Source organism: Pseudomonas sp. EA_105y_Pfl2_R69 (assembly GCF_963970915.1).
In the GTDB taxonomy this organism is placed as follows: domain Bacteria; phylum Pseudomonadota; class Gammaproteobacteria; order Pseudomonadales; family Pseudomonadaceae; genus Aquipseudomonas.
The window spans coordinates 55,882-169,260 of the sequence record NZ_CAXAOO010000006.1 but is presented as its reverse complement, the minus strand read 5'-3'; the positions used below and the strand labels follow the sequence as shown (position 1 = coordinate 169,260).

Annotated in this window: 100 protein-coding genes and 2 pseudogenes (1 of these 102 only partly in view); 52 read left to right on the top strand and 50 right to left on the bottom strand. The window is 64.0% G+C overall.

Going from position 1 to position 113,379, the window contains the following annotated elements:
- From AACY13_RS17395 to AACY13_RS17375, 5 genes are all read left to right on the top strand, one after another.
- On the top strand, positions 1-715 hold the 3' end of the coding sequence (locus AACY13_RS17395) for an NADPH-dependent 2,4-dienoyl-CoA reductase (RefSeq protein ID WP_339462835.1). It extends 1,322 nt beyond the left edge of the window; the window shows 715 of its 2,037 coding nt (coding positions 1,323-2,037); its start codon lies off the left edge, out of view; it ends in the stop codon at positions 713-715.
- A 64-nt stretch (positions 716-779) separates the two neighbouring features.
- Positions 780-1,211: a nuclear transport factor 2 family protein gene (locus AACY13_RS17390; RefSeq protein ID WP_339462834.1), complete on the top strand. Its 432-nt coding sequence runs from the start codon at positions 780-782 to the stop codon at positions 1,209-1,211.
- 263 nt (positions 1,212-1,474) lie between these two features.
- Entirely contained in the window at positions 1,475-2,845 is a 1,371-nt protein-coding gene (locus AACY13_RS17385; RefSeq protein WP_339462833.1) for a chromosome partitioning protein ParA, read from the top strand.
- Positions 2,845-3,792 (top strand): 1-aminocyclopropane-1-carboxylate deaminase/D-cysteine desulfhydrase, encoded by a 948-nt coding sequence (locus tag AACY13_RS17380; RefSeq protein ID WP_339462832.1) that lies wholly within the window; start codon positions 2,845-2,847, stop codon positions 3,790-3,792. Before AACY13_RS17385 ends, AACY13_RS17380 begins: the two co-directional genes overlap by 1 nt.
- 29 nt (positions 3,793-3,821) lie before the next feature.
- Entirely contained in the window at positions 3,822-4,931 is a 1,110-nt protein-coding gene (locus AACY13_RS17375; protein WP_339462831.1) for a cyclic nucleotide-binding domain-containing protein, read from the top strand.
- Between the two features lie 14 nt (positions 4,932-4,945).
- On the opposite strand, the gene AACY13_RS17370 is transcribed toward AACY13_RS17375, so the two are convergent.
- Positions 4,946-5,890, bottom strand: coding sequence for a DUF1853 family protein (locus AACY13_RS17370; RefSeq protein WP_339462830.1), 945 nt, complete (start codon positions 5,888-5,890; stop codon positions 4,946-4,948).
- 140 nt (positions 5,891-6,030) lie between these two features.
- Between AACY13_RS17370 and AACY13_RS17365 the strand changes: the two genes are divergently transcribed.
- The 10 genes from AACY13_RS17365 (at position 6,031) to AACY13_RS17320 (ending at position 20,311) form a co-directional block, all read left to right on the top strand.
- The gene (locus AACY13_RS17365) at positions 6,031-6,921 is read left to right on the top strand and encodes an NAD(+) kinase (protein WP_339462829.1); all 891 of its coding nucleotides are present in this window, start codon (positions 6,031-6,033) and stop codon (positions 6,919-6,921) included.
- Entirely contained in the window at positions 6,922-7,881 is a 960-nt protein-coding gene (locus AACY13_RS17360) for a metallophosphoesterase (RefSeq protein WP_339462828.1), read from the top strand.
- On the top strand, positions 7,878-8,744 hold the full coding sequence (locus tag AACY13_RS17355; RefSeq protein WP_339462827.1) for a rhomboid family intramembrane serine protease: 867 nt from the start codon (positions 7,878-7,880) through the stop codon (positions 8,742-8,744). The genes AACY13_RS17360 and AACY13_RS17355 overlap by 4 nt, the downstream gene beginning before the upstream one ends.
- 26 nt (positions 8,745-8,770) lie before the next feature.
- Positions 8,771-9,034, top strand: a complete 264-nt coding sequence (locus tag AACY13_RS17350) for a YeaC family protein (RefSeq protein ID WP_339462826.1) — start codon at positions 8,771-8,773, stop codon at positions 9,032-9,034.
- The gene (locus tag AACY13_RS17345) at positions 9,034-9,879 is read left to right on the top strand and encodes a DUF2797 domain-containing protein (RefSeq protein ID WP_339462825.1); all 846 of its coding nucleotides are present in this window, start codon (positions 9,034-9,036) and stop codon (positions 9,877-9,879) included. The genes AACY13_RS17350 and AACY13_RS17345 overlap by 1 nt, the downstream gene beginning before the upstream one ends.
- A 59-nt stretch (positions 9,880-9,938) precedes the next feature.
- Positions 9,939-12,599 (top strand): aminopeptidase N, encoded by a 2,661-nt coding sequence (gene pepN, locus AACY13_RS17340; protein WP_339462824.1) that lies wholly within the window; start codon positions 9,939-9,941, stop codon positions 12,597-12,599.
- A 647-nt stretch (positions 12,600-13,246) separates the two neighbouring features.
- Positions 13,247-15,214, top strand: coding sequence for a DUF1302 domain-containing protein (locus AACY13_RS17335; RefSeq protein WP_339462823.1), 1,968 nt, complete (start codon positions 13,247-13,249; stop codon positions 15,212-15,214).
- Between the two features lie 63 nt (positions 15,215-15,277).
- The gene (locus AACY13_RS17330; RefSeq protein ID WP_339462822.1) at positions 15,278-16,648 is read left to right on the top strand and encodes a DUF1329 domain-containing protein; all 1,371 of its coding nucleotides are present in this window, start codon (positions 15,278-15,280) and stop codon (positions 16,646-16,648) included.
- Between the two features lie 198 nt (positions 16,649-16,846).
- Entirely contained in the window at positions 16,847-17,941 is a 1,095-nt protein-coding gene (locus AACY13_RS17325; protein ID WP_339462821.1) for a WD40/YVTN/BNR-like repeat-containing protein, read from the top strand.
- Positions 17,942-17,956: 15 nt separating this feature from the next.
- Positions 17,957-20,311 carry an efflux RND transporter permease subunit gene (locus AACY13_RS17320; protein WP_339462820.1) on the top strand — a complete coding sequence of 785 codons (2,355 nt, stop codon included), beginning with the start codon at positions 17,957-17,959 and terminating at the stop codon, positions 20,309-20,311.
- A gap of 458 nt (positions 20,312-20,769) precedes the next feature.
- Here the strand turns inward: AACY13_RS17320 and AACY13_RS17315 are convergent, their stop codons facing one another.
- The 6 genes from AACY13_RS17315 to AACY13_RS17290 are packed head-to-tail and all read right to left on the bottom strand — an operon-like array spanning position 20,770 to position 27,567.
- On the bottom strand, positions 20,770-22,410 hold the full coding sequence (locus AACY13_RS17315) for a BatD family protein (protein WP_339462819.1): 1,641 nt from the start codon (positions 22,408-22,410) through the stop codon (positions 20,770-20,772).
- Complete coding sequence (locus AACY13_RS17310) at positions 22,407-24,149, bottom strand: VWA domain-containing protein (protein ID WP_339462818.1); 1,743 nt, start codon at positions 24,147-24,149, stop codon at positions 22,407-22,409. Before AACY13_RS17310 ends, AACY13_RS17315 begins: the two co-directional genes overlap by 4 nt.
- Positions 24,146-25,177, bottom strand: a complete 1,032-nt coding sequence (locus AACY13_RS17305) for a vWA domain-containing protein (RefSeq protein WP_339462817.1) — start codon at positions 25,175-25,177, stop codon at positions 24,146-24,148. Before AACY13_RS17305 ends, AACY13_RS17310 begins: the two co-directional genes overlap by 4 nt.
- Entirely contained in the window at positions 25,170-25,664 is a 495-nt protein-coding gene (locus tag AACY13_RS17300; RefSeq protein WP_339462816.1) for a DUF4381 domain-containing protein, read from the bottom strand. The genes AACY13_RS17305 and AACY13_RS17300 overlap by 8 nt, the downstream gene beginning before the upstream one ends.
- Positions 25,661-26,602: a DUF58 domain-containing protein gene (locus AACY13_RS17295; RefSeq protein ID WP_339462815.1), complete on the bottom strand. Its 942-nt coding sequence runs from the start codon at positions 26,600-26,602 to the stop codon at positions 25,661-25,663. The genes AACY13_RS17300 and AACY13_RS17295 overlap by 4 nt, the downstream gene beginning before the upstream one ends.
- Positions 26,603-26,607: 5 nt before the next feature.
- Entirely contained in the window at positions 26,608-27,567 is a 960-nt protein-coding gene (locus AACY13_RS17290) for an AAA family ATPase (protein ID WP_325509297.1), read from the bottom strand.
- Between the two features lie 174 nt (positions 27,568-27,741).
- On the opposite strand from AACY13_RS17290, the gene AACY13_RS17285 reads away from it, so the two are divergent.
- Positions 27,742-32,583 (top strand): NAD-glutamate dehydrogenase, encoded by a 4,842-nt coding sequence (locus AACY13_RS17285; RefSeq protein WP_339462814.1) that lies wholly within the window; start codon positions 27,742-27,744, stop codon positions 32,581-32,583.
- A gap of 272 nt (positions 32,584-32,855) precedes the next feature.
- Here the strand turns inward: AACY13_RS17285 and rnt are convergent, their stop codons facing one another.
- Together rnt and pyrC are read right to left on the bottom strand one after the other, a co-directional pair.
- Positions 32,856-33,527: a ribonuclease T gene (rnt, locus tag AACY13_RS17280; protein ID WP_339462813.1), complete on the bottom strand. Its 672-nt coding sequence runs from the start codon at positions 33,525-33,527 to the stop codon at positions 32,856-32,858.
- Positions 33,524-34,570, bottom strand: coding sequence for a dihydroorotase (gene pyrC, locus AACY13_RS17275; protein ID WP_339462812.1), 1,047 nt, complete (start codon positions 34,568-34,570; stop codon positions 33,524-33,526). Before pyrC ends, rnt begins: the two co-directional genes overlap by 4 nt.
- A gap of 205 nt (positions 34,571-34,775) precedes the next feature.
- Here pyrC and AACY13_RS17270 point away from each other — a divergent pair, with 205 nt between their 5' ends.
- The 4 genes from AACY13_RS17270 (at position 34,776) to AACY13_RS17255 (ending at position 38,705) form a co-directional block, all read left to right on the top strand.
- Entirely contained in the window at positions 34,776-35,687 is a 912-nt protein-coding gene (locus AACY13_RS17270) for a flagellar protein MotY (protein WP_339462811.1), read from the top strand.
- Positions 35,688-35,818: 131 nt separating this feature from the next.
- A complete protein-coding gene (locus tag AACY13_RS17265; RefSeq protein ID WP_339462810.1) occupies positions 35,819-37,036 on the top strand; it encodes an argininosuccinate synthase in 1,218 nt (405 codons plus the stop codon).
- A gap of 134 nt (positions 37,037-37,170) precedes the next feature.
- Positions 37,171-37,563, top strand: a complete 393-nt coding sequence (gene gloA, locus AACY13_RS17260; protein ID WP_339462809.1) for a lactoylglutathione lyase — start codon at positions 37,171-37,173, stop codon at positions 37,561-37,563.
- A gap of 125 nt (positions 37,564-37,688) precedes the next feature.
- Positions 37,689-38,705 carry a GGDEF domain-containing protein gene (locus AACY13_RS17255; RefSeq protein ID WP_339462808.1) on the top strand — a complete coding sequence of 339 codons (1,017 nt, stop codon included), beginning with the start codon at positions 37,689-37,691 and terminating at the stop codon, positions 38,703-38,705.
- Positions 38,706-38,768: 63 nt separating this feature from the next.
- Here AACY13_RS17255 and AACY13_RS17250 read toward each other — a convergent pair whose 3' ends face one another.
- From AACY13_RS17250 to metG, 9 genes are all read right to left on the bottom strand, one after another.
- Positions 38,769-38,948, bottom strand: coding sequence for a PA3496 family putative envelope integrity protein (locus AACY13_RS17250; RefSeq protein WP_339462807.1), 180 nt, complete (start codon positions 38,946-38,948; stop codon positions 38,769-38,771).
- Positions 38,949-39,055: 107 nt separating this feature from the next.
- Positions 39,056-39,694: an endonuclease III gene (gene nth, locus AACY13_RS17245; protein ID WP_339462806.1), complete on the bottom strand. Its 639-nt coding sequence runs from the start codon at positions 39,692-39,694 to the stop codon at positions 39,056-39,058.
- Positions 39,691-40,404, bottom strand: a complete 714-nt coding sequence (locus AACY13_RS17240) for an electron transport complex subunit E (RefSeq protein ID WP_339462805.1) — start codon at positions 40,402-40,404, stop codon at positions 39,691-39,693. Before AACY13_RS17240 ends, nth begins: the two co-directional genes overlap by 4 nt.
- Positions 40,397-41,014: an electron transport complex subunit RsxG gene (rsxG, locus tag AACY13_RS17235; RefSeq protein WP_339462982.1), complete on the bottom strand. Its 618-nt coding sequence runs from the start codon at positions 41,012-41,014 to the stop codon at positions 40,397-40,399. The genes AACY13_RS17240 and rsxG overlap by 8 nt, the downstream gene beginning before the upstream one ends.
- A gap of 29 nt (positions 41,015-41,043) precedes the next feature.
- On the bottom strand, positions 41,044-42,075 hold the full coding sequence (locus tag AACY13_RS17230) for an RnfABCDGE type electron transport complex subunit D (RefSeq protein ID WP_339462804.1): 1,032 nt from the start codon (positions 42,073-42,075) through the stop codon (positions 41,044-41,046).
- Positions 42,076-42,118: 43 nt separating this feature from the next.
- Positions 42,119-44,803: an electron transport complex subunit RsxC gene (gene rsxC, locus AACY13_RS17225; protein WP_339462803.1), complete on the bottom strand. Its 2,685-nt coding sequence runs from the start codon at positions 44,801-44,803 to the stop codon at positions 42,119-42,121.
- Positions 44,800-45,375, bottom strand: a complete 576-nt coding sequence (rsxB, locus tag AACY13_RS17220) for an electron transport complex subunit RsxB (protein ID WP_339462802.1) — start codon at positions 45,373-45,375, stop codon at positions 44,800-44,802. Before rsxB ends, rsxC begins: the two co-directional genes overlap by 4 nt.
- Positions 45,372-45,956: an electron transport complex subunit RsxA gene (rsxA, locus tag AACY13_RS17215; protein WP_339462801.1), complete on the bottom strand. Its 585-nt coding sequence runs from the start codon at positions 45,954-45,956 to the stop codon at positions 45,372-45,374. Before rsxA ends, rsxB begins: the two co-directional genes overlap by 4 nt.
- A gap of 232 nt (positions 45,957-46,188) precedes the next feature.
- The gene (gene metG / locus AACY13_RS17210) at positions 46,189-48,231 is read right to left on the bottom strand and encodes a methionine--tRNA ligase (RefSeq protein ID WP_339462800.1); all 2,043 of its coding nucleotides are present in this window, start codon (positions 48,229-48,231) and stop codon (positions 46,189-46,191) included.
- 204 nt (positions 48,232-48,435) lie between these two features.
- Here metG and apbC point away from each other — a divergent pair, with 204 nt between their 5' ends.
- Positions 48,436-49,527 carry an iron-sulfur cluster carrier protein ApbC gene (apbC, locus tag AACY13_RS17205; protein WP_339462799.1) on the top strand — a complete coding sequence of 364 codons (1,092 nt, stop codon included), beginning with the start codon at positions 48,436-48,438 and terminating at the stop codon, positions 49,525-49,527.
- Positions 49,528-49,709: 182 nt separating this feature from the next.
- On the opposite strand, the gene AACY13_RS17200 is transcribed toward apbC, so the two are convergent.
- The gene (locus AACY13_RS17200; RefSeq protein WP_090498617.1) at positions 49,710-49,919 is read right to left on the bottom strand and encodes a cold-shock protein; all 210 of its coding nucleotides are present in this window, start codon (positions 49,917-49,919) and stop codon (positions 49,710-49,712) included.
- Positions 49,920-50,243: 324 nt separating this feature from the next.
- Here AACY13_RS17200 and dcd point away from each other — a divergent pair, with 324 nt between their 5' ends.
- Complete coding sequence (gene dcd, locus AACY13_RS17195; RefSeq protein WP_090384763.1) at positions 50,244-50,810, top strand: dCTP deaminase; 567 nt, start codon at positions 50,244-50,246, stop codon at positions 50,808-50,810.
- Between the two features lie 308 nt (positions 50,811-51,118).
- Here the strand turns inward: dcd and AACY13_RS17190 are convergent, their stop codons facing one another.
- The 4 genes from AACY13_RS17190 to AACY13_RS17175 all read right to left on the bottom strand — a co-directional run bounded on the left by AACY13_RS17190 (position 51,119) and on the right by AACY13_RS17175 (position 54,966).
- On the bottom strand, positions 51,119-53,656 hold the full coding sequence (locus tag AACY13_RS17190; protein WP_445262588.1) for a penicillin acylase family protein: 2,538 nt from the start codon (positions 53,654-53,656) through the stop codon (positions 51,119-51,121).
- Between the two features lie 131 nt (positions 53,657-53,787).
- Positions 53,788-54,252 carry a DUF2489 domain-containing protein gene (locus AACY13_RS17185; RefSeq protein WP_339462798.1) on the bottom strand — a complete coding sequence of 155 codons (465 nt, stop codon included), beginning with the start codon at positions 54,250-54,252 and terminating at the stop codon, positions 53,788-53,790.
- A 7-nt stretch (positions 54,253-54,259) separates the two neighbouring features.
- A complete protein-coding gene (locus tag AACY13_RS17180; protein WP_339462797.1) occupies positions 54,260-54,463 on the bottom strand; it encodes an SEC-C metal-binding domain-containing protein in 204 nt (67 codons plus the stop codon).
- Positions 54,464-54,468: 5 nt separating this feature from the next.
- On the bottom strand, positions 54,469-54,966 hold the full coding sequence (locus AACY13_RS17175; protein ID WP_339462796.1) for an LEA type 2 family protein: 498 nt from the start codon (positions 54,964-54,966) through the stop codon (positions 54,469-54,471).
- 112 nt (positions 54,967-55,078) lie between these two features.
- Between AACY13_RS17175 and AACY13_RS17170 the strand changes: the two genes are divergently transcribed.
- Positions 55,079-55,633, top strand: a complete 555-nt coding sequence (locus AACY13_RS17170) for a hypothetical protein (RefSeq protein ID WP_339462795.1) — start codon at positions 55,079-55,081, stop codon at positions 55,631-55,633.
- Positions 55,634-55,643: 10 nt separating this feature from the next.
- Here AACY13_RS17170 and AACY13_RS17165 read toward each other — a convergent pair whose 3' ends face one another.
- A complete protein-coding gene (locus AACY13_RS17165; protein WP_339462794.1) occupies positions 55,644-56,114 on the bottom strand; it encodes a YchJ family protein in 471 nt (156 codons plus the stop codon).
- A gap of 4 nt (positions 56,115-56,118) precedes the next feature.
- The gene (locus tag AACY13_RS17160) at positions 56,119-56,616 is read right to left on the bottom strand and encodes a DUF6231 family protein (protein ID WP_339462793.1); all 498 of its coding nucleotides are present in this window, start codon (positions 56,614-56,616) and stop codon (positions 56,119-56,121) included.
- A gap of 514 nt (positions 56,617-57,130) precedes the next feature.
- Here AACY13_RS17160 and AACY13_RS17155 point away from each other — a divergent pair.
- The 4 genes and pseudogenes from AACY13_RS17155 to AACY13_RS17140 all read left to right on the top strand — a co-directional run.
- A pseudogene (locus AACY13_RS17155) lies at positions 57,131-57,484 on the top strand (OmpA family protein); the annotation flags it as partial.
- Between the two features lie 369 nt (positions 57,485-57,853).
- A pseudogene (locus tag AACY13_RS17150) lies at positions 57,854-58,348 on the top strand (OmpA family protein); the annotation flags it as partial.
- Positions 58,349-58,723: 375 nt separating this feature from the next.
- Positions 58,724-59,035, top strand: a complete 312-nt coding sequence (locus AACY13_RS17145) for a DUF1145 domain-containing protein (protein WP_339462792.1) — start codon at positions 58,724-58,726, stop codon at positions 59,033-59,035.
- Positions 59,028-59,789 (top strand): collagen-like protein, encoded by a 762-nt coding sequence (locus tag AACY13_RS17140; protein WP_339462791.1) that lies wholly within the window; start codon positions 59,028-59,030, stop codon positions 59,787-59,789. Before AACY13_RS17145 ends, AACY13_RS17140 begins: the two co-directional genes overlap by 8 nt.
- A gap of 88 nt (positions 59,790-59,877) precedes the next feature.
- Here AACY13_RS17140 and AACY13_RS17135 read toward each other — a convergent pair whose 3' ends face one another.
- Complete coding sequence (locus tag AACY13_RS17135) at positions 59,878-60,342, bottom strand: CopD family protein (protein ID WP_339462790.1); 465 nt, start codon at positions 60,340-60,342, stop codon at positions 59,878-59,880.
- Between the two features lie 287 nt (positions 60,343-60,629).
- Between AACY13_RS17135 and dinG the strand changes: the two genes are divergently transcribed.
- A complete protein-coding gene (gene dinG, locus AACY13_RS17130) occupies positions 60,630-62,774 on the top strand; it encodes an ATP-dependent DNA helicase DinG (RefSeq protein WP_339462789.1) in 2,145 nt (714 codons plus the stop codon).
- Between the two features lie 210 nt (positions 62,775-62,984).
- Positions 62,985-63,485, top strand: coding sequence for a hypothetical protein (locus AACY13_RS17125; protein ID WP_339462788.1), 501 nt, complete (start codon positions 62,985-62,987; stop codon positions 63,483-63,485).
- A 5-nt stretch (positions 63,486-63,490) separates the two neighbouring features.
- On the opposite strand, the gene mnhG is transcribed toward AACY13_RS17125, so the two are convergent.
- From mnhG to mbhE, 6 genes are read right to left on the bottom strand one after another with little or no spacing between them, the layout of a single operon-like run.
- Positions 63,491-63,832, bottom strand: a complete 342-nt coding sequence (gene mnhG, locus AACY13_RS17120) for a monovalent cation/H(+) antiporter subunit G (protein WP_339462787.1) — start codon at positions 63,830-63,832, stop codon at positions 63,491-63,493.
- Positions 63,829-64,137: a monovalent cation/H+ antiporter complex subunit F gene (locus AACY13_RS17115; RefSeq protein WP_339462786.1), complete on the bottom strand. Its 309-nt coding sequence runs from the start codon at positions 64,135-64,137 to the stop codon at positions 63,829-63,831. The genes mnhG and AACY13_RS17115 overlap by 4 nt, the downstream gene beginning before the upstream one ends.
- Positions 64,134-64,622: a Na+/H+ antiporter subunit E gene (locus AACY13_RS17110; protein ID WP_339462785.1), complete on the bottom strand. Its 489-nt coding sequence runs from the start codon at positions 64,620-64,622 to the stop codon at positions 64,134-64,136. The genes AACY13_RS17115 and AACY13_RS17110 overlap by 4 nt, the downstream gene beginning before the upstream one ends.
- Positions 64,623-66,116 (bottom strand): proton-conducting transporter transmembrane domain-containing protein, encoded by a 1,494-nt coding sequence (locus AACY13_RS17105; RefSeq protein WP_339462784.1) that lies wholly within the window; start codon positions 66,114-66,116, stop codon positions 64,623-64,625. It abuts the gene before it with no gap.
- Positions 66,113-66,529, bottom strand: a complete 417-nt coding sequence (locus AACY13_RS17100) for a sodium:proton antiporter (protein WP_339462783.1) — start codon at positions 66,527-66,529, stop codon at positions 66,113-66,115. The genes AACY13_RS17105 and AACY13_RS17100 overlap by 4 nt, the downstream gene beginning before the upstream one ends.
- On the bottom strand, positions 66,529-69,246 hold the full coding sequence (gene mbhE, locus AACY13_RS17095; RefSeq protein ID WP_339462782.1) for a hydrogen gas-evolving membrane-bound hydrogenase subunit E: 2,718 nt from the start codon (positions 69,244-69,246) through the stop codon (positions 66,529-66,531). The genes AACY13_RS17100 and mbhE overlap by 1 nt, the downstream gene beginning before the upstream one ends.
- 243 nt (positions 69,247-69,489) lie before the next feature.
- Here mbhE and AACY13_RS17090 point away from each other — a divergent pair, with 243 nt between their 5' ends.
- From AACY13_RS17090 to pdxH, 3 genes are all read left to right on the top strand, one after another.
- Positions 69,490-70,635, top strand: a complete 1,146-nt coding sequence (locus AACY13_RS17090) for a serine hydrolase domain-containing protein (RefSeq protein ID WP_339462980.1) — start codon at positions 69,490-69,492, stop codon at positions 70,633-70,635.
- An 89-nt stretch (positions 70,636-70,724) separates the two neighbouring features.
- Positions 70,725-71,360 carry an OmpA family protein gene (locus tag AACY13_RS17085; protein WP_339462781.1) on the top strand — a complete coding sequence of 212 codons (636 nt, stop codon included), beginning with the start codon at positions 70,725-70,727 and terminating at the stop codon, positions 71,358-71,360.
- Positions 71,361-71,434: 74 nt separating this feature from the next.
- Positions 71,435-72,082, top strand: coding sequence for a pyridoxamine 5'-phosphate oxidase (gene pdxH / locus AACY13_RS17080; RefSeq protein WP_339462780.1), 648 nt, complete (start codon positions 71,435-71,437; stop codon positions 72,080-72,082).
- Between the two features lie 17 nt (positions 72,083-72,099).
- On the opposite strand, the gene AACY13_RS17075 is transcribed toward pdxH, so the two are convergent.
- Positions 72,100-72,339: a hypothetical protein gene (locus AACY13_RS17075; protein WP_339462779.1), complete on the bottom strand. Its 240-nt coding sequence runs from the start codon at positions 72,337-72,339 to the stop codon at positions 72,100-72,102.
- A gap of 204 nt (positions 72,340-72,543) precedes the next feature.
- Between AACY13_RS17075 and AACY13_RS17070 the strand changes: the two genes are divergently transcribed.
- The 11 genes from AACY13_RS17070 (at position 72,544) to AACY13_RS17020 (ending at position 82,321) form a co-directional block, all read left to right on the top strand.
- Complete coding sequence (locus AACY13_RS17070) at positions 72,544-73,005, top strand: outer membrane lipoprotein (RefSeq protein ID WP_339462778.1); 462 nt, start codon at positions 72,544-72,546, stop codon at positions 73,003-73,005.
- Positions 73,006-73,356: 351 nt separating this feature from the next.
- Entirely contained in the window at positions 73,357-76,149 is a 2,793-nt protein-coding gene (locus tag AACY13_RS17065) for a monovalent cation/H+ antiporter subunit A (RefSeq protein WP_339462777.1), read from the top strand.
- Positions 76,149-76,478: a Na+/H+ antiporter subunit C gene (locus AACY13_RS17060; protein WP_339462776.1), complete on the top strand. Its 330-nt coding sequence runs from the start codon at positions 76,149-76,151 to the stop codon at positions 76,476-76,478. Before AACY13_RS17065 ends, AACY13_RS17060 begins: the two co-directional genes overlap by 1 nt.
- The gene (locus AACY13_RS17055; RefSeq protein ID WP_339462775.1) at positions 76,475-77,980 is read left to right on the top strand and encodes a monovalent cation/H+ antiporter subunit D; all 1,506 of its coding nucleotides are present in this window, start codon (positions 76,475-76,477) and stop codon (positions 77,978-77,980) included. The genes AACY13_RS17060 and AACY13_RS17055 overlap by 4 nt, the downstream gene beginning before the upstream one ends.
- A complete protein-coding gene (locus AACY13_RS17050) occupies positions 77,977-78,489 on the top strand; it encodes a Na+/H+ antiporter subunit E (RefSeq protein WP_339462774.1) in 513 nt (170 codons plus the stop codon). Before AACY13_RS17055 ends, AACY13_RS17050 begins: the two co-directional genes overlap by 4 nt.
- Complete coding sequence (locus AACY13_RS17045) at positions 78,474-78,743, top strand: K+/H+ antiporter subunit F (protein WP_325509255.1); 270 nt, start codon at positions 78,474-78,476, stop codon at positions 78,741-78,743. The genes AACY13_RS17050 and AACY13_RS17045 overlap by 16 nt, the downstream gene beginning before the upstream one ends.
- A gap of 7 nt (positions 78,744-78,750) precedes the next feature.
- Complete coding sequence (locus AACY13_RS17040) at positions 78,751-79,083, top strand: Na+/H+ antiporter subunit G (RefSeq protein WP_325509254.1); 333 nt, start codon at positions 78,751-78,753, stop codon at positions 79,081-79,083.
- Positions 79,084-79,231: 148 nt separating this feature from the next.
- A complete protein-coding gene (locus tag AACY13_RS17035) occupies positions 79,232-80,137 on the top strand; it encodes a DMT family transporter (protein WP_339462773.1) in 906 nt (301 codons plus the stop codon).
- Between the two features lie 9 nt (positions 80,138-80,146).
- Complete coding sequence (locus AACY13_RS17030) at positions 80,147-81,241, top strand: PLP-dependent cysteine synthase family protein (RefSeq protein WP_339462772.1); 1,095 nt, start codon at positions 80,147-80,149, stop codon at positions 81,239-81,241.
- A 132-nt stretch (positions 81,242-81,373) separates the two neighbouring features.
- Positions 81,374-81,883 carry a GNAT family N-acetyltransferase gene (locus AACY13_RS17025; RefSeq protein ID WP_339462771.1) on the top strand — a complete coding sequence of 170 codons (510 nt, stop codon included), beginning with the start codon at positions 81,374-81,376 and terminating at the stop codon, positions 81,881-81,883.
- A 42-nt stretch (positions 81,884-81,925) separates the two neighbouring features.
- Entirely contained in the window at positions 81,926-82,321 is a 396-nt protein-coding gene (locus AACY13_RS17020; RefSeq protein ID WP_339462770.1) for a DUF488 domain-containing protein, read from the top strand.
- A 9-nt stretch (positions 82,322-82,330) separates the two neighbouring features.
- Here the strand turns inward: AACY13_RS17020 and AACY13_RS17015 are convergent, their stop codons facing one another.
- The 3 genes from AACY13_RS17015 to AACY13_RS17005 all read right to left on the bottom strand — a co-directional run bounded on the left by AACY13_RS17015 (position 82,331) and on the right by AACY13_RS17005 (position 85,835).
- Positions 82,331-83,947 (bottom strand): NAD(P)/FAD-dependent oxidoreductase, encoded by a 1,617-nt coding sequence (locus tag AACY13_RS17015; protein WP_339462769.1) that lies wholly within the window; start codon positions 83,945-83,947, stop codon positions 82,331-82,333.
- 124 nt (positions 83,948-84,071) lie between these two features.
- Positions 84,072-85,070, bottom strand: coding sequence for a type I glyceraldehyde-3-phosphate dehydrogenase (gap, locus tag AACY13_RS17010; protein WP_339462768.1), 999 nt, complete (start codon positions 85,068-85,070; stop codon positions 84,072-84,074).
- A 93-nt stretch (positions 85,071-85,163) separates the two neighbouring features.
- Complete coding sequence (locus tag AACY13_RS17005) at positions 85,164-85,835, bottom strand: COG3650 family protein (protein WP_339462767.1); 672 nt, start codon at positions 85,833-85,835, stop codon at positions 85,164-85,166.
- A gap of 178 nt (positions 85,836-86,013) precedes the next feature.
- On the opposite strand from AACY13_RS17005, the gene AACY13_RS17000 reads away from it, so the two are divergent.
- Together AACY13_RS17000 and AACY13_RS16995 are read left to right on the top strand one after the other, a co-directional pair.
- The gene (locus AACY13_RS17000; protein WP_339462766.1) at positions 86,014-86,670 is read left to right on the top strand and encodes a PfkB family carbohydrate kinase; all 657 of its coding nucleotides are present in this window, start codon (positions 86,014-86,016) and stop codon (positions 86,668-86,670) included.
- A gap of 147 nt (positions 86,671-86,817) precedes the next feature.
- Complete coding sequence (locus AACY13_RS16995) at positions 86,818-87,882, top strand: cyclic nucleotide-binding domain-containing protein (RefSeq protein ID WP_339462765.1); 1,065 nt, start codon at positions 86,818-86,820, stop codon at positions 87,880-87,882.
- Between the two features lie 172 nt (positions 87,883-88,054).
- Here the strand turns inward: AACY13_RS16995 and AACY13_RS16990 are convergent, their stop codons facing one another.
- The 6 genes from AACY13_RS16990 to AACY13_RS16965 all read right to left on the bottom strand — a co-directional run bounded on the left by AACY13_RS16990 (position 88,055) and on the right by AACY13_RS16965 (position 95,061).
- On the bottom strand, positions 88,055-88,912 hold the full coding sequence (locus AACY13_RS16990; RefSeq protein WP_339462764.1) for a glycine betaine ABC transporter substrate-binding protein: 858 nt from the start codon (positions 88,910-88,912) through the stop codon (positions 88,055-88,057).
- Positions 88,913-89,055: 143 nt separating this feature from the next.
- Positions 89,056-90,000, bottom strand: a complete 945-nt coding sequence (locus AACY13_RS16985; protein WP_339462763.1) for a choline ABC transporter substrate-binding protein — start codon at positions 89,998-90,000, stop codon at positions 89,056-89,058.
- 36 nt (positions 90,001-90,036) lie between these two features.
- Positions 90,037-90,918 (bottom strand): ABC transporter permease, encoded by an 882-nt coding sequence (locus AACY13_RS16980; protein ID WP_339462762.1) that lies wholly within the window; start codon positions 90,916-90,918, stop codon positions 90,037-90,039.
- A 1-nt stretch (position 90,919) separates the two neighbouring features.
- Positions 90,920-92,116: a quaternary amine ABC transporter ATP-binding protein gene (locus tag AACY13_RS16975; protein WP_339462761.1), complete on the bottom strand. Its 1,197-nt coding sequence runs from the start codon at positions 92,114-92,116 to the stop codon at positions 90,920-90,922.
- Between the two features lie 686 nt (positions 92,117-92,802).
- Positions 92,803-93,714, bottom strand: coding sequence for a choline ABC transporter substrate-binding protein (locus AACY13_RS16970; protein ID WP_339462979.1), 912 nt, complete (start codon positions 93,712-93,714; stop codon positions 92,803-92,805).
- A gap of 483 nt (positions 93,715-94,197) precedes the next feature.
- Entirely contained in the window at positions 94,198-95,061 is an 864-nt protein-coding gene (locus tag AACY13_RS16965; protein WP_339462760.1) for a DMT family transporter, read from the bottom strand.
- A 506-nt stretch (positions 95,062-95,567) separates the two neighbouring features.
- Here AACY13_RS16965 and AACY13_RS16960 point away from each other — a divergent pair.
- The gene (locus tag AACY13_RS16960; protein WP_339462759.1) at positions 95,568-96,947 is read left to right on the top strand and encodes an L-serine ammonia-lyase; all 1,380 of its coding nucleotides are present in this window, start codon (positions 95,568-95,570) and stop codon (positions 96,945-96,947) included.
- A gap of 440 nt (positions 96,948-97,387) precedes the next feature.
- Positions 97,388-98,491, top strand: coding sequence for a GlxA family transcriptional regulator (locus AACY13_RS16955; protein WP_339462758.1), 1,104 nt, complete (start codon positions 97,388-97,390; stop codon positions 98,489-98,491).
- Between the two features lie 216 nt (positions 98,492-98,707).
- On the opposite strand, the gene AACY13_RS16950 is transcribed toward AACY13_RS16955, so the two are convergent.
- The 8 genes from AACY13_RS16950 to AACY13_RS16915 all read right to left on the bottom strand — a co-directional run bounded on the left by AACY13_RS16950 (position 98,708) and on the right by AACY13_RS16915 (position 108,481).
- Entirely contained in the window at positions 98,708-98,953 is a 246-nt protein-coding gene (locus AACY13_RS16950) for a hypothetical protein (RefSeq protein WP_339462757.1), read from the bottom strand.
- Between the two features lie 43 nt (positions 98,954-98,996).
- A complete protein-coding gene (etfB, locus tag AACY13_RS16945; RefSeq protein WP_339462756.1) occupies positions 98,997-99,770 on the bottom strand; it encodes an electron transfer flavoprotein subunit beta in 774 nt (257 codons plus the stop codon).
- A 98-nt stretch (positions 99,771-99,868) separates the two neighbouring features.
- The gene (gene etfA / locus AACY13_RS16940) at positions 99,869-101,092 is read right to left on the bottom strand and encodes an electron transfer flavoprotein subunit alpha (RefSeq protein WP_339462755.1); all 1,224 of its coding nucleotides are present in this window, start codon (positions 101,090-101,092) and stop codon (positions 99,869-99,871) included.
- A gap of 118 nt (positions 101,093-101,210) precedes the next feature.
- Positions 101,211-103,172, bottom strand: coding sequence for a dimethylglycine demethylation protein DgcB (gene dgcB, locus AACY13_RS16935; RefSeq protein ID WP_339462754.1), 1,962 nt, complete (start codon positions 103,170-103,172; stop codon positions 101,211-101,213).
- Between the two features lie 164 nt (positions 103,173-103,336).
- Positions 103,337-105,397: a dimethylglycine demethylation protein DgcA gene (gene dgcA, locus AACY13_RS16930; RefSeq protein WP_339462753.1), complete on the bottom strand. Its 2,061-nt coding sequence runs from the start codon at positions 105,395-105,397 to the stop codon at positions 103,337-103,339.
- A 100-nt stretch (positions 105,398-105,497) separates the two neighbouring features.
- Entirely contained in the window at positions 105,498-106,028 is a 531-nt protein-coding gene (locus AACY13_RS16925; protein ID WP_339462752.1) for a DUF5943 domain-containing protein, read from the bottom strand.
- A 133-nt stretch (positions 106,029-106,161) separates the two neighbouring features.
- A complete protein-coding gene (locus tag AACY13_RS16920) occupies positions 106,162-107,139 on the bottom strand; it encodes a dipeptidase (RefSeq protein ID WP_339462751.1) in 978 nt (325 codons plus the stop codon).
- A gap of 388 nt (positions 107,140-107,527) precedes the next feature.
- A complete protein-coding gene (locus tag AACY13_RS16915; RefSeq protein WP_339462750.1) occupies positions 107,528-108,481 on the bottom strand; it encodes a GlxA family transcriptional regulator in 954 nt (317 codons plus the stop codon).
- A 233-nt stretch (positions 108,482-108,714) separates the two neighbouring features.
- Here AACY13_RS16915 and choX point away from each other — a divergent pair, with 233 nt between their 5' ends.
- The 5 genes from choX (at position 108,715) to AACY13_RS16890 (ending at position 113,190) form a co-directional block, all read left to right on the top strand.
- The gene (gene choX, locus AACY13_RS16910; RefSeq protein WP_339462749.1) at positions 108,715-109,653 is read left to right on the top strand and encodes a choline ABC transporter substrate-binding protein; all 939 of its coding nucleotides are present in this window, start codon (positions 108,715-108,717) and stop codon (positions 109,651-109,653) included.
- A gap of 74 nt (positions 109,654-109,727) precedes the next feature.
- A complete protein-coding gene (locus tag AACY13_RS16905) occupies positions 109,728-110,615 on the top strand; it encodes a 3-keto-5-aminohexanoate cleavage protein (RefSeq protein WP_339462748.1) in 888 nt (295 codons plus the stop codon).
- 99 nt (positions 110,616-110,714) lie between these two features.
- The gene (locus AACY13_RS16900) at positions 110,715-111,680 is read left to right on the top strand and encodes an L-carnitine dehydrogenase (RefSeq protein ID WP_339462747.1); all 966 of its coding nucleotides are present in this window, start codon (positions 110,715-110,717) and stop codon (positions 111,678-111,680) included.
- 59 nt (positions 111,681-111,739) lie between these two features.
- Positions 111,740-112,213: a thioesterase family protein gene (locus AACY13_RS16895; protein ID WP_339462746.1), complete on the top strand. Its 474-nt coding sequence runs from the start codon at positions 111,740-111,742 to the stop codon at positions 112,211-112,213.
- Positions 112,214-112,263: 50 nt separating this feature from the next.
- Positions 112,264-113,190 (top strand): alpha/beta hydrolase, encoded by a 927-nt coding sequence (locus AACY13_RS16890; protein WP_339462745.1) that lies wholly within the window; start codon positions 112,264-112,266, stop codon positions 113,188-113,190.
- The last annotated feature ends 189 nt before the right edge of the window (positions 113,191-113,379 follow it).

Genomic DNA, 113,379 nt, shown 5'->3' with positions numbered 1-113,379 from the left:
CAGCGGCGTCGACCTGCGTTTGAACACCCGGGTGTCGGCCGCCGAGCTGGCTCAGGGTGGCTATGACGAGATCATCCTGGCCACCGGTATCGCCCCGCGTACCCCGGCCATTCCAGGGATCGAGCATGCCAAGGTGATCAGCTACCTGGATGCCATCCTCAAGCGCAAGCCGGTCGGCCAGCAGGTCGCGGTGATCGGGGCTGGCGGTATCGGCTTCGACGTGTCCGAGTTCATCACCCATCAGGGCGAGTCGACCAGCCTCAATCGCGAGGAATTCTGGAAGGAGTGGGGCATCGACGGTGCCCTGGAGGCCCGCGGCGGCGTCGCCGGGATCAAGGCCGAGCCCCATGCGCCGGCGCGTCAGGTGTTCCTGCTGCAGCGCAAGAAGTCCAAGGTTGGCGACGGCCTGGGCAAGACCACTGGCTGGATTCACCGCACCGGCTTGAAGAACAAGCAGGTACAGATGCTCAACTCGGTGGAGTACCTCAAGGTCGATGACGAGGGCCTGCATATCCGTATCGCCGATGGCGAGCCGCAGGTGCTGCCGGTGGACACCGTGATCGTCTGCGCCGGCCAGGACCCGCTGCGCGAACTGCAGGAGGAGCTGCTCGCCGCGGGGCAGAACGTGCACCTGATTGGCGGTGCCGATGTGGCCGCGGAGCTGGATGCCAAGCGCGCCATCAACCAGGGCTCGCGCCTCGCCGCGGAGCTCTGACCGAACAACGGCCCGCCTAGTGCGGGCCGTTTGCTATGTGACCCAAAACAATAAGGAATAGACCATGTCCGAGAACCCTCAGCTGCAACCGGCTGCTGCCGCCGCGCTCGCGCAGTGGCATGGCCTGATGCAGAACAACGACCTGAGCCCCTTGCCCGAGCTGCTGCACCCGCAGGCGGTGTTCCGTTCGCCGGTGGCACACAAGCCCTATGTTGGTGCGCCCGTGGTGTCGCTGATTCTCAATACCGTGAGCAAGGTGTTCGTCGACTTTGCCTATCACCGCGAGCTGGCCAGCGCCGATGGCCTCAGTGTGGTGCTGGAGTTCAGCGCCAAGGTTGGCGAGCGCGAACTCAAGGGTATCGACATGATCCGTTTCGACGAGGCCGGCAAGATCGTCGAGTTCGAGGTCATGATTCGCCCGCTCAGCGGCTTGCAGGCCCTCGGCGAGGAGATGGGCCGACGCCTGGCTCCCTATCTGGCCGCCACGAAAGCCTGAGCCGTTGCACCAAGCCCATCACAGTTTTGTCCCGCCGCAGGCGTTTATCGGCCTGCTGGCCGGGCGACTGCCAACCCAGTCACATTGCTGGCTGCGGTTTTTCCCCTAGACTTGCCTGAATATAGGTATAGCGCCTGAAACTGAGGCCGCGTATAACCTGCCAAAATCTTGCTGGTGCATGCCGGGCATGGCAGTTTTCGCTGTCGTGCAGGCTGTGCTGCCAGCTGAACGGATTGTTCCGTTTCGGCCCTAGAGGGAAACCGATGAGCATGCAGAACAAGCCGCAGATGGTTGAAGCCGTGATGTTCTTCAGTGAGCGCGGCGGTGTCTGCAAGCAAATGTTCTTTACCGAGTTCGAAGCCTTGCTCGACGGCGTGGTCAATATGCCGGAGTTTGCCGACCAGCAGATGCGCATTGCCTATGTCTCGATCAACCCGCGCCTGATGATCAAGGCGGCGGTGTTTTTCTACCTGGATTTCGACGAAAAGGGCGCGCCCGATTCCGGTTGGAATATCCCCCTGCAGCACTTGGCCGAGCGTGCCGGACGCGGTCCCGACCTGGGTGCCGGGCCGATTCGCCTGGGCTGCCGTAGCCAGTGCCCGGTGTCCTGGCACCAGATGCATCTGTGGGACCCCAACCTGGCCCCCGGGCAGAATGATCTGGTGCTGCTGCGCGATGCGGTGCGGCGCAATAACCTGGGCATCCTGGTCGAGGAGGAAAACGCCCAGGCGGTGGTGACCGAGCGTCTGCAAATGGCCTCCGAAGACAAATGGCATGCCCCGGACTTCGTGCCGGAGGAGGGTGCCAAAGCCAAGGACAAGCTCGATCAGGAGCATCGCTTGAAAACCGCGCAGCTGATCAAGCAGCAGCGCTTGCGCATCAGCAGCCTCAGCCAGCAACACGAGGAGGCGCTGGCCAAACTCAAGCTGGCCAGCGCGGCCGAGAACAGACAGCGCCAGGTGCAGGTTCAGGAGTTGCAGCAGACGTTGCGCCAGCAGGTCGAGCTGAATGCCAGTCTCAAGGCGCAGTTGGCGGTGCAGGCCGCCAGCTTCCAGTCCTCGCGCGAGGAAATGACCGAGCAGCTGCGCAATCTGGAGTTGCATGGCCGTAGCGAGGGCGATGTGCTGCGCGCGCAGTTCGATGGCGAAATGCAGGCCAAAATTGCCTCGGCGGTGGTGGAGTACAAGGAGCAGATTGCCATTCGCGATGTGGAGCTGGCCTACCGCAAGGAGCAGGACACGCAGTCGCTGCAGGAAATCACCCGGCTCAAGCGCGCTTATGCCGAACTCGCCAGTCAGGGCGGGGATCAGATCCTGGAGCGCCTGGCCAAGCTCGGCGTGGTGTTTGTGGTGTATCACCCGGGGGCCGGGCACCTGACCATTCCGTTGCAGGACATCGCCGCCTATCAGGACAATCCCATGGCCTATGCGGCGGCCAAGTGTTTTGTCACCGAGGAGCAGTACCGGCATTGGTTGCTGCACTATCAACAGCCGAGTTGCGAGACGCTGTTGCCCAGTGGCGAGCGCTGCGCCATTCCAATCGATCGGGTGGACACGCCGAGCCGCTTTATCCTCGACGACAGCAATTGCTGTGCCCGGCACAAGGCCAGTAGCCGCCTGCGTACCGTCAGTTAGTGCCTGTCGTTCTGCCTGAATGGACCCCCGATGCACCACTGCAGCCCCTGGGTTTCGACTGGTCGGCCGCGGCCGGTATCGAGCTGGCGGTGCTGCGTCTGGACCTGATCGACCCGCTGATCAGCGGCAACAAGTGGTTCAAGCTGACCCATCATCTGCAAGCCGCCGCTGCTGCGAGTGCCGAAGGCCTGATCAGTCTGGGCGGCGCTCATTCCAATCATCTGCATGCCCTGGCCGCTGCCGGTCGCCGCTTCGGCTTTGCCACCGTGGGGCTGCTGCGCGGCGAGCCGCAGGACACGCCGACCGTGCGCGATCTGCAGGCATTCGGCATGCACCTGCACTGGCTCGGCTATGGCGGTTATCGCGCCCGCCATCGAGCGGGATTCTGGGAGCCATGGCAGGCGCTGTATCCGGGCTTCTCGGCAGTGCCAGAGGGCGGTGGCGGTTTGCCCGGGGCCCTCGGCTGCGCGGCCTTGCTGACCCTGGCGCGTCGGCAATTGGCGGGGCTTGGCTGGGCCGACTATGACGGCTGGTGGCTGGCCGTGGGTACCGGTACGACCCTGGCCGGTCTGCTGCTGGCCGAGGCGGGTGCCCATCCGGTGTATGGTGCGCTGGCGGTGCCGGCCGATCACGGCGTGCAGCAGCAGGTGCAGGCCATCGTCCAGGCTGGCGGGTTGGCGGATGGCTCCTGTCGGCTGCTGGAGGCCTGCCGTGGCGGCTTTGCCGCGGTCGATGATGAGTTGCTCGAGTTTATCTTCGCCAGCGAGGCGGCCAGCGGCTTGCCGCTGGAACCTCTGTATACCGGCAAAGCGTTAATGGCGTTGCGCCGGCAGGTCGAGGCCGGTTACTTTGCCCGTGGCAGCCGCCTGCTGTTTGTCCATACCGGTGGCCTGCAAGGGCGTACAGCAGCACTGCAGCGATACCAGCAAGCCGGCCGGCTAGACTGACTCTTGACCAGCGGAGCCTGAGCATTTCCATGAGCGAACCCCTCAATCCCGAACAGCTGCGCAGCCTGACGCCACTCAACGTGTTGTCCGAGCAGCAGTGGCGTGAATTGCGCGGGCAGCTGGTACCGCAGCCGCTGTTGGCAGGGCAGTCGCTGTTCCGCCTGGGCGATCAGGCCCGTGTTACCTATTACCTGCTGGCCGGTGAGCTGCACTTGCAGTCCGCCGATGGCCAGCAGCAGCTGTTGCGCGCCGGCACTGAGGCCAGCTGTCATCCCCTGTCGCCCAGCCTGCCGCGCTTGCACGAGGTGCGCGCCTTGAACGATGCCAGCGTGCTGGCCCTCGACAGCGCAACGCTGAACCGTCTGCTGACCTGGCGACTGGCGTATCAGGACCTGTTGCTCGAACTCGGCCAGAATCATGAAGAAGTGGAGTGGCTGGAGCAGTTGCTGGAGAATCCGCTGTTCGCCAAGGTGCCGCCCTCCAATGTGCGTGCCATGCTCGAACGGCTGCAGCGGATCGAGTTGCCCGCGGGCAGCAGGGTGCTGAGCGAGGGCGAGCCGGGCGATTGCTGCTACTTCCTCAACAGTGGTCGGGCCGAAGTGATTCGCGGGGCCGGCAGCGACCAGCAGGTGCTGGCCGAGCTGGACGTGGGGGCCTGTTTCGGTGAAGAGGCGCTGCTCGCCGACAGCCCGCGCAATGCCACGGTGACCATGCTCGAAACGGGGGTGGTGTTGCGCCTGGATCGTCAGGATTTCTTTGCCCTGCTCAAGGCCCCGGTGGTCGACGAAGTCTCGTTGGGCGAGGCCTCACGCCTGCTGAGCGCGGGGGCGCAGTGGCTGGATGTGCGCCTGCAGGGCGAGTACGAGCGTGCCCATGCCCTGCAGTCGCTGAACATGCCCCTGCAGTTGCTGCGTCTGAAGACCCGCCTGCTGGATAAGCAGCGCACCTACCTGTGCTATTGCGACAGCGGCAAGCGCAGCGCCAGTGCGGTCTTCTTGCTGTCGCAGCTGGGGTTTAGCGCCTACGCCCTGCGCGACGGTGTCGATGCCCTGCCGGCGGTGCAGCGCGATGCCTTGCTCTGTGAAAGTGGCTCCGGTTATCTGGCCCGCTCGGGCGGACGCACCGAGCGCAGCCGCTGAGCGCTCAGGCACGCTCAGGTTGCCTGGTCGGGCCAGAGGTCATTGAGCAGAAACACCCGTTCGGCCTCCACCCAGTCCCCTGCGCGACCTTCGATTAGACGCACCAGCAGCTGCGCATTGGCCTGTGCCGGCAATGCCGCCAGCCACTGCTCGAGCTGTGCGGGCGTGTACGGCAGCGCGTCTGCCAGGCGCGCCGGTGCCAGCCAGGCCTGACGCGCCAGCGGCTGCCAGTAGCCGGCGGCGGGCCGGCTGGCGAACTCGGCCCAGTCGCGGCGGCGCAGCCAGCGCCCGCGCAGGTGTTGCGGGTTGGCCCCTTGCGGTGCGCTGCAGCCGTGCCGCCAGGGGTAGAACAGGTAGCCCGCCAGCCAGAGGGCGGCCTGAGTCTGTTGAATATCCAGTTCGGCGAGCACCGACAGGGCCTGATTGCCGGCCGAGAGTGGCAACTGGTGCCGGCACAGATGGTCGAGCTTGAGGTCCAGGCGATCATGGCTGCCGGGGCCCAGCCAATGGGCTGGATCCTCGCCGCCGGCCTGTTCCGGCCCCAGGTAGAGTTTGATCGCCAGTTCCAGGTGGTGCACGCCCTGTTCGTCGCGCAACAGCAGGTCCAGCTCGCCCAGGGTATGCCCCTGTTGCCGGATGGGCAGGTTGGCCGCGAGCACCTCGATATCGGGGGCGGCGTTCAGGGCGAACTGCCAGAGCCGTTCGTAGTACAGACCGAGGCGGCGTACCGAGCTTTGCGCCAGCCAGTGCTGCAGCGCCGCGCTGTCGGCATCCAGGCCGCGCAACCAGTCGGCCAGCATGCCCGGTTTGCGGCTCCAGCGGCTGGCGCTGAGCGGATGGCGCTGGGGCAGGGGCGTGGTGTCGAGCAGCGGTGGCGAAAGCAGCGCCCACGCCAGGTCGCGCACCGGGGGTTGGCACAGTTGCGTGGGCAGGTCGGTCAGCGTGTCGAAGGGCGTCATGTTCCGAGCATAGCTCCGAATACCCAGTCGGCTAAAGTCGGTCGGCCCTGTCAGTGCTGACGAAACCGTCAAGTTTGCCGCTGTCGCCGGCTTTCGCCCATAATCGAAACCCTCTAGATACAGAGTCTTGCGGGAGCACCATGGAACAGTTTCGTAATATCGGCATTATCGGTCGGCTGGGCAGTACCCAGGTGCTCGACACTATTCGCCGACTGAAAAGGTTTCTGCTCAACCGCCATCTGCATGTGATCCTCGAGGACACCATCGCCGAGGTGCTGCCGGGCCATGGCCTGCAGACCTCGTCACGCAAGATCCTCGGCGAGGTGTGCGACCTGGTGATAGTGGTCGGCGGCGATGGCAGCATGCTCGGCGCGGCCCGCGCGCTGGCCCGGCACAAGGTGCCGGTACTGGGGATCAACCGGGGCAGCCTGGGTTTCCTGACCGATATTCGCCCCGACGAACTGGAGCTCAAGGTCGCCCAGGTGCTGGAAGGCAATTACCTGACCGAGAACCGCTTTCTGCTCGAGGCCGAGGTGCGCCGGCATGGCGAGGCCATCGGCCAGGGCGATGCCTTGAATGACGTGGTGCTGCATCCCGGCAAGTCCAACCGGATGATCGAGTTCGAGCTGTATATCGACGGCCAGTTCGTCTGCAGCCAGAAGGCCGACGGCCTGATCGTCGCCACCCCGACCGGCTCCACCGCCTATGCGCTGTCCGCCGGCGGGCCGATCATGCATCCCAAGCTGGATGCCATCGTCATCGTGCCGATGTACCCGCATACGCTGTCCAGCCGGCCCATCGTGGTGGACGGCAATAGCGAGTTGAAGATCGTCGTGTCCAAGGACCTGCAGCTCTATCCGCAGGTGTCCTGCGACAGCCAGAACCATTTCACCTGTGCCCCGGGCGACACCGTCACCGTGGCCAAGAAGTCGCAGAAGCTGCGCCTGATCCACCCGCTGGACCACAACTACTACGAGGTCTGTCGGACCAAACTGGGCTGGGGCAGTCGGCTCGGGGGAGGGGGCGGCTAAATGGACCTCGATCCTGCCCGCGGCTATGACCTGATCGGCGATATCCATGGCTGTGCCAAGACCTTGGCGCGCCTACTGGAGACCCTGGGCTACCGCTTCCAGGCGGGTGTCTGGCGTCATCCGCAGCGCATGGCGATCTTCCTCGGCGACCTGGTCGATCGCGGCCCGCGTATTCGTGAGGCCCTGCACCTGGTGCGCGACATGGTCGTCGCCGGTGAGGCGTTGTGCATCATGGGCAATCACGAGTTCAACGCCCTGGGCTGGAGCACCCCGGCGGCCCCCGGCAGCGGCCGGCAATTCGTGCGCGAGCATACGCCGCGGCACGCCCGGCTGATCAAGGAAACCCTCGAGCAGTTCGAGGCCTATCCGGCGGAATGGCGCGAGTTTCTCGGCTGGTTCTATGAATTGCCGCTGTTTATCGATGCCGGACGTTTTCGCGTGGTGCATGCCTGTTGGGATGCCGGACTGATCGAGCCCCTGCGCGGTCTGTTCGCCGATGCCTGTATCGACGAGCACTTCCTCCAGGCCTCGGCGGTGCCCGGCAGCTTTGCCAACACCGTGCTCGACCGCCTGCTGCGCGGCACCGATATGCGCCTGCCCCATGGCATGACCCTGACCAGCGATGACGGCTTTACCCGCGCGCACTTTCGCACCAAGTTCTGGGAAGAAGACCCGCAGACCTATGGTGATATCGTTTTCCAGCCCGATGCCCTGCCAGAGCTGGCCGCGCAGATGCCCTTGACGGAAATGCAGAAGACCGAACTGCTGAAATACGCCGCCGATGAGCCGCTGCTGTTCGTCGGCCATTACTGGCGCAGTGGCAAGCCTGCGCCGATTCGGCCTAACCTGGCCTGCCTGGATTACAGCGCGGTGCTCAATGGCAAGATGGTGGCCTACCGCCTGGATCAGGAGCAGCGCCTGGATCCACACAAGTTTGTCTGGGTCGAGGTGCAGCCATGAGTGCGGTAGCCGCCATGCGCCTGCCGGTGCAGGTCGATTTGAGCGCCTTTATCGCCTTGTTGCAGCGTCTGCAGGTGCCGCACCGGGTTGCCGAAGAAGCCGGCGAACAGGTGCTCTGGGTGCCCGGCGAACAACTGGCCGAGCAGGTGCGCGAGCTGTATGCGCGTTATCCCCAGGGCGATGATGCGCTGCTGCCGCCTTCTGCGGCCCTGGCCGCGGAACCGGCCCCGGGGGTTATCGATCAGCTGAAAAACAGCCTGCTGACGGCCAGCCTGTTGCTGCTGACCTTCGTGGTCGCCGCGCTGACCCTGCTGGGCGATAATTACGAAGCGATCAGCTGGCTGAGCTTTGTCGATTTTCGCATCGAGGGTGAGTACATCTACTTCGGCAACCTCAGCCTCACCCTGGCCAGCGGCCAGTGGTGGCGGTTGCTGACGCCGATGCTGATCCATTTCGGCATTCTCCACCTGGCGATGAACACGCTCTGGTATTGGGAGCTGGGGCGACGCATCGAGGCGCGCCAGGGGCCGAGGGTCCTGCTTGGACTGACCCTGCTGTTCAGCCTGGCGGCCAATTTCGCCCAGTACCTGTGGGCCGGGCCTTCGTTGTTTGGCGGCCTGTCCGGGGTGCTTTATGGCCTGCTCGGGCATTGCTGGCTGTTCCAGCGCCTGGCCCCCAGCGCGGCCTATCGCCTGCCGCCGGGCGTGCTGGTGATGATGCTGGCCTGGCTGCTGATCTGCATGACCGGCATCTTCGAGCTGCTGCAGTTCGGGGCCATCGCCAACGCTGCCCATGTCGGCGGCCTGCTCGCCGGTTGCCTGACCGGCCTTGTGGGCGGTGCGCTGGCGCGCCGGTCTCGGTAAACTGCCACTTTGTATTTGGAGGCGCTATGTCGTCCTTTCTCGAAGCGATCGAAAACATCACCCCCCAGATCTACCAGAGCCTCAAGCTGGCCGTGGAGATCGGCAAATGGCCCGATGGCCGCAAGCTGACCCAGGAGCAGAAGGAGCTGACCCTGCAGGCGCTGATCGCCTGGGAAACCCACAACCTGCCGGAAGAACAGCGCATCGGTTATATGGGCCCGCAGGAATGCGGCTCGAAGTCCGAGCCGGTACCCAATCTGTTGTTCAAGTCCTCGGAAACCCTGCACTGATGATCGAGCTGGCCCGTGGTGCCCTGAGCAAAATGGCGGTGCAGCTGGATGCGCCGGTGCAGTACAGCTTTCGTCTGGGTGAAGAGCAGGTGGCGGTCAATCCGCTGATCGGCAAGCACCTGCGCCTGGAGTACCTGGGTGCGATTCACTGCAGCCATTGCGGGCGCAAGACCAAGAGCAGCTACAGCCAGGGTTATTGCTACCCCTGTATGCAAAAACTGGCGCAGTGCGATATCTGCATCATGAGTCCGGAGCGCTGCCACTATGACGCCGGCACCTGCCGCGAGCCGAGCTGGGGCGAGCAGTTCTGCATGACCGATCATGTGGTCTATCTGGCCAATTCCAGCGGCGTCAAGGTCGGTATCACCCGCGCCACGCAGATTCCCACCCGCTGGATCGATCAGGGGGCGAGTCAGGCCCTGCCGATTCTTCGGGTTGCCACCCGCCAGCAGTCCGGCTTCGTCGAAGACCTGTTGCGCAGCCAGGTGGCAGACAAGACCAATTGGCGCGCCCTGCTTAAAGGCGATGCCGCGCCGGTGGACCTGCTGGCGGTACGCGAGCAGCTGTTCGACAGCTGTGCGGCGGGCCTGACCGAATTGCAGCAGCGCTTCGGTATTCAGGCCATCCAGCCGCTCAGCGAGCAGGCGGTGGTGCAGATCCGTTACCCGATCGAGGCCTATCCGGCCAAGATCAGCAGTTTCAACCTGGACAAGAATCCGCTGGCCGAGGGCACCTTGCTGGGCATCAAGGGCCAGTACCTGATGTTCGACACCGGCGTGATCAATATCCGCAAATACAGCGCTTACCAGATCGCCATAAGCTGCCAGCCACACCCGGCCAGCTGACCTTAATCCTTACTCGCAGCGCCAAGCCTGAAGCTTGCAGCTGCCTCAGAGAGGCCCCCATGCGCACCGAACAGCCGAAGATGATCTACCTCAAGGACTACCAGGTTCCGGAGTATCTGATCGACGAGACGCACCTGACCTTCGAGTTGTTCGAGGATCACAGCCTGGTGCATGCGCAGTTGGTGATGCGTCGCAACCCGGCGGCCGGCAGTGGCTTGCCACCGCTGGTGCTGGACGGTCAGCAGCTGGAACTGCTGAGTGTGGCGCTCGATGACCGCGAGCTGAGCGCCGCCGATTACCAGCTGAGCGACAGCCACCTGACCCTGCAACCAACCGCCGCCAGCTTTGTGGTCGACAGCAGCGTGCGCATCCACCCGGAGCGCAACACCGCCCTGGAAGGCCTGTACAAGTCCGGTGGCATGTTCTGCACCCAGTGCGAGGCCGAGGGTTTTCGCAAGATCACCTACTACCTCGACCGCCCGGACGTGATGAGCAAGTTCACCACCACCCTGAGCGCCGAGCAGCACAGCTACCCGGTATTGCTGTCCAACGGCAACCCGATTGCCAGCGGCAGTGAAGAGGGCGGCCGGCACTGGGCGACCTGGGAAGACCCCTTTATGAAGCCGGCCTATCTGTTCGCCCTGGTCGCCGGTGATCTCTGGTGTGTGGAAGACAGCTTCACCACCATGAGCAACCGTGAGGTGGCGCTGCGTATCTATGTCGAGCCGGAGAATATCGACAAATGCCAGCACGCCATGGACAGCCTGAAAAAATCCATGAAGTGGGACGAAGAGGTCTACGGCCGCGAGTACGACCTGGATATCTTTATGATCGTCGCGGTCAACGACTTCAATATGGGGGCCATGGAGAACAAGGGCCTGAATATCTTCAACTCCAGCTGCGTGCTGGCCCGCGCCGAAACCGCCACCGACGCCGCCCACCAGCGGGTCGAGGCGGTGGTGGCCCACGAGTATTTCCACAACTGGTCGGGCAATCGGGTGACCTGCCGCGACTGGTTCCAGCTGTCGCTCAAGGAAGGCTTTACCGTATTCCGTGATGCCGAGTTCAGCGCCGACATGCACTCGCGCACGGTCAAGCGCATCGAGGACGTGGCCTACCTGCGCACCCACCAGTTCGCCGAAGACGCCGGCCCCATGGCCCACCCGGTGCGCCCGGACGCCTTTATGGAGATTTCCAACTTCTACACCCTGACCGTGTACGAGAAGGGTTCGGAGGTGGTGCGCATGATCCGCACCCTGGTCGGTGCCGAGGGCTTCCGCAAGGGCAGCGACCTGTACTTCGCCCGCCACGACGGCCAGGCGGTGACCTGTGACGACTTTATCCGCGCGATGGAGGAGGCCAACGGCATCGACCTGAGCCAGTTCAAGCGCTGGTACAGCCAGGCCGGCACGCCGCGCCTGGCGGTCAGCGAGCACTATGACGCCGCGGCCAGGACCTACAGCCTGAGCTTCCAGCAAAGCTGCCCTCCCTCCCCGGGGCAGGGCGACAAGCTGCCCTTCGTGATTCCCGTGGAGCTGGGCCTTATCAGTGCCCAGGGCCAGGCCTTGGCCCTGCGTCTGCAGGGCGAGGCGCAGGCCGGTGCGACCTCGCGGGTGTTCGCCATCGACCAGGCCGAGCAGGTGCTGACCTTTGTCGATATCGCCGAGCAGCCGCTGCCATCACTGCTGCGCGGCTTTTCCGCGCCGGTCAAGCTGAGCTTTCCCTACAGCCGCGACCAGCTGATGTTCCTGATGCAGCATGACAGCGATGGCTTCAATCGTTGGGAGGCCGGCCAGCAGCTGTCGGTGCAGGTGCTGCAGGAGCTGATCGGCCAGCATCAACGCGGCGAGCCCCAGGTGCTCGACCAGCGCCTGGTTACGGCCCTGCGCAGCGTATTGGCCGATGAGCAACTGGATCAGGCCATGGTCGCCGAGATGCTCTCGCTGCCGGGTGAGGCCTACCTCACGGAGATCAGCGCGGTGGCCGATGTCGAGGCCATTCACGCCGCCCGCGAGTTTGCCCGCCAGCAACTGTCGGCGGCGCTGTTCGATCTGCTGTGGGTGCGCTACCAGGCCAACCGCGAACTTTCCCGTGGCACCGCCTATATCGCCGAGGCCGAGCACTTCGCCCGGCGCAGCCTGCAGAACATCGCGCTGTCCTACCTGATGCTCAGCGGCAAGGCCGAGGTGTTGGCCGCCTGTCTGGAGCAGTTCGAGAGCGCCGACAATATGACCGAGCGCCTGACCGCCCTGGCGGTGTTGGTCAATTCGCCGTTCGAAGCCGAGAAGGCCGCCGCCCTGGCCAGCTTTGCCGACTTCTTCAAGGACAACCCGCTGGTCATGGATCAGTGGTTCAGTGTGCAGGCGGCCTGCGCCTTGCCTGGTGCGCTGCAGCGGGTCGAGCAGTTGATGCAGCACCCGGCCTTTACCCTGAAAAACCCGAACAAGGTGCGCGCCCTGATCGGTGCCTTTGCCGGGCAGAACCTGCAGGGCTTTCATCAGGCCGATGGCAGCGGCTACCGCTTCCTCGCCGATCAGGTGATCGTTCTCAATGCCCTCAACCCACAGATCGCCTCGCGCCTGCTGGCCCCGCTGACCCGCTGGGGCAAATACGACGGCGCTCGCCAGCAGCTGATGAAGGCCGAGTTGCAGCGCATCCTGGCATCGGGCGAGCTGTCCAGCGACGTCTTCGAAGTGGTGAGCAAAAGCCTGGTCGGCTGATGCGTCCCGTACCCGGCCGGATTGCAGGGCGCGCGCCCCAGCAGTTCGGCCGGCGTTTCTCTCCAGTCAGTTGCCGCTAGCGACAGCCTGCGCGCAGGTCGTTGCCTGGCCGCCAGGCCGCCGAACTTGTCGCGGTCGTCCCGTGCGTATCTTGTCCGACAAAACCCTTGGAAGTGTTACCCGCAATAATGCGGGTAACACTTTTGTGTTACTTGTTTGATTGTAAGAAAAGTTTGCAGGGATATAACCCGGCTTACTGGACTTGCGCAGGGTTGAAGTATCTGCACTCGCCGCCGGTTAAAACAACTTTGCGACCGACATATAGCGCCAGACTGTAGGACAAAACAGGTAATAAGTTGTGTTGTTTGGTGTCATTTGTACAGGGAATGATCAGTCATTAAATGAACGGTTTCCCGGAGGGTTTTTTCCGGGACGGTTTTTTATACACCTGTTTGAATTGGCACCATGGTTGCAGTGGCAACCCTGAACTGACCTCGTCTGGCCCGTGCCAGACAGTGGGGCGCGTGTAAGCGCATTGGAGGATATGGCTTCCAATCGACCTCTAAGGCTGTCGCTAGTACGGCCATCCCGCGCCCGGTAAAACCGGGCGCACATAAAAGAATGATCTGTTCGCGGAGTAAGTCTCGATGCTAATTAAGTTCCGTAAACCTGTACTGGGTTTTGCGCCGGCTGCTGCTGGTTTTGCCTTTGTCGGCATTCTGCCGCTGCTGTTGTCCACTCAGGTTCAGGCCGTGGAATTCAGCTTTGCCGATAATGAAATCAGCGGGTCCATCGATACCACCGTGTCCTATGGCCAGTTGTGGCGTGTGCAGGGTATCGACAAGACCAAGAACGATATCAATACCAACGACGGTAACCGCAACTTCGATACGGGCCTGGTTTCCGAGGTCTACAAGTTCACCACCGATCTGGAAGCGACTTATCAGAACTACGGTCTGTTCGTCCGGGGTTCTGCGTTCTATGACACGCAGATCATGGACAAGCGCAACGACTACCTGAACAACAACGACCCTGCGCAGCCCAACCAGAATCCCGGTCGTCCGAGCAGCTTCACCTATGAAACCCGCCACAGTGCCGGGCGTGGTGCGGAAATTCTCGACGCCTATATCTATGGCAACTGGGATGTGGCCGATATGCCGCTCACGGCGCGCGTGGGTCGGCAGGTGTTCAACTGGGGCGAAGGCCTGTTCTACCGCGGCGGGATCAACACCACCAACCCGGTGGATGCCGGCAAGTTCCGCCTGCCGGGTGCCGAGCTGAAAGAGGTGCTGGTGCCGGTCGAGGCGCTCAACTTCAATATCGGCCTGAGCGACAACCTCTCCATGGAGGCCTTCTACCAGTGGAACTGGAAAGAGACGGCCATCGATCCGGTGGGCACCTTCTTCTCGGAAACCGATCTGTTCGCCGCCGGCGGCGAAACCGCCTACACCACGGTCGAGGCGCTGAGTAGCCCAACTTTCCAGTCGCTCTACCCGAGCCTGGCCGCCGGCAACTTCGCCGGCCTGCAGGGCACCCAGTACCTCGATGCCAATGGCGTATTCAAGGTCGCCAATATAGGTTCGGATATCAATGCGAAGAACGACGGGCAGTTCGGTGTGGCCTTCCGTTATATCGCCGAAGAGCTCAACTCCACCGAATTCGGGTTCTTCTTCGTCAATTACCACGCCAAGGAACCGACCATCTACGCCGATCTGAACCGCAGCTACGCCGGCCTGGATATCGATCAGCTGGCTGGGTTGGGCGGTTTTGCCAGCTATGACGACCTGGTCGCTGCCGAGACTGCAGGCAACCTGGTGGCCGAACAGGTGCTGGGGCTGGTCAATGGTGCGGCGGCGGTGGATGTGGCGAACCAGGTCAATGGTCGTCGCGAATATGCCGAAGACATCCGCATGTATGGGCTGAGCTTCAACACCACGGTGGCCGAGGCCTCGGTGTTCGGTGAGCTGTCCTATCGGCCGAATCTGCCAATCGGCATTGCCACCACCAACGACCTGCTCGGCGATCTGCTGAGTCAGGCCGCGTTGCTGGGCGCTGGTCGTCCGGTGAATATCGGCGGCCAGGAGGTGACGATCACCGATCAGATCCATAACGGTACCCGGGTGGAGGCCTTCAACACGTCGCTGGGCACCATCTATAACTTTGGTCCGACCCTGAGCTTCGATTCGCTGTTCGGCGTGGCCGAACTGGCTTCCGAGCATATCCGTGGCGATAGCCTGCAGTACCTCGCCCATGACGGCAGCAACCGCTATTACGCGGGCCGGCCGAACGGTTCCTATGTCTCGGGTTATGAGCGCGACGCGCAGATCAACAAGAATGCCTACGGCTACACCCTGGTGCTATCCGGTACCTGGAACGACGTATATGCCGGCGTGAATCTCTCGCCATTCGCCGTGTACAAACACGACTTCGAAGGCAACTCGCACCAGACCGGCAACTTTATCGAAGGTCGTCAGGCCTACACCCTGGGCATGCGGGCCAACTACCTGAACAGCCTGGAAGCAGAAGTGCAGTACACCGAGTTCTACGGCGCGGGCCAGAACAACTCGGGCACCGACCGCGACAATATCGGCATCAACGTCAAGTACTCCTTCTAACCCAAACGAGCAGTAGCGGGCGGCTGTGGCTGCCCGGTCGATGATTTATCACGGAGAAATACCATGCTGAAAAAGCATACCCTGGTCGCTGCCGCCATTGCCCTGGCGCTGTCTGCCGGTAGCGCGCTGGCTGCCGTTGCCCCTGCGGAGGCGGCCAAACTGGGGTCCAGCCTGACCCCCTTCGGTGCCGAGAAAGCCGGCAACGCGGCCGGTACCATTCCCGAGTGGACCGGCGGCATCACCCAGGTGCCTGCGGCCTACAAGACCCCGGGCCAGCACCACCCGGATCCGTTCGCCGATGACAAGCCGCTGTTCACCATCACCAAGGCCAATCTGGATCAGTACAAGGCCAACCTGACCCCGGGTCAGATTGCCATGTTCGATACCTACCCCAGCAGCTACCAGATGCCGGTGTATCCAACCCGTCGTTCCGGCTCCGCGCCGCAGTGGGTGTATGACAACAGCATCAAGAACGCCAGCACGGCCAAGCTGATCGACGGTGGCAACGGCTTCAGCGATGCCTACGGCGGCATCCCCTTCCCGATTCCGCAGAGCGGCGTGGAAGCGTTGTGGAACCACATCGCCCGTTATCGCGGTACCTATATCGTGCGTCGCGCCTCGGAAGTGGCGGTGCAGCGCAATGGCAGCTACTCCCTGGTGACCTCGCAGCAGGAAGCCATGTTCAAGTTCTACAACCCGAAAGGCACGGCCGCGGACCTGAACAACATCATGTTCTACTACCTGTCCTTCACCAAGAGCCCGGCACGTCTGGCCGGCGGTGCGGTGCTGGTGCACGAGACCCTGGATCAGGTCAAGGAGCCGCGTCAGGCCTGGGGCTACAACGCCGGCCAGCGTCGCGTACGTCGCGCGCCGAACCTGGCCTATGACACCCCGATCGCTGCCGCTGACGGCCTGCGTACTGCCGACGACACCGACATGATCAACGGTTCGCCGGATCGTTATGACTGGAAGCTGCTGGGCAAGAAGGAAATCTACATTCCCTACAACAGCTACAAGGTCACCAGCCCTGAGGTCAAATACGAGGACCTGCTGCAAGTCGGTCACCTCAATCCGGCGTTCACCCGCAACGAGCTGCACCGTGTATGGGTCGTCGAGGGCACCCTCAAGTCCAGCGCCCGGCACATCTACTCCAAGCGTACCCTGTACCTTGACGAGGACAGCTGGCAGGCCGCAGTGGTCGATCAGTACGACGGTCGCGGCGAGTTGTGGCGCGTGTCCATTGCCTACCTGAAGAACTACTACGATCTGCCGACCACCTGGTCGGCCCTGGACAGCTTCCACGATCTGCAGGCGCGCCGTTATCACGTGCAGAACCTGGACAACGAAGAGTCGAGCACCATCGACTTCAGCCAGGCGATTCCGGACGATGGTTATTTCAAACCGGCGGCCCTGCGTCGCCGCGGTACACGTTAATCCCGTGTAGAGTGGGCAAAAGGCCGCTACTGTTGTAGCGGCCTTTTCTATTGGTTGTCGGTCGAACGGGGTCGCAAGGTGCTGGCGGGTTTAACAAAACATAACGTCGCGCCGATTGTCAGGCCTTTTCAAAGCTCAGTAGGATAGACGGCTCTGCTATAACGGTAGTGCTACCTATAAGAATAAGGGGGAAGGTATATGAGTGAGCCCGTCATGCGGCGCACCCAGGCCGGTCATGTTGTGGGGCTACCCCGCACGTCGGCGTTGCGCGTCCATTCGCCGCTGGCTAAAGCGCTCTCGCTGTGCAGTGTGCTGTCCGTGCTGATGTTTGCCGCTGCGCCCGCGTCCGCGCAAAGCGCCAGCGATGCGGCCAGCGGCTATTCGATCGAGTCGGCACAGGCGCAGCACAGCCTGCTGCTGGATGTGGCCAGTCCCGGCAAGCGTCTGGTGACTGTGGGTGATCGCGGTCACATCCTGTTCTCCGAGGACAATGGCGCTAGCTGGACCCAGGCCAAGGTGCCGACCAAGCAGCTGCTCACGGCCGTGTTCTTTATCGACGACCAGCACGGCTGGGCGGTCGGTCACGATGCACAGATCCTCGCCAGCAGCGATGGCGGTGCGACCTGGGTCAAGCAGTTCGAGGACCTGGAACGTGAAGCCCCGCTGCTGGATGTCTGGTTCAAGGACCGCAACAACGGTTATGCCGTCGGTGCCTACGGTGCCTTGCTGGAAACCACCGATGGCGGTGCCAGCTGGGAAGACATCAGCGAGCGTATGGACAACGAAGACGGTTATCACCTGAATGCCATCACCGAGGTCAAGAATTCCGGTCTGTTTGCTGTCGGCGAGCAGGGCGCGATGTTCCGTTCCCTCGACTGGGGGCAGACCTGGGAGACCCTGGAAGGGCCTTACGAGGGTTCCCTGTTCGGTGCGCTGGGTACCGATGAGCCAGCGACCCTGCTGGTCTACGGCCTGCGCGGACACCTGTTCCGCTCGGCGGATTTCGGTACGACCTGGGAGCAGATCCGCCTGGATACGGCGAACAATGGTCCCCTGGAGTTTGGCCTGTCCGACGGCAACCGTCTGGCCGATGGCTCTATTGTGGTGGTCGGACATGGCGGCACCGTGCTGAAAAGCACCGATAACGGCCGTAGCTTCAGCGTGACCAATCGTGTCGACCGGCTTTCGCTGGCAGGCATTGCAGCAATGGATAACGGCAATCTGATTCTGGTAGGGCAGGGCGGCGTGCATGTCGCTGCGCCTACTGGCGCCGATCTGGGCCAACAACAATAAGCCGGGAGCCTTTGCATGAGTAAGCATCAACAACAACCTGCGTCGTTTCTCGAGCGGTTGATTTTCAACAATCGTCCGGCCGTGATTTTGCTGTGCCTGTTGATCAGTATTTTCCTGTTTTTCCAGGCGGCGCAGGTGCGTCCGCAAACCAGCTTCGAGAAGATGATTCCGCTGGGCCATCCCTATATCCAGAAGATGCTCGAACACCGCAACGACCTGGCCAACCTGGGCAACACCGTGCGCATCTCGGTGGAAGCGGTGGATGGCGACATCTTCAGCAAGGAATATATGGAGACGCTGCGTCAGATCAATGACGAAGCCTTCTATATCCCCGGCGTCGACCGTTCCGGCCTGAAGTCGCTGTGGAGTCCGAGCGTACGCTGGACCGAAGTGACCGAGGAAGGTTTTGCCGGCGGCGAAGTGATCCCGCAGACCTACGATGGTTCGACCGAAAGCCTTGAGGAGCTGCGCAGCAATATCCTTAAGTCCGGGCAGATCGGCCGTCTGGTGGCCAACAACTTCAAGTCGAGCATCGTCGACTTGCCGTTGCTGGAAACCTACGCCGACCCGAACGATCAGAGCAAGCAGATCCCTCTTGACTACCAGAAGTTCTCCCACGAGCTGGAAGAGAAGATCCGCGAGAAGTACCAGGCGCAGAACCCCAACGTCAAAGTGCATATCATCGGCTTCGCCAAGAAGGTCGGTGACCTGATCGATGGCCTGGTCGGCGTGGCCCTGTTCTTCGCGGTGGCCATCGGCATTACCTTCGTCCTGCTGCTGTGGTTCACCAACTGTTTCAAGAGCACCCTGACGGTGGTCATCACCACTCTGATCGCGGTGACCTGGCAGCTCGGCCTGTTGCATACCCTGGGCTTCGGTCTCGACCCCTACTCGATGCTGGTGCCGTTCCTGGTCTTCGCCATCGGTATTTCCCACGGCGTGCAGAAGATCAACGGCATTGCCATGGCCTCCGGCGAGGCGACCGACTCGCTGTCCGCGGCGCGCATGGCGTTCCGTCAGCTGTTTATCCCGGGTCTGGTGGCCCTGCTGTCGGATGCGGTGGGCTTTATCACCTTGCTGCTGATCGATATCGGCGTGATCCGTGAACTGGCCATCGGCGCGTCCATGGGTGTGGCGGTGATCATCCTGACCAACCTGATCCTGCTGCCGGTGATGATTTCCTATATTGGCATCAGCAAGCGGGCGGTGCGCCTGAGCAAGGAGAGCGCGGCCAAGGATCATCCGCTATGGCGTCTGATCTCCAACTTCGCCCACCCCATGGTCGCGCCGATTTCGGTGGTGATCGCGCTGGTCGCCCTCGGTGGCGGGGTCTGGTACGGCCAGAACCTGAAGATCGGCGACCTCGACCAGGGCGCGCCGGAGCTGCATCCGGATTCGCGCTACAACCTGGACAACGACTTCGTCATCCGCAACTACTCGACCAGTTCCGATGTGCTGGTGATCATGGTCAAGACGGCCGCCGAGGGCTGTTCGACCTACCGCACGCTGTCGGCCATGGACGAGCTGATGTGGACCATGGAAAACACCGACGGTGTGCAGTCGGCGATTTCCATGGTTACCGTGTCGCGTCAGGTGATCAAGGGCATGAACGAGGGCAACCTGAAATGGGAAACCCTGTCGCGTAACCAGGACGTGCTGAACAACTCCATTGCCCGGGCCGATGGCCTGTACAACTCCGATTGCTCGGTGGCTCCGCTGCTGGTGTTCCTCACCGACCACAAGGCCGAGACCCTGTCCCGGGCCGTGGCCGTGGCGGAAGACTTCGCCAAGGAGAACAACCAGGAAGGTCTGGAGTTTATCCTGGCGGCGGGTAATGCCGGCATCGAGGCGGCGACCAACGAAGTCATCGCCGCCTCCGAGACCACCATGCTGATCGCCGTCTACGCGGCCGTGAGCATCATGTGCCTGCTGACTTTCCGCTCCCTGGCCGCCACCCTCTGCGTGATCCTGCCGCTGGTGCTGACCTCGGTGCTGGGCAACGCGCTGATGGCTTATATGGGCATCGGGGTGAAGGTGGCGACCCTGCCGGTGATCGCCCTGGGCGTGGGTATCGGTGTCGACTACGGCATCTATATCTACAGTCGCCTGGAATCGTTCCTGCGCCAGGGCCTGTCGTTGCAGGAGGCTTACTACGAGACCCTCAAGTCCACCGGTAAGGCCGTGCTGTTCACCGGTGTGTGCCTGGCCATCGGTGTGGCCACCTGGATCTTCTCGGCGATCAAGTTCCAGGCCGATATGGGCCTGATGCTGACCTTTATGTTCCTCTGGAACATGATCGGCGCGATCTGGCTGCTGCCGGCCCTGGCCCGCTTCCTGATCAATCCGGAGAAGCTGCGCAACAAGGCCTGAGCCTGACGCGCAGTCGCACTACTAAAAACCGCGGCCCCTGGGTCGCGGTTTTTTTATGGGCTATGGACTCGTTAGGTGTTGCTGATGGCTTTGTAGGGGCGGGCTTGCCCGCGATGCTGTCTGCACAAATAAATGACCACAGCCCATCCCGTGGTCTGTGCGCGTGTCAGATTCGTCGCCCGGATGAGTGCTGCGTAAACGAGCATTTCCCGGATTTCATCCGGGCTACGGACTGTGTTGCGTTCAGGAGTCGTCTGACTTCGTAGGGTGCGCTGTGCGCACCAGCATCGCTGGCAGACTCTTGGTGCGCGGGCCCCGCGTCATCCGATCTACTGTGCCTCTGCAGCTAGTTGTAGGGTGGACAACGCCCATGCAGCGCTAAGCGTTTTAGCCACGAGCTTTGAATCGCTGTGATCGCGGCTAAAGCCCCTCCCACGGTCTGGGTTTGGAACTACCGACTAGCGCGGATACAGCGGTGGCAGCGCCCCGGCTTCCGGGTTGGCGTTGCTCTCGGGATTTGCCACCGCCGGCAGGCTGCGGATCGCCAGCCACAGGTTGCGCCCCTGCCAATGCTGGCCGCTCTCGCTGTAGAGCGCGCCATTGAGGCCGTCCAGGGCGTCGGACAGCGGGGTAAAGCGTGCGGCCATATCGGCCAGGGTTTCCGGCTGCTGTCGGGCCCAGGCGTCGAGCGCGTGGCGGGTGGCCTGGGAATCGTTGGCCAGGCAGCTGCGCTTGAGGTCCTCGAGCAGGTTGCGCGGGCTGGGCCCGGCCTGCTGGTGGGGCATCACGGCCGGCTGACGGCGGGCGCGCCACCACAGGGCAAAGCCGAACAGGGTGGTCAGGCTGAGCAGGGCGCTGCTCAGCTGCCAGGGCCACAGCGGCGGGCCCGGTTGCAGGGTGGCCGGGGCGGGTTGCAGTGGGCTGTCCTGCGCCTCCAGGCTGGGGTTGCTGGCCACCTGCAGGGTGAGGGCTGGCAGGCGGGCGATTTCCAGGCGATCTTCCTCGGTGTTCCACCAGGGAACTTCGACCGCCGCCAGTTCCAGCGCGCCGCTGCGGTTGGGCACCAGGGCTTCGCGCTCCTCGCGGCTACCGGTCAGACCCGTTTCGCCGGCCTGGTTGGCCAGTTGCGGCTGGTCGGGGTAACGCCGCAGGTCCTGCCCGCGGGTGGCCGGCAGAGGCGGTAGCTGGGCGCTGGAGAGTCCCTCGACCTTGAGCAGGATGCTGCGGGTCAGCGATTCACCGGCCCGGGCCTGCTCCGGCTGCGGGCTCCAGACCTCGGCCAGGCTCAGGGTGCGGGCGGGTAGCCAGGGGGCGTCGGCCGGGTAGCCGGCGGGCTTGGCCTTGACCTGCAGGGGAATCTCCGGCGACTTGACCCGGGTCACCCTGCCGGTGCGAGGGCCGAAGGGGTTGAAGTCATCGTTGCGCGAGCGATCCACCGCCGTGGCGCTGAACACCTGGGCGGGGATCAGCAGTTCGCCGCTTTCCTGGGGGAAGATGGCGTAGCGCAGTTCGATCACGCCATGGCGAATGCCATTGATCTCCCGCTCATAGGTGCGCGCCTCGCCCAACGCCTCGACACGGGCCTGGGGGATTTCCAGCGGGCTCAGGCTGCTGTCGTCGTACAGCGAAACCGAATGGTAGATGCGCAGGGTCAGCAGCGCCTGCGCCTGCACATAGACACTCTCCTGGTCCAGGCTGGCGTCGATAAACACCGGAGCAAGCCGGTCGCTGGCCTGACTGGCGCTGTCCTGGACATGCAGGGTGATGGCCTGGGTCCGGTTGTCGCCCAGATTCAGGGGCGGGATCACCACATAGCCGCTCTGCCTGGGTTGCAGAGTGACGAGCCAGCGGGTGACGGCCCGGGCCTGGTTGTTGATGCTGCTCAGGCGATTGACCTGGCGCGTGCCCAGCACCTCGAACAGGGCGCTTAACGGTTCCAGGTCGGGCTTGCTGAAACGCGTCGAATCATCCGACTCGAGGGTCAGCTCGACGCTTTCGCCGACGCTTAGGCGCGTGCGATCGACGCTGGCGGTGAAGGTCTGGGCGCTGGCCGAGCAGGCCAGCAGGCCGAGAATCAGGGTGCAGAGCAGACGACTCATTGAATGTGTTCCTGACGCTGTTGTTCCAGCCAGAATTTACGCCGCAGCAGTTCGCCCGGATCATCGGGTATCTGCCGCAACCATTGTTCCAGGGCCTGCCGCCGCTCACCGTTGGTGGCGGGGTCGGTGGCGGCGAACTGCTGTTCGCCGTCGCCCTCATCCGGTGCGTCGGGCGGCGGCGCGCCGGGTTCTTCGCCCGGTGGCGGCTGTTGCTCGGTCGGCTGCGGCGGCTCAGCGCCGCCGGCCGGGGGCGGTGTGGCCTGGGGCTCACCGTCGCGCTGTCCGCCCGGGGGCGCTGGCGACGGGCTGTCGGTCTGGTTGGCGGACTCCTGGGCGGCATCCGGCTCGGCGGCTTGCTGTTGCCGCTCGCGTAGCAGTTCTTCGATCAGGGCCTTGTTGGTCTGCGCCTGGGTCAGTTCGGGTTGCAGCTCCAGGGCCTGGCTGTAAGCCTCCAGTGCGGCCTCCAGTTCGTTGCTATGGGCCAGGGCATTGCCGCGGTTGTAGTGGTCTGCCGCCGATTCGCCGGCGGCAAAGCGCTCGGCCGCCGCAGCGTAGTCGCCGGCCTGGTACAGGGCCACGCCTTGCCACTGGCGATGCTTGAAGTGCTGCGCCGCCTGGGCCGGTTGCTGCGCCTCGAGCAGGCGCTGGCCCTGCTGGTCGGCGCGCAGCCAGAGGTCGGCGAAGTCGAAGGCGTAGCTGTTTTGTGGCAGGCCCGCCAGCAGCAGGGGCAGGCACAGCAACCAGCCGCGCCGTGCGGCGCAGGCGGCCAGCAGGAGTAACGGTAGAAGCAGCCAGTGACCCTGGTCGGCCCAGGCCTGCAGTTGGGTCGGTTCGCCGTCGCTGCGCAGGCGTTCGGGACCATCGAGCAGGCCGAGGCTGCGCAGGTCGCGCTGATCCAGGGTGGCCTGTTGGAAACGCCCGCCGATCTCGCGGAGAAAGGCACTCAGGCTGGCGCTGTCCAGGCGCGGGATAAGGATTGCGCCCTGCCGGTCCTTGAGGAAGGAGCCGTCCTCCTGAATGATCGGCGCACCCTGGGCGCTGCCGATGCCGAGCATCTGCAGGCGTTCGTCGCGGCCGTCCAAGGCCTGAGCGATGCCCTGGCGTTCCTGCTTGCTGAGGGCGCTGCCGAGCAACAGCAGCCGGCCCTGGCCTTGCTGGCCCTGCTGGAGCAGCTGCAGGGCCCTGAGCACGGCCAGATCGGCACGTTGTCCGGGCTCGGGCATGATCGAGGGCTTGAGGGCGTCGAGCAGGTTGCGGCTGGTGCTCAGGTCATCGGACAGCGGCACCAGGGTGTGGGCGCTGCCGGCATAGACGACGATGGCGGTTTGCGCATCCTGGCGGGCTTCCAGCAGGTCGAGCAGCTTGCGCCTGGCCTGTTCCAGGCGATTGGGCGAGGCGTCGCTGGCCAGCATCGCCGGGGTCAGTTCGAGCAGGACCACCAGTGGGTCGGCCGGCTTCAGCTTGTTCTGTTCGATGCGTTGCCAGCTGGGGCCGAGTAAGGCCAGCAAGGCCAGCAGCCAGGCCAGCCCCAGAGCGATCCAGGGCAGACGGCTGTTGCGCCCGCTGCCCGGCGTCAGCAGCACGCTGTGAAAGGCCGCCGGAAGCAGGGCCTGCCAGTGCCCGCTGCGTTTTTTCCGGTGCCAGAGTTGCCACAGCAGCGTGCCCAGCAGCGGCAGTAGAAGCAGCCAGAAGGGGCGCAACCAGTGGGGCCAGAGGCTGTTGCCGGCCAACTCGATCATGACGGCCTCCTCGGATAGCGGTTGGCCACGGCACGCAGGCGTTGCGACAGGCCAGGCCACAGCGTACGTGCGACCAGCAGCAGGCTCAAGAGCAGAGCCGCGCTCAGGGGCCAGGGGTACAGCGGCAGGCTCGGGCGGGCCAGGGTGGGGTTCTGCGCCACGGGTTCGAGGCGGTCGAGGGTGGCCTCTATGCGTTGCAGCTCCTGGCTGTCGCGGGCGCGGAAGTATTCGCCGCCGCTGGCCTCGGCAATTGCGCGCAGGCTGGTTTCGTCCAGATCCAGGCTCGGGTTGAAGCCGAACATGCCCAGTACCCCATCTTCCTGCGGGTCGGCCCCGATGCCGATGGTGTAGATACGGATCTGTTCGTCGGCGGCCAGGCGGGCGGCGAGCAAGGGGTCGAGTTCGCCGCTGTTGTTGGCCCCGTCGGTCACCAGCACCAGCACCCGGCTGTCCGCCGGGCGTTGGCGCAGGCGCTTGACGGCCAGGCCGATGGCGTCGCCGATGGCGGTTTGCGGGCCGGCTATATTCTGCTGCGCCTCGTCCAGCCAGAAGCGCACGGTCTGGCGGTCGAAGGTCAGCGGCGATTGCAGGTAGGCGCGGCTGCCGAACAGGATCAGGCCGACCCGGTCGCCCTGGCGGCCTTCGATAAAGTCGCCGAGCAGCTGCTTGACCAGGCTCAGGCGGCTGACCTGCTGGTCTTCCCAGCGCATGTCGGCGTAATCCATGGAGCCGGACACATCCACCGCCAGCAGCAGGTCGCGTCCGCTGGCGGGCATGGGCAGCGGGGCCCCGAGCCATTGCGGGCGCGCCGTGGCCAGCAGCAGCAGGCCCCAGAGCAGGACAAACGGCAACTGCTGCCGCCAGCTTGGCAGGCGGGCGCGGGCATGTTGCCCGGTCAGGTGTTGCAGTTCGGCGATAAAGCTGATGTTCAGGGCCGCCTCGCCGCTGTCCGCTGCGGGCAGCAGCCGGCGCAACAGCCAGGGCAGCGGGGCGAGCAGGAAAACCCAGGGCCAGGCGAATTCAAACATGCTTGCGAATCCAGATGGCCACGGCCTGGTCGAGACCGGCGATGGCCTTGTCGTCGAGGGTGCAGTGCGGCCGATAGGTGCCCTCGACCAGGATCATCCAGCGGGTCAGGCCGGCGGCCGGGCAGCGGCTGTCGAGAAAGGCCAGCCAGGCGCGGCTGCTCAGGGTATGGCTGTTGCCTTGCGGGTAGCGTTCGCGGCACAGGCGCTTGAGGATGGCATTGAGCTGTTGCAACCAGGGGCCGGCATCGACGCCGTCGTAGGGTTTGCTCAGCTGCGCCAGTTCATCCAGCGCGGCCTGGCGTACCGGGTCCAGGGGGGCTTCGCCCTGCTCGGCAGCGGCCTTGCGCGGCAAACGTTTAAGCAGCTTGAACACACCCCAAAGCAGCAGGGGTAGCAGCGCCGCGAGCAGCCACCAGCCCGGTGCCGGCGGCCACCAGCCGATCGCCGGCGGGGCGATCAGCGGTTCGAGCCGTTCCAGCGCGGTCACGGGGTTTTCCTCGGGCGCTGGGCGTTCAGGTGTTCGCGCAGTTGTTCGATCATTTCCGTCTGGGTACTCAAGGCCAGCAGCGGCACCCCGAGCTTTTGCGCCAGGCGCTGCCAGCGTGCCTGGCGCGCCTGGCCCAGGCTGCGATAGGCCTGGCGCAGGTCGGCGTCATGGGTGTCCAGCTCAAGCTGCGCACCCCGCTCGGCAAAGCGCAGCAGGCCGGCGGCGGGCAGGGCATGATCGAGGGGGTCGGACAGGGGCAGTAGCAGCAGGTCGATATGCCGGGCCAGGAGCTGCAGCTGCTGTTCGCTGTTGTCGCCCAGGGTGCGCTCGTCGCAGATCAGCACCACCAGGCTGCCGGGGCGCAGCACCTCGCGGGCGCGGCGCAAGGCCAGGGCCAGGCTGTCGCGGTTGCCGGCGGTGCTGCCGGACAGCGCCTGATTGGCGCGCACCAGGCGGCTGAGCAATTGCAGCAGGCTCTGCTTGCTGCGCCGCGGCTTGATTTCATGGTGTTCCAGGTCGCCGAAGACCAGGCCGCCGATGCGGTCGTTATGGCCCAGGGCGGCCCAGCCGATCAGGCCGGCGGCCTGGGCGGCGAGTACCGATTTGAACACCAGCCCCGAGCCGAAAAACAGCCGGGCGCTCTGCTCGACGAGGATATAGATCGGCCGCTCGCGTTCTTCGTGGAACAGCTTGGTGTGCGGCTCCTGGGTGCGCGCGGTAACCCGCCAGTCGATGCTGCGCACATCGTCGCCGGCCTGGTAGGCACGCACCTGATCGAAGTCGACGCCGCGTCCGCGCAGCTTGGAGTGGTGCAGGCCGATCAGCGGGCTGCGCTGCGCCGGGGTGGAAAACAGCTGCACCTCGCGCACGCGGTGACGCATCTCGATCAGCTCGCCGAGGCTGATGCGTACACCGGGTTGGGGCGGTTGGTCATGCATGGCGATCAGGCGACCGCCACTACATCGAGAATGCGCTGCACCACGCGGTCCTGGTCGATGCCGGCGGCTTCCGCCTCGAACGACAGGATGATGCGGTGGCGCAGTACGTCGAACAGCACCGCCTGGATATCTTCGGGGCTGACGAAATCGCGCCCGGCCAGCCAGGCGTGGGCGCGGGCGCAGCGATCAAGGGCAATCGAGCCGCGCGGGCTGGCCCCGTAGGCGATCCACTCGGCCAGCTCCGGGTCGAACTTGGCCGGGGTGCGCGAGGCCATCACCAGTTGCACCAGGTATTCCTCCACCGCATCGGCCATATACAGGCCGAGGATTTCCTGGCGCGCGGCGAAGATCGCCTGCTGGCTGACCCGCTGCTCGGGCTTGGTTTCGCCATTGAGCGCTTCGCCACGAGCCTGGGCGAGGATCTTGCGTTCCACGCTGGCATCCGGGAAGCCTATCTTGACGTGCATGAGGAAGCGGTCGAGCTGGGCTTCGGGCAGCGGGTAGGTGCCTTCCTGCTCGATCGGGTTCTGTGTGGCCATCACCAGAAACAGCGGCGACAGGTGATAGGTGCTGCGGCCCACGCTGACCTGGCGTTCGGCCATGGCCTCGAGCAGCGCCGACTGGACCTTGGCCGGGGCGCGGTTGATTTCGTCCGCCAGCACCAGGTTGTGGAAGATCGGCCCCTGCTGAAACACGAAGCTGCCGGTTTCCGGGCGGTAGATCTCGGTGCCGGTGATATCGGCCGGGAGCAGGTCGGGGGTGAACTGAATGCGATGGAATTCCGCCTCGATGCCTTCGGCCAGTTCCTTGATCGCCTTGGTCTTGGCCAGACCGGGAGCGCCTTCAACCAGCATATGGCCGTCGGCGAGCAGGGCAATCAGCAGCCTTTCGATGAGTTTTTCCTGGCCGAGTATCTGTGTTGAAAGAAAATGTCGCAGCGCGACAAGCGCTTCACGGTGTTCCATCGTTAAGCTCATCCGGAAAATGTGACCAGCGAGTCTCGAACCTCGCCAGAGTTAAGTGGCAGCCACTTTAATGCAATCGCTGCCTCCTAGACTAACGTTGAACCACAAGGTTGTGGCGAAGGTCATTACTCGCGACTGCCCCTAGTTGAATAACAAGCCAAACGGAGCTTACCCATGGCGTTCTTTACGGCGGCCAGCAAAGCCGATTTTCAGCATCATCTGCAAACGGCGCTGGCGCAGCACGTCAGTGAACAGGCTTTGCCACAAATGGCCCTGTTCGCCGAACAATTCTTCGGCATCATCGCCCTGGAGGAGCTGACCCAGCGTCGCCTCTCCGATCTGGTCGGCTGCACATTGTCGTCCTGGCGCGTACTGGAACGTTTCGATTCGGCCAAGCCCGAGGTGCGGGTATTCAACCCCGATTATGAAAAGCACGGCTGGCAGTCGACCCACACCGCCGTGGAAATCCTCCACAGCGACATCCCGTTCCTGGTCGACTCGGCGCGCATGGAGCTGAACCGTCGCGGTTACAGCATCCACACCCTGCAGAACAGCGTGTTCAGCGTACGCCGCAACAAGAATGGCGACTTGCTGGAAATCCTGCCCAAGGGGACCCAGGGCAAGGACGTGCGCCAGGAAGCCCTGATGTTCCTGGAGATTGACCGCTGCGCCAACACCGGCGAGCTGAAGACCCTGGAGAAAACCCTGCACGAGGTGTTCCGCGACGTACGCATGAGCGTTGCCGATTTCCAGCCGATGAAGGCCAAGGCCAAGGAACTGCTGGCCTGGCTGGACAAGGCCAAACTCAAGGCCGAAGGGGCCGAGCTGGACGAGATCAAGGTGTTTATGAACTGGTTGCTCGACGACCACTTCACCTTCCTCGGCTACGAAGAATTCACCGTGGTCGATGTGCCCGGTGGCGGCAGCATGCAGTATGACGAGGGCTCCCTGCTCGGCCTGTCCAAGCGCCTGCGCACCGGCCTGAAAGCCGATGAGCTGCATATCGAACCCGAGGCGGTGGCCTACCTGCGCGAGCCGCAGCTGCTGTCCTTCGCCAAGGCCGCCGTACCGAGCCGCGTACACCGTCCGGCCTACCCGGATCTGGTGTCGATCCGCGAGCTGGACAGCAAGGGCCGGGTGGTCAAGGAATGCCGCTTTATGGGCCTGTACACCTCGGCGGTGTACGCCGAAAGCGTATGGAACATTCCCTATATCCGCCGCAAGGTCGAGGTGATCGAGCTGCGGGCCGGTTTCGGTAGCAGCGCCCACCTGGGCAAGGAGCTGGCCCAGGTATTGGAAGTGTTGCCGCGCGACGATCTGTTCCAGACCTCGGTGGATGAGCTGTTCAACACCGCCATGGCCATCGTGCAGATCCAGGAGCGCAACAAGATCCGTGTGTTCCTGCGCCGCGATCCCTATGGCCGTTTCTGCTACTGCCTGGCCTATGTGCCGCGTGATGTCTACTCCACCGAAACCCGGATGAAGATCCAGCAGGTGCTGATGGAGCGCCTGCAGGCCACCGATTGCGAGTTCTGGACCTTCTTCTCCGAGTCGGTGCTGGCGCGGGTGCAGTTTATCCTCAAGGTCGACCCGAAAAACCGCGTGCAGATCGATCCGCTGCGCCTGGAGAAGGAAGTTATCCAGGCCTGCCGTTCGTGGAAGGACGATTACGCCAGCCTGATGGTCGAAAGCCTCGGCGAAGCCCAGGGCACCGAGGTGCTGAGCGAATTCCCCGATGGTTTCCCCGCCGGTTACCGCGAGCGTTTCGCCCCGCATTCGGCGGTGGTGGACATGCAGCATATCCTCAGTCTGAACAGCGAACGCCAGCTGGTGATGAGCTTCTATCAGCCGCTGACCCAGGATGGCCAGCAACTGCATTGCAAGCTGTACCACGCCGACACGCCGCTGCCGCTGTCGGACGTCCTGCCGGTTCTGGAGAACCTCGGCCTGCGCGTGCTCGGCGAGTTCCCCTACAAGCTGCGCCGCGCCGATGGCCGCGAGTTCTGGATCCACGACTTTGCCTTCACCTACGCCGAAGGCCTGGATGTGGATATCCAGCAGCTCAACGACACCCTGCAGGATGCCTTCGTCAATATCGTCGGTGGCGCGGCGGAGAACGACGGCTTCAATCGTCTGGTGCTGATGGCCGCCATGCCCTGGCGCGACGTGGCCCTGCTGCGCGCCTACGCACGTTACCTCAAGCAGATCCGCCTCGGCTTCTCGCTGAGCTATATCGCCGCCACCCTGGTCAACCATGCCGATATCGCCAAGGAACTGGTGCGTCTATTCAAGACCCGCTTCTACCTGGCGCGCAAGCTCACCGCCGGTGACCTGGACGACAAGCAGCAGAAGCTCGAACAGGCCATCCTCGTCGCCCTGGACAACGTCGCGGTGCTCAACGAGGACCGCATCCTGCGCCGCTACCTGGACCTGATCAAGGCCACCCTGCGCACCAACTTCTACCAGACCGATGCCAGCGGCGTGGCCAAGAGCTACTTCAGCTTCAAGCTCAACCCGCGGGCGATTCCGGATATTCCGCGGCCGATGCCGAAGTTCGAGATCTTCGTCTACAGCCCGCGTGTCGAAGGTGTGCACCTGCGCTTTGGCGACGTCGCCCGCGGCGGTCTGCGCTGGTCGGATCGTGAGGAGGACTACCGCACCGAAGTGCTGGGCCTGGTCAAGGCGCAGCAGGTGAAGAACGCGGTGATCGTGCCAATGGGGGCCAAGGGTGGCTTCGTGCCGCGGCGGATGCCGCTTGGCGGTTCGCGCGACGAGGTGCTGGCCGAGGGCATCGCCTGCTACCGGATCTTTATCAGCGGTCTGCTGGATATCACCGACAACCTCAAGGAAGGGGCCGTGGTACCGCCGCAGAACGTGGTGCGCCACGATGGCGACGATCCCTATCTGGTGGTGGCCGCGGACAAGGGCACCGCGACCTTCTCCGATATCGCCAACGGCATTGCCGCCGACTATGGCTTCTGGCTGGACGATGCCTTCGCCTCGGGCGGCTCGGCCGGCTACGACCACAAGGGCATGGGCATCACCGCCAAGGGGGCCTGGGTCTCGGTGCAGCGCCACTTCCGTGAGCGCGGCATCGACGTGCAGAAGGACAACGTCACGGTGATCGGTGTCGGCGATATGGCCGGCGACGTGTTCGGCAACGGCCTGCTGCTGTCGAAAAGCCTGCAGCTGGTGGCGGCCTTCAACCATATGCATATCTTTATCGACCCCAACCCGGATGCGGCCAAGAGCTTTGTCGAACGCCAGCGTCTGTTCGACCTGCCGCGCTCCAGCTGGAGCGACTACGACAGCTCGCTGATCTCCGAGGGCGGCGGCATCTTCCTGCGCAGTGCCAAGAGCATCGCCATCAGCCCGCAGATGAAAGAGCGTTTCGATATCAGCGCCGACAAACTGGCCCCCACCGAGCTGCTCAACGCGCTGCTCAAGGCCCCGGTGGACCTGTTGTGGAACGGCGGTATCGGCACCTACGTCAAGTCCAGCAAGGAAAGCCATGCCGACGTCGGCGACAAGGCCAACGACCTGCTCCGGGTCGACGGTCGCGAGCTGCGCGCCAAGGTGGTGGGCGAGGGCGGTAACCTCGGCATGACCCAGCTGGGACGCGTCGAGTTCGGCTTGACGGGTGGCGCGAGCAACACCGACTTTATCGACAACGCCGGTGGCGTGGACTGTTCCGACCACGAGGTCAATATCAAGATCCTGCTCGGCGAGATCGTCGCCGCCGGCGATATGACCGGCAAGCAGCGCAACAAGCTGCTGGTGGAAATGACCGATGCGGTCGGCGGCCTGGTGCTGGGCAACAACTACAAGCAGACCCAGGCGCTGTCCCTGGCCGAACGCCGCGCCCGCGAGCGGGCGGGCGAGTACAAGCGCCTGATGACGGCACTCGAGGGGGCTGGCAAGCTGGATCGGGCCCTGGAGTTCCTGCCCAGTGACGACGAGCTCAACGAACGCGCCAACAACGGCCAGGGGCTGACCCGGGCGGAGCTGTCGGTGCTGATTTCCTACAGCAAGATCGACCTCAAGGAGTCCCTGCTCAAGTCCCAGGTACCGGACGACGAGTACCTGGCGCGGGAAATGGAAACCGCCTTCCCGCCGCTGCTGGCGCAGAAGTTCGGCGAGCCGATGCGTCGCCATCGCCTCAAGCGCGAAATCGTCAGCACCCAGATCGCCAACGACCTGGTCAACCATATGGGCATCACCTTCGTGCAGCGCTTGAAGGAGTCCACCGGCATGAGCGCGGCCAATGTCGCCGGTGCCTATGTCATCGTCCGCGACGTGTTCCGCCTGCCGCACTGGTGGCAGCAGATCGAGGCCCTGGACCACCAGGTGTCGGCCGACCTGCAGTTGCAGCTGATGGACGAGCTGATGCGTCTGGGCCGCCGGGCCACTCGCTGGTTCCTGCGCAGCCGTCGCAACGACCTGGATGCGGCCCGTGACGTGGCGCATTTCGCGCCGCGTATCGAAGCCCTGGCCATGCGCCTGGACGAGCTGCTCGAGGGCCCGGCCCGCGAGCATTGGCTGGCACGCTTCCACGCCTATATGGAGGCCGGTGTGCCGGAGGTGCTGGCGCGGGTCGTCGCCGGTACCAGCCATCTGTACACCCTGCTGCCGATCATCGAGGCCTCCGATGTGACGGGGCAGGAGCCGGCCCGGGTGGCTGCGGCCTACTTCGCGGTTGGCGGTTCGCTGGAGCTGTCCTGGTACCTGCAGCAGATCACCGGTCTGCCGGTGGAAAACAACTGGCAGGCCCTGGCCCGGGAAGCCTTCCGCGACGATCTGGACTGGCAGCAGCGCGTCATCACCGTGTCGGTGCTGCAGATGGCCGAGGCCCCGACGGATATCGAGGAGCGTGCCGGCGTGTGGCTGGATCAGCACCGTCGTCTGGTCGATCGCTGGAAGCTGATGCTTAGCGAACTGCGTTCGGCCACCACCACCGATTACGCCATGTATGCCGTGGCCAACCGGGAGCTGATGGACCTGGCGCAAAGCGCCTGATAGAAGCAGTAGCCCGGATGGGCTCCGGGCTACTGCTGGTGACAACCCATCTCAGTAGGTTGGCGTTGAGCGCAGCGAAGCCCAACAGCTGATGGCATGACATTGGGCAATAGGCGATGGCATGACACGTTGGGCTTCGTCGCTGCGCGCCTCAACCCAACCTACGCACTACGAAAAACGCCGCGATTCCTATTGGGGTCGCGGCGTTTTTTTATCTGCCTAGCTGAACGGCATTTGGGCTACTGCTTTCGTTCAGGCTGGCCTGCACCTACTTAGTCGTCGAAGTCTATCCAGCCGCCCATTTCTTTCCAGCGATTGACGATGCCGCAGAACAGTTCGGCGGTCTTCTCGGTGTCGTAGCGGGCCGAGTGCGCTTCCTTGCCGTCGAAGTCGATATCGGCGGCCTGGCAGGCTTTGGCCAGTACGGTCTGACCGTAGGCGAGGCCGGCCAGGGTAGCGGTGTCGAAGCTGGAGAAGGGGTGGAAGGGGTTGCGCTTGATGCCGGTGCGGGCCACTGCGGCATTGAGGAAACCGAGGTCGAAGCTGCTGTTGTGGCCGACCAGGATTGCCCGCTTGCAGCTGTTGGCTTTCAGCGATTTGCGCAGGCCGCGGAAGATTTCCGTCAGGGCGTGCTCTTCAGTGACGGCCATGCGCAGCGGGTGGTCGAGTTTGATGCCGGTGAAATCCAGCGCCGCCTGCTCGATATTCGCCCCGGCGAAGGGCTCGACCCGGAAGAAATGGGTGTGGTCGGGGTAGAGGAAACCCTGCTCGTCCATGGCGATGGTGGTGGCGGCGATTTCCAGCAGGGCATCGGTGGCGCAGTTGAAACCGCCGGTCTCGACGTCCACAACCACCGGCAGGTAGCCGCGGAAACGCGCGGCCATGGGGTGGCGCGGGCCTGAGGGGCTGCTTTCCAGTTCGTCGTCGTAGAGGTCTTCGCTCACGCCTTCTCCTCCAGCAAACGCCAGCGCAGGGTTTCACCGGCACGCAGTGGAATGACGCGTTGTTCGCCCAGCGGCAGGCTGGCCGGGGCGGTCCAGTCTTCGCGCACCAGGGTGATGGTTTCGCGGTTGCGCGGCAGGCCGTAGAAGTCCGGACCGTTGAGGCTGGCGAAGGCCTCCAGCTTGTCCAGGGCGTTGCGCTGCTCGAAGGCCTCGGCATACAGCTCGATGGCGGCATAGGCGCTGTAGCAGCCGGCGCAGCCGCAGGCGGCTTCCTTGGCGTGCTGGGCGTGGGGGGCCGAGTCGGTGCCGAGGAAGAACTTGGGGTTGCCGCCGGTGGCGGCATCCAGCAGGGCTTCCTGGTGGGTATTGCGCTTGAGAATCGGCAGGCAATAGAAGTGCGGGCGAATACCGCCGACCAGCATATGGTTGCGGTTGTACAGCAGGTGATGGGCGGTGATGGTCGCACCGACGTTGGCCGAGGCACCTTGCACGAACTCCACCGCATCGCGGGTGGTGATATGTTCGAACACCACCTTCAGGCTCGGGAAGCGCTCGACCACCCGGCTGAGCTGCTCATCGATAAAGTATTTTTCGCGGTCGAATACGTCGATCTCGCTGCGCGTCACTTCACCATGCACCAGTAGCGGCAGGCCGATCTCGGCCATGGCCTCGAGTGCCGGGAAAATCTTGTCGATGCTGGTGACGCCGGAGTCGGAGTTGGTGGTGGCTCCGGCCGGGTAGAGCTTGGCCGCGTGGACAAAGCCCGATGCCTTGGCCGTGCGCACGTCGTCCGGGCTGGTCAGGTCGGTGAGGTAGAGCACCATCAGCGGCTCGAAGCGGCTGCCGGCTGGGCGCGCGTCGATGATGCGCTGGCGATAGGCATCGGCTTCGCTGGCGTTGCGTACCGGCGGCACCAGGTTGGGCATGATGATGGCGCGGCCGAAGGTACGGGCTACATCGGCGACCGTATGCGGCAATACGGCACCGTCACGCAGGTGGATATGCCAGTCGTCGGGACGCAGCAGGGTAAGGCGGTCAGTCATGGAGGCTTCCAGGCGGGCGAAACGTGGCGAGAATGCTACCGGAAAAGGCTTGTGGCGGCACGCTGAAAGCGGCCCCGGACGACAATCTCGGACGGATGCCGTGGGCGCTTGGCGTGCCGAGCAGTGCGCACATGGCCGCCAGGCCTCAAGTTTTCCCGCCAGGCACCGATAGCCAGGGCGTAAGCCGTATTCCTGGGAGCCTGTCGTGCGACGTTATCCACTCGTCCTGCTTTGCCTGCTGGCCTGTCAGCCAGTGCTGGCCATTAGTTTCCAGACCCGCCTGGAGAAGGTCGAATGGCAGATCGAGGGCGATCAGTTCGAGTGTCGCCTGAGCCAACCGATTACCGATTTCGGCGCGGGGGTGTTCGTGCGCCGGGCGGGCGAGCAGGTGACCTTTCGCATGCAGGCCCGCGAGCGCTGGCTGGGGGCGGGCTCGGCGACCCTGCTGGCCGCCGCCGCACCCTGGCAGCCGGGGCGCGGCGATATCAACCTGGGCGCGGTCAGCGTCGGTTCCTCCGAGGTGCTGTTCAACAGCTCCCAGGAGCAGGGCGCACGTCTGCTGGCCGGCTTGCTCGAAGGCCGTAGCCCGCTGTTGCGCCACCGTACCGCCCAGGGCGGCGAAGCCATCGAGGTGCGCCTGCTGCCGGCACGCTTCAACAAGGCCTACAACGACTACCTCGATTGCACGGCCAAACTGCTGCCGGTGAATTTCGATCAGGTGCGCCGCAGCCAGGTGGGCTTTCCGGGCGGCGGGGTGGACCTCGAGCCAATGGCCCAGGCCAAGCTCGATATCATCCTCAGCTTTCTCAAGGCCGACCCCAGCGTCAATCGTATTCAGCTCGATGGTCATGCCGACAACAGCGGCAATCGCCTGATCAATCGCGACCTGTCGCGCCGCCGTGCCCTGGCCGTGATGGAATACCTCAAGGCCAACGGCGTGCCGGCCGAAAACATCACCCTGCGTTTCCATGGCGAGCGCTACCCGCTGGTGCCGAATAACAGCGAGGCCAACCGGGCGAAGAACCGCCGCGTCAGTATGCAGCTCGAGCGCGCCCCCGAGGCCCCGTCCGCCGAGGTCCCGGACGCCGCCGAGGGCACGCCTGGCGCGTCCTCCTGAGTCCAGGGAAAGCGCCTGACGGACGACAGAAGCTGTCGCTTGGTCGTCTCAGGCTGTCGCGGCCCTGTAAATTGACCGCCGAGGCCAGTAGAATCACGGGTTTTCCCGCACAACCCCGTGGAGTTGATGGCATGGCCGACGTAAACAAGGTAGTCCTGGCATATTCCGGTGGCCTGGACACTTCCGTGATCCTCAAGTGGCTGCAAGACACCTATAACTGCGAAGTGGTGACCTTCACCGCGGATCTCGGCCAGGGTGAGGAAGTCGAGCCGGCCCGCGCCAAGGCCCAGGCCATGGGCGTCAAGGAAATCTACATCGACGACCTGCGCGAAGAGTTCGTGCGCGATTTCGTTTATCCGATGTTCCGTGCCAACACCGTCTACGAAGGCGAGTACCTGCTGGGTACCTCCATCGCCCGCCCGCTGATCGCCAAGCGCCTGATCGAAATCGCCAACGAGACCGGTGCCGACGCCATCTCCCATGGTGCCACCGGCAAGGGCAACGATCAGGTGCGTTTCGAACTGGGTGCCTACGCGCTCAAGCCCGGCGTGAAAGTCATCGCCCCGTGGCGCGAGTGGGATCTGCTGTCGCGCGAGAAGCTGATGGATTACGCCGCCAAGCACGAAATCCCGATCGAGCGTCACGGCAAGAAGAAGTCGCCGTACTCCATGGACGCCAACCTGCTGCACATCTCCTATGAAGGCGGCGTGCTGGAAGACACCTGGACCGAGCACGAAGAAGACATGTGGAAGTGGACCGTCTCCCCCGAGGCGGCACCGGATACCCCAACCTATATCGAACTGACCTACCGCGCCGGTGACATCGTCGCCATCGACGGCAAGGACATGAGCCCGGCCACCGTGCTGGCCGAACTGAACCGCATTGGCGGCGAGAACGGTATCGGTCGTCTGGATATCGTCGAGAACCGCTTCGTCGGCATGAAGTCCCGTGGCTGCTATGAGACTCCCGGTGGCACCATCATGCTCAAGGGCCACCGCGCCATTGAGTCGATCACCCTGGACCGCGAAGTCGCTCACCTCAAAGACGAGCTGATGCCGAAATACGCCAGCCTGATCTACAACGGTTTCTGGTGGAGCCCGGAGCGTCTGATGCTGCAACAGATGATCGACGCGTCCCAGGCCAATGTGAACGGCGTGGTGCGCATGAAGCTGTACAAGGGCAACGTGATCATCACCGGTCGCAAGTCCGATGATTCGCTGTTCGACGCCAATATCGCCACCTTCGAAGAAGATGGCGGCGCGTACAACCAGGCGGACGCCGCTGGCTTTATCAAGCTCAATGCCCTGCGCATGCGCATCGCAGCGGGCAAAGGGCGCAAACTGCTCTGAGGCTGATGTAGGCGCGAGCTTGCTCGCGAAACGATCGCGAGCAAGCTTGCTCCTACAGGCAAAACGCAGCCCCGGCCATAAGCCGGGGTTTGCATTTATAGCCCGCAAGATGGGCAATGATGAGGAGAACCCCGATGAGACTGCTGCACACCATGCTGCGCGTCGGCGATCTGGATAAATCCATCGCCTTCTACACCGAAGTACTGGGCATGACCCTGCTGCGGCGCAAGGACTACCCGGAAGGGCAGTTCACCCTGGCCTTCGTCGGCTACGGCGATGAAGCGCACAACAGCGTGATCGAACTGACCCATAACTGGGGCGTGGACAGCTACGAACTTGGCAGCGGCTACGGCCATATCGCCCTGGAAGTGGCCGATGTGTACAAGGCCTGTGAGGACATTCGCGGTCGCGGCGGCAAGATCACCCGCGAGCCGGGGCCGATGAAGCACGGCAGCAGCATTCTGGCCTTCGTCGAAGACCCCGACGGCTACAAGATCGAACTGCTGTCGCCGTCGCGCGCCGACTGACAGCTGCTAGACTTTGTAAGTAATGGCTTACAAGGTTAATGGCAGTTTTGCCAGGCCAGGCGAGGTGTTCCATGGCGAGCGAGAACTATGCACAGCGGCTGATTCAGGCCGTGCAGGAGTTGTCCATGGCAAGGAGTCTGGATGCGGTTGCGGAAGTCGTGCGCCATGCGGCGCGCGAGTTGGTCGGTGCCGACGGTGCCACCTTCGTCCTGCGTGACGGCGAGCAGTGTTTCTACAAGGACGAGAACGCCATCAGCCCGCTGTGGAAGGGCCAGCGCTTTCCCCTGCAGGCCTGCATCAGTGGTTGGGCCATGCTCAATCGCGAGGCTACGGTCATCGAAGATATCTATCTGGATGCGCGCATCCCCCATGCCGCCTATCGACCGACCTTCGTCAAGAGCCTGGTCATGGTACCTATCCGTACCCTGGAGCCCATAGGCGCTATCGGCACCTATTGGGCTAGCCAGCACCGCGCGACGGCGGCTCAGGTCGAGATGCTCCAGGCCCTGGCCGATGCCACCTCGGTGGCGCTGGAAAACGTTCAGGTGTATGCCGAGCTGGAGCGTCGGGTGGCGGAGCGCACCGCGCAACTGGCCGAGGCCAATAAGCGCTTGCGTGCCGAGATAGTGGAGCGCGAACGAGCCGAGCAGGCGGTGCGACAGCTGTCGCTGACCGATGAATTGACCGGTCTCTACAACAGGCGCGGCTTTCTGCTGCTGGCCGAGCGCGAGCTGGAAGCGGCGCGGCGACGCAACGGGCGCAGCCTGCTGCTGTATGTCGACCTGGATTATCTGAAGCAGGCCAACGATCGTTTTGGCCATGCGGTGGGCGATGCCATGCTGATCGATGCGGCTCGGGTGCTGCGGTCCTTGTTCCGCCCTACCGATGTGGTGGCTCGCCTGGGCGGCGATGAGTTCGTGGTGCTGGCTTGCCATTACAGCAGCAGCGAAGAGGTGCTACAGCGGCTGGACAAGGCCGTGGCGACCTTCTGCCGCAATAGCGGCCGGAAATTGTCGCTGAGTGTCGGCATTGCCGAGTCGTCGTTGCTGGCTGACGAGAGCCTGGAGCAGTTGCTGGCCCAGGCCGATGCCGCCATGTACGCCAACAAGTGCGCGAGGCGCAATTTACAGGTCGCGAGCTGAGTAAGGCTTGCAGCAACGAAAAAGCCCCGCTGATTAGCGGGGCTTTCTATAACTGGCTGGGACTTACAGGTCGAAATCGTATTCGGTCAATTGTTTGTTCAGACGTCGCTCGTCGAGAAAGTTATCGATGATGCGACGCTTGGTCAGGTTGGTTTTTGCCACCTCGACCGGGGCTTCCGTATCCTCGGCTTCTTCAGCAACAAAGTCTTCATCGAGTTCAAGATCTTCTTTCGCGGTGCTCATCTTTTACACTCCTGGCTACAGGGGCCATTTGCGCACCTTATAGCGGCAAAACCTGTGCAGGTAAAAAAGATTTTTTCAATCGTATTATCGGCTGGCTGAATAGCCGCTCAATCGTCGGAGGTTTTCTGCTTGTATTCGCACAGGTCTTCGATCCGGCAACTGCCGCAACGCGGCTTGCGCGCCTGGCACACATAGCGGCCATGCAGGATCAGCCAGTGATGGGCGTCGAGGAGAAACTCCTTGGGTACGAACTTCAGCAGCTTCTTTTCCACCTCGACGACATTCTTGCCGGGGGCGATGCCGGTGCGGTTACTGACCCGGAAAATATGCGTGTCCACGGCCATGGCTAACTGGCGGAAGGCGGTATTGAGTACCACGTTGGCGGTCTTGCGGCCGACCCCGGGCAGGGCTTCCAAGGCTTCGCGGGTTTCGGGAACCTGGCTGCCATGCCGCTCGATCAGCAATCGGCAGGTTTCGATCACGTTCTTCGCCTTGCTGTTGTACAGGCCGATGGTCTTGATGTATTCGCTCAAGCCTTCGACGCCCAGGGCGTAGATCGCTTCGGGGGTATTGGCCACCGGGAACAGCTTGGCGGTGGCCTTGTTGACGCTGACGTCGGTGGCCTGGGCCGAAAGCGTCACCGCGATCAGCAGTTCGAAGGGCGAGCTATAGGCCAGTTCGGTTTTCGGCTCGGGGTCGTCTTCGTGCAGGCGGCGGAAGATCTCGTAGCGCTTGGCCGCGTTCACTCGATCACTCCGGTCACCCGCACCCGACGACTTTGTACCGGCACCTCGACCTGGCGCGCCTTGGCCCGTTCGGCCAGCACTTCATCCACGCGGTTTTTGCAGGCGATCAGCAAGCCGAGGACGATAAAGGCCCCCGGCGGCAGGATGGCCAGCAGAAAGCCTCGGTACTCGGGGATCACCGTCAGCTGCCAGTCGGCGGCAAGCGGGCCGAACAGCAGGTGCATATTGGCGAACAGCACGCCGGTGCCGAACAGCTCGCGCAGGGCTCCGATCATCACCAGCACCGCGCCGAAGCCCAGGCCCATCACCAGGCCGTCATAGGCGGAGCGGGCCGGGTCGTTCTTCGCCGCGAAACCGTCGGCGCGGCCGAGGATCACGCAGTTGGTGGTGATCAGCGGGATAAAGATGCCGAGGATCTGGTACAGCTCGTAGGTGAAGGCCTGCATCAGCAGTTCGATGCAGGTGGTCAGGGCGGCGATGATCATCACGAAGGCCGGTAGCCGTACCGCGGTGTTGACCACCCCGCGCACCAGCGATACAGCGGTGTTGGAGCAGATCAGCACCACCGCGCTGGCCAGTGCCAGGCCGAGGGCGTTGACCGTGGAGTTGCTCACCCCCAGCAGCGGGCAGAGGCCGAGCAACTGCACCAGAGCCGGGTTGTTCTTCCACAGGCCGTTAAGGGTGATATCGCGGTAACTGGGGCTAGCCATTGGACTTCACCTGGGCTGCGAACAGCTGCTGCTTATGGGCATCGAAATACTGCAGGGCCTTGTGCACGGCCTTGACCACCGCGCGTGGGGTGATGGTGGCACCGGCAAACTGGTCGAACTGGCCGCGGTCCTTCTTCACCGCCCAGCCGGCTTCGTCTGGCGCTTGCAGCGAGCGCCCGGCAAAGCCATGGATCCAGGGGCTCTTGGCCAATTCGATCTTGTCGCCCAGGCCCGGGGTTTCCCGGTGGTTGAGCACACGTACGCCGGCCAGACGGCCATCGACCTGGATGCCGATCAGCAACTGGATCGCGCCGCTGTACCCGTCCGGAGCGGTGGCGCGCAGGATAATGGCGCTGGGCTGGCCATTCTTCAGGGCGATATAGGCGGGTTGCGGCGACTTGCTGCCGAGCAGCAGCGGGTCATGCAACTGGATGCTGTGGTCAAGCAGCTGGTTGTCGTAGCTGTCCTGAGGCAGGATTTCGCTCAGGGCGCGGACCTGGGCCGCGCGCTCGGAGGCGGCGATACGCCCGGCAGTGTTCTGTTGCAACAGGGCCACCAGGCCCACGGTGGCAATGGCGAACAGGCCGAGTACCAGGCTGTTCTTCAGCATCGAGCGGCTAATTTCAGGCAGGGCCACGGTCACTCTCCCAACTTGAAGCCGCGAGTCGGCTTGCGGTGGCCATAGGTGCGTGGCCGCGTGTAGTAGTCGATGGTCGGTGCCGCCAGGTTCATCAGCAGCACGGCGAAGGCCACGCCGTCCGGGTAACCGCCCCAGGCGCGGATCACATAGACCAGCACGCCGACGCCGACGCCGAAGAGCAGTCGGCCGAGGTTGCTGGTTGCGCCGCTGACCGGGTCGGTGACGATAAAGAAGGCCCCCAGCATGGTCGCGCCGGTAAGCAGATGAAACAGCGGCGAGCCGTGGGAGTCCGAGCCCGAACCGTTCCAGAACAGCAGGCTCATCAGGGCCAGGGCGGCGAGCATGCCCACCGGCGCATGCCAGCTGAACAGACGCTTGTGCAGCAGGTACAGACCGCCGGCGAGGAAGGCCAGGTTGACCGCTTCGGTGGCTGCCCCGCCGAGATAGCCGAACGCTGGGTTCTGCACCCACAGCTCGTCCATAGTCAGGCTCTTGTTGATCTTCAGGGCGTCCAGGGCGGTGGCCTGGGCCCAGCCATCGGGCAGGTTGGCGAGGCCGAGAATCTGTTGCAGGCCTTCGAGCAGGCCGACCGTATGGGGTGCTGGCCAACTGGTCATTTCCACCGGGAAGGAAATCAGCACCACCACATAGCCGAGCATGGCCGGGTTGAAGGGATTCTGCCCGAGGCCGCCATACAGCTGTTTGCCGAATACCACGGCAAAGCCGGTGGCCACTAACGTCAGCCACCAGGGCGAGTAGGGCGGCAGCGCCAGGGCCAGCAGCACGGCGGTGACCAGCACGCTGTAGTCCTTGAGAAAGAAGGCCAGCGGGCGCTTGCGCAGGGCCAGGATGGCGGCCTCGAAGCCCAGGGCGCAGGCGCTGGCCCAGAGCAGGTTGATCAGGGTGCCGGCACCGAATAGCCAGGTCAGGGCCAGGATGCCCGGCACCGTGGCCAGCAGCACCTGCAGCATGACCTGCTGGGTGCGGTTGCTGCCCTTGGCGTGGGGCGATGTGATGCGGGGCAGGGCCATTGGTGCTCCGGTGGATGTTTGGGTTGGCTGCGCAGGGCTGTTATCAGCTGCCTGCGTGTTCCTGTAGTTTGCTTTCGGCGTCCGTCAGGCGCTGGCGTGCGGCGCTCAGGGCATCGGCGGCACTGCTGTCGTCGCGCTCCAGTTTGCGCAGGTCGGCACGGGCGAAGGCCACCTCGGTTTTCAGTGCGCGGGTGGTTTCGTCGATGGGCTGCTTGTCGGTGCGTACCAGCTCTGGTGCGGGCTTGGCGGATGCATCCTCGGCCTGATGCAGGGCCTGTTCGGCCTGCGCCAATGCGCTGCGCAGGCTATCGAGCGTGGCGTCGTCACTGCCGGCCTTCTCGGCTTTCTTCAGTTCGGCGCGTTTCATCGCCAGTTCGATCTTGGCCTTTTTCAGTGCCTCGTCGCCGGCTGGCTTGGCCAGCGCAGCGGGGGGCTGTTGCTGCAGACTGGCCAGGACCTTCTCGGCCTCTTCCCGGAGTTGGCGCAGATGGGCGATTTCCGCCTGCTGGTCGTCATCGGGGTTTTCCAGCTTCTCCAGCTTGCGTAGCTGAGCCTTGAGCATGGCGGCGTCGATTTTGGCTTTTTTCAGCGCTTCGTCGCTGACCGGCGTGGCCGTCGGCGCTGGGGGCTGGGTTTCCAGCTCGATCAGGTGTTTCTCGGCCGCTTCCAGTTGTTGGCGGACACGGGCCCGTTCGGTCTGTTGTTCTTCGTCCGGGTTTTCCAGCTTCTCCAGCTTGCGCAGCTGGGCCTTGAGCATGGCAGCGTCGATCTTGGCTTTTTTCAGCGCGCCATCGTCGGTAGCCGCTTTGGCCACGGGAGCGGCCGCCGGTGCTTGGGCGTCGAGGCTGGCCAGGAGTTTTTCCGCGGCTTCCAGCTGGCTGCGCAATTGCGGTAGTTCGGCCTGCTGCTCGGGGCTGGGCGCTTCGAGTCTTTCCAGCTTGCGCAGTTGGGCGCGGAGCATGGCAGCGTCGATTTTGGCTTTTTTCAGCGCGCCATCGTCGGCAGCAGCGGGGGGCGCGGCAGGGGCTGGCGGATTGGCGGCCATGGCCGTATCGAGCGCCTGCTGGGCGGCGGCCGCGGCGCTGCGCAGCTCGTCGACCTGGGCCTGCAGCTCGGGGCTGGCATGGGCGGCCAGCTGTTTCTCGGCCTTTTTCAGGGCGACCTGGGCCATGCTGGCTTCGATCTTGAGTTTCTTCTGCTCGTCACTCGGGCCGGCCGGTTTGGCGGCGGCTGTATCGCTGCTGGCCGCAGCCGTTGCGGCTTGGGCCTGAGCGGCCTTGGCTTGGGCCGCTTTGGCGGCGCGGGCCTGGCGCTCGGCTTCCTTCTGCTCCTCGGCACGGCGCAGGCGTTCCTGGCGCAGTTCGAAGCGCTGTTTCGACTGCTCGGCCTTGAGCTGTTTCTGTTCCAGGTCGCGAATCTCGCCCTTGGCGGCGCGGTAGTACTGCACCAGGGGGATGCTCGACGGGCAGACATAGGCGCAGGCACCGCATTCGATGCAGTCGAACAGGTTATGTGCCCTGAGCTGCTCGTGTTCCTGGCCGATGGCGAAGAAATGCAGCTGCTGCGGCAATAGGCTGGCCGGGCAGACCTCGGCACATTCGCCGCAGCGGATGCAGGGCATGGCCGGCGGCGGCGCGGGCAACTCGGCCGCGGTCGATGCCAACAGGCAGTTGGTGGTCTTGATCAGCGGTACGGCGAAGTCGGGCAGGGTAAAGCCCATCATCGGCCCGCCCATGATCAGGCGGTTCAGCTTGTCGCGGTCGAGGCCGGCAAACTCCAGCAGTTCGCCCACCGGGGTGCCCAGCAGCACCTCGACGTTCATCGGCCGCGCCAGGGCTTCGCCGGTGAGGGTGGTGATGCGCGAAATCAGCGGTTTGCCATTGATCACCGCGTCATGAATGGCCACGCAGGTGCCGACGTTCTGGCAGAGGATGCCGATATCCGCGGGCAGGCCACCGGAGGGTACTTCCACGCCGGTGAGAATCTGGATCAGCTGCTTCTCGCCGCCCGAGGGGTATTTGGTCGGGAACACCTTGAGCTGATAGCTGCGCTCGCTCAGGGCCGCACGCAGCGCGGCGATGGCTTCGGGCTTGTTGTCTTCGACGCCGATCAGCACCTGGTCGGGCTGGATCAGCTGGGCGAGGATGTCGATGCCCGAGATCAGCGCGCTCGCGCGCTCGCGCATCAGCAGATCATCGGCGCTGATATAGGGTTCGCACTCGGTGCCGTTGATGATCAGGGTGTGGGTCTTCTGCGTCGGCCGCGCGTTGAGCTTGACCGCCGTGGGGAAGCCCGCGCCGCCCAGGCCGCTGATGCCGGCCTGGCGAATCAGCTCCAGTAGGGCCGTGGTCTCCAGGTGCCGATAGTCCGCGCAGGGTGTCAGTTCGCACCACTGCTCCAGGCCGTCGCTGTCGATGACGATGGCCGGGGCGAGCATGCCGGATACGTGAGGGTAAGGTTGCGGGCCGATCAAAGTCACGGTGCCGGACGTCGGCGCATGCACCGGTACGCTGACAAAGCCATTGGCGGCGGCGATCAGCTGGCCTTTGAGCACGCGTTCGCCCACGGCCACCACCGGCTCGGCCGCCGCGCCTATATGCTGGTTAAGCGGCAGGACCAGGCGCTTGGGCAGCGGTGCGGGTTGAATCGGCGTGCGGTTGGACAGCTCCTTGCGCTCGGCCGGGTGAATGCCGCCCGGGATATCCCAGATGCGTTGTTGCGCGCTCATGCTGCCTGCTCCCGGTCCGAGGCAATCAGTTGGCCGGGGGCCAGGGGTTTTTCCCATTTCCAGCTCTGTACCGTGCTGCCCACTTCGAGCATGTCGATGCAGTCCACCGGGCAGGGCTCGACGCACAGGTCGCAGCCGGTGCACTCGCTGACGATCACCGTGTGCATCTGCTTGGCCGCGCCGACGATGGCGTCCACCGGGCAGGCCTGGATGCACTTGGTGCAGCCGATGCACTCGGCTTCGCGGATATAAGCGACCATCTGCGGTTTCTCGCCTTCCACGGCGTCCAGCGGCTCCGCTTCGACGTCGAGCAGGTCGGCCAGGGCGGCGATGGTCGCTTCGCCGCCGGGTGGGCATTTGTTGATCTTGTCGCCACCGGCAATCGCCTCGGCGTAGGGCTTGCACCCCGGATAGCCGCACTGGCCGCACTGGGTTTGCGGCAGCAGGGCATTGATCTGCTCGGCAATCGGGTTGCCTTCGACCTTGAAACGCACCGCGGCGAAACCGAGGATGGCCCCGGCCAGCAGGCACAGGCCGAGCAGCGCCAGAACGGCGATCAGGACCAGGCTCATAGCTTGATCAGCCCGGTAAAGCCCATAAAGGCCAGAGACATCAGCCCGGCGGTGATCATGCCGATGGCTGCACCCTGGAAGGACTTGGGCACGTCGGCGATGGCAATGCGTTCACGCATGGCGGCGAACAGCACCAGCACCAGGGAGAAGCCGATACCGGCGGCAAAGCCGTTGGCGGTGGCGCTGATAAAGGTGAACTCGGCCTTGTTGGCGTTGAGCAGGGCCACGCCCAAAACGATGCAGTTGGTGGTGATCAGCGGCAGAAAGATGCCCAGTACGCGGTACAGCAGCGGACTGGTCTTGTTCACCACCATCTCGGTGAACTGCACCGTAACGGCAATCACCAGGATAAAGCTGATGGTGCGCAGGTACTCGATATCCAGCGGCTTGAGCACGTACTGCTGGACCAGGTAGCTGCACATGGCGGCCAGGGTCAGGACGAAGGTGGTGGCCAGGGACAGGCCGATGGCCGTCTCGATCTTCTTCGACACGCCCATAAAGGGGCACAGGCCGAGGAACTGTACCAGCACGAAGTTGTTGACCAGGATGGCGCTGACCATGATCAAGGCGAGTTCGGTCATTGCAGGTTCCATTGATGGGCAGGTAAAAGCCCGTACCCTCATCCTGCGCTACGCGCCACCTTCTCCCGGGGTAGAAGGTTAAAAGGATGACGTCGCTGCGCGACTTACTATGTTCAAGGGCGGCTATTATCGGTAAGCCGATCCAGCCAGACAAGCTGGATCAGCCCCCCTGAGGTGTTGGCATAAGGCTAGCGCAGCCTGAAGTCGCTGGCTGCGCTATTGGGTCGCAGGTTTATTTGACCCGCTGGCCCGGCTTGGCACCGCTATCGGGGCTGAGCAGGTAGATCTCTTCGCCGCCGGGGCCGGCTGCCAGGACCATGCCTTCGCTGATACCGAACTTCATCTTGCGCGCCGCCAGGTTGGCCACGTACAGGGTCAGACGGCCTTCCAGCTTGCTCGGGTCCGGGTAGGCGCTCTTGATCCCGCTGAACACGTTGCGTTTGGCATCGCCGATATCCAGGGTCAGGCGCAGCAGCTTGTCGGCCCCCTCGACGAACTCGCATTTTTCGATCAGGGCGATACGCAGATCGACCGCGGCGAAAGCGTCGAAGGCGATTTCGGCGGCCAGTGGGTCTTTAGCCAGTTCGCCGTTGCCTGCGGCGGCAGGGGCGGCTTCGCTGGCGGCCAGGTCTTCTTTGGAGGCTTCGATCATGGCGTCGATTTTCGCAGGCTCGATACGGGTCAGCAGGGCGCTGAAGGGGTTCAGTTGGTGATTGGCCAGCAGCGTTTGCTGGTCGTCCCAGGTCAGAGGCGCGACATTGAGGAAGGCCTCGGCATCGCTGGCGAGTTTGGGCAGCACCGGCTTGAGGAAGATCACCAGCTGGCGGAACAGGTTCACGCCCAGGGCGCAGATGGCCTGCACCTCGTCCTGCTTGCCGTCCTGTTTGGCCAGGGACCAGGGGGCCTTGTCGGCGATCCAGGCGTTGGCGCGGTCGGCCAGGGCCATGATCTCGCGCATGGCGCGGGCAAAATCGCGGGCCTCGTAGGCTTCGGCGATGCTCGGTGCGGCGGCGGTAAAGGCTTCGGTCAGTTCCGGGGCGGCATTGCCGGCGACCAGCAGACCGCTGTTGCCTTTGTGGATAAACCCGGCGCAACGGCTGGCGATATTCACCACCTTGCCGACCAGGTCGGAGTTGACCTTCTGCACGAAGTCTTCCAGGTTCAGGTCGAGGTCATCGACGCCGCGACCGAGTTTGGCTGCGTAGTAGTAGCGCAGGTACTCGGGGTTCAGATGGTCCAGATAGGTGCGCGCCTTGATAAAGGTGCCGCGCGACTTGGACATCTTCTGCCCGTTGACCGTCAGGTAGCCGTGCACGGCGACCGCGGTCGGCTTGCGGAAACCCGCACCTTCGAGCATGGCCGGCCAGAACAGGGCGTGGAAGTTGACGATGTCCTTGCCGATAAAGTGGTACAGCTCGGCAGTGGAATCCTTGCCCCAGAAGGCATCGAAATCCAGCTCGGGCGTGCGTGCGCAGAGGTTCTTGAAACTGGCCATATAGCCGATCGGCGCGTCCAGCCAGACGTAGAAGTACTTACCTGGTTCGTCCGGAATCTCGAAGCCGAAGTAGGGCGCGTCACGGCTGATATCCCATTCCTGCAGGCCGGAATCGAGCCACTCGGCGATCTTGTTGGCCACCGCGTCCTGCAGTGCGCCGCCGCGGGTCCAGCTTTTCAGCATGGCCTCGAAGTCCGGCAGCTTGAAGAAGAAGTGCTTGGAGTCGCGCAGCTCAGGTACTGCACCGGAGATCGCCGAGCGTGGGTTCTTCAGCTCGGTCGGCTCGTAGGTGGCCCCGCATTTCTCGCAGTTGTCGCCGTATTGATCCTCGGCCGCGCACTTGGGGCAGGTGCCCTTGATAAAGCGGTCGGCGAGGAACATGCCCTTCTCGGGGTCGAAGTACTGGGTCACCGAGCGGGTGGCGATATGCCCGGCGTCGCGCAGCTTCAGGTAGATGGCGGCCGACAGCTCGCGGTTCTCTTCCGAGTGGGTCGAATGGTAGTTGTCGAAGTTCACCCCGAAGTCGGCGAAATCGGCGGTGTGTTCGGCCTGAACATTGGCGATCAGTTGTTCCGGGGTGATGCCTTCCTTCTCGGCGCGCAGCATGATCGCCGAGCCATGGGCGTCGTCGGCGCAGACGTAGATGGCCTGGTTGCCGCGCAGCTTCTGGAAGCGCACCCACATGTCGGTCTGGATGTACTCGAGCATATGGCCAAGGTGGATCGAACCGTTGGCATAGGGCAGGGCGCTGGTAACGAGAATCTTGCGGGCTTCGCTCATGGGGATCGGCTGCACTGGTAACTCAGGGAAGCCGGTAACTATAAAGCAGCTGCAAGCTGCAAGCCACAAGCCGCAGGCCTGCGGGGTGGAAAACTGCATGGCGGTTGTCGTCGTGAGCGGCGTCGGCGGCGGAAAAGGCCTGCGACCGTTTTCCACCCTACGTTATGATGTCCGCCTGCTTTACTCAGCCTTTCGGAGCCTTCCATGAGTGTCGTCACCCGCGCAGCGGTCGAAGCCGCCTTGTCTCAATACACCGATCCGCATCTGAATCAGGACCCGGTCAGCGCCGGCTGCCTGCGCGAGGTGGATATCCAGGGTGGCCAGGTCAAGGTGCGTCTGCAGCTGGGCTACGCCGCGGGGCTGTTCAAGAGTGGCTGGGCGCAGATGCTGCAGATGGCCCTGGAGAACCTCGACGGCGTCGAGCGTGCCCAGGTGCAGGTCGACTGCGTGATCGAGGCGCACAAGGCGCAGGATCAGATACCGGCCCTGGCCAATGTGAAGAACGTGATCGCCGTGGCGTCCGGCAAGGGCGGGGTGGGCAAGTCGACCACGGCGGCCAACCTGGCCCTGGCCCTGGCCCGTGAGGGGGCCAGGGTCGGGATTCTCGATGCGGATATTTATGGGCCGAGCCAGGGCATCATGTTCGGTATCACGGAAGGCACGCGGCCCGAGGTGAGGGACCAGAAGTGGTTTGTGCCGCTCAAGGCCCATGGCGTGGAGGTGATGTCCATGGCCTTTCTCACCGACGAGAACACCCCGATGGTCTGGCGCGGGCCCATGGTGTCCGGTGCCTTGATCCAGCTGATCACCCAGACCGCCTGGGATGACCTGGATTACCTGGTGGTCGATATGCCGCCGGGTACCGGTGATATCCAGCTGACCCTGGCGCAGAAGGTGCCGGTGGCCGGCGCGGTGATCGTCACCACGCCCCAGGATCTGGCCCTGCTGGACGCCAAGAAGGGCGTGGAGATGTTCCGTAAGGTGAATATCCCGGTGCTCGGCGTGGTGGAAAACATGGCTGTGCATATCTGCTCGAACTGCGGGCATGCCGAGCATCTTTTCGGTGAGGGCGGCGGCGAGAAGCTGGCGGCGCAGTTCGGCGTCGATCTGCTGGCATCCTTGCCGCTGTCGATGGCCATTCGCATGCAATCCGATGGCGGCAAGCCGACCACCGTGGCCGATCCGGAAAGCCAGATCGCCATGATCTATCAGGAAACCGCGCGCAACGTCGGTGCGCGTATCGCCCAAGGCGCTGCGCAGCAGGCCATGCCGAACATCGAGATCAGCGACGATTAATTGGTAGTGAAACACCGCCCCGCATTCAAATGTGTAGGGCGGCCTCGGAGCGCAGTGCCAGTCCGCCAGGATTTGCGCCATAGCCGCGATCCACGGCGCATTGCTTGCGAATTGTTGTAATTCGCGCCCACAAAAAAGCCCCGCACTAGGCGGGGCTTTTTATCAAGCGAGGTTAGTGCAGGTTATACAACCTGGACTTCCTCAGCTTGCATGCCTTTCTGACCACGGGTGGCCACGAAAGTCACTTGCTGGCCTTCTTTCAGGCTCTTGAAGCCATCGCTCTGGATAGCTTTGAAGTGTACGAAGAGGTCGTCACCGGATTGCGGAGTGATGAAGCCGTAGCCTTTTTCATCGTTAAACCACTTGACGGTGCCATTCTGACGATTCGACATGTTATGTCTCCTAACAATTTTAATAACAGCCCTGGAAAAGCCCAGGCCGGGACTGAGTGCAACGAGTACTAGGAGTCGGACGATGTTTGGATCGAAATCTAGGCATCAAGTAGCGATTCGCGGTGACACATGCAGCACAGTGGAAGCACCATACTCGCTTTTAACGCTAAGCGCGAATGCTCTGTGCATCTTTCCGTTATTTGGTCCGATGTACGTGGATGGCCTGCTGGCCGTCCGGAGTGGCTCAAGAGGCTTTGAACCCGATGGCCGGCCCCGGTAAGATGCGCTCACTTTTTCATCATCAGCCCATTCAGGACGCCCGCCATGAGCATTAAATCGGATAAGTGGATTCGCCGCATGGCCCAAGAGCACGGCATGATCGAACCCTTCGTCGAGCGCCAGGTGCGTGCCGAAGGTGCGCAGCCGCTGATCTCCTACGGTGTTTCCAGCTACGGCTACGATGTGCGCTGCGCCGACGAATTCAAGGTGTTCACCAATATCAATTCGGCCACGGTCGATCCGAAGAACTTCGACGAGAAGAGCTTCGTCGATGTGAAAAGCGATGTGTGCATCATCCCGCCGAACTCCTTTGCCCTGGCGCGCACCGTTGAGTTCTTTCGCATTCCCCGCGATGTGCTGACCATCTGCCTGGGTAAAAGCACCTATGCGCGCTGCGGCATCATCGTCAACGTCACCCCCCTGGAGCCGGAGTGGGAGGGTCATGTGACCCTGGAGTTCTCCAACACCACCACCCTGCCGGCGAAGATCTACGCCAACGAGGGTGTCGCGCAGATGCTGTTCCTGCAGTCCGACGAGGCCTGTGAGGTGTCCTACAAGGATCGCGGCGGCAAGTATCAGGGCCAGTTGGGCGTGACCCTGCCCAGGGCCTGACGCGGCGTCGACAGGGGTGTGAAGAGCCGGGCAATGCCCGGCTTTTTTACGCCTGGATGCTGGCTGCGGGTAAATGCCGGGCAAAAAAATAGGCGCTTGAAGCGCCCGGAGAATCAATCGATGCACAGCCTCTGAGTGGGCTCTGCGGCGAAAGTTCAATCAATGATGTGGTATTGCCATCAACTGCTCGCCGAGCAGGCAAAAGAAAGGGCGCTATTAAGCGCCCTAAAACGATGATCTATGGAGTAAGTCCACTCACTCTGAGTGGCGCTGGCTGAAAGGGTTCAGTGGTGCCCGACGAACGGTCGTTATTGTCCGGGCACCAATACCAGGCGTTTGCTGCCATAGGCTTTGTCGAGGTTCTGCGACTGGAAGGGGAAGGTCATGTACTGCCCCTTGAGCCAGGCGTCGATGCCGTCGGCGTAGTGGCCGCTGGCTGGGTTGCCGGATTGTCCGGAGCTGTTCAGGCCGATCAGCGGTTCCTCGCGGCCGAAGTCGACGACGATGCGCATGGCGGGTATCAGCCAGGTGTCGAAGTTCTGCCCCCAGTTGTAGGCCGACACGTTGAGCGTGCTGTGGTCGCCGCCCGCCGGGTAGGGGCCACGATCCAGATAGCCCTTGAGGGCATTGATGCTGGCGCGCTGGCTGGTGCTCATATAACGGGCCAGGTGGCTGGTTTCGCTGGTCCAGCTGTAGCTGTGCAGCTTGCCCCACTGCCAGGCGCTGCGTTCTGTGCCCAGCTTGCTTTCCATAAAGCTCACCGCGCCGGCCAGGCTGCGCGCCAGGATGGTTGGTTTGTCTTCCTGTTGCGGGGTGCGGATATCGTTCCAGAACGGGCTGTCTTCACGACCCAGCAGGTGGTCGGCCTGGGCGGAGTAGGAGCTGTTGGCGGTTGCCACCAGGGCCTGCCAGGCCGGGCTGGTGTCCGGGCCCAGTTCGTCGAGGAAGGTCTCCCGCGCGCTCTGGTAGAGGAAGGCGCTGTACAGCGCGGCATCCGCCGATGTGGCGGCCAGCTTGCCATCGAACTTCATCAGTCGGCTGTGCGCTTCACGGGCCTTGCTGCGTTCTGCTGGCGGCAGGGCGTCGATGGCTGTCTTCAAGCCCTCGGCCATGCCCGGTGCGCTGAACATGCTTTGCAGCTTGCCGACAAACAGCGAGGTCTGGTCGTACTGCATGGCGATCATGCTCTGGCTGTCATGCTTGCCCGTGCCGGCGAGTTCGGCGATGCGTTCGGCGCGTTCGGGGTAGTACCAGGAGTTGGATAGCTGCATGCCGTAGCCGCGCGGTACCGAGCGCTGATTGGCGGTGCCCAGCCAGCCCTGCGGCGGGTCCTGGTCATAGGGGTGGAGCATGGGGTCGGCAAAGCCGTCCCACTCATACTGGCTGTCCCAGCCGGGAGACGGCATCAGGCCCAGGCCGGCGCGACGATTGGGGAAGCGCCCGGTGACTTGCCAGCCGATGTGCCGGGCGTCGGCGAAGACGATATTGAGCGGCATGGCGCGCACTTCGCGGGTGGCTTCGAAGGCCTGCTCCACCGATTGGGCGCGGGACAGGTCGAAGAAGGCATCGAGGGTTTTATCCGCTTCGAACTGGGTGGTTTGCAGGGCCAGGCCGTAACCCGTGCTCAGTTGCAGCGGTTGCAGGGGGTGTTTGCGCTCCCCCAGCAGTGAATTCAGCAGTGGGCCGTGACGGGTTTCGTAGAGGGTTTCGCGGATTGGCCGCTGGCCCTTGATAAAGAAGGTTTCCTGACGCTGCTGGGCGGGCAACCACTTGCCGTCGGCCAGGTACAGCAGTCGGCCGTTTTCCCGTTTGATCTTTTCCAGAAACAGATCCTGATTGTCGCCCATGACCATGGTCATGCCCCAGCCGAGTTTGCCGTTGAAACCGGCTACCACCGCGGGCACCCCGGCAATCGATACACCGGCGGCCTGGTACTTGGGCGAGCGGATCTGGACGAAATTCCACACCGAAGGCATCGACAGCGGCAGGTGGGTGTCGTTGGCCAGCAGGCTTTTCCCGCTGCGGCTGTTCTGCGGCGCAATCGCCCAGTTGTTGGACGCGGCGACGCCGAGCATATGGGCATCGGCGAATTGGCTGACGGCATTGCCGACGGCGTTCAGCCCGGCCAGCTGGCCGTTGAGGTTCAGGCCCTCGAGCTTGGCCGCCTCCTCAGTTGGCAGCGGCTCATCGGGGTAGGTCGGCAGCAGCCAGGCCAGCTGCTCGCTGCCAACTGTCTGCGCCAGCACCAGGGCGGCGATTTCTTCCTGCAGGTTGACTGACAGGCCGAAGTTCAGCAGGCAGAACACCAGCACCGAGTCTTCCGCCTTCCAGTAGGGCGGGCGGTAGCCGGATTCGGCCAGGTCCATCGGCAGCTTGTCGCGGTAGCGGAACAGGTAGGCATTGACCCCGCGTGCATAGACCTCGAAGAAGCGCTGCAGGCGTGGGGAGGCATTGCGGTAGAGCACCTCGGCGCTTTTCTTCAGGTTGACCGCGCGCATAAAACGGTCGATTTCCAGCACGCCGGGGCCGGCCATTTCGGCCAGGCGACCTTCGGCCATCAGGCGCAGGCCGACCATCTGGCTCAGGCGATCCGTGGCGTGCACATAGCCGAGGGCGAACAGCGCGTCATGGAAGGTGTTGGTCTCGATCAGTGGCATGCCCAGCGCGTTGCGGCGGATGACCACGGTTTGCGCCAGTCCCTGGACGCGCACGCTGCCCTGGTCCGGGGGCACGCTGGCGCTGTAGCGGCTGTGCAGAAACGACTGGCAGCCGCTGAGCGCCACCGTGGCGGTCAGGGCGGCAGCCAGGCTCAGATGGGCCATGGGGCGAAACAGGCGCGATAGCATGCGGCGGGCTCCTTGCGGTACGGGCAGACATCGATGGGGCACGCGCCTTCGCTGCTGTGCAAACAGGGTGCAGGTGCGGGTTGTTAAGTTAGTCAGCGGCCATGCGCCTGGCAAGGCGCATGGTGGGTGCTTCAGGCGCTTTTGCGCGGCACCTGCAAGCCTTCGTCGAGCAGCCAGCGCGCGGCAGTTCGAGCCGCCGCCTTGTGCTGCAGTTCGAGCTCGTTGAAATGCTTCTCGTGCTGGCGGCGCAGGTTCTTGTCCAGGGCCTTCCATTCGGCGTGGGTAGGCACCTGGGCGGTGGCCTCGAATAACCGATGGAAAACCTGGCAGCGGGCATCCTGGCTAAGCGCGCTGTCGTAATTGTCGAGCAGCACCTTGATCCGGATTGCGCCTTCGATCAGCGGCAGCTGACCTTCGAGCAGGCTGCCAACGAGTATCTGCAGATCCCCGCCGATCCGTTCGCGTTGCGCATCGGCCGCTGCGGCCTGGGCCTTTTCCCGAGCCCAGACGCGTCGCCAGAGCAGCAGGGCATAGAGTGCCAAGGCTGCCAGCAGCAGGCCGCCAAGGCCCAGTAGTAACAGGTTGAGGCTATTCATTGCGGGCTTATGCGCCGTGGCATTTTTTGAATTTCTTCTGGCTGCCACACGGGCAGGGGTCGTTGCGGCCGACATCCTTGAGGCTGTTGCGCACCGGTTCTTGATGGCCGTGGTTGCAGTGGGGGCCGTGCACATGGCCGTGATCATGATCGTGGGCGTGATCATGGTCGTGATTGCAGTCAGGGCCATGGACATGGTCGTGTTGATTCATGGGAACTACTCCGAGATATATTCGCCGGGAATTATCTCGCCATTGCGCGACATGTGCACGCTCCGTCCGAACATCAGGCCGGTTTTCACCTTGCCCTGCAGGCGGTAGGGGATCGGCTGGTCGGGTTTTTCCAGGGCTTTGACGATCTGGCGCAAGTGCCGCCAGAGGTTGGTGCGTACCGGTACATCGAAGCTATGGTGACCATGGGCCGGTACGGTGAACCAGCTATTGGACTCCCCTTCGGCCAGTTTCACCCCATTGAGGTGGACCACGTAGTCGAGCCCGCGTACGGGCAGGCTGACGCTATTGGGATTGTCGATGCGAAAGCGCAGGGTGAAATGCTGCTCCAGCAGTTTGGCTTTGACCACATCGACCTTGATCAAGCGAACGTCCGGGTCCTTGAAGTCGCCTGACAGCCAGGAGGAACATCCGCTGAGGCCCGCAGAGAGGCCAAAAACAATCAATAGGCTGAGAATTCTTATCGTTTGCGCCTGATAAAACATTACATACTCCGAATGACGCATCAGTGTAACAAGCAGGTGCCCAGCTGCAACCTGTTGTGAGGGTAAAAAAACCTGCGCCATACTGAGCGGGAATTAGGACAGGAGTATGACCATGGCTCGTTACGAGATCGCGTTCAGTGGGCAACTGGTGCCGGGCGCTCGATTGGACTTGGTGAAAGCCAATCTGGCCAAGCTGTTTCAGGCCGATGAGCAACGCTTGGCCCTGCTGTTCTCGGGGCGGCGTGTGGTGATCAAGAGCAACCTCGATGCTGCGGGGGCGGAGAAATACCGTAGCACTCTGGCGCGCGCCGGAGCCCTGGTCGAAGTGATCGACCTGGCCCAGGAGGTCGAAGAAATCGAGCTGGCCACGCCGCCCGCCGATCCCGTCGCCGCTGCAGGGGCGGGTGCGTCCGGGGAACCCATGGTCGGGCGTCTGCAGGTGGCTCCGCGAGACGAATATATGGCGGCCTTTGCCGAGGTGGATGCGCCGGACTTCGGCATCGCGCCCCTGGGGGCCGATGTGCAGGACGACAAACCGTCGCCCGTGGCTCCCGCCCTCGATCTGTCGCAGTTCAGTCTGGCCCCGGTCGGCAGTGACATGGGCGAAGCGAAGAAGGCCCCGGCCGGGCCGCCGCCGGATATCTCGCACTTGAAACTACAGCCATAAGTTCTGCTTGTTAGAAAAAAGCTGAGCAGCACTTCTTGAATTTCTGCCCGCTGGCGCAGGGGCAGGGATCGTTGCGGCTAGCCCGCAGCTCGACGGTGGGGTCGATAAAGTACCAGGCGTTGCCGGCTCGGACGAAAGCCGAGCATTCGCGATGGCTGTGCTCACCGCCGGCATCGCGCCAGTGCGCGGTGAAGGTGACGCGGGCATGCGCGGGTTGTCCGTCGAACTCTTCGGCGCTTTCCACGGTCAGGCCTAGCCAGCTGCTTTCCAGGCTCCAGGCGCTTATGGCCTGCAGATCCAGCCCGGCCTGCTGGGCGGGAAGGGTGGTGGTGCGCAGATAGTCGATCAGTCCCAATGCGTAGGCGCTGTAGCGCGAGCGCATCAAGACTTCTGCAGTGGGCGCTGGCAGCCCCCGATGATAGAGCGCGCAGCACTGCTCCAACGGTTTGTCGCTGCCGCACGGGCATCTTGCTGTCAGCATCGGCTCACCACCAGTATTTGCCGAAGTTTTCCGGGTTGGCCCAGAATTTTGCGTTAAGCCAGTCGGGTACCTGTTTGTAGTCGAGCAGGTCGTAGGTAAACAGCTCGAGTACCTGTTCGCCACGCTGGAAGCGTTCGCTGGCTTGCAGGGCGAGGGCGAAGAAGTCGGTTTCCCGCCAGTCGCAGGCCTGCAGGTCGACCAGTACCGCCAGGCGGCTGGCATTCAAGTTGCGAATGCCAGCGAGCAGTTCCAGGGCCGTGCGTTTGGGCAGATGTTCGAGGCAATCGACAAACAGGGCCAGGTCGAAGCGCTGCGCTGCCAGCTCCATCGACAGGGGGGCGGCGGCCGCATGTTCAATATGGCACTCGGGGTGGGCGGCCTTGAATGCTTCCAGCGCGGGCAACTGGCTGGCTCCCACCAGTAACAGGCGTTGCGGCGCATAACGCGCCAGTAACGCCGCCAGTGCTTGCTGGGGTGTGCGGCAATGCGTGCTTTCAGGCATAAAGTGTCCTCGTTTAGGTTGAGAAAGACTAACGTGCCAAGGCACTATGGCCTAGCGGCCTGTCGAACTTAACGCAGCTGCCGGTGTCGTGCGCGTCGGGTTTGTCCGGGAGAGGGCGAATCCGACTAACCACGGGCGTTTGGAGCTGAGATGCTTAGTTCTCTGGCGCATTCGCTAACGGGAGTCTTTACTGCTTATGTATCGGTTTCAGGCCGACTTACCAATAGGAGAGGTATATATGAGCATTATGAGGAAGGCAGTACCCCTGATCATCGCGAGCAGTTTTTTGACCGGCTGTGCCGGGTTGCAGAAAACTGACTGGCCAACCTGTGCCGCCGTAGGTGGTGTGGGTGGTGCGGCGTTGGGCGCAATTGAAAGTTCGACCTGGGCCGCGGGCGGTGCTGTGGTCGGTGCCGGTATGGCCGCTGCCTACTGCTGGGTACATGGTGCCGGCGAAGAGCAGGTGGTGATGGTCGAAGAAGTGGTCGAAGAGCCAATGCCAGTGGCCGAACCTGCCGAGGCTGTGCGTGTCGAACTGGACGTCAAGTTCGATTTCGACAAGTCTCAGGTCAAGCCGGAAAGCTACGGGGACATCAAGAACCTTGCCGACTTCATGGGCCAGTACCCGCAAACCACTACCGTGGTTGAAGGGCATACCGACTCCGTGGGTAGCGATGCCTACAACCAGGGCCTGTCCGAGCGGCGTGCCAATGCGGTGCGTGATGTGCTGGTCAACCAGTACGGCGTAGGTGCTGATCGAGTCAATGCCGTGGGTTATGGCGAGTCGCGTCCGGTTGCCGACAATGCTACCGCCGATGGCCGTGCCGTTAACCGTCGTGTAGAGGCCGAGGTGGAAGCGCGTCCATAAACCGCTTGCACAAGAGCTGTTTGTAAAAAACAAGCCAGACCCTTCAAGGTCTGGCTTGTGTGCTTTGCATGCTGGGTCTTTACTCCAACGGTACCGGTAGTGGCCGGTATAACAGGAGATTCAACCATGAGAGCCAGATTCATAACCGGGGTAGCACCCATTCTCTTGGTCAGTAGTGTTCTTTCGGGGTGTGTCACAACTTCCAGTACGGGAGATGCGCCACTCAACCAAGGGAACTGGCCCCTGTGTAGCGCGATTGGTGGCTTGGCCGGTGCGGGTCTGGGCGCGATCGAGAGTTCCGCCTGGGCGGCGGGCGGTGCGGTGGCCGGTGCGGTTGTCGGCACGCTGATCTGCTATGCCCAGGATGGCGACGAGGACGACGATGGCGTATTCGATCGGCGTGACCGTTGCCCGGGTACCCCTGCCAACACCGCGGTGCACCACAACGGTTGCCCGCTCAAAGAATATGCCAGCAGCCCGCCGGCAATGGAGCCAGAGCCGGTGGTCATGGATGAGGCGGTTCGCGTCGAACTGGACGTGAAATTCGATTTCGACAAATCCGTGGTCAAGGAAGGCAGTCAGGCCGATATCAAGAGCCTGGCCGACTTTATGACGCAGTACCCGCAAACCACCACGACCGTCGAAGGACACACCGACTCTGTGGGCACCGATGCCTATAACCAGGGGCTGTCCGAGCGTCGCGCCAATGCCGTGCGCGATGTACTGGTCAACCAGTATGGGATCGACGCTGGCCGGGTTTCCTCGGTGGGCTATGGCGAAGCGCGGCCCGTCGAGGATAACGGCACCGATTCCGGGCGCGCAATCAACCGCCGGGTGGAGGCCGAGGTCGAGGCCAGGCCCTGATGCAGGTCGATAGCGTTTAGTGGTCCGTGCGGCGAGTTAACCCACTCGCCACACGGACCCCGCGTCCAGGGCATGGGGCGTAGTGGAAAAGCGCTGCCGGTGTTTTTCCGCCTCAGTTGTCCGGGATCGTTTGTGCATCCCGGCCATCGAGTCGCATTCAGTGGGGCTCGCTCCTGGCTGCCTGGATTGCGCGGCTGGTCTCTTAATAGGTGTTTCCCCTCCGGTAAGCCGCCTTTGGCTATTGGCCACGGCAGCATTGCCACTGCAAAGGCCGCTCTGAGTGGACGCTCCGGCTGTTCGTCCCGGTCTGCTGGCCGCCTGTGGCCAAAGCAGTTAAGGTGCTGGCAAACAAAATCTGCCGGCATACGGGGCTATATGAAGAGACTCTTGGTTTTGGGCAAGGTACTGGCCGCCATCTTCTGGGGCGTGGTACTGGCCAATCTGCTGCAACCCTTCGCGCAACCTTTTGCCCTGCTGCTGCAACTGGGTGGGGCGCTGTTGTTGCTGATCCACGCTCTCGAGCTGTGGGCCTTCAACAAACGCCTGGGTGCCTGTCAGAACCCGGGCCAGGAGCGGCTGCAAATTCTGCTGTTCGGTATTTTCCATCTGCATGGGTTGCCTGCAGTCCAGCCCGTGGTGCCGGCGCAGGAGCAGGACGACCTGCCGCTGGAGGCGGGTAATGCGTAGCCTGGTGCTGCTGGCCGCATTTTTCAGCCCCCTGGCCCTGGCCCAGGTTGTTATCGACGTGGCACCCCATGAGGTGATGCGCTTGCCGGCCAGCGTGAGCATGCTGCACGTCGAGCGCCTGCGGATTGCCGAGCATGGCACCCTGCTGATCCCGGCCAGCCTGAGCGAGATGCGCGTCGCCGAACTGCGCCTTGGCCGCGATGCGCGGATTGCCATTGCCCCCGCTGACCAGGTCTTTCGCCTCGAGGTGGCGTCAGGCGAGATTGCCAGCGGTGCGCAGATCAGCGCCCGGGGCGCGCGTGGTACCCCGCAACAACCCGCTCTGCCGGGACGCGCGTTGAGTATTCGGCTGCAGGCGGTGGTGGCCGAGAGCCTGCTGCTGGATGCTCGCGGCGGGAGCGGTGCGCCGGGCTATACGGGTCTGGATGGTGCCGATGGCCAGGCGGGTGGCTGTACCTGGGGGCAGGCCAGTCGCGGTCATGATGGTCAGGACGGTGGCGACGGTCAGGAGGGGGCGGCAGGTGCCCAGGTGCGTCTTGAGCTGCCGGTCGATTTCCCGGCGCAGGCTCTGCAGGTGCGCCTCGATGGCGGTGCCGGTGGGGTCGCCGGTCAGGCGGGGCAGGGTGGTCGCGGCGGTCTGAGCAAGGGTTGCTGGCTCTATAGCACCCAGGGCGCTGGCGATGGCCGGCCTGGTCAGGCCGGTAAAGCCGGTGCGGCCGGGCCGTCAGGCCGTGTCGACCTGCTGCGTTTCTAAGGGGACGCATGGCAAAACGGGGACGCGGCCTGCATCCTGCTGTCTGGCAAGGTCGGCGCGCCTTGCCAGCAGTGGCTCTGCCGACCCGCTAGAAGGCTGGACGTGCGGCGGCCATGGCAACCACCAGCAGGCCGAGTATCAGGTTGATTCCGACCAGTCGCCGAATGCCCGCGAGCACGGCTGCGCCGCTGGGCCAGTCTGCCGCGTCGACCGCGCTGCGCAAGGCTGGAAGCTGCAGTATCTGTACCCGCAGGAAGAGCGCCAGCATGACGATATACAGACCCATCATGACCTGCACATAGCGCGGGGCATTGTCGAACCCGGCAAAGCCCAGGTGCAGCATGCCCACGCCGCTGATCGGCAGCACGATGACCGCCGCCCAGACCCAGTAGAAAAAACGCGGGAAGACCTCGAGCCACAGCTTCAGGCGCTCGGGGCCCTGCAGGGCACTGACGGCCGCCGGGCGCAGGATCATCCAGGCGAAGAACATGCCGCCCACCCAGATCAGTGCGGCCAGCAAGTGTAGCGCGTAGGTAAAGGCGTAAGGGGTCATGGCTTGTTCCTATCCGGTAAGCGGTTCTGCGCCGAAGCATTTTGCGCGCTATGATAGCGGCCCATTGCAAACACTGAAAATTTATCCAGCCTTTTCCTGTCCCGCAGGCGCGCGCAATTATCCGTTCGCCGCCAGACCGCGTAGGGTTGCGGGGCGCTTCTGGCGCAGCCAGGCGAACAGGCCCCGGGTTAACGAAACAGCGCGATTCAGGCGGCACCTCTCCCAGGGGGCGCGACTGCGGTTTTGCGCGCTAGAACAGCGTCACGTCCGACAGGCTTCCCACTTCTATGCTCAGTACCGAACTCAAGGCCCAGATCCAGGGGGCCTATTCCCGCTTTCTCGAGGCCAAGTCGCTCAAGCCGCGTTATGGCCAGCGCCTGATGATCGCCGAAATCGCCAAGGTGCTCGGCACGATCAAGACCGATGACGAGGGCCGACGCCTGGGCGAGCCGGCGGTGGTAGCGGTGGAGGCGGGTACCGGTACCGGCAAGACCGTGGCCTACAGCCTGGCGGCGATCCCCACGGCCAAGGCCGCCGGCAAGCGTCTGGTGATCGCCACCGCCACCGTGGCGCTGCAGGAACAGATCGTGCACAAGGACCTGCCGGACCTGATGCGCAACAGCGGCCTGAATTTCAGCTTCGCCCTGGCCAAGGGCCGCGGTCGTTATCTGTGCCTGTCCAAGCTTGATCTGCTGCTGCAGGAAGGCCAGGCGCAGAGCGCCACCGCCCAGCTGTTCGAGGAAGAAGGTTTCAAGATCGATGTCGATGAGCAGAGTCAGAAGCTGTTCACCGCGATGATCGAGAAGCTCGCCGGCAATAAATGGGACGGCGACCGCGACAGCTGGCCGGAGGAACTGGAAGACAGCCGCTGGGCGCAACTGACCACCGATCACAGCCAGTGCACCAGTCGCCATTGCCCGAACTTTCAGCAGTGCGCCTTCTACAAGGCCCGCGAGGGCATGGGCAAGGTCGACGTGATTGTCACCAACCACGATATGGTCCTGGCCGACCTGGCCCTGGGCGGCGGTGCGGTGCTGCCGGACCCGCGCGATACCCTCTATGTGTTCGACGAAGGTCATCACCTGCCGGACAAGGCCATCGGCCACTTCGCCCATTTCACCCGTCTGCGCTCGACCGCCGACTGGCTGGAGCAGACCGCCAAGAACCTGACCAAACTGCTGGCCCAGCACCCGCTGCCCGGCGACCTGGGGCGGCTGATCGAGCAGGTGCCGGAACTGGCGCGGGAGATCAAGACCCAGCAGCAGTTCATGTTCAGCGCCTGTGAGCAACTGGCCGACTTCAAGCCCGGCGAAGACATGCAGGGCCGCGAGCGTCCGCGCCACCGCTTCGTCGGCGGCCTGGTCCCGTCTCACCTGATCGAGCTGGGCGTGGAGCTGAAGAAGGGCTTTTCCAAACTCACCGACCTGTTCACCGGGGTCACCGAACAGCTCAAGGAAGCCATGGACGGCGAAGCCACTGTCGGTATCGCCAGTCACCAGGCGGAGGAGTGGTACCCGCTGTTTGGCAGTTTGCTGGCCCGCGCCCAGGGTAGCTGGGAGCTATGGCTGGCCTTCACCGCCGAGGACCCGGAGGACAGCCCGCCGATGGCGCGCTGGCTGACCCTGGCCGACAGCGGCGCGCTGTTCGATATCGAGGTCAACGCCAGCCCGATACTGGCCGCGGAAACCCTGCGCCGCAACCTGTGGAACGTCGCCTATGGCGCGCTGGTGACCTCGGCGACCCTGACCGCGCTGGGCACCTTCGAGCGCTACCGGATGCGTGCCGGTCTGCCCAAGGTGGCAGTGACCGCCGTGGTGCCGAGCCCTTTTCACCATGCCGATGCCGGGGTGCTGCGAGTCCCTAACCTGAATGCCGACCCGCGCGATGCCGTGGCGCACACGGCGGCGATCATCCGCGACCTGCCGGCCCTGGTAGCCGGCTCGCGGGGCACCCTGGTGCTGTTTTCCTCGCGCAAGCAGATGCAGGAAGTGTTCGAAGGGCTGGAGCGCGACTGGCGCAAGCGGGTGTTTATCCAGGGCAACCTGTCCAAGCAGGAAACCCTGAACAAGCACAAGGCGCGGGTCGACAGTGGCGAGGAGAGCGTGCTGTTCGGTCTGGCCAGCTTCGCCGAAGGGGTCGATCTGCCCGGTGCCTATTGCGAGCATGTGGTGATCGCCAAGATCCCTTTCGCCGTGCCGGACGACCCGGTGGAGGCGGCGCTGGCCGAGTGGATCGAGGCCCGAGGCGGCAATCCCTTTATGGAAATCTCCGTGCCGGATGCCTCCTTGCGCCTGGTTCAGGCCTGCGGGCGCCTGCTGCGCACCGAGGAAGACCGCGGCACCATCACCCTGCTCGACCGGCGCGTGGTGACACAGCGCTACGGCAAGGCCATTCTCAATGCGCTGCCGCCGTTTCACCGCGAGATCAGTTAGCGCGCTCGCCGCACCGTCGTAGCCGGGGCGTACGGCTGCAATGGTGCCAGCCGTCGGCGATGGGGAACGGCCCTAGCGTTTTGCTTTCAAACCACTGCCCCCACCCGGCCCGCGTCTCGAGCAACTAATCGCGGCGAGCCGGTTTGGGGCCGGAATCAACCCGCAGGTTCGCTGCCGGGTATTTCCGGGCACTTCTTGGAGAGCGTGGTCATGGCTAAGAAAATTACCCAAGTGTTGGCGTTCAGCGCCTGCGCCTTATTGCTGTCCTCGATGGCGGCACCCGAACACAATCCCTTTATCGGTTCCGCCTATGCCGGTCCTGGTGGTGGCGGTGGCGGCGGTGCTGGCGGTGGCGGTGCAGGAGGCGGTGGTGGTGGCGCGGGCGGCGGCGCTGGTGCCGGAGGCGGCCGCGGTGATGGCGGTGGTGCGGGTGTCGGTGGCGGTAAGGGTGGCGGCCTGGGTCAGGGCCAGGCAGGCCTGGCCGGGGACAACGGCAAGGGCCTGGCCAGTCGTGGCGACAACCGCGGCAGCAGCACGTCCGCCGCCGCTCAGTCCAAGGAGACCAGCGGTCTGGCCAAGGCCATGAGCGTGGTGTCCACCACGGCGGCCTCGGTAGCCGCGGCCATTGGCCAGCAGAACGCCGTCGACCGGCAGGCGCTGCGCGACCCGGACCAAGTCGATGAGGTTGTGGTAGTCGAGACTGTCGACTAGCAGGCTCAATCCTTGTCCCGCTCCTGTTGCAGGGCATCGCCCAGACTGCCGCACTGCGGTCTGATCCCCGCCCGGTAGGCCGCCCGCGACAGCAGGTGGGCGGCCAGTGGGGCGCTGGCCAGCAGCACCAGCACACCCAGCAGGACTTCCAGTGCGACTTCGGCATTGCTGGCCGCCGCGACCCCTGAGAGCACCAGCACCGCGCCCAGTACCCCAGCCTTGCTCGCCGCATGCATGCGGCTGTAACTGTCCGGCAGGCGCACTACGCCTATGGCACCGAGCAGGGAGATCAGGGCTCCGGCGAGCAGCAGAAACGAGGCCAGCCAGGCCAGCACGGGGGTGGTCATTGGGGCTCCTTGTCGTGGGGCTTCTGCTCGGGGGCATCGCGAAACAGAAAGGCGAAGGCCGCGGTGCCGAGAAAGGACACCAGGGCCAGCAACACCGCCACATCGACCAGGGCCGCCTGGGCGCTGAACAGCGCACTCAGGGCAGTGGCGGCGACGGCCAGCAGGGTCAGGGCGTCGATCGCCACCGCGCGATCGGGGCGACTGGGGCCGCGCAGCAGGCGGTAGACAATCAACAGACCGCTCAGCGCCAGCAGCGCGGCAGCCAGGGGCAGCACCCAGAAGGCTCCGGCCAGTTCGACAGTCATCTGCGTTCTCCAGTGGCGGCGGGTTCAAGCCAGTGCAGCAGGCGGCTTTCCAGGTTGTGCACCAGGCTTTCCACCTCCATCTGCTGGCGCGCATCGAGGACGTGGATAAACAGGGTGCCATCGGCTGCACGATAGTCCAGGGCCAGGGTGCCGGGAGTCAGGGTCAAAAGACCGCCGATCAGGGTCACCATCTTCGCGTTGCGGCTGCGCAGGCGCACGGCGACTATCGCCGGTTCGACGGCCACCTGGCGCGCCAGTACCAGTCTTGCCACATCTAGGCTGGCGAGAGCGACCTGGCCGATAAACCAGGGGATAAATCGACTGCCCAACTCCACCCGGCGGGCATACTGGCGCAGCCGGACGCTGGGCCATGCCAGCTTGCACAGCAGGTAGAGCAGGGCGAAGGCACTCAACGCGCCCCAGCCGTGCAGGTGCCCGGCGAGCGCGGCCAGGACCAGGCTCAGCGACAGGTGCAGGAGGAACATTCAGTCACCTCCCGGCGGGGCAACGCCCTGGAAATAGGCCTGGGGGTCGGCCAGTTGCGCGGCGGCGGCGCTGGCGTAGTCGATCACCGGGCCAGCCGCCAGGCCGATGGCGACGGTGAGCAGGGCCAGGGCGCTGATGCTCCACCAGGCCGAGCGCAGGCCGATGGTGCTCTGCAGGCTGTCGTCGCCGTCAGGGTGGGATTTGAGAAAGGCCTCGTTCCAGATCTTGTTCATCGACAGCAGGGTGAGCAATCCAGTGATCAGGGCGATGGCCGCGGCCCACCAGGCGGCGCTGTCCAGGCTGGCCTTGACCAGCAGCAACTTGGCCCAGAAGCCCGACAGTGGCGGAATGCCGGCCAGGGACAGCGCCGGTATGGCGAACAGCAGGGCTAGCCAGGGCCAGCGCGCATACAGCCCGCCCATGGCGGCCAGGCGCTCGGAGCCGCAGACACGGGCGGCCAGGCCGCCAATAAAGAACAGGTTGGCCTTCACCACGATATGGTGGATCAGGTAGAACACCGTCCCGGTCAGGGCCAACGGGGTGGCCAGGGCCAGGCCGAGGATCATGTAGCCGACCTGGCTGACGATATGGAACGACAGGATCCGCCGTATCTCGGTCTGCGCCGCCGCCCCCAGCACGCCCACCAGCATGGTGGCGCAGGCGATCCACAGCAGCCCCTGGTGGACCAGGCCGTAGTCGGGCCAGAGCAGGGTCACCAGGCGGATCAGCGCATACACCCCGACCTTGGTCAGCAGCCCGGCGAACATCGCCGACACCGCGGTAAAGGCCACGTGGTAGGTGGCCGGCAGCCAGCCGAACACCGGAAACAGCGCCGCCTTGATCGAGAATGACAGGAGCATCAGCAGCAAGGCCGGGGTGGTCCCCGGCGGCGCTTCACCGGCCCTGACCAGCAGCGCCAGCTGGCCCATGTTGAGGGTGCCGCTGGAGCCATAAATCAGTCCCGCCGCCAGCAGAAACAACAGGGTGGCGAACAGATTGAGCACCACATAGGTCATGCAGCCGGACAGCCGGCGTCTGCCGCCGCCCAGGGCCATCAGGGCGAAGGAGGCGATCAGCAGCACTTCGAACCAGACATACAGGTTGAAGATGTCGGCGGTGATAAAGGCCCCGCCGATACCGGTCAGCAGGCCATGCACGAACAGGTGGAAGTCGCCACTCAGCTGCGCGTCGCTGTCGCGGCTGATGCCATAGACCAGGGTGGCCAGGCCGATCAGCGCGCTGATCGCGAGCAGCGCCGCGGACAGGCGGTCGATCACCAGGCTGATGCCATAGGGTGCCTGCCAGTCGCCCAGCTGCCCGCTCAGTACGGTGTCAGCGGCGGCCAGCCAGACCAGGCTCAGGCCCAGGCCCAGGAGCAGCGCCGAACCGCTCAGGCTGACCAGTTTGAGCAGGCGCGCGTGGCGGCGCAGCAGCAAGCACAGCACCAGGGTGAGCAGTGGCAGCAATACCGGCCCGACCAGCAGTGCGTTCATGAACGAGGCTCCGCGTGCTCGCTGGCGATTTTCGCATTCTCATGTTCGCTGGCCGGCCAGTCCGGTGCCGGCTGTTCGGTGACCGAGCTGATCGAGTCGGTCGAATTGTCGCCATGCAGTTCGCGGGTGCGCTTGAGCAGTGCCAGGGCGAAGATAAACAGGCTGAAGCCGATCACGATGGCGGTCAGCACCAGGGCCTGCGGCAAGGGGTTGGCCAGTTCGCCGGTGGCACCGTTGGTAGCGACGAAGGCCGCCTGCTGCGCGCCGAAGCGCCCGGCGGTGAGCACCCCCAGGTTGATGGCGTTGCCGAGCACCGCCACCCCCAGGACCACGCGCTTGAGGTTGCGGTCGAGGAGCATCCACAGGCCGAAGCCGGCCATGCCGCCGGTGGTGATGGCTGCGATCCATTCCATTAGCGCTGTGCTCCCGTCAGTTGTTTGAGCATATGCATCGCGGCACCGAACACCGTCAGGAAGACCCCTATATCGAATAGCAGCGGGGTGCCCAGGGGCAGGCCGGCGGGAAACCACCACAGCCCGCCGAGAAATGCCTTGCCGGCGAGCAAACCGAGCACCCCGGCCCCGGCGGCGCAGCCCAGGCCGAGGCCGATCAGTCTGCTCGGGTCGATGGCATAGGGGCGCGGGCTATTGCCGTTGCCGAAGGTCAGGAGCAGCAGGGTCATGCCGCAGGCGGCGATCAGGCCGCCGATAAACCCGCCGCCGGGCAGGTTGTGGCCCCGCCATAGCAGCAGCAGGGCGGCAGCCAGCAGCAGAGCCGCCAGTGGGCGCATGCCTTGCTGGAGCAGCAGCGAGGCGAATTCGGCTTCGCCAGTGGCTTGCCTGGCGTGATTATCGCCAGCCAGCAAGGTGGCGGCCGCCAGGGCCGACAAGGCCACCACCAGGATTTCGCCGAGGGTGTCGAAGGCGCGGAAGTCGACCAGGATCACGTTCACCACGTTGCGGCCATGGCCGCCGCTCAGGCTGTTGTCCAGGTACCAGGCGGCGATATTGCCCGGCAGTGGCAGGCTTACGGCGAGGATCAGTGCGCCGGCCACGCTGAGGCCGAAGAGGATCGCCACCGCCGCGTGCAGGCGGCGCTTCCAGGGGGCGCGCGCGCCGCTGCCGGGCATGCTTGGCATGCGCCGAAACACCAGGGCGAGGAAGACCACGCTGAGGGTTTCCACCATCAGCTGGGCCATGGCTACGTCCGGTGCATTGACCGCGACGAAGAACAGCGCCAGGCCCAGACCGCAGGTTCCCAGCGCCGCCATCAGGGTCAGGCGACCGGGCAACAGCGCCGCGGCCGCCGCGCCGGCCAGGGCCAGCAGGCAGCCGGCCACGCCGAGCAGGGACACAGGCGAGAAACTGGCGTTACTCAATACCTGGCTGGCCGGCACCAGGCTGAACAGCAGCAGGCCGCCGATGGTCAGCCCGAGCAGCAGCAGGTGCTGGCGCAGGGAGCCGTGCTGGAAGCGCGCGGCGAGCAGTTCGGCAAACAGGAAGAGGCGCTTGAGCAGGCGATCCCAGAGTAAATCGCCGCTAAGGTTCCAGGCGTTGTTGATCCGCTCGATCAGCGCCCGCAAAGGGTCGCGCAGGCCGTAGAAGAGGATGCCCAGGGCGATGGTCAGCAGGCTGGCCAGCAGCGCCGGGGTGATGCCGCCCCAGAGGTACAGGTTGACGTCCACCGTGCCGCGCGCCACGGCCTGTACCGCGGTATTCACCAGCCAGGTTTCCGACCAGGCATTCCAGGCCCCGAGCAGCAAGCCGCCGATGGCCAGGAGCATGGGGCCGATCCACATGGCCGGGGAAACCTCATGGGGTGTTTTCGGATAGTCGCCCCGGCGACCGAGAAAACTATGGATAAACACCAGGCAGGCGGTGGCGAACATCAGGGCATTGGTGAGGATCATCACCAGAGTCACCGCCTGGCCGATCGGGCCCATTGCGATCAGGCCGGTGTATTTGAACTCCTTGGCGATAAAGCCGAAGAACGGCGGCAGGCCGGCGTTGGAGAACGCCGCCAGGGCCACCGCCGCCGCGGTCAGCGGCATAAACCTGATCAAGCCCCCCAGGCGCGCCAGTTCACGGGTGCCGGTGGCATGGTCGACGGCCCCCACGGCCATAAACAGCGCGCCCTTGTACAGCGAATGGGCCACCACGTAGAGCACGAAGGCCTGCAGGCCATAGCTGTTGTTGGTGCCGATCAGCATGGTCAACTGGCCCAGCACGGTGACCGTGGTGTAGGCCAGCAGGCGTTTCAGGTCGGTCTGGCGAAAGGCCAGAAAGGCCCCCAGTAGCGCCGTGGCCGCGCCGAAGCCGATCAGCAGCGTGCCCCAGCCGACGGAACCGCCCAGCACCGGGTTGAGCCTGGCCAGCAGGTAGATGCCGGCTTTGACCATGGTCGCCGAATGCAGGTAGGCGGACACCGGTGTCGGTGCGTTCATCGCATTGGGCAGCCAGATATGGAAGGGTATCTGGGCCGATTTGGTAAAGCAGCCGAGCAGCACCAGCAGCATGATCGCCGGCAGCAGGGCGTGCTCCTCCACCTGGCTGGCATCGAGCTGGGAGAATTGCCAGGTCTGGCTGACGCTGCCCAGCAGGATCAGCCCGGCGAGCAGGGCCAGGCCGCCGCCACCGGTGATCAGCAGGGCCTGCAGGGCGGCGCGGCGCGATTCGCCCTGCTTGTGGTTGAAGCTGATCAGCAGAAAGGAGGTGATGCTGGTCAGCTCCCAGAACACGAACAGGGCGATAAAGTCATCGGCCAGTACCAGGCCGAGCATCGCCAGCATAAAAAGCAGCAGGTAGGCATGAAAACGCCCGAGCTGGTGGTGGTCGACCAGGTAGGCCCCGGCATAGAGCACGATCAGCGCACCAATGCCGCTGATCAGCAGGGCGAACAGCAGGGACAGGCCATCCAGGCGCAGGCCCAGTTGAATGCCCAGGGCCGGCACCCAGTCAAGCGTCTCGAGCAGGGCCTCCCCTCCGGCCACCAGGGGGATCTGGCTGGCCAGCCAGGCGAAGGCCGCCAGTGGCGCGAGCATCAGCACCCAACCGGCCCGCTGCGGCAGCCGCTGTGTCAGCCAGGGAGCCAGCAGGGCCGCCAGTGCAATGATGGCCAACAGATAAAGCACGACCGTCTCCTCTACCGGTTTGGGCTGGCTGCCTGTGCGCAGTAGCGTATCGGCGCGCTGGGCAAGGGCCTGGAAATTGAGCCTTCGCTACGGTTGATTGTTTTTCAGCATAGAGAGTTGCGCAGGGGCTTTGCTATTTGGTGAGGTTTAACAACGTTGCATGATGGGTCCACTTTGCCGCTGGCATCTTGCGCGAGACTCGTTCAAGGTCGCGGTATTTCAGTATTCGGGGAGTGTAGGGTGATGCAGGTTCAGGGGTATTTCGATCTCAGGTTCGAGGCGGTCAAAGAGGCATTCGCGGCGCTGTTCGACGACCCGCAAGAGCGCGGCATGGCGCTGTGCGTGCAGGTCGGCGGCGAAACCGTGCTGGATATCTGGGCCGGCACGGCGGACAAGGACGGTCAGCAGGCCTGGCACAGCGACACCATCCTCAACCTGTTTTCCTGCACCAAGACCTTCACCGCCGTGACCGTGCTGCAACTGGTCGGCGAGGGCAAGCTGGAGCTGGATGCCCCGGTGGCCCGCTACTGGCCCGAGTTCGCCGAGGCCGGCAAGGAAAAAATCACCCTGCGCCATCTGCTCAGCCATCAGGCCGGGTTACCGGCCCTACGCCAGATGCTACCGGCCGAAGCCCTGTACGACTGGCAGGCGATGACCACCGCGCTGGCCGCCGAAACACCCTGGTGGGCATTGGGCGAGGGCCATGGTTACGCGCCGATCACCTACGGCTGGCTGGTGGGTGAGGTCGTGCGCCGGGTCGAGGGGCGCGGGCCGGGCGAAAGCATCGTGGCGCGCACGGCCAAACCGCTGGGCCTGGACTTTCACGTCGGTCTGGCGGATCAGGAATTCGACCGCGTGGCGATCATCTCCCGCGGCAAGGGCAATTTCGGCGATGCCGCCGCCCAGCGCCTGCTCAAGACCATGATGAGCGAGCCGGCGGCCATGAGTACGCGGGCCTTTACCAACCCGCCGTCGATCATGACCAGCACCAACAAGCCTGAATGGCGGCGTATGCAGCAGCCGGCGGCGAACGGCCACGGCAATGCGCGCAGCCTGGCCGGCTTTTACAGCGGCCTGCTCGATGGCCAGTTGCTGGAAAGCGAGCTGCTGGCCGAGCTGACCCGCGAGCACGCGGTGGGCGAGGACAAGACCCTGCTGACCCGCACCCGCTTCGGCCTGGGTTGCATGCTCGATCAGCCTGAGGTGGCCAATGCCACCTACGGCATGGGGCCGCGCGCCTTTGGCCACCCGGGTGCCGGTGGTTCCACCGGCTTTGCCGACCCGGAGCGGGATGTGGCCTTCGGGTTTGTCACCAACAACCTGGGACCGTTCGTCTTGATGGACCCCCGTGCACAGAAACTTGCGAGGCTATTGGCTGATTGTTTGTAGCAAGCTCGGCTAAACTCCAATGCAATATGGCCTGATTTGCTGCCCGCGAGCGCAGGCCACTTTTTCAAGTCTCTAGATGTGGATGCCCAATGCCTAACAAATTTCTTGCCTTAGCCCTGTGTGTTCTGGTCAGCGGTTGCAGCGCTTTTGAGAAAGCCGACAAGTCCGCCAAAGTCGTGGCCATGCCGCCGCCCGCAGTGACCCAGGCCTGGCTCGACGATTACGAACCACGTGTGCGCGAGGCGATCAAGGGCAGTGCCTTCGAACTGGTACGTCGGGAAAACCTGTTGGTGGTCACCGCGCCGGTGCAGAGCTCGTTCAACCCGGACCGCCCGCACATGATGCTGCCCTCGATCCTGGGGCCGCTCAGCCGCATGGCCAAACTGCTGGAAAACGACGAGAAGATTGGTGTGCTGGTGCTGGGTCATGCCGACAGCAGCGGTGCGGATGCGCTCAACCGCGATCTGAGCTACCAGCGTGCCCGGGCCTTCACCTCGATTTTCCGTCTGAGTGGCCTGAAGCAGAACCGCCTGATGGTCAAAGGCCTGGGCTCGGACATGCCGCGTGCGGCCAACGACAGCGCCGAAGGCCGTGCCCTGAATCGCCGGGTCGAGATCCTCCTGACCTCCAAGGCCACCCTCAACGGCCTGATCGCCAAATACAGCCAGCCGGCCGCCGCCGTTCCTGCGGTTGCCGCTGCCCACGTCAAAACCGGCTCCAAATAACTAGTTGTCGTAGATCAAGCCAAGTAATACGGCGAGGGTTAAGCTAGGCGACATCTGTTCTGGAGGATTCGCCTATGACTCAGACCCTGATCGATATGCGCCGCGACTACACCCGCGATGGACTGTGCGAGACGCAAGCCCCGCTGGAACCCTTCAGCCTGTTCCAGCGCTGGTTTGCCGAGGCGGTAAAGACCGAGCAACTGCCGGTCGAGCCCAATGCCATGACCCTGGCCACGGTGGACGAGGAGGGGCGGCCGCATTGCCGGGTGCTGCTGCTCAAGGGGGTGGACCCGCGCGGCTTTACCTTCTTCAGCAACTACGACAGCGCCAAGGGTCGGCAACTGGCTGCCCGGCCCTATGCGGCCATGACCTTTTTCTGGCCCAGCCTGGAGCGTCAGGTACGTATCGAGGGGCGCGTCGAGCGGGTCAGCGCCGAAGAGTGCGATGCCTACTTCCAGGTACGGCCTCTAGGCAGTCGTCTGGGGGCCTGGGCTTCGCCGCAGAGTCAGGTGATTGCCGACCGCGCCGAGCTGGAAGGCCTGCTGGCCGAAACCGAGCAGCGCTTTCTCGAGCGCGCGCCGCACTGCCCGCCACATTGGGGGGGCTATCGTTTGCTACCCGAGCGCATCGAATTTTGGCAGGGCCGGCCGAGCCGTCTGCATGATCGACTCAACTACCGTCTTGATAAGGGCAACTGGTTGCGTGAGCGCCTGGCCCCCTGATCGGCCGGTTAATGGCCTCAGCTGCCGTCGCGGTAATCCCTGGCGGCAGCCTCCAGCCAGGCCTGCAGCTCGCCGCGCTTGATTCCGGCCGCCCGGGCCTGCTGCAAGCGCTCGAGCATATAGCTGCGCTTGTCCGGCGAGTCGCCGGCCAATGACAGGGCCAGGTCGCGATCGACCCAGCGCTTGATCCGCACATACAGCCACCAGTGGAAGTACAGGCCCGCCACTGTGGTGATGGCAACGATAAAGTAATCCATGGTTCTCCCCTGGGTCTCCTCCCAGCTTAAGCCCGCTGGGCTGTGAGCCGAAAGGCGGCGCAATGTCGCGGAGGGGCTAGGCTCCGGCGCGGCCGCACATGAAACGGCAACAGACCCTGGGGTAAAGTTTTGCCTTATATTGACGGGTGACAGCCAGAGCGTGCTCGCGCTCTAATAAGCGCCTCGCAAACTGGAGGAACCACCATGCGTAAACCCTTTGTGTTGCTTGCCTCATTCGCCATGCTGGCCTTGTTGGGGGGTTGCGCTTCCAGTCTGACCGGCGACACCTACTCGCGCTCCGAAGCCCGCGCGGTGCAGACCGTGCGCATGGGCACCATCGAGTCCCTGCGGCCGGTGCAGATCGAAGGCACCAAGACCCCCATCGGTGCCGGTGCCGGTGCGGTGATTGGCGGCATTGGCGGCAGCTCGGTCGGCGGTGGCCGTGGCAGTGCGGTGATGGCGGTGATTGGCGCAGTGGCTGGCGGCCTGTTGGGCGCGGCGGCCGAGGAAGGTCTGACCCGCACCCAGGGCGTGGAAATTACCGTGCGCGAAGACGACGGCAGCATGCGCGCCTATGTGCAGGAGGTCGAACCAAACCAGATCTTCCGTGTGGGCGAGCGTGTGCGCATCATGACCGTCAACGGCACCAGCCGCGTTACCCATTAAGTGTCGAATAAGCCGGATCAGTAATGGCTGATCCGGCTTTTTCTTGCCTGGGTTTCTGTGTCGGGCCGTGTTTATCGGGCGTATTCGATAAATTTCAGGCGGAAAACCTTGAAATAAGAGCGTTTAGTAATACTTCTATCCATGACGGCGTGCCGATAGGTATGGATAATCGCTGAATTATCCTGTGCCGACAGGGGGTTAGCAGATTGCTGCGGGCCGTTGTACCTGGCGCAATCATTTTTCACGCAATGTTAAGCGGGCATAGATCCGCAGCCATGCACCCACACGCCGCGCCCCGGAAGCGGGAACGGCGTGGCCGTGCTGGTGGGTTCGCATAAAGGGGTTTCATGTATGACGCTTGCGCTGATTATCGCCTTGCCATTTCTCGGGGCATTACTCCCCTTGCTGGCGGAGCGCCTGGGCCGTTCGGCGTGTGCCGCGGCGGCCGGGATCGCGCCCTTGGCCGCCTTGGTTCTGCTGGTGTCGCAGCAGTCCTCGGTATTTGCCGGTGAGCTACTCAGGTTCAAGCTGGAGTGGCTGCCGGCCCTGGGCCTGAACCTGAGCCTACGCCTCGACGGCCTGGGCTTTCTGTTCGCCCTGCTGATTCTCGGCATCGGTTTGCTGGTGATTCTCTACGCCCGTTACTACCTGGCGAAACAGGAGCCGATGGGGCGCTTCTTCGCCTTTCTGCTGCTGTTTATGGGGGCCATGCTCGGCGTGGTGCTCTCGGAAAACCTGCTGCTGATGCTGATGTTCTGGGAGCTGACCAGCCTGTCGTCGTTCCTCCTGATCGGCTTCTGGAATGCCCGCTCGGATGCCCGCAAGGGCGCACGCATGGCCCTGGTGGTAACCGGTGGCGGCGGCCTGGCGCTGCTCGCCGGGATTCTGTTGCTCGGCCATATTGCCGGCAGCTTCGAACTGTCCCAGGTGCTGGCCGCCGGCTATGCGATTCGCGCCCACGAACTCTACCCGCTGGCGCTGATCCTGGTACTGCTCGGGGTGTTCACCAAGTCGGCGCAGTTTCCCTTCCACTTCTGGTTGCCCCACGCAATGGCGGCACCCACCCCGGTATCGGCCTACCTGCACTCGGCGACCATGGTCAAGGCCGGGGTGTTTCTGCTGGCGCGCCTGTACCCGGCGCTGGCGGGCTCGGAATGGTGGTTCTATCTGGTCAGCATCACCGGCCTGGTGACCCTGTTGTTCGGGGCCGGCATGGCCCTGTTTCAGCATGACCTCAAGGGGCTGCTGGCCTATTCGACCATCAGCCACCTCGGCCTGATCACCCTGCTGTTCGGCCTCGATACGCGCCTGGCGGCGGTGGCGGCGGTGTTCCATATCATCAACCACGCGACCTTCAAGGCTTCACTGTTTATGGCCGCGGGGATCATCGACCACGAAACTGGAAGCCGCGATATGCGGCGTATCAACGGTTTATGGAAGTACATGCCGCATACGGCGGTGCTGGCCATGGTGGCGGCCTCGGCCATGGCCGGGGTTCCGCTGCTCAATGGCTTCCTGAGCAAGGAAATGTTCTTTACCGAAACCCTCAGCCAGCACCTGCTGGGCAGCTTCAGTTGGGTGATCCCGGCCGGCGCGACCCTGGCCGGGGTGTTCTCGGTGGCCTATTCGCTGCGCTTTATCCACGACGTGTTCTTCAACGGCGAGCCGATCAACCTGCCGCATTACCCGCCCCACGAGCCGCCGCGCTATATGAAGGTGCCGGTGGAGGTGCTGGTGTTCCTCTGCCTGCTGGTCGGCATCGTCCCGGCCTACACAGTGGCACCGCTGCTGGCGGTGGCGGCCGCCTCGACCCTGGGCGGGCCCCTGCCCGAGTACAGCCTGTCGATCTGGCACGGCTTCAACCTGCCGCTGCTGATGAGCTTTATCGCCCTGTTCGGCGGCATCCTGGTCTACACCTTCCGTCAGCCGCTGTTCCGCTGGTACGCCGGGTTGCCGCAACTGGATGCCAAGCTGGTGTTCGAGAAGGCGGTGCAGAAGTTCGTCGTTGTGGCCGTGGCGATCACCGCGTTCCTCGAAAACGGTTCCCTGCAGCGCTACCTGGCGTTGATCCTGCTGGCCTCGCTGGCGGTGGTGACGGTGGCGCTGGGGCCGTTGTCGAGCCTGCAAGGGCCGCTGGCCATGAGCCCGGTGGATGCGGTCACGGGCCTGAGCATGGGCATGCTGGCCTTGTCGGCACTGATCACCGTGGTGTTTCACCGCCGCCGCCTGGTGGCCCTGCTGATGCTCAGCGTGGTCGGTCTGCTGGTGGCCCTGGCCTTCGTGCGTTTCTCCGCGCCAGACCTGGCGCTGACCCAGCTGTCGGTGGAAATGGTCACCATGGTGCTGTTGATGCTGGCGCTGTACTTCCTCCCGGCCTACACCCCGGGCGAGTCGAGCAGCCTGCGCGGGCTGCGTGATTTCGTCCTGGCCGGTGGCTTCGGCACCCTGGTGGCGCTGCTGGTCTATGCGGTGCTGAGCCGGCCCTACGAGTCGATCGCCCACTTCTTTATCGACAACAGCCTCTCCGGGGGCGGCGGCAGCAACGTGGTCAACGTGATCCTGGTGGATTTCCGCGGCTTCGATACCCTGGGCGAGATCAGCGTGCTGGCCATCGCCGGGGTGGGCATCTATGCCTTGCTCGGCGGCCTGCAGCTGTTCCAGCCCAAGCAGGACGCCGAAGGCCATGCCTGGGCGCGCGACCGTCACCCGCTGATCCTCGCCACCCTGTCGCGCTTGCTGTTGCCCCTGGCGCTGCTTATCTCGGCCTTTATCTTCCTGCGCGGGCACAACCTGCCGGGCGGCGGCTTTATCGCCGGACTGATCACCTCGGTCGCGCTGATTCTGCAGTACGTAGCCAACGGCGTGCGGTGGACCCGCTCGCGTCTGGCGCTGAATTATCACCAGATGGCCGGCGGCGGCGTGCTGCTGGCCGGGGCCACTGGGCTGGCCAGCTGGCTGTTCGGCTTCCCGTTCCTGACCACCACCTTCGGTCATTTCGATATTCCGCTGGTGGGTGAGGTCGAGCTGGCCAGCGCCATGCTCTTCGATTTTGGGGTCTACCTGACCGTGATAGGTGCAACCCTGCTGATTCTCGCCAACCTGGGCAAGCTGACCCAGGACGATGCAGCCAAGGAGGTGCATTGATGGAAGCTCTATTTGCCATAACCCTGGGCATTCTCACTGCCAGCGGCGTTTACCTGCTGCTGCGCGCGCGCACCTTCCCGGTGGTGATGGGCCTGATCCTGCTGTCCTATGCGGTCAACCTGTTCCTGTTCGCCATGGGGCGGCTGCAGACCGGCATGCCGGCGGTGATCGGCCGTAGCGCCGAGTACGCCGACCCCTTGCCCCAGGCCCTGGTGCTGACGGCCATCGTCATCGGCTTCGCCATGACCGCGTTCGTCCTGGTGTTGTCGCTGCGCGGGGTGGGTGAGCTGAAAACCGATCATGTCGATGGCAAGGAGCCGAAAGCATGAATCATGCGTTGATCCTGCCCGTGCTGTTGCCGATGGTTGCCGGCAGCCTGCTGTTGTTCGCCGCACGCCTGCCCCTGGCCCAGCAGCGCCTGTTGTCGGTGCTGTCGACCCTGGCGCTGCTGCTGGTCAGTATGTGGCTGCTGCGCCTGGCCGATGGCGGACAGCTGCACAGCTATGCCCTGGGCAACTGGCAGGCTCCGTTCGGCATCGTTCTGCTGCTCGATCGCCTTAGCGCCCTGATGCTCGCGGTCACCGCGGTGCTGGCGCTGTTTGCGGTGCTCTATGCGGTGCGCGGCGACGATACCCGCGGCAGCAACTTTCACGCCCTGTTCCAGTTCCAGTTGATGGGCATCAACGGGGCCTTTCTCACCGGCGACCTGTTCAACCTGTTCGTGTTCTTCGAGATCCTGCTGATCGCCTCCTATGCCTTGCTGCTGCATGGCGGCGGAGGCGAGCGGGTGCGTGCCGGGATTCACTACGTGGTGCTCAACCTGCTGGGCTCGTCGCTGTTCCTGATCGCCGTGGGCATGATGTACGGCATCACCGGCACCCTGAACATGGCCGATCTGGCGGTCAAGGTGGCGGCTGCCAGCCCCGACGATGCGGCGCTGATGGGCGCGGCCGGGTTGCTGCTGCTGGTGGTGTTCGGCCTCAAGGCGGCGTTCCTGCCGCTGTATTTCTGGTTGCCGCGGGCCTATGCCGCGGCCAGCGCGCCGGTGGCGGCGCTGTTCGCGATCATGACCAAGATCGGCCTGTACTCGATCATGCGCGTGTATATCCTGATCTACGGCGAGCAGGCCGGTAGCATCGCCAATCTGGCCGCCGACTGGCTGTGGCCGCTGGCCCTGCTGACGGTGGTCTGCGGCGTGCTCGGCGCGCTGGCGGCGGTCACCCTGCAGGGGCTGCTGGCCTACCTGGTGGTGGTCTCGGTGGGCACCCTGCTGGCGGGCATCGCCCTGGGCACCCCCGAGGCCCTGAGCGCGGCGTTGTTCTATCTGGTGCACAGCACCTGGATCACCGGCGCGCTGTTTCTGATCGTCGACCTGATCAGCCGCCAGCGCGGCGAGAAGGCCGGCAGGCTGATCCAGGGCCCGGCCTTGCTGCAACCGCTGCGACTCAGCGCGCTGTTCTTTATCGGGGCCATCGCCATTGCCGGCCTGCCGCCGTTTTCCGGCTTTCTCGGCAAGCTGCTGTTGCTGCGCGCGGTGGAGCCAGGCGTGCAGGCGCTGCTGTTATGGCCGGTGCTGCTGCTCGGCGGCCTGCTGACCCTGGTGGCCCTGAGCCGGGCCGGCAGCACGGTGCTCTGGCGCACCGGGCGCGACGTGCTGGGCAGTGCCGAAGGCGATAGCGGGCGTACCTTGGCCGCCGCCGGCCTGCTGCTGATGGTCGTCTTGCTGCTGCCCTTTGCCGCGCCGCTGCTGAGCTATATCGATGCCACGGCGGCGCAGCTGTTCGACCTTGGTCCCTATATGCAACTGGTATCCGCGGGAGAGCCAGCATGATCACGGCGTTTACCAATCGCTGGCTGCCACAGCCGCTGCTCAGTCTGTTTCTGCTGGCTATCTGGCTGCTGCTGATGAACGACCTCGGCTTCGGTCACTGGCTGCTCGGGGCCTTGTTCGGCTGGGCGATTCCGCAACTGACCCAGGTGTTCTGGGTGCGCCCGCCGCGACTGTACAAGCCGGTCAGGCTGTGTCTGTTCTTCCTGCGGATTCTCGGTGATATCGTCCTGGCCAACCTGCAGGTGGCCAAGCTGATCCTCGGTTCCAGCAGCAAGCTGCGCCCGGCCTTCGTCGAGATACCGCTGGAGCTGGACGACGACCTGGCGCTGACCATGCTCGCCAGCATCGTCTCCCTGACCCCCGGCACCGTTTCCGCCGACCTCAGCGACGACCGCAAGACCCTGCTGGTGCATGGTCTGGATGTGGCCGACGAAGCCGCCCTGATCGCCGAAATCAAGCAGCGCTATGAGGCCCCATTGAAGGAGGTGTTCACATGCTCTACTACGTGATTCCCCTGTGCCTGGCGATCATGACCCTGGCCCTGGTGCTGACCCTGCTGCGCCTGATCAAGGGGCCCGATCTGCCGGACCGGATCCTCGCCCTGGATACCCTGTATATCAACGCCATCGCCCTGATCGTGCTGTTCGGCATCTGGCTGGGTTCGGACCTGTATTTCGAGGCGGCGCTGCTGATCGCCGTCATGGGCTTTGTCGGTACCGTGGCGGTGGCCAAGTACTTGCTGCGCGGTGACATCATTGAGTGAGGTTGGCATGAATATTTGGCTTGAAGGCCTGGTGGCGATCAGTCTGCTGATCGGCAGCCTGTTCGCCCTGATCGGCGCTCTGGGGCTGTACCGGCTGCCGGACTTCTATATGCGCCTGCACGGTCCGACCAAGGCCACCACCCTGGGGGTGGGCGGCATGGTGGTGGCCTCGATGGTCTATTTCAGCAGCCAGGGCAATGGCATCAGCCTGCATGAACTGCTGATCACCCTGTTCCTGTTTATCACCGCCCCGGTCAGCGCTCATATGCTGGCCAAGGCCGCCCTGCAGCAGAAGCTGCGCCTGAGTGACAAGACCCGCGGCCGGCCCTGGGATCAGTAGATCGTCGTATCCGCTTTCCGTAGCCCGGACGCAATTCGGGGGCGGCTGGCGCGGCGTACCCTCACCTGTTGCACAGTTCGCGCGCCTGACTGTACCTGTCTGCCCCGGGCAAGCCCCTCTACACTCCAGCTTTCAGACGGAGGCGGCTATGGGCGGGCAGGGCAGGGGTGTGGCGATGATCTGCCTGGTGGTGGCCATGGCGCTGTGGGGCAGTTCCTTTATTGCCCTGAAGGTGGCCTTCGCCGAGTTGCCGGCGATGTGGGTGATCTTCGCCCGCATGGCCCTGGGCAGCCTGGTGTTCCTCCTGGCCTGGCGCTGGCGCGGGCGCATGCAGTATCGCCCGGGGGACTGGAAATACCTGCTCGGCCTGGCGGCCTGCGAGCCTTGCCTGTACTTCCTGTTCGAGGCCCTGGCCCTGCAGAACACCAGTGCTGCCCAGGCGGGCATGGTCACCGCGTTGCTGCCGCTGCTGGTGGCCATGGGGGCCATGGCCTTTCTCAAGGAGCGCGTGAGCCGCACCACCCTGGCCGGCTTTCTCCTCGCCGTCAGCGGGGCCCTGTGGCTGAGCCTGGCCGGCAGCGCCGATGAGCATGCGCCCAACCCGTTGCTCGGCAATTTCTACGAATTGCTCGCCATGCTCTGCGCCACGGGCTATACCCTGTTACTCAAGCACCTGTCGGCGCGCTATTCGCCCTTTCTACTGACGGCCATGGTGGCCTTTGTCGGTACCCTGTTCTTTCTGCCGCTGGCCTTGGTGGCGGCACCGCTGCCGCAGACTGTCAGCCTGCTGGGCCTGGGCGCGGTGGCTTACCTGGGCCTGCTGGTGACCGTGGGGGCCTACGGGCTCTACAACTTCGGCGTCAGCCGCCTGCCGGCCAGCCAGGCTTCGGGCTTTACCAACCTGATACCAGTGTTCACCCTGGTGTTCGCCATGCTCCTGCTCGGCGAGCGCCTGAACAGCATGCAGCTGTGCGCCGCCGCGCTGGTCTTTGCCGGGGTGGCGTTGAGCCAATGGCGCAGCGCGCCGCCGCTACCTGCCGGCGTACTGGATTGAGGAAATGAGATGAGCGCAGCACGGCAATGGGCGCGCGAGGCGATCCGCATTATCGAGGCGGATTTTCAGCGCAGCGCCGACACCCACCTGATCCCTCTGCCGCTGCCCGGCCTGCCGGGTATCGAGCTGTATTTCAAGGACGAGTCCAGTCACCCCACCGGCAGTCTCAAGCATCGACTGGCCCGTTCGCTGTTTCTCTATGCCCTGTGCAATGGCTGGTTGAAACCCGGCGCGCCGGTGATCGAAGCCTCCAGCGGTTCCACGGCGATCTCCGAAGCCTACTTCGCCCGTCTGCTGGGCCTGCCCTTTATCGCGGTGATGCCGGCCAGCACCTCGAAAGAGAAGATCGCGCAGATCGCCTTCTATGGCGGCCACAGCCACCTGGTCGATGACCCGACGCAGATCTACGCCGAATCCGAGCGCCTGGCGCAGGAGAGCGGCGGGCACTTTATGGATCAGTTCACCTACGCCGAGCGCGCCACCGACTGGCGCGCCAATAACAATATCGCCGAGTCGATCTTCCAGCAGCTGCGCAGCGAGCGTTTCCCCGAACCGAGCTGGCTGGTCTCCAGCCCCGGTACCGGCGGCACCCTGGCCACCCTGGGGCGCTATGTGCGCTACCGTCGCCACGCCACTCGGGTGCTGTGCGCCGACGCCGAACGCTCGGTGTTCTTCGACTACTACCGCAGCGGCGACGCCAGCCTGACCCTGGACTGCGGCTCGCGTATCGAAGGCATCGGCCGACCGCGGGTTGAGGCCTCGTTCCTGCCGACGGTGATCGATGCCATGTGCAAGGTGCCCGATGCCCTGTCGCTGGCGGCCATGCATTACCTGGCCCAGCGCCTGGGGCGGCGCGTCGGCGGCTCCAGCGGCACCAATCTGATCGGTGCGCTGCTGGTGGCGCAGCGCATGGTCGCGGCCGGCGAATCCGGTTCGGTGGTGGCGATTCTCTGCGACGGTGGCGAGCGCTACGCCGGCAGCTATTACGACGACCACTGGCTCAGTGCCCAGGGTTTCGACCTGGCCCCGTCGATCGCGGCCATCGCCGCCTGCGCAGAACGCGGCGAGCCGCTGCCGGGCGATCTGCCTAGCGCAGGCCTGTAGGATGGGTTAGCCGCTAACAGGTTTTTTGGCAAACCATCCATTGAGGCGCGGCGTAACCCATCATGGCGCACCGCGCCGAGCCACGGTTTTACCGCCTTGCATGCCTCCATGTTTATGGAGCAGGGAGGACACATGAGCGACTTCGACATACGCCAGGCACAGGCTCGGGACATTGATAACCTCTGCGCGCTGATCCTCGAGCACGGCCCCAATCCCTGCAATCATCTGCCCGAGGCCGAAGTGATCGCCCATCTGCAGGCTATCGCCGACGGTTCGGTGCAGGCCGTGCTGGTCGAGCGGGAGGGCGAGTTGCTGGGTTTTGTCAGCTACTGTCTAACCAGGCACTTCGCGCGCTATCAGCCCGAGGCGCGGCGCGACCACCTGCAGGGCTATATCTGCGAAGCCGTCACCCATCGCGCCATGGCGGGGCGGGGGCTGGGCTCGCGTTTATTGCAGCAGGCGGTGATCCAGCTGGGCGAGCAGGGCGTGAGCGATAGCTATATCGACCGCCACGAGGAAAACGCCGCCTCGGCGGGGATGATGCGCAAAGCCGGCTTCGTTGAGGTCGAAACCTATGCCGACCCGCAGCGCAGGCCGAATGGTTCCGGCCGTACCACCCTGTGCTGCTTGCGTTTAGCCTGATGCACCACCGCGCCGCGGCTGCGGTGCCAGGAGAGGAGGCAGATGATTCAGTGCAAAAGGGTGTACGAAGAGATTTCGGCAACGGACGGCCGGCGCGTATTGGTCGACCGCCTGTGGCCGCGCGGGCTGAGCAAGGCAGCGCTGCAGCCGGATGCCTGGTTGCCGGAGGTGGCCCCGTCCACGCAGCTACGCCGCCAGTTCGCCCATGAACCGGCAGCGTTCGAGGCGTTCCGTGCCCAGTACCGTGCCGAATTGGTGGCTCATCCCGAGTATTGGCAGGGCCTGCTGGAACCCGCCGAACAGGGCGTATTGACCCTGCTGTTCGGCGCACGTGATACGCAGTTGAACAACGCCCGGGTCCTGGCCGAATTTCTCGAGGAAGAATTGGAACGCCGTGGCCCGCCAAGCTCGCCGGTTTGCTACGCCGACAGGATGTAGGGCCCAGGATTAGCTTTCGGCAATCCCGAGCATATCCCGCGCCAGGGCTTCGGCCACGCGAATGCCATCGACCCCCGCGGAGAGAATGCCGCCGGCATAACCCGCGCCTTCGCCGGCCGGGTACAGGCCCTTGACGTTGAGGCTCTGCATATCCGCGCCGCGGGTGATACGCAGCGGCGAGGAGGTGCGCGTCTCGATACCGGTCAGCACCGCATCAGCCAGAGCGAAGCCCTTGATCTGCTTGTCGAAGGCCGGCAGCGCCTCGCGGATCGCCGCGATGGCGAAATCCGGCAATGCCTGCGCCAGGTCGCCAAGCTTGATCCCAGGTTTATACGAGGGCTCGACGCTGCCCAGTTCAGTGGACGGCTTGCCGGCGATAAAGTCGCCGACCAGTTGTCCGGGCGCTTCGTAGTTGCTGCCGCCGAGCAGGTAGGCCTGCGATTCCAGGCGCTCCTGCAGCTCGATGCCGGCCAGCGGGCCGCCCGGATAGTCCTGCTCCGGGGTGATGCCGACGACGATGCCGGCGTTGGCGTTGCGCTCGTTGCGCGAATACTGGCTCATGCCGTTGGTCACCACCCGCTCGGGCTCGGAGGTGGCGGCGACCACGGTGCCGCCGGGGCACATGCAGAAGCTGTACACCGAGCGACCGTTGCTGGCGTGGTGCACCAGTTTGTAGTCCGCCGCGCCGAGTTTCGGGTGGCCGGCGTATTTGCCCAGACGTGCGCGGTCGATCAGGCCTTGCGGGTGCTCGATACGAAAGCCTACCGAGAACGGCTTGGCTTCCATAAATACCTCGCGCTTGTGCAGCATGCGAAAGGTATCGCGCGAGCTGTGGCCCAGGGCCAGGATTACATGGCGGCTGAGCAACTGCTCGCCACTGTCCAGTACCACGCCCTGCAGTTGGCCGTCCTCGATCAACACGTCGCTGACCCGCTGCTGGAAGCGCACTTCTCCGCCCAGGGCCTTGATCTCCTCGCGCATGGTGGCGACCACGCCGGTGAGGCGGAAGGTGCCGATATGCGGCTTGCTGACGTAGAGAATCTCGTCCGGCGCGCCGGCCTTGACGAACTCCTGCAGCACCTTGCGCCCCAGGTGCTTGGGATCCTTGATCTGGCTGTACAGCTTGCCGTCGGAGAAGGTGCCGGCACCGCCCTCGCCGAACTGCACGTTGGACTCGGGGTTGAGTTCGTTCTTGCGCCACAGGCCCCAGGTGTCCTTGGTGCGCTGGCGCACTTCGGTGCCGCGTTCCAGCACGATGGGCTTGAGTCCGGCCTGGGCGAGGATCAGTGCGGCGAAGATGCCGCAGGGGCCGAAGCCGACCACCAGGGGACGCTCTGCGAGGTTCTCAGGTGCCATGCCGACTGGTTTGTAGGCGGTATCCGGGGTGACGCTGATATGCCGGTCATCGCTGAACTTGGCCAGCAGCGCCGCTTCATCGCGCAGCTCGCAGTCGATGGTGTAGATGAAGTGCATTTCAGTGGATTTCTTGCGCGCATCGTAGCTGCGCTTGAACAGGCTGAAGTCGAGCAACTCGCTGTCGGTAATGCCCAGGCGCTGGACGATGGCCGGGCGCAGGGCCTCGTCCGGATGGTCGAGGGGCAGCTTGAGTTCGGTGATGCGCAGCATGGGGCAATTCCAGGATCGGGGCCGGAGGCAACCCGGCAGCTTTTAAAAGGCGGTGATTATAAACCTGTTCGGCCGCATCTGCTGTGCTGGACTGGTGCGCACGGCGCACCCTACGGGCGGGATCTCAGGGATGGGTCCAGGCCAGCAGCACATCGAGCATGCGATTGGCGAAGGCCCATTCGTTGTCGTACCAGGCCAGTACCTTGACCAGGTCGCCCTGCACCCGGGTGTGGTTGAGGTCGACCACGCAGGACAGCGGGTGGCCATTGAAGTCGCGGGACACCAGCGGCAGCGTGTTGCATTCCATCACCCCGGCCGGCAGCTGTTGCGCCGCCTGTTGCAGGGCGGCATTGATCGCCTCGCGGCTGCTCGGGCGCTCGCAGGTGAAGGTCAGGTCGAGCAGCGACACGTTGGCAGTCGGCACCCGCACCGACAGGCCGTCCAGGCGTCCGGCCAGTTCCGGTAGCACCAGGCCGATGGTCTTGGCGGCACCGGTGCTGGTGGGGATCATCGACAGCGCGGCGGCACGGGCGCGGTAGAGATCGTCGTGGGGCTTGTCCAGCAGGCTCTGGTCGTTGGTATAGGCGTGGATGGTGTTGACCAGGCCCTGGCGAATGCCCACCGCCTGGTGCAGTGCCTGGGCCAGGGGTGCCAGGCAGTTGGTGGTGCAGGAGGCGTTGGAGACGATCTGCTGGCTGCCCAGCAGCTCATGATTGACGCCGTAGGCCACGGTCAGGTCGGCGCTGTCCAGGGGGTGGGAAAGCAGTACCCGCGGGCTGCCGGCGGTCAGGTGTTGTTCGACCTGGGCGCGTTTTTTCAGCTTGCCGGTGCATTCCAGCACCAGGTCGATGCCGTGCTGTTGCCAGGGCAGGTTGATCACCTCGCGTTCGCGCAGCAGGTGGATCGGCTGGCCATTGATCTGCAACAGCTCGCCTTGCAGGTCGATCTGGCCGGCAAAGCGGCCGAAGGTCGAGTCGAAACGGGTCAGGTGGGCGAGGGTGGCCGGGTCGCCCAGGTCGTTGACCAGGCAGAGGTGGATCTTGTGCTGCAGTTCGCGCTCGAAGAACGCGCGTACCAGGCAGCGGCCGATACGTCCATATCCGTTGATGGCAATGCGCAACATGGCGATCCTCCTTGGGCTGAGTTCTCTTCAGCTTAGGTCAGGGCGCGTGCTGCGCAGGGGCAAACGCTTGGGGCATGTCCCCGAGCAGGCCTGTCAGTCGTTGCGTGCGCCGCCAAAGGAGGCGCAGCCACGCAGCACTTCATCGTTCAGGCGCAACTCGGCGCTCAGGTGCTGCACGGTGCCGCTCATGCCGTCGACGCAGCGTTGCGGCGCGACCCAGAGCTCCAGGCGCTGGCCATTGGCTTCACTGCTCAGGTTCAGGCGTCCCTCCGGCAGTTGTTCCTCCAGATAGGGCAGGGCCAGGGGTTCCTGGCCGGGGCGGTCGAGGACCAGGCCGCGGCTGCTGACCAGCACGCTCCAGCCCGGTTCCTGGCCGCTGGCGCGCAGGCTGCTGCGCTTGAAGTTGAGGTCTTCGCAGCCCGGGCCTTCGGCCTGCAGGCGGTAGACCTGGCTGGGCACGAACTTGCCGTCGATACCGGCCTGGGGCGTGGCACTCAGGCGGCCACGCAGGTCGACGAACAGACTGCCCGCGCCGTCGCTCAGCAGCCCGGCGGCTTCGCGGCTGATGCCCGTGCTGCCGTCATCGCCAATCACGAAGCGGCGCTGCTCCTGGCAGGGGCGCAACAGCAGCTGGCCGGCCTGCAGGCTGAGTTCGCCCTGCAGGCGGGTGGCCGCCGCGCTTGCGTCGGCGGGTTGCTCGGTAAAGACCTGGCAGCCGGCGAGCAAGGGCACTAGGGCGGCACAAAGGTAGGGGCTCGAACGCATGCGGACTCTCCTGATAAGGCCGCCCACGTTACCCAGGCCGCCGCACGATCACAAGGGCGCGACAGGCGAGCCGAGCAGCGTAAAGCGCGCGGGCAACCTAAAGTCATTACAGGGCCATGCGCCGTGTCGGCAAGGCCGCCGCGGGCTGCGAGGGCCGAATATGCCAAGGGGAAAACCGATGAGCCGCATCGTCACCTTGACCCTGAGCCCGGCGCTGGATGTCGCCACGGCGGTGCCGCGCCTCTATCCGGACGCCAAGTTGCGCTGCGCACCGCCGGTGTATGCCCCCGGTGGTGGTGGCATCAACGTCGCCCGGGCCATCCAGCGCCTCGGTGGCCGTGCCCTGGCGGTGTTTCCGGCCGGTGGTTCGACCGGCCGTCATCTGACCGACCTGCTCAGTGCCGAAGGAGTGCCCAGCCAGGCGCTGAAGGTCGAGCAGTGGACCCGCGAATGCATCAACCTGGTGGAGCGCAGCAGCGCCCAGCAATATCGCCTGGTGATGCCCGCTGCCCGGCTCGAACTGGACGAGCAGGAGCAGCTGCTGGCGGCGCTGCTGGCCCTGCCGCGGCCCGACTACCTGGTGGTCAGCGCCGATACGAGCCTGGGCATTGCCGCGCCAACGGTACGCAAGCGCAGCACCGTCGGCGCGGGTGACAGCATGGTCGCGGCACTGACCCTCAAGCTGGCCGCCGGCCGCCAGTTGGCCGAGGCCGCCCGCTATGGGGTGGCCGCCGGTACGGCCGCGATCATCACCGAGGGCAGCGAACTCTGCCGCTATGCCGATACCGAGCAGCTGTTCGCCTGGTTGCAGCAGTCCGCGGCGGGGGCGGGATAGGCCCGAATGGCGGTGGAGAGATGGCCCTGTGCTATCTGACGAAATGAACGCCCCGGTGGCGGCCGCTGAACTAGGGTAAATAAGTGACTCGCTTGCTGCGCCCGATCGACCCAGCCTGCGCCGGCCGCCTGCGCGGAGGGCTTTACCATGAGCAATGCCACGCCTCGTCTGACCCTGGAGTTGCTGTTGCGCTTCAGTCCGTTCGATTTTCTCAGCCCGCAATACCAGCAGCAGGCGCTGGACAGCCTGCAGTATGTGCAGCGCAAGGCCGGCAGCCTGTTGTTCAAGCGTGGCGAGAAGTCCCTGGCGCTGTATTTCCTGCTGCACGGGCAGGTCGGCATGGGCGAGGAGGGCGCGCGCCAGCCGCTGCTGGCCGGCAGCCAGGAGGCCTGTCATGCCCTCAACGAAACCCAGCCGCAGCAGCAAACGGTGGTGGCGCAAAGTGACGTGACCCTGTTCGCCCTCGAGCGCGGCCTGCTCGAGCGCCTGCTGAGCTGGAGCCAGAGCGCCGATTACGGGGTGATCAGCCTGGATGGCACGACCGAGGAAGAGCCCGGTCAGGATGACTGGCTGGCCAAGCTGCTGCGTTCGCCGTTGTTCGGTCGGCTGCCGCCTGCGCACCTGCATACCTTGCTGGCGCGCTTCGAATTTACCGAGGTGAAGGCCGGTCAGGCCGTGGTGCGTTATGGCGAGCCCGGCGAGCACTTCTATGTGCTCAAGCAGGGCCGCGCCGCGGTGACCCTGCCTTCGGCCTATGAAGAGGAGCCGCAGCAGATTCTTCAGGAGGGGGATTTCTTCGGCGAGGACGCACTGGTCAGTGGCGCGGTGCGCTCGGCCACCGTGACCATGCTGGAGGACGGCGTGCTGGCGAGCCTGGAGCGCGAGCTGTTCGTCGAACTGGTTCATCCCGCGCTGATCCCGCAGATCAGCCCCGAGCAGCTGCAACAGATGACCCGACTCGGCCAGCGCGCCTGTTTGCTGCTGGATGTACGCCTGCCCTTCGAATACCGCCAGGGTCACCAGGCGGGCAGCATCAGCCTGCCGGTGGCCAATCTGCGTACCCATGCCAGCAGCCTGGAGCCCAACACGCTCTATGCGGTGACGCCGGAAGGCGGGATCCGCAGCGAACTGGCCGTGCACCTGCTCAATCAGCTGGGGTTTGAGGCCTACCTGCTGACCGAGCCGCCTGGGCAGCCCACAGTGGCGGCCTGAAGGTGTGGAGGGCGGCACCCTTGATCGCAAAGCAGTGGTCTGCCTGACCCTCAGATGCTCGCAGCCGTCTGGTGCTCACACTGCATCCTGCTGACTGCGTGCAGCAACTGACGGGGACATAGGCATTAAAAAACGGGCCGAAGCCCGTTCTTGTCCCGCGTTCTAAGAACCCTTACTTGAGCCAGCCGGCTACGCGTTCCGGGTTGGCGGCGACCCAGTCCTTGGCGGCCTGCTCCGGCTTGGCACCTTCGCTGACGGCGAGCATCACCGCGCCCACTTCTTCGGCACCCCAGGAGAACTTCTTGAGGAAGGCAGCGGCCTCTGGAGCCTTGGCTTCCATACCCATGCTGGCCACGGTGTCGATGTGCTCGGCTTCGCCGAAGACATTCTGCGGATCTTCGAGGAAGCGCAGTTTCCACTTGGCGAACATCCAGTGCGGAATCCAGCCTGGGACCACGATGGCTTCGTTCTTCTTCTCGGCGCGAGCCAAAGCGATGGCCATGGCCGGACCGGAGCTCGGCATCAGCTTGAAGTCCAGGTTGTATTTCTCGATGGCTTCTTCGGTGCGGCGCATCACGCCAGCACCGGCGTCGATGCCGGTGATCTTGCCGTCGTAGGCTTCTTTGCTGTTGTTCAGGTCTGCGATGCTCTTGGCTTCGACGTAGTCGGGAACCACCAGGCCAATTTTCGCGCCCGTATAGTTGGTGCCGAGAACCACCACCTTGTCTTTCATCTTGGCGTAGTATTCGCCGTGGGTGACCGGCAGCCAGGCGGAGAGAGTCGCGTCGAGGTCGCCGCGGGCCACGCCTTGCCACATGATCGCAGGCTCGACCGCTTTCAGCTCGACCTTGTAGCCGAGATTACTCTTGAGGATTTCGCTGGCGACATGGGTGGCGGCGACGCTGTCGTCCCAGCCGTTGACGTAGCCGATGGTCAGGGTGGGCTTGTCCGCGGCCATGGCAGTGGACATGCCCAGCGCGAGTGCTGCAACGCCAAGGCTTTTCAGGCAGAAGGTGGATAGTTTGCGCATAGATTTGATGCTCCATCAGTGAGAGTTGCAGTTCAACTGTGTTACTGGCTCGTGCTGATTGCGGGTGTTGCGCTGGCCGGTTAACCCATGCCAGTGATGCGTACCTCTGCCCGCCTGGCGCGGACGCCAGGCGGGCAGAGCTTTTACAGTCCGACGTATTTCTTTACGGCGGCAGCGCCATCCTGGCCATCATAGGTGGTGACGCCAGCCAGCCACTTGTCCAGGGCTTCCGGGTTGGCCTTGATCCAGTTCTTGGCCACTTCTGCCGGATCTTCTTTCTCCAGCACTTTTTCCATCAGCTGGCTTTCGATCTCGACACTGAACTGCAGATTGTTCAGCAGTTTGCCCATGTTGGGGCAGCGTGCTTCGTAATCCGGCGGCACCACGGTGTAGACCTTGGCGGCACCGTAGTCCGGGCCGAACACGTCATCGCCGCCGGACAGGTAGGTGATGTCGAACTGGGTATTCATCGGGTGAGGTGCCCAGCCGAGGAACACTACCGGCTTGTTTTTTCTCACGGCGCGTTGCACCTGCACCAGCATGCCGGCTTCGCTGGACTCGACCATGCGGAAATCGCCCATGCCGAACTGGTCTTCCTTGATCATTTTTTCGATCAGCAGGTTGCCGTCGTTACCGGGCTCGATGCCGTAGATCTTGCCGTCGAGTTCTTTCTTGAACTTGGCGATGTCCTGGAAGCTTTTCAGGCCAGCCTCAGCCAGGTAGGTCGGCACGGCGAGGGTGTACTTGGCCCCCTCCAGGTTGGCGGTTGGCAGCACCTTGACGCCGTCGTCCTTGGTGAAGGGTTCGATCACCGCGTCCATCGAGGGTGCCCAGTAGCCGAGGAATACATCGATCTGGCCCTTTTGCACGCCGGTGAAGGCAATCGGTACCGAGGCCATGACCTTGCGGGTCTGGTAGCCCAGGCCCTCGCTCAGGGTCATGGCCACGCCGGTGGTGGCGGCGATGTCGGCCCAGCCGATCTCGGCGAAGCGTACCTGTTTGCAGCTTTCCGGCTCCTGGGCCCAGGCGCTTTGCAGCAGCGTGCAGGACAGCAGGCCAACTCCAGCAATGGTTTTCAACTTGCTCATTTATGGCTCCCTCTGTGAACGGATAAGGTGAAAGTCTTACTGGCGCTGCAATTTCGCACTCACCCAGCTGATCAGGGTGGCGCGTTTCTCGCTTTGCTTGGTGCCGAAGCTTTCGGTAATGCGGTCGAGGATGATCGCCAGCAGTACCACGGCCATGCCGCTCTCGAAGCCTAGACCGATATCCAGACGCTGGATGCTCGCCAGCACGTCATTACCCAGGCCGCCAGCGCCGACCATCGAGGCAATGATCACCATCGACAGGGCCATCATGATGGTCTGGTTGACCCCGGCCATGATCGACGGCATGGCGCTAGGCAGTTGGACCTTGAGTAGCAGTTGGGTCTTGCTGCAGCCGAAGGACTGACCGGCCTCGATGATTTCCTTGTTGACCTGGCGGATACCCAGGTTGGTCAGGCGCACCGCCGGTGGCATGGCGAAAATCACCGTGGCGATGATCCCCGGCACCCGGCCGAGGCCGAACAGCATGGCCGCCGGAATCAGGTAGACGAACGCCGGCATGGTCTGCATGAAGTCGAGAATGGGGCGGATGGTGGTCGCCACACGCTCGCTCTTGGCCGCCCAGATGCCCAGGGGGATACCCAGCAAGAGGCTGATCAGCGTCGCGGAGAAGGTCAGGCCGAGGGTCACCACGGTCTGCTCCCAGAAGCCGGTGAGGACAATCAGAATGAAGGAGGCGGCGGTGAAGGCGGCAAACCGAGCGCCGATACGCCAGAGGCCGAGGCCGACGAAGATGGCAATCAGCAGCCACGCCGGCGGCAGCATGAGGATGGCCTCGATGCCTTCGGAAAAGGAGCTGACCAGGCCACCGATGCTGTCGAAGCCGTCGCTGTAGTTGTCCAGTAGGTGCTGAACGCCGTCGTTGACCCAGCTGCCCAGGTCGAGTTTCTTCTCACTCATGTCATTCTCCCTGCATGCGGGTCAGCAGGCGACCCTTGCTAATGGCGCCAGAGTATTGGCCGTTGCCACCGACAACCGGGATCGGACCTTCGTTGTCCACCAGGCGCTCGATCACCTTATCCAGGGGCATGTCTTCCGGCACCGGGGTGATCTGCTTCACCACGCTTTGGTCGAGCTTGCATGACTGGCCACCTTCGACCAGCAGGGCGATTTTCTCCAGGCTGATGGATCCGTAGAAACGGTTGTTCTCATCGACAATGAAGGCGTAATGCTTGTCCAGTTCCTGGAGCTTTTGCGAGACGACCTGGGCGTCCGGAGCAACGCCGTTGTGCACGAAGATCGGCACGCTGTTGGCCATGAGCTGGCCGGCGGTGAGGTAGCGATTAGTGTCGACGGTATCGAAGAAGTTGCGCACATAATCATTGGCCGGGTTGTCGACCAGCTCTTGCGGGGTGCCAACCTGTACCAGCTTGCCGCCTTCCATGATGGCGATACGGTTGCCGATACGCATGGCCTCCTCGATGTCGTGGGAGACGAAGATGATGGTGCGGCGGTGGACTTTTTGCAGCTCGAGCAGCAAGTCCTGCATTTCGCGCCGCTTGAGCGGGTCGAGGGCGGAAAACGCCTCGTCCATGATCATCATCGAGGGGTCGACGGCCAAGGCGCGGGCCAAGCCGACGCGCTGCTGCATGCCGCCGGACAGTTCATGGGGGTGCATCTGGGCAAAAGTCTCCAGGCCCACCTCCTTGAGTACCTCCATGGCGCGCTTTTCCCGGTCCTTGCGGCCTATTCCTGCCACTTCCAGGCCGAAGGCCGCATTGTCCAGCACGGTGCGCGAAGGCATCAGCGCGAAGGACTGGAACACCATGCTCATGTCGCGGCGACGCAGGCTGATGAGTTCCGCTTTAGTCATCTTGGCAACGTTCTGACCGTCGATGAACACATCGCCGTCGGAAGGCTCAATCAGCCGGTTGATCAAGCGAATCAGGGTAGATTTGCCGGAGCCGGAAAGGCCCATGAGGACGAATATTTCGCCCTCCTCGACACTGAACGACACATCGCTAACACCAATCACCGCGCCGGTTTCGGCGAGGACTTTATCCTTGCTCCAGCCTTGCTTGCTCTTGGCGATGGCTTCTTGCGGTTTGTTGCCAAAAACCTTGTAGAGGTTTTCGACCACTATTTTTCCAGACTGCATTGGGATGGTTCCCCTTCAGTAGACATCCAGATCAGTGTTGCGCAGCCGAACACACGCCAACGGGCGTTCGTCCGGTGATGCCGACTGTTCTTGCCTGTGTGGGTTTACTGGGTTCTGGGGTAGGGGCCGTGCCTTGCTGCGCAACACATTCAGGGTACTCAGGCACAACCGCGGTGACGCTCCAGTTGCCTTGTGGGCAATGGACGCTATGGGGGAGTACTGTCGAGTCAACTTTGCTGTGCCGTGCTGCAAACCGCGTTCCAAACCCTCTGGCAGTGTTACGAAACCCAATCCCTGGGAGTTACACACCCCATACCGAGGCGCGCGTACATCCGAAATTTCTTGTTGGGCTGGCACCCGATTGTGATGGGCCAGCGCTTATATATTCTTCGGTCCGGGGTTGTGGGCCCCGGTCTCTCACCGCCTTGGGCGGTGAGAGCGACGAAATCGGCTGGCTCAACGATATAGTCTTCAAACCGGCGCAATTGTCGGTTTACGACTCTGACGTATTGGGCGGCGACATCGTGTCACCTTAAAAAACAATAACAGATTTTTTTGCCCCTTGGCCAAGGCTGCAAGCCGCGTCGGCCGTGCTTTGCAGCCGTTGAGGCGGCCGCAGGCGCGATGACCCGGGGGCTGTGGCGCAATTGAAAAAATCGACTTCGGGGTGTTTCGCCACGCCTCAATTACGGAATTGCCGCTGTGCCATCGCGCCGATTGACACCCTGCAGCCAGGTCGCCACGGTCTCGGGGTTGGCCTGCAACCAGGCTTTGGCCTCGCGCCGTGGGTTGGTGTTTTTATTCAGGATCGCGCCCATCAGGTGGTTTTCCATCTCCAGGCTGAACCGCAGGTTGTGCAGCAGCCGGGCGACATTCGGGCACTGTTCGCGATAGCCCTTGCGCACGCTGGTGTAGACCGTGGCTCCGCCGTAAGCGGGGCCGAAGTAGTCGTCACCGCCGGCCAGATAGTGCATCTGCAGCTGGTTGTTCATCGGGTGCGGTGCCCAGCCGAGAAACACGGCCCACTGCTTGAGGTGGTCGGCGCGTTTGACCTGGGCCAGCATGCCGCTCTCGCTGGATTCCACCAGGGCAAAACCGCCCAGGCCGAAGGCGTTCTTGTCGATCATCTTCTGGATCAGTTTATTGCCATCGTTACCGGGCTCGATGCCGTACAGCTTGCCCCCGAACTCCTCGCTGAAGCGCGCAAGGTCGGCGAAGTCTTTCACGCCACCCTCATGGGCGGCCTGGTTGACCGCGAGGGTGTACTTGGCACCGGTGAGGTTGGCGGTGACGGTTTCCACCGCGCCGCTGTCCAGGTAGGGCCTGATATGGGGTTCCGAGGTCGGCATCCAAGTGCCGAGAAACACATCGATCCTGTTGTCCTGCAGGGCCTTGTAGGTGTCTGGCACCGACAGGCGCTTGACCTGGGTGCGGTAGCCCAGTTCGCTGAGCAGATGGCGGGTCACGGCGGTGGTCACGGTGATGTCGGTCCAGCCCACATCGGCAAAGCGCACCAGCTCGCACTGGGCCGGCTCTGCAGCCTGGGCCAGCAGCGGAGTACACAGGGCGGCGGCCAGCAGCCAGCATCGGACAGGCAGTTTAAAAACTACCTGCGTTGGCAATACGGCGTTAAAAACGGCCTCGGAATGCTCATTTACAGCCAGTAAACTCCGCTTCCTCGGCCGTTTTTGCCTTGTCTTGCCTGCCTCGCCTACGTTTTTAAACAGCCTGTTATTCAGTTTCATCAAGCCTCTCCCGGTTGCAGTGACAGGGCGCGCCCATGCAGGCACGCAGTCGGGCCACGGGCGGGCAGGGCGAACAACGGCTGGCCGGTCCATGGGCGCGGCGATCATGCCGACAGATTTCCTCGGCTGCCTATGCGCGAAGTCGCAACTGGAATGCTGCTGTCGTATTTCAGGGGGGTGGCCTGGGCTTCGCGGAGCGCAGCCCAGGCGGTCTTGGAGGAGTGTCGTTGGGATGGCGATAATGCGGATTTATCGGCGTTAATCGCTATTTTGTCGACACGTTTACTGCAGTTTATCTGTCGTTAACGGTTTTTCAGAAAACCTGTGAAAGGGCTGCTAGCGTGCCGCCGGAGTCTGTTTGAACACCAGTACGACCCCCGTCAGAATGGCCGCCATGCCGAGTATGCTGAGTCCGGGCAGCAGATTGTCGAGGAACAGATAATCCATCGCCGCGGTCACTGCCGGCACCAGGTAGAACAGGCTGGTGACGTTGACCAGATTGCTGGAGCGGATCATTCGATAGAGCAGCAGCTGGGCGGCCACGGAAATGATCAGGCCCATCCACAGCACCGGCGCGAAGAAACCGAGCGTCAGCTCGAAGTCGAAGGGTTGGAAGGGCACGAAAGCCAGGCACAGCAGCAAGCTGACGGCATATTGCAAGGGCAGCACTTCGGCCGGCGACTGCCGTATATGCTTCTGCCAAATGGTGCCCGTCGTCATGCACGCCAGTGCGGCGAAAGCAAACAGCATTGCGCTGGCGGCAAAACGCGACAGCACCAGGCTTTGATACACCACCAGAATCAACCCGCCCAGGCCGACAAGCAACCCGCCCAGGCGTAGCAGGCTAAACCTCCGTTCGACGAGCAGTAGGGTCAGGATCGGTTGAGCGCCCATCAGGGTGGCAATCAAGCCTGGGGTGATGCCGTGGGCCATGGCCTGGAAATAGCAGATGGTATAGCTGCCGATCAGCAGCAAGCCGATGGCCGCCACGCGCCAGCGCGTGCCCTGTTCCGGCAAGAGGCTTTTCCGGTATAGCCCGAGGATCAGCAAGACGGCGAAGGCCAGGGCGAAACGGAACACCAGCAGTGCGAAGGCGGAGCCGTGATCCAATCCCCAGCGGGTGAAGATGGCAGCGCTGCCCCAAAGCAAGACGAAAAGCAGCATGGCCGCGTAAGAGGCCAGCGTAGATTTGAAATTCATGACTAATCACCTGTCGAAAGACAACAGGCTCCAGCGACATGGCAGGCGCATGGATGCGCCGTCAGGTCATTGCAAGCTGGAGCTGCGAAGCGGGCTGGAATCAGCCCGGGACGGTTGCCGGCGGCGGCGGGTTAGCGCCTGCCTGCGGGCCGTCAGCGACGGGTGGGGTGTATGGCGGGTATGTTGCGCACGCGCGGGCACTGGCTATTTTCGCCACTGTCGCGGGGTCAAGGGTGCGCGCAACATCGAGTGGTGTCATGAAGAGCTTCTCTCTTGCCCGTTTGGGCAATCTGTGGCGAACCTAGCATGACTTGCCGGCGCATGCCACTCACAGCTGTGCCGCGTCCTGGCTAGGCATCTTTTGCGGGCCGGGCCATGGTCATGCACCGTTCGGCCGTGGAGGGGGCTGCTGACGGCTTTGGGCATGGGTGTGTCGGTGTGAAGCTCTAATGCTTTGCTGAAATCCCGATGATGGCCGGGTAATTACCCCCCCGCAGGAGAAAGTTGTGGCCATCAGCGTGTTTGACCTATTCAAGATCGGTATCGGTCCATCCAGTTCCCATACCGTGGGCCCCATGCGCGCCGCCGCTCTGTTCTGCGGTGCCCTGGCCGAGCGTCATCTGCTGGAGCGGGTAGGGCGGGTGCAGGTGCGCCTGTACGGCTCACTGTCCGCCACGGGCGTGGGGCATGGCAGTGACCGTGCGGTAATCATGGGCTTGCTCGGCGAGTGGCCGGATCAGGTCGACCCGGCCAGCATCGCGCCGCGCATCGACGAACTGCTCGCCAGCGGCTCGCTGTTGCTGGCGGGCCAGCATGCGGTGGCCTTCGACTGGCAGCGCGACATGCTGCTGCTGGACGAGAACCTGCCTTACCACCCCAACGCCATGACGCTCAGCACCTACGCCGGCGACGGCAGCCTGCTGCATGAGAACACCTATTACTCGGTGGGCGGCGGCTTCGTGGTCGATCAGGAGCAGGCCGCCAGCGGCCAGCTGGACCAGGATCACACCCGCCTGCCTTACGACTTCAATAGCGCCGAAGAGCTGTTGCGCCTGTGCAAGGAGCACGGCCTGCGGGTGTCCGAGCTGATGATGGCCAACGAGAAGGCCTGGCGCAGTGAGGCGGAAATCCGCAGCGGCCTGATGCGTCTGTGGCAGGCCATGCGCGACTGCGTCGAGCAGGGCCTCAAACACGAGGGCATCCTGCCCGGCGGCCTGAATGTGAAGCGCCGCGCCGCCAAGCTGCACCGCAGTCTGCAGGAAATGAGCAAGCCCAATGTGATCGGCTCGACCCTCAGTGGGATGGAGTGGGTCAACCTGTTCGCCCTGGCGGTGAATGAGGAGAACGCCGCCGGCGGGCGCATGGTGACCGCGCCGACCAATGGCGCGGCGGGCATCATCCCGGCGGTGCTGCATTACTACGTGCGCTTCAGTCCGGCGGTGAGCGAGGCCAATGTGGTCGACTACCTGCTGGCCGCTGCAGCCATCGGCATCCTGTGCAAGAAGAACGCCTCCATCTCCGGGGCCGAAGTCGGCTGTCAGGGTGAGGTCGGTTCGGCTTGCGCCATGGCCGCGGCGGGGCTCGCGGAAATCCTCGGGGCCACCCCGGAGCAGCTGGAGAACGCCGCCGAGATCGGTCTGGAACACAATCTCGGACTGACCTGTGACCCGGTCGGCGGCCTGGTGCAGGTTCCCTGTATCGAGCGCAACGCGATTGCTGCGGTGAAGGCGATCAACGCCGCGCAGATGGCCCTGCGCGGCGACGGTGAGCACTTTATCTCGCTGGATCGGGTGATCCGCACCATGCGTGACACCGGAGCCGATATGCACGACAAGTACAAGGAAACCTCCCGTGGCGGTCTGGCAGTCAGCGCCATCGAGTGCTGACATTGCGCTACGCGGCAGGGCGGGGCGGTGACCCGCTTTTGCCCATTGCGGGGCGGCGTGCCGGCTTTTGGTGCGCGTGGTTGTGCTGTTGCTTCTGTGGATTCTGACCAGCAGGTCGTTTTGTGACCGCTGGTCCGTTACCTTGGTTTACTTCCTCGCGTAGCAGGTGACAATCGCTCACCCCGGTAGTGCTACCGAAATGCCCAAACGCCCAGCCAGTGGGCGTTTGCGGTCGCAAACGGAATGCTCATGTCGCTCCTGCCAAAGGCCTATGGCACGGGTCTTGGATAAATTTCTTTATTTATATTGGACGTCCAAACAATTTAGGCACGACCTTTGCGTTGTGTTTTGCGTCGACCTGGGCTGCCAGGATCACAAAAAAAAGAGCCTCGCCATAAGGGCTCAACACCGTGTTTTGCTAAGCGTGAGGGTTCCACTAAATGTCACAGTTCAACCAAGGGGCACAGCCCCAGAACCGTGTTCCCCAGTCCATCGGTTTTCTCCTGCTGGACAATTTCACCCTGATTTCCCTGGCATCGGCGGTGGAGCCCCTGCGCATGGCCAATCAGCTCTCCGGCAAGGAGCTGTATCGCTGGCACACCCTGACCCAGAGCGGTCAGCCGGTAAACGCCAGCGACGGTCTGCAGATCACCCCGGACGCCAGCCTGGCGACTGCGCCGCGTCTGGATGTGGTGATCGTCTGCGGCGGTGTGGATATCCAGCACAGCGTGACCCGCGAGCATGTGCAGTGGCTGCAGAGCCAGGCGCGCCATGGTGCCCAGTTGGGCGCGGTGTGTACCGGCAGCTGGGCGCTGGCCAAGGCCGGACTGCTCGATGGCTACGACTGCAGCGTGCACTGGGAGTTTCTCGCCGCCATGCAGGAGGCTTTCCCGCGTGCGGCCGTGAGCACCCGGCTGTTCTCCATCGACCGCAATCGCCACACCAGCTCCGGCGGCACCGCGCCGATGGATATGATGCTGCACGTGATCGGCCGCGAGCATGGTCGCGAACTGGCCGCGGCGATCTCCGAGATGTTTATCTACGAGCGTATTCGCAACGAGCAGGACCACCAGCGCGTGCCGCTCAAGCATATGCTCGGCACCAATCAGCCGAAGCTGCAGGAAATCGTCGCGCTGATGGAAGCCAACCTGGAAGAGCCCATCGACCTCGATCAGCTTGCTCTGTATGTCGACGTATCACGGCGTCAGCTCGAGCGCCTGTTCCAGAAATACCTGCACTGCTCGCCGTCGCGCTACTACCTCAAGCTACGGCTGATCCGCGCGCGCCAGTTGCTCAAGCAAACCAGCATGTCGATCATCGAAGTGGCTTCGGTGTGCGGCTTCGTCTCCACCCCGCACTTCTCCAAGTGTTACCGCGAATACTTCGGCATCCCGCCGCGCGACGAGCGCGCCGGTCAGAGCGGCGTCAGCGTGGTGGCACTGGTACCTATGCCGGAAGACCTGATGCGCCCCTCCAGCTCGACGGCTCTGGCTGCATTGACCCGTGCTCAGGGCGAGTCGACCTTTGCCAGTGTGCGGCTGTAGGTTCAGCGGCCGCTAGGCGAGCAATAAAAAGGGGCGCTTTAAGCGCCCATTTTTATTGCCTGCGATCCCTAGGGTGCGCCGCGCGCACCTCGCTGTGTTAGCCGCTGTCCAGGGCCATTGCCGCGTGATTGGTGCGCACGGCGCACCCTACAGATGGTATGCGTGCGGAGCCCCTAGCGGGGAGGACGGACATGGCGCAGCCTTGTCCGCCAGGGCTTAGCGCGGCACCAGTGCCGGCAACAGGGTGCGCGAGATAGCTTCGCGCACATTCGGCAGCAGGGTGGCGCTGCCACCCAGCAGCTCTTCCACCAGCCGGCGCAGGGCCTGTGCCCGGTCCGGGCTGAGGCCGTTGACCGCCAGCTCACAGGCCTGTTCGGCGCTGACTCCGGAGGGGATCGACAGGCCCAGTGCCACCAGGCGTTCGCGTAGATCTTCCTGATCGATCAGGTCGGCATGCATCATGGTCAAATCCTCCAGTGGTGCTGATGTAGGGTGACGGCGGCGTCTATCGCAGCACGCCTTCTTCCAGCAGTAGCTTGAAGATAGCCTCGGCCCCGGCTTGCGGCGATACATCTTTGAGCACTTGCCCACCGCCGCCGGAAGCCTTGGCCGTGGCGGCCTTCATCCGTTCGGCACCGGTCTTGGCCTTGATCACCTTGAGTCGTTTGGGCCTGGGCTTGGCTGGCTGCAACTGTGCGTTGGCAAATAATGGATCGGCGACCAACTCCACCTCTTCGGCGCTCAACAGGCCACGCCGGGCCGGGCCAAATGCGCTCTGCCGGGCAGTCGGTGCCGCGTTATCGACACAGGCGACAAACGGCAGGCGCACCTGCAGACGTCGCCGCTGACCGCGCGGCAGCGCCTGCAGCACCTGGGCCATGCCGTTGCTGACCTGCTCCACTGCCGCCAGGCCCACCACCAGTGGCCAGCCGAGCTGTTCCGCCAGCAGAAAAGGCAGCATGCCGGAGCCTTCGCCGGTTTCCGCCTGACTGCCGGTCAATACCAGCTGTGCGTTGGAATCGGCCAGGTAGTCCACCAGCACCGGCAGCGCATCGCTTTTGGCCGGCTGCTCCAGCACCTTGATCTGTTCAAGGCCCATGCCCAGGTAGGCACGCAGTGCTTCCTGCTGTGGATCGCCGGCGTGCAGCACCTGCAGGCGCTCGCCGGCCAGGCTCAGGCCCAGCTCGACCGCACGGGCATCCTGTTCGGCGCGGCGTGGCCGCCCGGAGGTTGGGTGGGCACCCACGGAAACCAGGGCGATGATATTCAAGTCAGTCATGGGAACGCTCCGTAGGCTGGAAGACGCTGTGTTCTTCCACCATCGCGGTGTGGTCGTTGCTGCTGGGTGGGTGAAGCGTCATCCACCCTGCGGGCTGTTTATGCGGCATCACGTGCGCCTCCTTGCCGATGGGCGGCGACCCGTTCGATCAGCGCCTGCAGAATGGCTGCGGACTCGCCGATCACCGAGAGGTCGGCGCGTTTAATCATGTCGCAGGTCGGGTCGAGGTTGATCGCCACCACCTTGTCACAGGCTCCGATACCTTGCAGGTGCTGAATAGCCCCGCTAATCCCCACGGCCACGTAGACCCGCGCGGTGACCCAGATGCCGGACGCGCCGACCTGGCGCTCGCGGCCCATAAAGCCATCGTCCACCGCCACCCGCGAGGCACCTTCGGTCGCCCCCAATGCGGCGGCGGCCTGGTGGAACAGTGTCCAGTCCTTGACCCCGTTACCGCCGGAGAGGATGAACTCGGCCTCGGCCATGGGAATCTGCGCCGGATCGACCGCCACCGCGCCGAGGTCCTGAATCCGTGGCAAGTGGCTGACCAGGGCTTCGCTGAGCGCCAGGGGGCGCACCTCATGGCGCGTCTCGCTGACCGGCTCGGCGCATTCCACCGCCGCCAGGATCAGCCGTGGCGCTTGCTGCACCAGGTCTTCACGGCCGGCCCCGGCACGCCCGCTGGCGATACCATCGGCCACCTGCCAGACCCGCGTCGCCGGGCGCTCACCGAGCTTGGCGGCCAGTCGCCGACCCAGCTCGCCGCCACCTGTACGGCTGTCCGGCAGCAACCAGTGGCGCGGAGCCAGTTGCCGTTCCACCGCGCCCAGGGCCAGCACCCGGGCTTCCGGGGCGTAACCGTCGAAGCCTTCGGCGTCGAATTGCAGCAGGCGATCGATGCCGTTGCAGTCGAAGGCGCTTTCCTTATGTTCACCGAACACCACGGCCAGCACGGCACCCTCGGCCCCGGCGAGCTTGTGCGCCAGGCCGAGCAGGTCCTTGTCGTGGGCGCTGAGGCGGCCACCGACCATATCCGGCACCACGGCGATATAAAACGCCGGCTGTTCGATGGTATGCAGCGGCAACTGCACCACGGCGCTGGCCGCGCTGCGCTTCTGGCTGCCACCCTGCTGACTGCCGGAGCGGTCGATACGTTTGAGCCCGTTGGGGCCGATAAAGCCCACCGCATGGGGGTTCTTGCGGATCACCCCATTGGGGCCCATCCAGCTGGATTCGACCTTCTGCAACGCGGCATGCAGTGGGTGCAGGCGGTTGCGGGCGATCCATTCGGCCCGTGGGTCACGGCGGATAATGTCGCTCATTTCAAACCCCCTAGCGAATAACTGCCACTACCCTCACCCCTACGCCGGGTGCCCCCGGCCCCTCTCCCGGAGGGAGAGGGGAGGCAAGCGGAACCGCAGTAGCTCGGTATGTTCTGCATCACTGCACCTCCACCATCTTGGGTTTGGCCGGGGCGGGCTGCTTGGCCTCGACCGCGCCTTCGATCAGCACATCGGCCACCAGCTCGGCAATATCCTTGACCTCGGGACGTACGCCGACCACGCCTTCGAGCATGGCGGTGCACTGCGGGCAGCCGACGGCGACCAGCTCGGCACCGGTCTCCTTGATGTCGACCATGCGCATATCGGGAATCCGCTGCTTGCCGGGAATATCGGTGATCGGCGCGCCGCCGCCACCGCCACAGCAACGCGAGCGGAAGCCCGAGCGCTCCATCTCCTTGACCTCGATGCCGATGGCCTTGAGCACGGAGCGTGGTGCTTCGTACTCGCCGTTATAGCGGCCCAGGTAGCAGGGGTCGTGATAGGTCACGCTGCCGCCTTTGTGTTGGCCAAGGTTGAGCTTCTGGCCGCTGATCAATCGCTCCATATAGGTGCTGTGGTGCAGCACCTGGTAGCGGCCGCCCAGCTCGCCGTACTCGTTCTTCAGCACATGGAAACTGTGCGGGTCGCAGGAGACGATGGTGTTGAACTGGTACTTGGCCAGGGTGGCGATATTGCGTTTGGCCAGCAGCTGGAAGGTCGCTTCATCGCCGAGGCGGCGGGCCACGTCGCCACTGTCGCGCTCTTCCAGGCCGAGCACGGCAAAGTCGACATTGGCGGCTTTCAATACTTTGACAAAGGCGCGCAGGGTGCGCTGATTGCGCATATCGAAGGCACCGTCGCCAACCCAGAACAGTACATCGGCGCTGCCCTTGTCGGCCATAAGCGGCAGGTTCAGGTCCGCCGCCCAGTTCAGTCGTCCGCCGGGGGCGAAGCCGCCGGGGTTGTCGGTGGCGATCAGGTTGTCCAGCACCTCGGCACCCTTGTTCGGCGTCGCGCCTTTTTCCAGGGTCAGGTGGCGGCGCATATCGACGATGGCATCGACGTGCTCGATCATCATCGGGCATTCCTCGACGCAGGCGCGGCAGGTGGTGCACGACCACAGCGTTTCGGCGTCGACCAGGGCCTTGCCTTGCAGATTGACGATGGGCAGGTGCGGGCCGCCGCTATGCTCGCCAATCGGCTTGCCAGGGTAGGGGCTGCCGGCGAAATTGGCATCGCTGCCGCCGGCCAGGCCGACCACCATGTCCTGGATCAGCTTTTTCGGATTCAGCGGCTGGCCGGCGGCGAAGGCCGGGCAGGCTGCCTCGCACTTGCCGCATTGTACGCAGGCGTCGAAGCCGAGCAGCTGGTTCCAGGTAAAGTCTGCGGGCTTTTCCACCCCCAGCGGAGCCTGGGGATCATCCAGGTTCAGCGCCTTCAGCCCGGTCGAGCGACCGCCACCAAAGCGCTCGCTGCGGCGGTGCCAGGCCAGGTGCAGGGCTCCGGCAAAGGCGTGCTTCATCGGTCCGCCCCAGGTCATGCCGAAGAACATCTCGGACACGCCCCAGGCCACGCCAACGGCCAGCACCACGGCGAGAATCCAGCCGCCGAAACCTTCCGGCAGGATTCCGGCCACCGGCAGGGTGGCGATAAAGAAGCTCACCGAGAACATCAGCAGGCTTTTCGGCAGGCGCATCCACGGGCCTTTCGACAGCCGCGAAGGCGGGTCGAGGCGGCGCTTGGCGACAAACAGCGCGCCGCCAAACATCAGCGCGCAGGCCGCCAGCAGGGCGAAACCGAGAATACGGCTGTGCAGGCCGAAACCGTGCACGAGAATCGCCAGCACAGCGGCCAGGACAAAACCGCCGGCCGTGGCGACGTGGGTGTTGGCGATATATTTGTCGCGGGCCACCACATGGTGCAGATCGACCATATAACGCCGCGGCATGGCCAGCAGACCGCCCAGCCAATCGACTCGGCTAGGACGGCCACGACGCCACATCAGAAAGCGCTTGCCAGCGCCGAGCACGGCCAGGCCGAGTGCGGCGAACAGCAGAATGGGGAGTAGGGTGTTCAACATCATCTGGTCTCCTTAGAGGGACCGCATATTCAAGGCAGAACGGCAGCGTAGGATGGGTTGAGCGCAGCGATACCCATGCTGTCTCGGTGACGCCGATGGGTATCGCCAGGCTCAACCCATCCTACGAATGTGATCGCGGCCAAGGCCGCTCCTAAAAATCAGCCTTAAAAGTCTTTACACAGGCGCAGCGCGTCGTAGATCGCCGCGTGGGTGTTGCGCTGGGCCACACAGTCACCGATGCGGAACAGCAAGTAACCGTCGCCGGCTTCACTGAGGCAAGGCTGCGGCTGGATCGCGAACAGCGCTTCCACGTCGATCTGGCCCTTGTTGCGCGAGCCTTCCTTGAGCGCGTAGTAGAGGGTTTCGTCCGGACGCACGCCGTTTTCCACCACCACCTGGTCGACCACTCGCTCCTCTTTCGCGCCGGTGTATTCGTTCTCCAGCACCGCCACCAGTTTGTCGCCCTCGCGGTAGACCTTTTCCAGCATCAGGTCGCCGGTCATGATCACTTCCTTGGGATACAGGCTGCGGTAGTAGGTGGGGAAACTGGTGCCGCCGACAGCCACGCCGGGCTTGATATCGTCGGTGACGATTTCCACTTTCGCGCCTTTATCGGCGATAAAGTCGGCCACCGACATACCGGTGAACTCGCAGATGGTGTCGTATACCAGCACGTTGTTGCCCGGTGCGACCTTGCCGTCGAGGATGTCCCAGCTACTGACCACCAGGCCTTCTTCCGCGCCCCAGTGCTCGTTCTGCTCGAGGAATGGATGACCGCCATTGGCCAGCACCACGATATCCGGGCGCAGGTCGAGGATGCTGGCCTGGTCGGCACCAGTGCCCAGACGCAGGTCGATGTTCAGGCGCGCCAGTTCCAGCTGGAACCAGCGAGTAATGCCGGCCATCTGGTCGCGCTGCGGGGCCTTGGACGCCGTGGTGATCTGCCCGCCGAGGCTGTCCTTCTTCTCGAACAGGGTGACGTCGTGGCCACGCTCGGCTGCGACGCGCGCCGCCTCCATCCCAGCCGGGCCACCGCCGACGATCACCACCTTGCGCTTCGGTCCGGTGGTTTTTTCGATGATATGCGGCAGGCCCATGTATTCACGGGACGTAGCGGCGTTCTGGATGCACAGCACGTCCAGACCCTGGTACTGACGGTCGATGCAGTAGTTGGCACCGACGCACTGCTTGATCTGGTCGACCTGGCCCATCTTGATCTTGGCGATCAGGTGCGGGTCGGCGATGTGCGCGCGGGTCATGCCGACCATGTCCACATAGCCGCCTTCGAGGATGCGTGTGGCCTGGTTCGGGTCCTTGATGTTCTGCGCGTGCAGCACCGGTACCTTGACCACTTCCTTGATCCCGGCCGCCAGGTGCAGGAACGGCTCCGGCGGGTAGCTCATGTTCGGAATGACGTTGGCCAGGGTGTTGTGGGTGTCGCAGCCCGAGCCGACCACGCCGATAAAGTCGAGCATGCCGGTGTCGTCGTAGTACTTGGCGATCTGCTTCATGTCCTCATGGGACAGGCCGTCCGGGTGGAACTCGTCGCCGGTGATGCGCATGCCGACGCAGAAGTCGTCGCCGACTTCCTTGCGTACGGCCTTGAGCACTTCCAGGCCGAACTTCATCCGGCCTTCGAAGGTGCCGCCCCATTCGTCGGTACGCTTGTTCACCCGCGGCGACCAGAACTGGTCGATCATGTGCTGGTGCACGGCGGACAGTTCGACGCCATCCAGGCCGCCTTCTTTGGCCCGGCGCGCGGCTTGCGCGTAGTTGCCAATGACGCGCCAGATTTCTTCTGGCTCGATGGTTTTGCAGGTGGCGCGGTGCACCGGTTCGCGGACGCCCGACGGCGACATCAGAGTCGGCCAGTTGAAGCCGTCCCAGCGCGAACGACGACCCATATGGGTAATCTGGATCATGATCTTGGCACCATGCTTGTGCATGGCGTCGGCCAGGTTCTGGAAGTGCGGGATGATCCGGTCGGTCGACAGGTTGACCGAACTCCACCACTCCTGCGGGCTGTCGATGGCCACTACCGAGGAGCCGCCGCAGATCGCCAGGCCGATACCGCCCTTGGCCTTCTCTTCGTAATACTTGACGTAACGCTCGGTGGTCATGCCGCCGTCGGTGGCGTACACCTCGGCGTGGGCGGTGCTGAGCACGCGGTTACGGATGGTCAGTTTGCCGATCTGAATCGGCTGGAACATTGCTTCGAAAGCCATTGCGGCACCCTCACGGAAAGCGGCCTAGCGTTACTTCGTGGGAGGTGCTTTAGCGGCGATGATGTCGCGGCTGAAGCCTCTCCCACGCACGGTTGTTTTTTTAGAGCGGTTGGACGCGGAACAGGCCATGGTCGTGGCCTTCCTGCGACTCGCCGTAGACCTGTTCGGCACGGGTACGGATGCTGCTGCCCTGGGCCTGGAGAATCTGGTCCATGGCACCGGCGAACCAGCCGGTGAACATATAGTCGACCATGCGCCCACACTGGCCGTAGACATAGACGAAGGCGGAATGGTCCAGGCGCACCTCGCAGGTGCCGGCGTCGAGGTCGATCGCCTGGGTCTTGAACAGCCCCCAGCCGCGTTGCGACAGGCGCTTCATATAGTGCTCGAACACCGCCACGCCTTGCAGGCCATGGCACTCGGCCTCCTTCTCACACCAGTGCCAGGCGGACTTGTAGCCGGCCTTGTAGAGAATCTCGGCATAGGCCTCGGCACCCAGGACTTCCTCGATGCCGATATGGTTGTTGACGAAGAAATGCCGCGGCACGTAGAGCATCGGCAGGGCATCGGTGGTCCAGACGCCGGTTTCGTCGTCGACCTGAATCGGCATTTCGGGTGCGTGTGTGGCCATGTGTTCAGTACTCCAGTGTTCGTTTTGTGCGATTGGCCGGGCGGTGCCCGGCTGGATAAAAAGTTGCCATGAATGCCAGTGGCAGCCGGAGCGCGCGGCTATCGGTGCGCGCGGTAGGCTCCGCCGCTATTCGTCATTCGCCCCAGACGTCGGCCAGGACCCGTACCCAGTTCTCGCCCATGACCTTGCGCACCACGCGCTCGGGCATGCCGCGCTTGAGCAGGGTTTCGGTGAGGTTGGGGAATTCGCCGACGGTGCGGATGCCCAGCGGGTTGACGATCTTGCCGAAGTTGGTCAGACGGCGGGCGTAGCCCTTGTCGTGGGTCAGGTATTCGAAGAAGTCCTGGCCATGACCCTGGGTGAAGTCGGTGCCGATGCCGATGGCGTCTTCGCCGACCAGGTTCATCACGTACTCGATGGCCTCGGCGTAGTCGTCGATGGTCGAGTCGATGCCCTTGGCCAGGAAGGGGGCGAACATGGTCACGCCGACGAAACCGCCGTGGTCGGCGATAAATTTCAGCTCTTCATCGGACTTGTTGCGCGGGTGCTCTTTCAGGCCGGACGGCAGGCAGTGGGAATAGCACACCGGCTTTTTCGATTCGAGAATGACTTCTTCGGAAGTCTTGGAACCGACGTGGGACAGGTCGCACATGATGCCGACGCGATTCATCTCGGCGACGATCTCGCGACCGAAACCGGACAGGCCGCCGTCGCGCTCGTAGCAGCCGGTGCCGACCAGGTTCTGGGTGTTGTAGCACATCTGCACGATGCCCACGCCGAGCTGCTTGAACACCTCGACATAGCCGATCTGGTCTTCGAACGCGTGGGCGTTCTGGAAGCCGAAGAGGATGCCGGTCTTGCCCTGCGCCTTGGCGGCGCGAATGTCGGCGGTGGTGCGCACCGGCATCACCAGGTCGCTGTTGTCGCGGATCAGCTTCTGGCTGGCGGCGATATTGTTCACCGTGGCCTGGAAGCCTTCCCACACCGAGACGGTGCAGTTGGCGGCGGTCAGGCCACCCTTGCGCATGTCCTCGAACAGTTCGCGGTTCCACTTGGCGATGATCAGGCCATCGATAACGATGCTGTCGGCGTGCAATTCGGCTGGGCTCATCAGGCAGTCCCCTCTTTAAAGGTGAATAGTCGTGCGGCGACGCCTTCCTGATGCCTTTCTCCCTGCGGGAGAAGGTGGCGCGAAGCGCCGGATAAGGGAGGCGGACATGCCGCGTAGGTGTTTGTCAGTCGGGGTGCCTCGCGCGGCATGCCCGTTAGCTGTATCGCCAAACCCATTGTTGGCGCTTTGGATTGAGCATATCCCCGAGGGCCTGGGCAGCCCGGTGTAAAAACGACTGGGGTATTGCCGAAAGCGTCAAAGCCGAGTCGCGTGTGGATATGTCGCTGGGCAGGGGCGGGCGGGCAATGCGGGTGGGGCTTTTGCGGGAGGGGCTTTAGCCGCGACGGTGCCAGCGTCGCGGTTGAGGGTTGGGCCCCGTCCCTGCCACTCAGGTCGTGGTCGTCGGATGCTCGTGGCGGTCCTGGCTGGGGCAGGTGGCGAAGCGCGCGCGGTAGCAGCGGGAGAAGTACGAGGAGGACTCGAAGCCGCAGGCCAGGCCGACTTCCAGCACATTCATATCGGTCTGGCGCAGCAGTTGGCGGGCCTTGTCCAGGCGCAGGGCGAGGTAAAAGCTTGATGGGGTTTCGCGTAGATGATGGCGGAACAATCGCTCCAGCTGGCGCGGCGTCACCTTGATCAGCTCGGCCAGGGCCTGGGAGCTGAGCGGCTGTTCGTTGTGGCGCTGCATTTCGCCGATCACCTGCACCAGCTTCTTGTTGTGCACGTCATAGCGACTGGCGATCTGCATGCGCTGATGATCCTGACGCGCGCGGATGCGGCCGAGGACGAACTGCTCGGACACTGCCAATGCCAGTTCCTCGCCATGTGCACGGCCGATCAGGGTCAGCATCAGGTCGAGGCTGGCGGTGCCGCCGGCACTGGTGATGCGCCGGCCGTCGATCTCGAACAGTTCCTGGGTCACCGCCAGGCGCGGGTAGCGCTCGCGAAAGGCCTCGATGGCTTCCCAGTGCAGGGTCAGGCGCTGCCTGGCGAACAGTCCGGCCTCGGCCAGAATAAAACTGCCGGTGTCGATAGCGCCGAGTACCGCGCCTTCATGCTCGACCCGATGCAGCCAGTGCGACAGGCGCTGGTCGAAGGTCGCCAGGGGCTCGAAGCCGGCGACCACGAACAGGCTGTCGCCGGCGGCTGGCAGTTGCAGGGCTCCGTCGACGTTCAGCGACATGCCGTTGCTGGCGGCCACCGCCGCGCCTTCCAGGCTGAGCAAGTGCCAGCGGTAGAGCTCGCCGCGAAAGCGATTGGCCACGCGCAACGGCTCGATGGCGGCCATCAGGCCCATCATGGAAAAGCCGGGCAGCAGGAGAAACCACAGGGTCTGGGGCATGCAGATCGTTCCGCCGGGTTAGGGATTATCGGCCCATTCACTAAAAGGTATCGCTGCGGCCATGGCAAGCAAGAGGGTCGCTTCAATTCAACAGATAGTCGCTTTAGTGCGTTTCCCGCCCACAAACGCTGGGTAATCTGGCTTCATCGGGCAGTGAAACCCGACAACCAGAGGCCGCCGAGCCTCTACACAGAATAAAAAAACATAACCGTACTGGTTGGAGAGTCGAATCGATGAAAGCGCTCAAGGTATTCGCTGGCTGCTGTTTGCTCGGTGTGTTCAGTTCCTCGCTGCTGGCCGCCGAGGACGCCAGTTGCCAGAAGACCCGCATTGGCGTGGTCGGCTGGACCGATGTGGTCGCCACCAGTGCGGTCGCGGCAACCCTGCTCGAGGGCCTGGGTTACCAGACCAAGCAGATCACCGCCTCGCAACAGATCATTTTCTCCGGCATCGACAAGCAGCAGATCGATTTCTTCCTCGGCTACTGGAAGCCGGCAATGGACAGCAATATCAAGCCCTTCCTCGACAAGGGCCAGGTCAAGGTGTTCGCCGAGCCCAGCCTGAAGGACGCCATCGCCACCCTGGCGGTGCCCAGCTACGCCGCCGAACAGGGCTTGCGTAGCTTTGCCGACATCGCCAGGTTCAAGCAGCAGCTGGGCGGCAAGATCTACGGCATCGAGCCGGGGACCGGGGCCAACGACAATATCCAGAAGATGATCGACAGCAACCAGTTCGGCCTCGGCGATTTCAAGTTGATCGAGTCCAGCGAGGCGGCGATGCTCGCCGCGGTCGGCCGGGCCACCACGCGCAAGGAGCCGATCGTGTTCGTCGGCTGGAAGCCGCACCCGATGAATATCCAGGTGCAGATGACCTACCTGACCGGCAGTGAGGGCGTGTTCGGGGCCAACGAGGGGGCGGCCACGGTATCCACCGTGACCGCGCCGAACTATGCCGAGCGTTGCCCCAACGTCCATCGTCTGCTGACCAATCTGGCCTTTACCGCCGAGCAGGAGAGTCAGTTGATGGAGCCGATCATGGCCCGCGAAGACGCCAAGACGGTGGCGCGCAAGTGGCTCAAGGACAACCCGCAGGTGCTGCGCCGCTTCCTTGATGGCGTCACCAGCGTCGATGGCCGCAGCGGCACCGACAGCGTTCTCGCCGTCCTGCAGTAACCCAGCCCATTGGAGTGATAGGTGCGCCACACGGCGCACGACCTCCGCTTGCCCCAAAGAAGGATGCAACAACCATGAACCATGAAGTCATCGTCACCTGTGCGGTGACCGGTGCCGGCGACACCGTCGGCCGGCACCCGGCCATCCCGGTCACGCCCAAGCAGATCGCCGCCGCTGCCATCGAGGCCGCCAAGGCCGGTGCCACTGTCGCCCACTGCCATGTGCGCGACCCGCAGACCGGCAAGCCGAGCCGCGATGTGGCGCTGTACCGCGAGCTGGTCGAGCGCATCCGCGAGAGCGACACCGACGTGATCATCAACCTCACCGCCGGCATGGGCGGCGACCTGGAGATCGGCCGCGGCGAACAGCCCCTGGAATTCGGTGCCGGCAGCGACCTGGTCGGGCCGCTGACGCGCCTGGCCCATGTCGAGGAGCTGCTGCCGGAAATCTGCACCCTCGACTGCGGCACCCTGAACTTCGGCGACGGCGACTTTATCTACGTCTCCACCCCGGCTCAGCTGCGTGCCGGTGCCCGACGCATCACCGAACTGGGGGTCAAGGCCGAGCTGGAGATCTTCGACACCGGCCACCTCTGGTTCGCCAAGCAGCTGATCAGTGAGGGCCTGCTGGAAGACCCGCTGATCCAGCTGTGCCTGGGCATCCCCTGGGGCGCGCCGGCCGACACCACGAGCATGAAAGCCATGGCCGACAACCTGCCGCCGGGCATCACCTGGGCCGGTTTCGGCATCGGCCGGTCACAGATGCCGATGGTCGCCCAGGCCATGCTGCTGGGCGGCAACGTGCGGGTCGGCCTGGAGGACAACCTCTGGCTGGACCGTGGCGTACCCGCCAGCAATGGCCAGTTGGTCGAGCGCGCCATCGAGATCATCGAACGCCTCGGCGGCCGCGCCCTGAGCCCGGCCGAGGGGCGGGAAAAGATGAAGCTCAAGCGCCGCGGTTGATGCATTGCTCCTACAAGCACCCGTAAACCCTAGCCCGGATGCAATCCTGGGTCGATTGAATTGCCAACCCCGGATTGCATCCGGGCTACAGGAGCGACCATGCCCTTTGTCACCGAATTGAAGACCTTCGCCGCCCTCGGCACCGGCGTGATCGGCGCGGGCTGGATCGCCCGCGCCCTGGCCCACGGCCTCGATGTGATCGCCTGGGACCCGGCCCCTGATACCGAAGCAGCGCTGCGCACGCGCATCGCCAACGCCTGGCCAGCCCTGGAGAAACAGGGCCTGGCCCCTGGTGCTTCGTCGCAGCGTCTGCGCTTTGTCGACAGCATCGAGGAGTGCGTGCGCGACGCCGACTTTATCCAGGAGAGCGCGCCGGAGCGCCTCGAACTCAAGTGCGAGCTACACGCCCGAATCAGCCTGGCAGCGCGGCCGGATGTGCTGATCGCCTCCAGCACCTCGGGGCTGCTGCCCAGCGAGTTTTATGCCGATGCCGTGCGGCCCGAACGCTGCGTGGTCGGTCACCCGTTCAACCCGGTCTACCTGCTGCCGCTGGTGGAGGTGGTGGGCGGCCAGCACACCGCGCCGCAGGCGGTGCAGGCGGCGATCCGGGTCTACGAGTCGCTGGGCATGCGCCCGCTGCACGTGCGCAAGGAAGTGCCGGGCTTTATTGCCGATCGCCTGCTCGAAGCGCTGTGGCGCGAGGCGCTGCACCTGGTCAACGACGGCGTGGCCAGCACCGGTGAAATCGACGACGCGATTCGTTTCGGTGCCGGCCTGCGCTGGTCCTTTATGGGCAGCTTTCTCACCTACACTCTGGCTGGCGGCGATGCCGGCATGCGCCACTTTATGGCCCAGTTCGGCCCGGCGCTGAAACTGCCCTGGACCCATCTGCAGGCACCCGAGCTGACCGAGGGGCTGATCGACGCGGTGGTCGAAGGCACTGCCGAACAGCAGGGCAGCCGCAGCCTCGCCGAGCTGGAGCGCTACCGCGACGACTGCCTGCTGGCGGTGCTCGGTGCGATCGGAGAGACCAAGCGCAAGCACGGTTTCGATTTCGCCGAGTGAACTCACTCGCCCCCGCTCCTACACTGAATTGTCACGTCTTGCCCCGAGGTTGCTCCACCATGCTCACCCCTTATCGCACCAGCGTCCTGCCCGAGTGGGTCGACTACAACGGCCACCTGCGCGACGCCTTCTACCTGCTGATCTTCAGCCATGCCACCGATGCGCTGATGGACCAGCTGGGTCTGGATGAAGCGGGCCGGGCGCGCAGCGGCCACACCCTGTACACCCTGGAATGCCACCTCAACTACCTGGCCGAGGTCAAGCAAGGCGCGGCGGTCGAGGTGCATACCCAGTTGCTCGCCCATGACGGCAAACGCCTGCATATCCACCACGATCTGCGCCGCCCAGGTGAGGCCGTCAGTCTGGCGCAGAGCGAGCAGATGCTGATCAATATCGACAGTGCGCTAGGCCGCTCTGCGCCCTTCGACCCGCAAGTGCTGGCGCGGGTGCAGGCCCTGGGCGAGGCCCACCGCGGTCTGCCGCAACCTGCCTGCGTCGGCCGACTGATCGCCCTGCCGCCCGCCAGGGCGTAGATCTGGATCCGCGCGCTACGGGCACCTGAGCGTGCCCGTATGGAGGACCGATGCCCGAGTCTTACCCCTTGTCCGCGCAGATGGCGGCTTTCGTTGCCGAGAGCCAGAGGTACGTTGCCGCGGACAGTTCGCTGGCGGCGCAGCGCGCCGCCTATGGGGCATTGTGCCGGGCGTTCAGCCGGGAGCGCCCGGCCGGGTTGAGGGTCAACGACCTGCAACTCGCCGGGGTTGCAGTGCGCCGCTATCTACCTGGCGCGCCAGCACCCGCTGCTGGCTGGCCGTGCCTGCTGTACCTGCATGGCGGTGGCTGGATGCTCGGCGACCTCGACTCCCACGACTTTATCTGTGCCTATCTGGCGCGACACCTGGGGCTGGTGGTCGTGGCCGTGGCCTATCGGTTGGCCCCCGAGCAGCCTTTTCCCGCGGCCCTGGAGGACTGCCTGGGCGTCTGGCGGGCCCTGCGCGCCGGTCACCTCGATGTCCCCCTGGCGCAGGCCCGGCTGGCAGTGGCCGGCGACAGCGCCGGCGGCAATCTTGCGGTGGCCCTGTGCCTGGCCCTGCGCGCGACGGGGCAGCGCCAACCTTGCGCCCAGGCACTGGTCTATCCGATCCTGAGCGCGCAGGCCTTGCCTTCGCACCAGCGTTGCGCCGATGCGCCCCTGCTGAGCCGCGCCGAGCTGCAGGCCTGCCTGGATATCTACCTGGCGAACCCCGAGCAACAGCAGAACCCCTTGGCGCTGCCCCTGGCGGCCAGCGATTTCGTCGGCCTGGCCCCGGCCTTTGTCGCCGCCGCCGAGTTCGATCTTTTGCGCGATGACGCCGCCCGCTACGCCGAACGCCTGGCGCTCGATGGGGTGCCGGTGCTGTTCGAGCCGGGGCCGGGCCTGGTTCACGGCTGTCTGCGTGGGCTGGGACGGGTGGCCGAGGTGGACCGCCTGTACCAACGTCTGTGCGCCTGGCTGGCCACGGCAGTCTGAAGGGGCCAAAATTCGTAGGGTGCGCTGTGCGCGCCAGGGCAGGCTGTAGGCCGCAGGCAATGGCTACAGGGCAAAAAAAAGCCCCTGCCCGGGGTATCCGGCAGGGGCCAAAAAAGACCCTCGAGGTGGGTCTCAGTGTGTCGGGGTGTCCTTGGGCGGGCGCGCTCGCCGGCCAGCGGCGAGGCCGTA

What these genes read in the sequence shown, in the direction of transcription:
- AACY13_RS17390 (WP_339462834.1), top strand. Translation starts at nt 780, where the DNA reads ATGTCCGAGAACCCTCAGCTGCAACCGGCTGCTGCCGCCGCGCTCGCG.
- AACY13_RS17385 (WP_339462833.1), top strand. Translation starts at nt 1,475, where the DNA reads ATGAGCATGCAGAACAAGCCGCAGATGGTTGAAGCCGTGATGTTCTTC.
- AACY13_RS17375 (WP_339462831.1), top strand. Translation starts at nt 3,822, where the DNA reads ATGAGCGAACCCCTCAATCCCGAACAGCTGCGCAGCCTGACGCCACTC.
- AACY13_RS17370 (WP_339462830.1), bottom strand. Translation starts at nt 5,890, where the DNA reads ATGACGCCCTTCGACACGCTGACCGACCTGCCCACGCAACTGTGCCAA.
- AACY13_RS17365 (WP_339462829.1), top strand. Translation starts at nt 6,031, where the DNA reads ATGGAACAGTTTCGTAATATCGGCATTATCGGTCGGCTGGGCAGTACC.
- AACY13_RS17360 (WP_339462828.1), top strand. Translation starts at nt 6,922, where the DNA reads ATGGACCTCGATCCTGCCCGCGGCTATGACCTGATCGGCGATATCCAT.
- AACY13_RS17355 (WP_339462827.1), top strand. Translation starts at nt 7,878, where the DNA reads ATGAGTGCGGTAGCCGCCATGCGCCTGCCGGTGCAGGTCGATTTGAGC.
- AACY13_RS17350 (WP_339462826.1), top strand. Translation starts at nt 8,771, where the DNA reads ATGTCGTCCTTTCTCGAAGCGATCGAAAACATCACCCCCCAGATCTAC.
- AACY13_RS17345 (WP_339462825.1), top strand. Translation starts at nt 9,034, where the DNA reads ATGATCGAGCTGGCCCGTGGTGCCCTGAGCAAAATGGCGGTGCAGCTG.
- pepN (WP_339462824.1), top strand. Translation starts at nt 9,939, where the DNA reads ATGCGCACCGAACAGCCGAAGATGATCTACCTCAAGGACTACCAGGTT.
- AACY13_RS17335 (WP_339462823.1), top strand. Translation starts at nt 13,247, where the DNA reads ATGCTAATTAAGTTCCGTAAACCTGTACTGGGTTTTGCGCCGGCTGCT.
- AACY13_RS17330 (WP_339462822.1), top strand. Translation starts at nt 15,278, where the DNA reads ATGCTGAAAAAGCATACCCTGGTCGCTGCCGCCATTGCCCTGGCGCTG.
- AACY13_RS17325 (WP_339462821.1), top strand. Translation starts at nt 16,847, where the DNA reads ATGAGTGAGCCCGTCATGCGGCGCACCCAGGCCGGTCATGTTGTGGGG.
- AACY13_RS17320 (WP_339462820.1), top strand. Translation starts at nt 17,957, where the DNA reads ATGAGTAAGCATCAACAACAACCTGCGTCGTTTCTCGAGCGGTTGATT.
- AACY13_RS17315 (WP_339462819.1), bottom strand. Translation starts at nt 22,410, where the DNA reads ATGAGTCGTCTGCTCTGCACCCTGATTCTCGGCCTGCTGGCCTGCTCG.
- AACY13_RS17310 (WP_339462818.1), bottom strand. Translation starts at nt 24,149, where the DNA reads ATGATCGAGTTGGCCGGCAACAGCCTCTGGCCCCACTGGTTGCGCCCC.
- AACY13_RS17305 (WP_339462817.1), bottom strand. Translation starts at nt 25,177, where the DNA reads ATGTTTGAATTCGCCTGGCCCTGGGTTTTCCTGCTCGCCCCGCTGCCC.
- AACY13_RS17295 (WP_339462815.1), bottom strand. Translation starts at nt 26,602, where the DNA reads ATGCATGACCAACCGCCCCAACCCGGTGTACGCATCAGCCTCGGCGAG.
- AACY13_RS17290 (WP_325509297.1), bottom strand. Translation starts at nt 27,567, where the DNA reads ATGGAACACCGTGAAGCGCTTGTCGCGCTGCGACATTTTCTTTCAACA.
- AACY13_RS17285 (WP_339462814.1), top strand. Translation starts at nt 27,742, where the DNA reads ATGGCGTTCTTTACGGCGGCCAGCAAAGCCGATTTTCAGCATCATCTG.
- pyrC (WP_339462812.1), bottom strand. Translation starts at nt 34,570, where the DNA reads ATGACTGACCGCCTTACCCTGCTGCGTCCCGACGACTGGCATATCCAC.
- AACY13_RS17265 (WP_339462810.1), top strand. Translation starts at nt 35,819, where the DNA reads ATGGCCGACGTAAACAAGGTAGTCCTGGCATATTCCGGTGGCCTGGAC.
- gloA (WP_339462809.1), top strand. Translation starts at nt 37,171, where the DNA reads ATGAGACTGCTGCACACCATGCTGCGCGTCGGCGATCTGGATAAATCC.
- AACY13_RS17255 (WP_339462808.1), top strand. Translation starts at nt 37,689, where the DNA reads ATGGCAAGGAGTCTGGATGCGGTTGCGGAAGTCGTGCGCCATGCGGCG.
- AACY13_RS17250 (WP_339462807.1), bottom strand. Translation starts at nt 38,948, where the DNA reads ATGAGCACCGCGAAAGAAGATCTTGAACTCGATGAAGACTTTGTTGCT.
- AACY13_RS17240 (WP_339462805.1), bottom strand. Translation starts at nt 40,404, where the DNA reads ATGGCTAGCCCCAGTTACCGCGATATCACCCTTAACGGCCTGTGGAAG.
- rsxG (WP_339462982.1), bottom strand. Translation starts at nt 41,014, where the DNA reads ATGCTGAAGAACAGCCTGGTACTCGGCCTGTTCGCCATTGCCACCGTG.
- AACY13_RS17230 (WP_339462804.1), bottom strand. Translation starts at nt 42,075, where the DNA reads ATGGCCCTGCCCCGCATCACATCGCCCCACGCCAAGGGCAGCAACCGC.
- rsxC (WP_339462803.1), bottom strand. Translation starts at nt 44,803, where the DNA reads ATGAGCGCGCAACAACGCATCTGGGATATCCCGGGCGGCATTCACCCG.
- rsxB (WP_339462802.1), bottom strand. Translation starts at nt 45,375, where the DNA reads ATGAGCCTGGTCCTGATCGCCGTTCTGGCGCTGCTCGGCCTGTGCCTG.
- rsxA (WP_339462801.1), bottom strand. Translation starts at nt 45,956, where the DNA reads ATGACCGAACTCGCCTTGATCATGGTCAGCGCCATCCTGGTCAACAAC.
- metG (WP_339462800.1), bottom strand. Translation starts at nt 48,231, where the DNA reads ATGAGCGAAGCCCGCAAGATTCTCGTTACCAGCGCCCTGCCCTATGCC.
- apbC (WP_339462799.1), top strand. Translation starts at nt 48,436, where the DNA reads ATGAGTGTCGTCACCCGCGCAGCGGTCGAAGCCGCCTTGTCTCAATAC.
- AACY13_RS17200 (WP_090498617.1), bottom strand. Translation starts at nt 49,919, where the DNA reads ATGTCGAATCGTCAGAATGGCACCGTCAAGTGGTTTAACGATGAAAAA.
- dcd (WP_090384763.1), top strand. Translation starts at nt 50,244, where the DNA reads ATGAGCATTAAATCGGATAAGTGGATTCGCCGCATGGCCCAAGAGCAC.
- AACY13_RS17190 (WP_445262588.1), bottom strand. Translation starts at nt 53,656, where the DNA reads ATGCTATCGCGCCTGTTTCGCCCCATGGCCCATCTGAGCCTGGCTGCC.
- AACY13_RS17185 (WP_339462798.1), bottom strand. Translation starts at nt 54,252, where the DNA reads ATGAATAGCCTCAACCTGTTACTACTGGGCCTTGGCGGCCTGCTGCTG.
- AACY13_RS17180 (WP_339462797.1), bottom strand. Translation starts at nt 54,463, where the DNA reads ATGAATCAACACGACCATGTCCATGGCCCTGACTGCAATCACGACCAT.
- AACY13_RS17175 (WP_339462796.1), bottom strand. Translation starts at nt 54,966, where the DNA reads ATGTTTTATCAGGCGCAAACGATAAGAATTCTCAGCCTATTGATTGTT.
- AACY13_RS17170 (WP_339462795.1), top strand. Translation starts at nt 55,079, where the DNA reads ATGGCTCGTTACGAGATCGCGTTCAGTGGGCAACTGGTGCCGGGCGCT.
- AACY13_RS17165 (WP_339462794.1), bottom strand. Translation starts at nt 56,114, where the DNA reads ATGCTGACAGCAAGATGCCCGTGCGGCAGCGACAAACCGTTGGAGCAG.
- AACY13_RS17160 (WP_339462793.1), bottom strand. Translation starts at nt 56,616, where the DNA reads ATGCCTGAAAGCACGCATTGCCGCACACCCCAGCAAGCACTGGCGGCG.
- AACY13_RS17145 (WP_339462792.1), top strand. Translation starts at nt 58,724, where the DNA reads ATGAAGAGACTCTTGGTTTTGGGCAAGGTACTGGCCGCCATCTTCTGG.
- AACY13_RS17140 (WP_339462791.1), top strand. Translation starts at nt 59,028, where the DNA reads ATGCGTAGCCTGGTGCTGCTGGCCGCATTTTTCAGCCCCCTGGCCCTG.
- AACY13_RS17135 (WP_339462790.1), bottom strand. Translation starts at nt 60,342, where the DNA reads ATGACCCCTTACGCCTTTACCTACGCGCTACACTTGCTGGCCGCACTG.
- dinG (WP_339462789.1), top strand. Translation starts at nt 60,630, where the DNA reads ATGCTCAGTACCGAACTCAAGGCCCAGATCCAGGGGGCCTATTCCCGC.
- AACY13_RS17125 (WP_339462788.1), top strand. Translation starts at nt 62,985, where the DNA reads ATGGCTAAGAAAATTACCCAAGTGTTGGCGTTCAGCGCCTGCGCCTTA.
- mnhG (WP_339462787.1), bottom strand. Translation starts at nt 63,832, where the DNA reads ATGACCACCCCCGTGCTGGCCTGGCTGGCCTCGTTTCTGCTGCTCGCC.
- AACY13_RS17115 (WP_339462786.1), bottom strand. Translation starts at nt 64,137, where the DNA reads ATGACTGTCGAACTGGCCGGAGCCTTCTGGGTGCTGCCCCTGGCTGCC.
- AACY13_RS17110 (WP_339462785.1), bottom strand. Translation starts at nt 64,622, where the DNA reads ATGTTCCTCCTGCACCTGTCGCTGAGCCTGGTCCTGGCCGCGCTCGCC.
- AACY13_RS17105 (WP_339462784.1), bottom strand. Translation starts at nt 66,116, where the DNA reads ATGAACGCACTGCTGGTCGGGCCGGTATTGCTGCCACTGCTCACCCTG.
- AACY13_RS17100 (WP_339462783.1), bottom strand. Translation starts at nt 66,529, where the DNA reads ATGGAATGGATCGCAGCCATCACCACCGGCGGCATGGCCGGCTTCGGC.
- AACY13_RS17090 (WP_339462980.1), top strand. Translation starts at nt 69,490, where the DNA reads ATGCAGGTTCAGGGGTATTTCGATCTCAGGTTCGAGGCGGTCAAAGAG.
- AACY13_RS17085 (WP_339462781.1), top strand. Translation starts at nt 70,725, where the DNA reads ATGCCTAACAAATTTCTTGCCTTAGCCCTGTGTGTTCTGGTCAGCGGT.
- pdxH (WP_339462780.1), top strand. Translation starts at nt 71,435, where the DNA reads ATGACTCAGACCCTGATCGATATGCGCCGCGACTACACCCGCGATGGA.
- AACY13_RS17075 (WP_339462779.1), bottom strand. Translation starts at nt 72,339, where the DNA reads ATGGATTACTTTATCGTTGCCATCACCACAGTGGCGGGCCTGTACTTC.
- AACY13_RS17070 (WP_339462778.1), top strand. Translation starts at nt 72,544, where the DNA reads ATGCGTAAACCCTTTGTGTTGCTTGCCTCATTCGCCATGCTGGCCTTG.
- AACY13_RS17065 (WP_339462777.1), top strand. Translation starts at nt 73,357, where the DNA reads ATGACGCTTGCGCTGATTATCGCCTTGCCATTTCTCGGGGCATTACTC.
- AACY13_RS17060 (WP_339462776.1), top strand. Translation starts at nt 76,149, where the DNA reads ATGGAAGCTCTATTTGCCATAACCCTGGGCATTCTCACTGCCAGCGGC.
- AACY13_RS17055 (WP_339462775.1), top strand. Translation starts at nt 76,475, where the DNA reads ATGAATCATGCGTTGATCCTGCCCGTGCTGTTGCCGATGGTTGCCGGC.
- AACY13_RS17050 (WP_339462774.1), top strand. Translation starts at nt 77,977, where the DNA reads ATGATCACGGCGTTTACCAATCGCTGGCTGCCACAGCCGCTGCTCAGT.
- AACY13_RS17045 (WP_325509255.1), top strand. Translation starts at nt 78,474, where the DNA reads ATGCTCTACTACGTGATTCCCCTGTGCCTGGCGATCATGACCCTGGCC.
- AACY13_RS17040 (WP_325509254.1), top strand. Translation starts at nt 78,751, where the DNA reads ATGAATATTTGGCTTGAAGGCCTGGTGGCGATCAGTCTGCTGATCGGC.
- AACY13_RS17035 (WP_339462773.1), top strand. Translation starts at nt 79,232, where the DNA reads ATGGGCGGGCAGGGCAGGGGTGTGGCGATGATCTGCCTGGTGGTGGCC.
- AACY13_RS17030 (WP_339462772.1), top strand. Translation starts at nt 80,147, where the DNA reads ATGAGCGCAGCACGGCAATGGGCGCGCGAGGCGATCCGCATTATCGAG.
- AACY13_RS17025 (WP_339462771.1), top strand. Translation starts at nt 81,374, where the DNA reads ATGAGCGACTTCGACATACGCCAGGCACAGGCTCGGGACATTGATAAC.
- AACY13_RS17020 (WP_339462770.1), top strand. Translation starts at nt 81,926, where the DNA reads ATGATTCAGTGCAAAAGGGTGTACGAAGAGATTTCGGCAACGGACGGC.
- AACY13_RS17015 (WP_339462769.1), bottom strand. Translation starts at nt 83,947, where the DNA reads ATGCTGCGCATCACCGAACTCAAGCTGCCCCTCGACCATCCGGACGAG.
- gap (WP_339462768.1), bottom strand. Translation starts at nt 85,070, where the DNA reads ATGTTGCGCATTGCCATCAACGGATATGGACGTATCGGCCGCTGCCTG.
- AACY13_RS17005 (WP_339462767.1), bottom strand. Translation starts at nt 85,835, where the DNA reads ATGCGTTCGAGCCCCTACCTTTGTGCCGCCCTAGTGCCCTTGCTCGCC.
- AACY13_RS17000 (WP_339462766.1), top strand. Translation starts at nt 86,014, where the DNA reads ATGAGCCGCATCGTCACCTTGACCCTGAGCCCGGCGCTGGATGTCGCC.
- AACY13_RS16995 (WP_339462765.1), top strand. Translation starts at nt 86,818, where the DNA reads ATGAGCAATGCCACGCCTCGTCTGACCCTGGAGTTGCTGTTGCGCTTC.
- AACY13_RS16990 (WP_339462764.1), bottom strand. Translation starts at nt 88,912, where the DNA reads ATGCGCAAACTATCCACCTTCTGCCTGAAAAGCCTTGGCGTTGCAGCA.
- AACY13_RS16985 (WP_339462763.1), bottom strand. Translation starts at nt 90,000, where the DNA reads ATGAGCAAGTTGAAAACCATTGCTGGAGTTGGCCTGCTGTCCTGCACG.
- AACY13_RS16980 (WP_339462762.1), bottom strand. Translation starts at nt 90,918, where the DNA reads ATGAGTGAGAAGAAACTCGACCTGGGCAGCTGGGTCAACGACGGCGTT.
- AACY13_RS16975 (WP_339462761.1), bottom strand. Translation starts at nt 92,116, where the DNA reads ATGCAGTCTGGAAAAATAGTGGTCGAAAACCTCTACAAGGTTTTTGGC.
- AACY13_RS16965 (WP_339462760.1), bottom strand. Translation starts at nt 95,061, where the DNA reads ATGAATTTCAAATCTACGCTGGCCTCTTACGCGGCCATGCTGCTTTTC.
- AACY13_RS16955 (WP_339462758.1), top strand. Translation starts at nt 97,388, where the DNA reads ATGTCACAGTTCAACCAAGGGGCACAGCCCCAGAACCGTGTTCCCCAG.
- AACY13_RS16950 (WP_339462757.1), bottom strand. Translation starts at nt 98,953, where the DNA reads ATGATGCATGCCGACCTGATCGATCAGGAAGATCTACGCGAACGCCTG.
- etfB (WP_339462756.1), bottom strand. Translation starts at nt 99,770, where the DNA reads ATGACTGACTTGAATATCATCGCCCTGGTTTCCGTGGGTGCCCACCCA.
- etfA (WP_339462755.1), bottom strand. Translation starts at nt 101,092, where the DNA reads ATGAGCGACATTATCCGCCGTGACCCACGGGCCGAATGGATCGCCCGC.
- dgcB (WP_339462754.1), bottom strand. Translation starts at nt 103,172, where the DNA reads ATGTTGAACACCCTACTCCCCATTCTGCTGTTCGCCGCACTCGGCCTG.
- dgcA (WP_339462753.1), bottom strand. Translation starts at nt 105,397, where the DNA reads ATGGCTTTCGAAGCAATGTTCCAGCCGATTCAGATCGGCAAACTGACC.
- AACY13_RS16925 (WP_339462752.1), bottom strand. Translation starts at nt 106,028, where the DNA reads ATGGCCACACACGCACCCGAAATGCCGATTCAGGTCGACGACGAAACC.
- AACY13_RS16920 (WP_339462751.1), bottom strand. Translation starts at nt 107,139, where the DNA reads ATGAGCCCAGCCGAATTGCACGCCGACAGCATCGTTATCGATGGCCTG.
- AACY13_RS16915 (WP_339462750.1), bottom strand. Translation starts at nt 108,481, where the DNA reads ATGCCCCAGACCCTGTGGTTTCTCCTGCTGCCCGGCTTTTCCATGATG.
- choX (WP_339462749.1), top strand. Translation starts at nt 108,715, where the DNA reads ATGAAAGCGCTCAAGGTATTCGCTGGCTGCTGTTTGCTCGGTGTGTTC.
- AACY13_RS16905 (WP_339462748.1), top strand. Translation starts at nt 109,728, where the DNA reads ATGAACCATGAAGTCATCGTCACCTGTGCGGTGACCGGTGCCGGCGAC.
- AACY13_RS16900 (WP_339462747.1), top strand. Translation starts at nt 110,715, where the DNA reads ATGCCCTTTGTCACCGAATTGAAGACCTTCGCCGCCCTCGGCACCGGC.
- AACY13_RS16895 (WP_339462746.1), top strand. Translation starts at nt 111,740, where the DNA reads ATGCTCACCCCTTATCGCACCAGCGTCCTGCCCGAGTGGGTCGACTAC.
- AACY13_RS16890 (WP_339462745.1), top strand. Translation starts at nt 112,264, where the DNA reads ATGCCCGAGTCTTACCCCTTGTCCGCGCAGATGGCGGCTTTCGTTGCC.